Annotated in this window: 92 protein-coding genes and 1 pseudogene (2 of these 93 cut by a window edge); 42 read left to right on the forward strand and 51 right to left on the reverse strand. The window is 68.4% G+C overall.

What is annotated here, in order from left to right; genetic code table 11:
- The 6 genes from KY661_RS01130 to KY661_RS01155 form a co-directional block, all read left to right on the forward strand.
- A protein-coding gene (locus KY661_RS01130) for a TonB-dependent receptor plug domain-containing protein (protein WP_225408407.1) crosses the window boundary here: on the forward strand, nt 1-502 show its 3' end. 1,472 nt of this gene lie to the left of the window's left edge; the window shows 502 of its 1,974 coding nt (coding positions 1,473-1,974); its start codon lies beyond the left edge, outside the window; the stop codon is at nt 500-502.
- A complete protein-coding gene (locus tag KY661_RS01135; RefSeq protein WP_225408408.1) occupies nt 499-2,094 on the forward strand; it encodes an MXAN_6577-like cysteine-rich protein in 1,596 nt (531 codons plus the stop codon). The genes KY661_RS01130 and KY661_RS01135 overlap by 4 nt, the downstream gene beginning before the upstream one ends.
- Before the next feature lie 10 nt (nt 2,095-2,104).
- Nucleotides 2,105-2,968: an ABC transporter substrate-binding protein gene (locus tag KY661_RS01140; protein ID WP_225408409.1), complete on the forward strand. Its 864-nt coding sequence runs from the start codon at nt 2,105-2,107 to the stop codon at nt 2,966-2,968.
- Nucleotides 2,969-3,036: 68 nt separating this feature from the next.
- Nucleotides 3,037-3,294, forward strand: a complete 258-nt coding sequence (locus tag KY661_RS01145) for a hypothetical protein (protein ID WP_225408410.1) — start codon at nt 3,037-3,039, stop codon at nt 3,292-3,294.
- A 1-nt stretch (nt 3,295) separates the two neighbouring features.
- Nucleotides 3,296-4,354: a FecCD family ABC transporter permease gene (locus KY661_RS01150; protein WP_225408411.1), complete on the forward strand. Its 1,059-nt coding sequence runs from the start codon at nt 3,296-3,298 to the stop codon at nt 4,352-4,354.
- Nucleotides 4,355-4,421: 67 nt separating this feature from the next.
- Nucleotides 4,422-6,671, forward strand: a complete 2,250-nt coding sequence (locus KY661_RS01155; RefSeq protein ID WP_225408412.1) for a VIT and vWA domain-containing protein — start codon at nt 4,422-4,424, stop codon at nt 6,669-6,671.
- Between the two features lie 16 nt (nt 6,672-6,687).
- Here the strand turns inward: KY661_RS01155 and KY661_RS01160 are convergent, their stop codons facing one another.
- From KY661_RS01160 to KY661_RS01225, 14 genes are all read right to left on the reverse strand, one after another.
- Nucleotides 6,688-7,509 (reverse strand): thioesterase family protein, encoded by an 822-nt coding sequence (locus KY661_RS01160; protein WP_225408413.1) that lies wholly within the window; start codon nt 7,507-7,509, stop codon nt 6,688-6,690.
- Nucleotides 7,510-7,578: 69 nt separating this feature from the next.
- On the reverse strand, nt 7,579-8,484 hold the full coding sequence (locus KY661_RS01165) for an alpha/beta fold hydrolase (RefSeq protein ID WP_225408414.1): 906 nt from the start codon (nt 8,482-8,484) through the stop codon (nt 7,579-7,581).
- A 22-nt stretch (nt 8,485-8,506) separates the two neighbouring features.
- A complete protein-coding gene (locus KY661_RS01170) occupies nt 8,507-9,010 on the reverse strand; it encodes a PaaI family thioesterase (RefSeq protein WP_225408415.1) in 504 nt (167 codons plus the stop codon).
- Nucleotides 9,011-9,054: 44 nt separating this feature from the next.
- On the reverse strand, nt 9,055-10,782 hold the full coding sequence (locus KY661_RS01175; RefSeq protein WP_225408416.1) for a fatty acyl-AMP ligase: 1,728 nt from the start codon (nt 10,780-10,782) through the stop codon (nt 9,055-9,057).
- A complete protein-coding gene (locus KY661_RS01180) occupies nt 10,779-11,753 on the reverse strand; it encodes an amidohydrolase family protein (RefSeq protein ID WP_225408417.1) in 975 nt (324 codons plus the stop codon). Before KY661_RS01180 ends, KY661_RS01175 begins: the two co-directional genes overlap by 4 nt.
- 5 nt (nt 11,754-11,758) lie before the next feature.
- On the reverse strand, nt 11,759-12,718 hold the full coding sequence (locus KY661_RS01185) for an acyl-CoA desaturase (protein ID WP_225408418.1): 960 nt from the start codon (nt 12,716-12,718) through the stop codon (nt 11,759-11,761).
- A gap of 12 nt (nt 12,719-12,730) precedes the next feature.
- Nucleotides 12,731-13,615, reverse strand: a complete 885-nt coding sequence (locus tag KY661_RS01190) for a class I SAM-dependent methyltransferase (protein ID WP_225408419.1) — start codon at nt 13,613-13,615, stop codon at nt 12,731-12,733.
- Nucleotides 13,616-13,654: 39 nt separating this feature from the next.
- The gene (locus KY661_RS01195) at nt 13,655-13,924 is read right to left on the reverse strand and encodes an acyl carrier protein (protein ID WP_225408420.1); all 270 of its coding nucleotides are present in this window, start codon (nt 13,922-13,924) and stop codon (nt 13,655-13,657) included.
- Nucleotides 13,921-14,859, reverse strand: coding sequence for an acyl-CoA desaturase (locus tag KY661_RS01200; RefSeq protein ID WP_225408421.1), 939 nt, complete (start codon nt 14,857-14,859; stop codon nt 13,921-13,923). Before KY661_RS01200 ends, KY661_RS01195 begins: the two co-directional genes overlap by 4 nt.
- Before the next feature lie 385 nt (nt 14,860-15,244).
- A complete protein-coding gene (locus KY661_RS01205; RefSeq protein WP_225408422.1) occupies nt 15,245-16,519 on the reverse strand; it encodes a glycoside hydrolase family protein in 1,275 nt (424 codons plus the stop codon).
- Nucleotides 16,520-16,623: 104 nt separating this feature from the next.
- Nucleotides 16,624-17,940, reverse strand: a complete 1,317-nt coding sequence (locus tag KY661_RS01210) for an extracellular solute-binding protein (protein ID WP_225408423.1) — start codon at nt 17,938-17,940, stop codon at nt 16,624-16,626.
- Nucleotides 17,941-17,972: 32 nt separating this feature from the next.
- Complete coding sequence (locus KY661_RS01215) at nt 17,973-18,797, reverse strand: carbohydrate ABC transporter permease (RefSeq protein WP_225408424.1); 825 nt, start codon at nt 18,795-18,797, stop codon at nt 17,973-17,975.
- Nucleotides 18,798-18,801: 4 nt separating this feature from the next.
- Complete coding sequence (locus tag KY661_RS01220) at nt 18,802-19,713, reverse strand: carbohydrate ABC transporter permease (RefSeq protein WP_225408425.1); 912 nt, start codon at nt 19,711-19,713, stop codon at nt 18,802-18,804.
- A gap of 10 nt (nt 19,714-19,723) precedes the next feature.
- Nucleotides 19,724-20,821, reverse strand: a complete 1,098-nt coding sequence (locus KY661_RS01225; RefSeq protein WP_225408426.1) for an ABC transporter ATP-binding protein — start codon at nt 20,819-20,821, stop codon at nt 19,724-19,726.
- Between the two features lie 291 nt (nt 20,822-21,112).
- Between KY661_RS01225 and KY661_RS01230 the strand changes: the two genes are divergently transcribed.
- Both KY661_RS01230 and KY661_RS01235 read left to right on the forward strand, forming a co-directional pair.
- The gene (locus KY661_RS01230) at nt 21,113-21,538 is read left to right on the forward strand and encodes a YciI family protein (RefSeq protein WP_225408427.1); all 426 of its coding nucleotides are present in this window, start codon (nt 21,113-21,115) and stop codon (nt 21,536-21,538) included.
- A 57-nt stretch (nt 21,539-21,595) separates the two neighbouring features.
- A complete protein-coding gene (locus tag KY661_RS01235; protein ID WP_225408428.1) occupies nt 21,596-22,873 on the forward strand; it encodes an RNA polymerase sigma factor in 1,278 nt (425 codons plus the stop codon).
- Here the strand turns inward: KY661_RS01235 and KY661_RS01240 are convergent.
- Genes KY661_RS01240 through KY661_RS01250 form a run of 3 tightly spaced genes read right to left on the reverse strand, consistent with a single transcriptional unit; the run spans nt 22,870 to nt 26,274 of the window.
- Nucleotides 22,870-24,288: a Dyp-type peroxidase gene (locus KY661_RS01240; RefSeq protein WP_225408429.1), complete on the reverse strand. Its 1,419-nt coding sequence runs from the start codon at nt 24,286-24,288 to the stop codon at nt 22,870-22,872. The genes KY661_RS01235 and KY661_RS01240 overlap by 4 nt on opposite strands.
- Nucleotides 24,176-25,840 (reverse strand): hypothetical protein, encoded by a 1,665-nt coding sequence (locus KY661_RS01245; RefSeq protein ID WP_225408430.1) that lies wholly within the window; start codon nt 25,838-25,840, stop codon nt 24,176-24,178. Before KY661_RS01245 ends, KY661_RS01240 begins: the two co-directional genes overlap by 113 nt.
- A complete protein-coding gene (locus KY661_RS01250) occupies nt 25,822-26,274 on the reverse strand; it encodes a response regulator (protein WP_225408431.1) in 453 nt (150 codons plus the stop codon). Before KY661_RS01250 ends, KY661_RS01245 begins: the two co-directional genes overlap by 19 nt.
- 249 nt (nt 26,275-26,523) lie before the next feature.
- On the opposite strand from KY661_RS01250, the gene KY661_RS01255 reads away from it, so the two are divergent.
- Nucleotides 26,524-30,534 (forward strand): protein kinase domain-containing protein, encoded by a 4,011-nt coding sequence (locus KY661_RS01255; RefSeq protein WP_398577123.1) that lies wholly within the window; start codon nt 26,524-26,526, stop codon nt 30,532-30,534.
- A 70-nt stretch (nt 30,535-30,604) separates the two neighbouring features.
- Nucleotides 30,605-31,270 carry an RNA polymerase sigma factor gene (locus KY661_RS01260; protein ID WP_225408432.1) on the forward strand — a complete coding sequence of 222 codons (666 nt, stop codon included), beginning with the start codon at nt 30,605-30,607 and terminating at the stop codon, nt 31,268-31,270.
- 2 nt (nt 31,271-31,272) lie between these two features.
- On the opposite strand, the gene KY661_RS01265 is transcribed toward KY661_RS01260, so the two are convergent.
- A complete protein-coding gene (locus tag KY661_RS01265; RefSeq protein ID WP_225408433.1) occupies nt 31,273-32,373 on the reverse strand; it encodes a sterol desaturase family protein in 1,101 nt (366 codons plus the stop codon).
- Between the two features lie 68 nt (nt 32,374-32,441).
- Between KY661_RS01265 and KY661_RS01270 the strand changes: the two genes are divergently transcribed.
- A complete protein-coding gene (locus KY661_RS01270) occupies nt 32,442-33,950 on the forward strand; it encodes a pyridoxal-dependent decarboxylase (protein WP_225408434.1) in 1,509 nt (502 codons plus the stop codon).
- Nucleotides 33,951-33,953: 3 nt separating this feature from the next.
- On the opposite strand, the gene KY661_RS01275 is transcribed toward KY661_RS01270, so the two are convergent.
- The 4 genes from KY661_RS01275 to KY661_RS01290 form a co-directional block, all read right to left on the reverse strand.
- Complete coding sequence (locus KY661_RS01275; RefSeq protein ID WP_225408435.1) at nt 33,954-34,574, reverse strand: O-methyltransferase; 621 nt, start codon at nt 34,572-34,574, stop codon at nt 33,954-33,956.
- Nucleotides 34,567-35,406 carry a siderophore-interacting protein gene (locus KY661_RS01280; protein WP_225408436.1) on the reverse strand — a complete coding sequence of 280 codons (840 nt, stop codon included), beginning with the start codon at nt 35,404-35,406 and terminating at the stop codon, nt 34,567-34,569. The genes KY661_RS01275 and KY661_RS01280 overlap by 8 nt, the downstream gene beginning before the upstream one ends.
- Nucleotides 35,403-35,951 carry a PadR family transcriptional regulator gene (locus KY661_RS01285; RefSeq protein ID WP_225408437.1) on the reverse strand — a complete coding sequence of 183 codons (549 nt, stop codon included), beginning with the start codon at nt 35,949-35,951 and terminating at the stop codon, nt 35,403-35,405. The genes KY661_RS01280 and KY661_RS01285 overlap by 4 nt, the downstream gene beginning before the upstream one ends.
- 123 nt (nt 35,952-36,074) lie before the next feature.
- Nucleotides 36,075-36,767 (reverse strand): RibD family protein, encoded by a 693-nt coding sequence (locus KY661_RS01290; protein ID WP_225408438.1) that lies wholly within the window; start codon nt 36,765-36,767, stop codon nt 36,075-36,077.
- 24 nt (nt 36,768-36,791) lie between these two features.
- On the opposite strand from KY661_RS01290, the gene KY661_RS01295 reads away from it, so the two are divergent.
- Complete coding sequence (locus tag KY661_RS01295; RefSeq protein WP_225408439.1) at nt 36,792-37,373, forward strand: SAM-dependent methyltransferase; 582 nt, start codon at nt 36,792-36,794, stop codon at nt 37,371-37,373.
- Nucleotides 37,374-37,379: 6 nt separating this feature from the next.
- Here the strand turns inward: KY661_RS01295 and KY661_RS01300 are convergent, their stop codons facing one another.
- From KY661_RS01300 to KY661_RS01320, 5 genes are all read right to left on the reverse strand, one after another.
- The gene (locus KY661_RS01300; RefSeq protein ID WP_225408440.1) at nt 37,380-37,775 is read right to left on the reverse strand and encodes a hypothetical protein; all 396 of its coding nucleotides are present in this window, start codon (nt 37,773-37,775) and stop codon (nt 37,380-37,382) included.
- A 106-nt stretch (nt 37,776-37,881) separates the two neighbouring features.
- Nucleotides 37,882-39,843, reverse strand: coding sequence for a vWA domain-containing protein (locus KY661_RS01305; protein WP_225408441.1), 1,962 nt, complete (start codon nt 39,841-39,843; stop codon nt 37,882-37,884).
- A gap of 50 nt (nt 39,844-39,893) precedes the next feature.
- Nucleotides 39,894-40,685, reverse strand: a complete 792-nt coding sequence (locus KY661_RS01310; protein ID WP_225408442.1) for a nuclease A inhibitor family protein — start codon at nt 40,683-40,685, stop codon at nt 39,894-39,896.
- A gap of 297 nt (nt 40,686-40,982) precedes the next feature.
- Complete coding sequence (locus KY661_RS01315) at nt 40,983-41,720, reverse strand: endonuclease/exonuclease/phosphatase family protein (RefSeq protein WP_225408443.1); 738 nt, start codon at nt 41,718-41,720, stop codon at nt 40,983-40,985.
- A 60-nt stretch (nt 41,721-41,780) separates the two neighbouring features.
- Nucleotides 41,781-42,821, reverse strand: a complete 1,041-nt coding sequence (locus KY661_RS01320; RefSeq protein WP_225408444.1) for a glycoside hydrolase family 43 protein — start codon at nt 42,819-42,821, stop codon at nt 41,781-41,783.
- 522 nt (nt 42,822-43,343) lie between these two features.
- Between KY661_RS01320 and KY661_RS01325 the strand changes: the two genes are divergently transcribed.
- Nucleotides 43,344-44,828: a multicopper oxidase family protein gene (locus tag KY661_RS01325; protein WP_225408445.1), complete on the forward strand. Its 1,485-nt coding sequence runs from the start codon at nt 43,344-43,346 to the stop codon at nt 44,826-44,828.
- On the opposite strand, the gene KY661_RS01330 is transcribed toward KY661_RS01325, so the two are convergent.
- The 3 genes and pseudogenes from KY661_RS01330 to KY661_RS37875 form a co-directional block, all read right to left on the reverse strand.
- Nucleotides 44,825-45,616 carry a hypothetical protein gene (locus KY661_RS01330; RefSeq protein WP_225408446.1) on the reverse strand — a complete coding sequence of 264 codons (792 nt, stop codon included), beginning with the start codon at nt 45,614-45,616 and terminating at the stop codon, nt 44,825-44,827. The two genes, KY661_RS01325 and KY661_RS01330, sit on opposite strands and share 4 nt — an antisense overlap.
- 17 nt (nt 45,617-45,633) lie before the next feature.
- The gene (locus KY661_RS01335) at nt 45,634-47,463 is read right to left on the reverse strand and encodes a PAS domain-containing protein (protein WP_225408447.1); all 1,830 of its coding nucleotides are present in this window, start codon (nt 47,461-47,463) and stop codon (nt 45,634-45,636) included.
- Between the two features lie 259 nt (nt 47,464-47,722).
- Nucleotides 47,723-47,812, reverse strand: a pseudogene (locus KY661_RS37875) (GFA family protein); the annotation flags it as partial.
- 200 nt (nt 47,813-48,012) lie between these two features.
- Here KY661_RS37875 and KY661_RS01340 point away from each other — a divergent pair.
- Nucleotides 48,013-49,131, forward strand: coding sequence for a hypothetical protein (locus KY661_RS01340; protein WP_225408448.1), 1,119 nt, complete (start codon nt 48,013-48,015; stop codon nt 49,129-49,131).
- A 30-nt stretch (nt 49,132-49,161) separates the two neighbouring features.
- On the opposite strand, the gene KY661_RS01345 is transcribed toward KY661_RS01340, so the two are convergent.
- Nucleotides 49,162-49,656: a hypothetical protein gene (locus KY661_RS01345; protein WP_225408449.1), complete on the reverse strand. Its 495-nt coding sequence runs from the start codon at nt 49,654-49,656 to the stop codon at nt 49,162-49,164.
- Nucleotides 49,657-49,834: 178 nt separating this feature from the next.
- Between KY661_RS01345 and KY661_RS01350 the strand changes: the two genes are divergently transcribed.
- Nucleotides 49,835-51,340, forward strand: a complete 1,506-nt coding sequence (locus tag KY661_RS01350; RefSeq protein WP_225408450.1) for a hypothetical protein — start codon at nt 49,835-49,837, stop codon at nt 51,338-51,340.
- Here the strand turns inward: KY661_RS01350 and KY661_RS01355 are convergent.
- The 4 genes from KY661_RS01355 to KY661_RS01370 all read right to left on the reverse strand — a co-directional run bounded on the left by KY661_RS01355 (nt 51,319) and on the right by KY661_RS01370 (nt 60,966).
- Nucleotides 51,319-54,732: an nSTAND1 domain-containing NTPase gene (locus KY661_RS01355; RefSeq protein WP_225408451.1), complete on the reverse strand. Its 3,414-nt coding sequence runs from the start codon at nt 54,730-54,732 to the stop codon at nt 51,319-51,321. The two genes, KY661_RS01350 and KY661_RS01355, sit on opposite strands and share 22 nt — an antisense overlap.
- Nucleotides 54,729-56,723, reverse strand: coding sequence for a CHAT domain-containing protein (locus KY661_RS01360; RefSeq protein WP_225408452.1), 1,995 nt, complete (start codon nt 56,721-56,723; stop codon nt 54,729-54,731). The genes KY661_RS01355 and KY661_RS01360 overlap by 4 nt, the downstream gene beginning before the upstream one ends.
- 491 nt (nt 56,724-57,214) lie before the next feature.
- Nucleotides 57,215-60,193: a CBM35 domain-containing protein gene (locus KY661_RS01365; RefSeq protein WP_225408453.1), complete on the reverse strand. Its 2,979-nt coding sequence runs from the start codon at nt 60,191-60,193 to the stop codon at nt 57,215-57,217.
- Between the two features lie 149 nt (nt 60,194-60,342).
- Complete coding sequence (locus KY661_RS01370; RefSeq protein WP_225408454.1) at nt 60,343-60,966, reverse strand: hypothetical protein; 624 nt, start codon at nt 60,964-60,966, stop codon at nt 60,343-60,345.
- A gap of 145 nt (nt 60,967-61,111) precedes the next feature.
- Here KY661_RS01370 and KY661_RS01375 point away from each other — a divergent pair, with 145 nt between their 5' ends.
- From KY661_RS01375 to KY661_RS01395, 5 genes are all read left to right on the forward strand, one after another.
- A complete protein-coding gene (locus tag KY661_RS01375; protein ID WP_225408455.1) occupies nt 61,112-62,791 on the forward strand; it encodes an FHA domain-containing protein in 1,680 nt (559 codons plus the stop codon).
- A gap of 99 nt (nt 62,792-62,890) precedes the next feature.
- Complete coding sequence (locus KY661_RS01380; RefSeq protein WP_450097565.1) at nt 62,891-65,728, forward strand: serine/threonine-protein kinase; 2,838 nt, start codon at nt 62,891-62,893, stop codon at nt 65,726-65,728.
- A gap of 13 nt (nt 65,729-65,741) precedes the next feature.
- Nucleotides 65,742-66,518, forward strand: a complete 777-nt coding sequence (locus KY661_RS01385) for an ABC transporter ATP-binding protein (protein ID WP_225408457.1) — start codon at nt 65,742-65,744, stop codon at nt 66,516-66,518.
- A gap of 164 nt (nt 66,519-66,682) precedes the next feature.
- A complete protein-coding gene (locus KY661_RS01390; RefSeq protein WP_263436607.1) occupies nt 66,683-68,734 on the forward strand; it encodes a chloride channel protein in 2,052 nt (683 codons plus the stop codon).
- 241 nt (nt 68,735-68,975) lie between these two features.
- Nucleotides 68,976-69,836: a carboxypeptidase-like regulatory domain-containing protein gene (locus KY661_RS01395; RefSeq protein ID WP_225408459.1), complete on the forward strand. Its 861-nt coding sequence runs from the start codon at nt 68,976-68,978 to the stop codon at nt 69,834-69,836.
- 4 nt (nt 69,837-69,840) lie between these two features.
- Here KY661_RS01395 and KY661_RS01400 read toward each other — a convergent pair whose 3' ends face one another.
- Nucleotides 69,841-70,182 (reverse strand): histidine triad nucleotide-binding protein, encoded by a 342-nt coding sequence (locus tag KY661_RS01400; RefSeq protein WP_225408460.1) that lies wholly within the window; start codon nt 70,180-70,182, stop codon nt 69,841-69,843.
- A 114-nt stretch (nt 70,183-70,296) separates the two neighbouring features.
- On the opposite strand from KY661_RS01400, the gene hprK reads away from it, so the two are divergent.
- Nucleotides 70,297-71,271, forward strand: coding sequence for an HPr(Ser) kinase/phosphatase (gene hprK, locus KY661_RS01405; protein WP_075009903.1), 975 nt, complete (start codon nt 70,297-70,299; stop codon nt 71,269-71,271).
- A complete protein-coding gene (gene rapZ / locus KY661_RS01410; protein ID WP_075009904.1) occupies nt 71,268-72,131 on the forward strand; it encodes an RNase adapter RapZ in 864 nt (287 codons plus the stop codon). Before hprK ends, rapZ begins: the two co-directional genes overlap by 4 nt.
- Before the next feature lie 4 nt (nt 72,132-72,135).
- Here rapZ and KY661_RS01415 read toward each other — a convergent pair whose 3' ends face one another.
- Nucleotides 72,136-72,786 (reverse strand): class I SAM-dependent methyltransferase, encoded by a 651-nt coding sequence (locus tag KY661_RS01415; protein ID WP_225408461.1) that lies wholly within the window; start codon nt 72,784-72,786, stop codon nt 72,136-72,138.
- Nucleotides 72,787-73,027: 241 nt separating this feature from the next.
- On the opposite strand from KY661_RS01415, the gene KY661_RS01420 reads away from it, so the two are divergent.
- The 9 genes from KY661_RS01420 to KY661_RS01460 all read left to right on the forward strand — a co-directional run bounded on the left by KY661_RS01420 (nt 73,028) and on the right by KY661_RS01460 (nt 82,789).
- On the forward strand, nt 73,028-74,623 hold the full coding sequence (locus KY661_RS01420) for a methyl-accepting chemotaxis protein (RefSeq protein ID WP_225408462.1): 1,596 nt from the start codon (nt 73,028-73,030) through the stop codon (nt 74,621-74,623).
- A 321-nt stretch (nt 74,624-74,944) separates the two neighbouring features.
- Entirely contained in the window at nt 74,945-75,367 is a 423-nt protein-coding gene (locus tag KY661_RS01425) for a PTS sugar transporter subunit IIA (RefSeq protein ID WP_225408463.1), read from the forward strand.
- Nucleotides 75,368-75,400: 33 nt separating this feature from the next.
- A complete protein-coding gene (locus tag KY661_RS01430) occupies nt 75,401-75,886 on the forward strand; it encodes a PTS system mannose/fructose/N-acetylgalactosamine-transporter subunit IIB (protein WP_225408464.1) in 486 nt (161 codons plus the stop codon).
- A gap of 4 nt (nt 75,887-75,890) precedes the next feature.
- The gene (locus KY661_RS01435; protein ID WP_225408465.1) at nt 75,891-76,607 is read left to right on the forward strand and encodes a PTS sugar transporter subunit IIC; all 717 of its coding nucleotides are present in this window, start codon (nt 75,891-75,893) and stop codon (nt 76,605-76,607) included.
- Entirely contained in the window at nt 76,604-77,368 is a 765-nt protein-coding gene (locus tag KY661_RS01440) for a PTS system mannose/fructose/sorbose family transporter subunit IID (protein ID WP_225408466.1), read from the forward strand. Before KY661_RS01435 ends, KY661_RS01440 begins: the two co-directional genes overlap by 4 nt.
- 21 nt (nt 77,369-77,389) lie before the next feature.
- Nucleotides 77,390-77,668, forward strand: coding sequence for an HPr family phosphocarrier protein (locus KY661_RS01445; protein ID WP_075009929.1), 279 nt, complete (start codon nt 77,390-77,392; stop codon nt 77,666-77,668).
- A 24-nt stretch (nt 77,669-77,692) separates the two neighbouring features.
- Entirely contained in the window at nt 77,693-79,459 is a 1,767-nt protein-coding gene (gene ptsP / locus KY661_RS01450; RefSeq protein WP_225408467.1) for a phosphoenolpyruvate--protein phosphotransferase, read from the forward strand.
- Between the two features lie 112 nt (nt 79,460-79,571).
- Entirely contained in the window at nt 79,572-81,242 is a 1,671-nt protein-coding gene (locus KY661_RS01455; protein ID WP_225408468.1) for a DUF1800 domain-containing protein, read from the forward strand.
- 5 nt (nt 81,243-81,247) lie between these two features.
- On the forward strand, nt 81,248-82,789 hold the full coding sequence (locus KY661_RS01460; protein ID WP_225408469.1) for a DUF1501 domain-containing protein: 1,542 nt from the start codon (nt 81,248-81,250) through the stop codon (nt 82,787-82,789).
- Nucleotides 82,790-82,902: 113 nt separating this feature from the next.
- Here KY661_RS01460 and KY661_RS01465 read toward each other — a convergent pair whose 3' ends face one another.
- From KY661_RS01465 to KY661_RS01475, 3 genes are all read right to left on the reverse strand, one after another.
- Complete coding sequence (locus KY661_RS01465) at nt 82,903-83,058, reverse strand: hypothetical protein (RefSeq protein ID WP_225408470.1); 156 nt, start codon at nt 83,056-83,058, stop codon at nt 82,903-82,905.
- Between the two features lie 186 nt (nt 83,059-83,244).
- A complete protein-coding gene (locus tag KY661_RS01470) occupies nt 83,245-84,201 on the reverse strand; it encodes an ATP-grasp domain-containing protein (RefSeq protein ID WP_225408471.1) in 957 nt (318 codons plus the stop codon).
- Nucleotides 84,202-84,248: 47 nt separating this feature from the next.
- Nucleotides 84,249-84,788: a hypothetical protein gene (locus KY661_RS01475; protein WP_225408472.1), complete on the reverse strand. Its 540-nt coding sequence runs from the start codon at nt 84,786-84,788 to the stop codon at nt 84,249-84,251.
- Nucleotides 84,789-84,931: 143 nt separating this feature from the next.
- Between KY661_RS01475 and KY661_RS01480 the strand changes: the two genes are divergently transcribed.
- From KY661_RS01480 to KY661_RS01515, 8 genes are all read left to right on the forward strand, one after another.
- On the forward strand, nt 84,932-86,068 hold the full coding sequence (locus KY661_RS01480; protein ID WP_225408473.1) for a tetratricopeptide repeat protein: 1,137 nt from the start codon (nt 84,932-84,934) through the stop codon (nt 86,066-86,068).
- A gap of 98 nt (nt 86,069-86,166) precedes the next feature.
- Nucleotides 86,167-86,970, forward strand: a complete 804-nt coding sequence (locus KY661_RS01485; protein ID WP_225408474.1) for a hypothetical protein — start codon at nt 86,167-86,169, stop codon at nt 86,968-86,970.
- Nucleotides 86,971-87,277: 307 nt separating this feature from the next.
- Nucleotides 87,278-88,639 (forward strand): diaminopimelate decarboxylase family protein, encoded by a 1,362-nt coding sequence (locus KY661_RS01490; protein WP_225408475.1) that lies wholly within the window; start codon nt 87,278-87,280, stop codon nt 88,637-88,639.
- A 50-nt stretch (nt 88,640-88,689) separates the two neighbouring features.
- Nucleotides 88,690-90,603 (forward strand): hypothetical protein, encoded by a 1,914-nt coding sequence (locus KY661_RS01495; protein WP_225408476.1) that lies wholly within the window; start codon nt 88,690-88,692, stop codon nt 90,601-90,603.
- A 5-nt stretch (nt 90,604-90,608) separates the two neighbouring features.
- Complete coding sequence (locus tag KY661_RS01500) at nt 90,609-91,706, forward strand: thioesterase domain-containing protein (RefSeq protein ID WP_225408477.1); 1,098 nt, start codon at nt 90,609-90,611, stop codon at nt 91,704-91,706.
- An 18-nt stretch (nt 91,707-91,724) separates the two neighbouring features.
- On the forward strand, nt 91,725-93,071 hold the full coding sequence (locus KY661_RS01505) for a serine/threonine-protein kinase (RefSeq protein ID WP_398577124.1): 1,347 nt from the start codon (nt 91,725-91,727) through the stop codon (nt 93,069-93,071).
- 26 nt (nt 93,072-93,097) lie between these two features.
- The gene (locus tag KY661_RS01510; RefSeq protein ID WP_225408479.1) at nt 93,098-93,736 is read left to right on the forward strand and encodes a glutathione S-transferase family protein; all 639 of its coding nucleotides are present in this window, start codon (nt 93,098-93,100) and stop codon (nt 93,734-93,736) included.
- Between the two features lie 11 nt (nt 93,737-93,747).
- The gene (locus tag KY661_RS01515; RefSeq protein ID WP_225408480.1) at nt 93,748-94,176 is read left to right on the forward strand and encodes a GFA family protein; all 429 of its coding nucleotides are present in this window, start codon (nt 93,748-93,750) and stop codon (nt 94,174-94,176) included.
- Between the two features lie 87 nt (nt 94,177-94,263).
- Here the strand turns inward: KY661_RS01515 and KY661_RS01520 are convergent, their stop codons facing one another.
- The 3 genes from KY661_RS01520 to KY661_RS01530 all read right to left on the reverse strand — a co-directional run bounded on the left by KY661_RS01520 (nt 94,264) and on the right by KY661_RS01530 (nt 100,619).
- Nucleotides 94,264-97,782, reverse strand: coding sequence for a MopE-related protein (locus tag KY661_RS01520; protein WP_225408481.1), 3,519 nt, complete (start codon nt 97,780-97,782; stop codon nt 94,264-94,266).
- 217 nt (nt 97,783-97,999) lie between these two features.
- Nucleotides 98,000-99,025: an AbrB family transcriptional regulator gene (locus KY661_RS01525; RefSeq protein WP_225408482.1), complete on the reverse strand. Its 1,026-nt coding sequence runs from the start codon at nt 99,023-99,025 to the stop codon at nt 98,000-98,002.
- 76 nt (nt 99,026-99,101) lie between these two features.
- Nucleotides 99,102-100,619 carry a glycoside hydrolase family 6 protein gene (locus tag KY661_RS01530; protein ID WP_398577138.1) on the reverse strand — a complete coding sequence of 506 codons (1,518 nt, stop codon included), beginning with the start codon at nt 100,617-100,619 and terminating at the stop codon, nt 99,102-99,104.
- Between the two features lie 230 nt (nt 100,620-100,849).
- Here KY661_RS01530 and folD point away from each other — a divergent pair, with 230 nt between their 5' ends.
- On the forward strand, nt 100,850-101,722 hold the full coding sequence (gene folD / locus KY661_RS01535) for a bifunctional methylenetetrahydrofolate dehydrogenase/methenyltetrahydrofolate cyclohydrolase FolD (RefSeq protein ID WP_225408484.1): 873 nt from the start codon (nt 100,850-100,852) through the stop codon (nt 101,720-101,722).
- Here the strand turns inward: folD and KY661_RS01540 are convergent, their stop codons facing one another.
- Nucleotides 101,723-103,501, reverse strand: a complete 1,779-nt coding sequence (locus tag KY661_RS01540; RefSeq protein ID WP_225408485.1) for a CotH kinase family protein — start codon at nt 103,499-103,501, stop codon at nt 101,723-101,725.
- Between the two features lie 164 nt (nt 103,502-103,665).
- Between KY661_RS01540 and KY661_RS01545 the strand changes: the two genes are divergently transcribed.
- Nucleotides 103,666-104,679, forward strand: coding sequence for an alpha/beta hydrolase (locus tag KY661_RS01545; RefSeq protein WP_225408486.1), 1,014 nt, complete (start codon nt 103,666-103,668; stop codon nt 104,677-104,679).
- A gap of 76 nt (nt 104,680-104,755) precedes the next feature.
- Nucleotides 104,756-105,211, forward strand: coding sequence for a MarR family winged helix-turn-helix transcriptional regulator (locus KY661_RS01550; protein WP_225408487.1), 456 nt, complete (start codon nt 104,756-104,758; stop codon nt 105,209-105,211).
- Here KY661_RS01550 and KY661_RS01555 read toward each other — a convergent pair.
- The 7 genes from KY661_RS01555 to KY661_RS01585 form a co-directional block, all read right to left on the reverse strand.
- The gene (locus tag KY661_RS01555) at nt 105,153-105,956 is read right to left on the reverse strand and encodes an HmuY family protein (RefSeq protein WP_225408488.1); all 804 of its coding nucleotides are present in this window, start codon (nt 105,954-105,956) and stop codon (nt 105,153-105,155) included. The genes KY661_RS01550 and KY661_RS01555 overlap by 59 nt on opposite strands.
- A gap of 27 nt (nt 105,957-105,983) precedes the next feature.
- Nucleotides 105,984-107,945 (reverse strand): TonB-dependent receptor plug domain-containing protein, encoded by a 1,962-nt coding sequence (locus tag KY661_RS01560; protein ID WP_225408489.1) that lies wholly within the window; start codon nt 107,943-107,945, stop codon nt 105,984-105,986.
- Nucleotides 107,946-108,097: 152 nt separating this feature from the next.
- Nucleotides 108,098-108,988 (reverse strand): transporter, encoded by an 891-nt coding sequence (locus KY661_RS01565; RefSeq protein WP_225408490.1) that lies wholly within the window; start codon nt 108,986-108,988, stop codon nt 108,098-108,100.
- A gap of 97 nt (nt 108,989-109,085) precedes the next feature.
- Nucleotides 109,086-109,811 carry an ATP-binding cassette domain-containing protein gene (locus KY661_RS01570; RefSeq protein WP_225408491.1) on the reverse strand — a complete coding sequence of 242 codons (726 nt, stop codon included), beginning with the start codon at nt 109,809-109,811 and terminating at the stop codon, nt 109,086-109,088.
- 375 nt (nt 109,812-110,186) lie between these two features.
- Nucleotides 110,187-110,786 carry an MXAN_6521/LA_1396 family lipoprotein gene (locus KY661_RS01575; RefSeq protein WP_225408492.1) on the reverse strand — a complete coding sequence of 200 codons (600 nt, stop codon included), beginning with the start codon at nt 110,784-110,786 and terminating at the stop codon, nt 110,187-110,189.
- Between the two features lie 81 nt (nt 110,787-110,867).
- Complete coding sequence (locus KY661_RS01580) at nt 110,868-113,477, reverse strand: efflux RND transporter permease subunit (RefSeq protein ID WP_225408493.1); 2,610 nt, start codon at nt 113,475-113,477, stop codon at nt 110,868-110,870.
- Nucleotides 113,478-113,555: 78 nt separating this feature from the next.
- A protein-coding gene (locus tag KY661_RS01585) for a gliding motility protein (protein WP_317987200.1) crosses the window boundary here: on the reverse strand, nt 113,556-115,343 show its 3' portion. Its footprint extends 288 nt past the window's final position; only the last 1,788 of its 2,076 coding nucleotides appear in the window; its start codon lies beyond the right edge, outside the window; it ends in the stop codon at nt 113,556-113,558.

The raw sequence follows: 115,343 nt of genomic DNA on the forward strand, positions 1-115,343 counted from the left end.
CGCCTACGAGCTCTATCCCCCCTTCGCCGCCAAGCCGTACAATTTCGCCTCGGCGCGCGCGGTGGGCCTGGAGGCCGAGGGCGAGTGGCGCCCCTTCCCCTGGCTGGCCGGGGCGTTCAGCTACACCCTGCTCGTGTCGCGCAACCTCCGGGATGATCCGCGGTACTACCTTAAGGAACTGCCCTACCGGCCCCGCCACAAGCTGAGCGCCCGCGCCTCGGGAGGCCCCCGTTGGCTCACCGGCCGCGTGGAGGTGGCCACGCAGGCCGCGCAGTTCGTCAACCGCACGGAGGAAGCGGTGCTGCCCGGACGGACCTTCCTCCACGCGGGCCTCTCCAGCACCTTCGGCCGGACGCCCGAGCTGACCGTGTCGCTGGAACTCAAGAACCTCCTCGACGCCCAGGCCGAGGATCTCGACGGTTACCCCCTGCCCGGCAGGGCCGCCTACGTGACGGTGGCGGCCTCGTTCGGCGGCTCCTCGAAAAGGACCCAGACCCCATGAATGGCCACGAAGCGATGGAGCGGAGGCGGCCCCGGCGGTGGGCCCTGGTCGCGGTGCTGGCGGGGGTGCTGGCGGGCTGCCCGGACCAGGGGGCGGAGTGCGGCGAGGGCCTCTCGCTGTGCGGCTCGGAGTGCGTGGACCTCACCAGCGAGCCCAACCACTGCGGCGCCTGTGGCGTCACGTGTGGCCGGGCGGGCGTGTGCACGGCCTCGGCCTGCGAGTGCGGACCCGGGGCCACGCGGTGCGGCGGGCAGTGTGTCCTCACCGCTTCGGATGCGGCCCACTGCGGGGGCTGCGGGGTGGCCTGTGCGGCGGGCCAGGTCTGTGAAGCGGGCCAGTGCCAGGCGGCGTGTACCGGGGCCACCACCACGCGCTGCGGGGATGGGTGCGTGGACCTCCAGGCGGATCCTTATTACTGCGGCACCTGCGACACCTCCTGCGGGGGCGTGAAGAGCTGCCGCACGGGCGTGTGTACCTATGATGTCGTCGCCGCCTGCTTCAACACGGGGCAGGTGGTGGGCCTCCAGGCGGGCACGGACTTGAAGGGGCCCAACGTGGCGGTGGGGGAGCGGCCCCAGACCGTGACGCGGATGCAGGACGTGCTGCTGGTGCTCGACGCGGCGAAGCGGCTGCGCGAGGCCCGGCTGTCGGACTACGGCCCCCTGGCCGAGGCCCCCGAGACGGGCAACGCCCCCAACCAGGTGCTCGTGGACGAGCCCTTCGTCTACGTCATCAACTCCACGAGCAACACGCTGCTGGTGCTGCGGCGCCGGGCCGAGCCCCTGGCCCAGCCCCAGGGCGGAACGCGCTTCCCCAACGGCCTGGGGCTGACACCGGTGGCCAGCGTGGACTTCGGGGCCAACACGAATCCCTATGCAATGGCGAAGCTCGGCACGGACCTCTGGGTGACGCTGTACGGCAACCTGGGCGGGGATGTCTCGGCGGGAGGGCGGCTGGCGCGGGTGAACGTGGCGAATCCGCTGGCCCCCGTGTTGGACCCGAACCCCCTCGTGCTTCCCGCCGAAGCCTTCCCCGGCGGCTCCGCCGAGTCCACGCCCACGGGCATCGCCGTCCACCAGGGCAGCCTCTACATCGCCCTCAACAACCTGGATCCGGCGACGTACCGCCCCGGAGGGCCCGGCAGCCTGGCGAAGGTGAACCCCCGGACGCGCCAGGTATCCCCGGTGCCGCTGGGAGACGGGTGCCTGAACGCGGGATGGGTGGCCTCTCTGGGCGATCGGCTGCTGGTGAGCTGTGGAGGCCATGCCGTCTATGACAACGACTTCCACCTCACGGCGGTGGAGAAGACGGGGCTGGTGCTGCTCGATGCCCAGGACGCGGTGGTGTCAACGTACACGCTCGCGTGCCCGCCGGGCGCCACGGACTGCCCGCTGTCCTCCGCGGGGCGCTTCGCCGTGGTGGGCTCCCGCGCCTACGTGGGGGACAACAACGCGGGCCGCGTCTTCGTCATCGAGGCCGTGGGCCACCAGCTCATCGAGCGGCGGGGCCCCGGTCCCGGCGCCCAACCCCCCATTCTGGCCTGTCCGAGCAATGGCTTCTCCCTGGTTGGAGATGTCGTCGCCCTGCCGTAGGAGCTTCTCCATGAGGACACCCTTCATCTCGCTGTGGCTGCTCGCCGTGCTGAGCCTCTCCGGGCCCGTGGAGGCCGCCGCGCCGGCCCCGGCGCCCCGCTTCCTGGGCCCGAAGCGCGAGGGCAAGGCGCGGCGCGTGGTGACGCTCGCCCCCTCGCTGACGGAGATGGTGCTCGCCATGGGGGCGGGAAGCACGCTCGTGGGCGTCTCCCGCTTCGACGAGGACAAGGCCGTGGCGGCGCTGCCCCGCGTGGGGGGCTTCGTGGATCCGTCCGTGGAGGCCGTCGTGGCGCTCAAGCCGGACCTCATCCTGGTGCAGCCCGGGCCGGGCAACCAGCGGCCCGTGGAGCGCATGGCGGAGCTGGGCGTACCGGTGCTCCTCTTGCCCCTGCACTCCGTGGGGGACACGCTCGCCGCGTTGCGCGCGGTGGGCCAGGCGCTGGGCCAGACGAAGGAGGCCGAGGCGCTCATCTCCCGCTTCGAGGCCACGCAGGCCCGCATCCGCGAGGCGGCGAAGGCGTTGCCCCCGCGCCGGGTGCTGCTCGTCTATGGCTTCGAGCCGCTCGTCGTCGCGGGCCCCGGCTCCTTCGCGCACGAGCTGCTGGGGGATGTGGGGGCCGTCAACGTCGCGGCGGACGCGGGCTCCGCCTACCCCGTGTACTCCATGGAGCGCGTGGTGCGGGCCCGGCCCGAGGTGGTGGTGGACGCGGCCCACGTGGACGTGGGCAAGGACAAGCTCCAGGCGCTGCCGGGGCTGGCCTCGGCGCGCTGGGTGGAGATGCCTTCGTTGGCGCTCCTACAACCGGGGCCCTCGCTGGGCAAAGGGTTGGAGGAGCTGTTCGGTCTGGTGCATCCCGGGGCTGCCGCACGCTGAGCCGCTTCCGGCACGGAAAAACAGGGATTAGATGCTAGGCCGAGCGTTCTCCTCACCGGAGTGCATCCATGGACCGTCGTTCCGCATCGCTCCTTCTTCTGGCGGGTCTCGCCGCCGGTGCCCTGTCGGCCTTCCTGTTGCCCCAGGCCGCCCAGGCGCAGGCGCCGTTCCTCGATGCGGTGGAGTACGAGTCCCTCAAGCGCGAGGGACCCGAGGAGGATCTCGCCCAGCTGCGCAGGCTGGGGGCCGAGGGGTGGAAGGTGGCGGCCACCGTGGAGGTGGACGGCACCACCAAGCGCTACGTGCTGATGCGCACGCGGAGGTGAGGTGAGCGCCGGGGCCCCGAGGCTGCGGGCCTCCCGCGTGCTGGGGCTGTGCGCCGCGTTCCTGGGGCTGACGCTGGCCGCGTTCGCCCTGGCCGTGCGCTTTGGCGAGCAGCCCATCTCCCTGGCCGCGGCCCTCGGGGACGCGGATTCCTCGGACGCGGTCATCTTCTGGTCGCTGCGCCTGCCCCGGGCGCTGCTGGGCGTCATCGTGGGGGCAGGGCTCGCCGCATCCGGGGCCACGCTCCAGGGGCTGCTGCGCAACCCGCTCGCGGATCCGTTCGTGCTCGGCGTGTCGGGTGGGGCCGCCCTGGGGGCGACGCTGGCGCTCGCGCTGGGCCTGGCCACGGTGGGGCAAGTGGCGCCGGGCATGGCCGGAGGACTGGAGCGGCTCTCCGGGCCCGCGCTGCTCGCCTTCCTCGGGGCCGGGGGCTCGGTCCTCTTCGTGCTCGCCGCCAGCCGGGGCCACGCCGCGCGGGCGCCCTACGCGGCCCTGCTCACGGGGGTGGTCTTCAACGCGTTCGCCTCCGCCGCCATCACGCTCGTCAAGACGCTGTCGGCGCCGGACCGGCTGGGGGAAATCCTCTACTGGCTCGCCGGGGCGCTGGGCTACGAGCGGGGGGCCACGCTCGGGCTCGCCGCGCTGCTGCAAGGGGGCGCCCTCGCGGTGATGCTGGCGCTCTCGGGGCAGCTCAACCTGATGACGCTGGGCGACGAGGACGCCCAGACGCTCGGGGTGCCCGTGGTGCGCACGCGCCGGCTGCTCCTGCTGGCCACGAGCGCCAGCGTGGCGGGAGCGGTGGCCCTGACGGGGCTCATCGGCTTCGTGGGGCTCATCGTCCCGCACCTGCTGCGGCTGGCCTTCGGACCGGACCAGCGCCTGCTGATTCCCCTGTCGGCCCTGGGCGGGGCGGCGTTCCTGGTGCTGGCGGACCTGCTGGCGCGGCTCTCCTTCGCCCTCTTCGGGGCCGAGCCGCCCGTGGGCGTCATCACCGCGCTGCTCGGGGGCCCGCTCTTCATCGCCCTGCTGTCCCGGCGTGGGAGGGACGGTTCTCCCGTCTAAGGCGCTAAGGTGCGTAGACCGCGCCGGAATCTCGTGCGTTGAAGCAGTCCAGAGGAGACGAAACGCCGTGTACGCCACCCTCCGAATGCTGCTGCTGAGCACCCTGCTGATGCCGGTCCTGGCCTCGGCGCAGGGCATGTTGCTGCCCACCACGCCAAGTGCCCGGCCCCTGGCCATCAAGAGCCAGCGGGTGACGGTGGCCATCCAGGACGGCACGGCCGTCACCCGGGTGGAGCAGACGTTCCAGAACGATGGTCCCTCGCAGCTCGAGGCCCACTACATCTTCCCGCTGCCCCGGGGCGCCGCGCTCTCGGAGTTCTACCTGTGGGTCAACGGGAAGAAGACGAAGGGCGAGCTGCTCGAACGCGACAAGGCCACGAACATCTACGAGGGCATCGTCCGGCGCCTGGCGGACCCCGGGCTGCTGGAGTACGTGGACTCGGATGTGTTCCGGGTCCGGGTCTTCCCGGTCCCCGCGCGGGGCGAGCAGAAGGTGGAGCTGGCCTTCAGCCAGGTGCTGAACTTCTCCGCGGGCCTGTACCACTACCATTACCCGCTCGGGGCAACGGCCCAGCAGGGGCAGCCCGCGGACTGGCGGCAGGTGGGGGGCACCGCGAAGAACGACTTCACCTTCAGCGCGAAGGTGTCCTCGAAGGTGCCGCTCAAGAGCATCTACTCCCCCACGCACCCGATGGACGTGTCCCGCCGCGGCGAGACCGAAGCGGTGGTGGGGCTGGAGCAGGTGAACGGCGCGGACCTCTCCAAGGACGTGGACCTCTACTTCTCGGTCTCGGACAAGGCGGTGGGGCTGTCGCTGCTCACCTATAAGGAGGCGGCCGAGCCCGGCTACTTCGTCGCGCTCATCGCCCCGAAGACGGAGGTGAGCCCCAGCGAGGTAGCCGCCAAGCGCGTCACCTTCGTCATCGACACCTCGGGCTCGATGCAGGGCAGCCGGATGCAGATCGCCAAGGACGCCCTGAAGTACTGCGTCACCCGGCTCAACCCGAAGGACACCTTCAACGTGGTGCGGTTCTCCACGGACGTGGAGGCGCTCTTCCCCGCGCTGAAGGCCGCGAACTCCGAGAACGTCCAGAAGGCGGTCTCCTTCGTGGAGGGGCTGGAGGCCATCGGGGGCACGGCCATCGACGAGGCCCTGGTGCGCGGCCTCCAGGACAACGACGGCACATCTCCCTCGCCCCACCTGCTCCTGTTCATCACGGATGGCCAGCCCACCATCGGCGAGACGGACGAGGGCGCCATCGCCCAGCACGCCAAGGCAGGGCGCAAGGCGAAGACGCGCCTGTTCACCTTCGGCGTGGGGGAAGACCTCAACGCGCGCTTGCTGGACCGGCTCGCCGATGATGGCGCGGGGAGCTCGGACTTCGTCCGGGACGGCAAGGAGTTCGAGACGAAGATCTCCAGCTTCTACGACAAGGTGAGCCACCCGGTGCTGTCGGACCTGGCACTGGACCTGTCCTCCATCGACGCGTACGACCTCTACCCCCGCAAGCTGCCGGACCTCTTCAAGGGAACGCAGCTCGTGGTGATGGGCCGCTACCGCAAGTCCGGAGACGCGAAGGCGGTGCTCACGGGCTACGTGAACGGCGAGAAGCGGACCTTCGAGTACGGCACCACCGCGCCCAAGGAGGCCACGCGGGACGGCTTCATTCCCCGGCTGTGGGCCATCCGCAAGGTGGGCTTCCTGCTGGAAGAGATTCGCCTGCGCGGCGAGCGCCCCGAGCTGCGCGACGAGGTGATTGCGCTCGCCAAGAAGTTCGGAATCGTCACGCCCTACACCAGCTACCTGGTGGTGGAGGACACGCCGCTGGTGGCCACGCCGTCACCCGTCATGCGTCCCGAGCCCGTGAGCGAGGGATCCGCCTCCGGCGCTGACTTCGCGCCGCCGCCGCCCAGGGGAGGACGCGGAGCCCCGGCGCCCGCGCTCGCCGCGCCCGCCGAAGCGCTCGCGAGGGCGGACGGAAAGGGCAGTGTGGCCGTCTCCCGCGAGATGAAGAAGATGAAGGAGGAGGAGCGAGGCCCCTCGGCGAGCGAGCCGGTGCGGGTGGCTGCGGGCAAAACCTTCCTCTACCGGGACGGAGGCTGGATCGACTCCGAGGCCCTCGCCCATCCAGGCAAGCAGCTCCAGGTCAAATTCCTCTCGAAGGGCTACTTCGCGCTGCTCCAGGCCCGTCCTGACCTGAAGGCCGCGTTCGCTTTGGGAGACCGGGTGGTGGTCGTGGTGGCCCCCGGTAAGACCCTGCGCGTGGGACCGGAGGGAGAAGAAGACGAGGGCAAGGTCCGCGCCTTCCTCAAGTAGCGTCAGGTCAGGGCGGTCAGCGCGCCGGGTCTGTCAGCGCGCTTGTCCACTCGGGGGACCACCGGAAGGTCAGCTCCGCGGACGCGGGCCGGCGGCTGCCGGACACAGGCGCAATCTGGAAGCTCCAGCGGCTGATGCCTTCTCCAACCCCCAGGTGCTGGCCGGAGATGAGCACCTCTTGCCCCAGCGCGATGGGCGAGCCGAACTTCAGGTGAACGGACAGCAGGCGCGCCTCCTCCGCCTTGGCGCCCAGCGCGGGCTGCAGGAAGGAGGACAGGGCATCCGTCATCCAGCGCAGGTAGAAGCCATTGTTGACGTGCCGGGCCATGTCGATGTCATCCGGCTGCACGGGCCGCTTCACCTGAAAGGACATGGGCTCCGCGGCAGGGGTGACGGCCACGGGCTGGTAGTGCGTGTAGAAGGATTCCCCGTTGGGCTTGAACCGCTCGGCCAGCTCACCCCAGGGCGTGGGAGACCGGGTGCCCATGTCCACCAGGATGATGTCGGTGCGGCCCCGGAGCACCCCCTTGCCGTCCTTGGCCCTGCGCAGCTCGAATTCCCGGTGGGCCAGGGAGCCCTCCATCGACGAGAACCACGTGCGGGCAAGGATGCGATCCCCGTAGCGGATGGGGTGCTCTTTCTCGAAGCGCGAGACGCTGAAGACAGGCGCGACGTTGCGGGCCAGAAACCACTGGGGCGGTACGCCGCCGGCGGCGGCCGCTTCCCAGGCAATCTCCTGAAGCCAGTTCATGTACGTGAGAGGCTTCAGTTCCAGGGACGCATCCACCTCGTAGCTGCGGACGGTGAGCTCCAGCTCCGTGATCAAAGTCTCTGGCATAAGGCCTCAAGCTACCGCTGGGATCTGGCGGGTGCAACACGCGCTGCCGAGGGGAAGGCGGCTGGAACCTCAGGCTTCCTGGAGGAAGCCGCGGAGGAGCTCGCAGTACTCCTGGGGCGCCTCCAGCTCGGGAGAGTGCCCCGCGTGCTGAAACCGATGCCACTGGGCCCGGGAGAGCTGGCTGCCGATGGATTCCTTGTCGCTGCGCGCGTGCGTCCGGTCCGCCATGCCCCAGCTCACCAGGGCGGGCTGCTCCACCCGGACCGCTGGGGGCGTGTACCCATAAAACCATTGCTGCCACAGCGAGCCCAGACAGCAGAACGCCCCCTGCGTGAGCGCCTGACTCAGCGTGGGCATGAAGTCGGAATAGCGGTTCTTGGCCAGTGAGGCCCTGTACCAGCCGAGCCCGATCTGGTCGGGCTTGAAGGCCGTGGAGAGCTGGCCGAGCACGGGGCGCGACAGGACCTTCTTCTTGTCCACCTCCCGGGCCCACGTGACTTGCTGCTCCCAGGAAGGCGATTGCCAGAGCATCAGCCGGGTCACCAACTGTGGGTCCTTCGCCGCGATCTGGAGCGCGATATGGGCCCAGACACACGTGAAGGCCAGCACATAGGGCCCTTCGTCCAGCTGCCGCAGCAAGGCTTCGATACAGGCCCGGTACTCCTCGAAGGTGAAGCGGAAGGAGGCCCGGGGGCTCGAGAAGCCAAAGCCAGGCGGCTCGAAGAGAACCAGCCGGTGATGCGGCGAGAGCAGCTCGAACACCGCATCGAAGTGCTCGATGACGTTGGGCGGATCGCACACCATCACCACCGTGGGCTCGCCCGCCTTGCGTGTTCCGCCGGTCCTCACCCGCAGCGTGGCTTGCGGCAGCTCGTGAAAGGTGACCGCCGGACGCGTCCGCGCGGCCCAGCCTCCCTGGAGGCTGCTCGCGCGAGCCCGGAGCCGGAAGCTGTCGAGCCAGGTGACGTTGATCATGCTTTCTCCAGAGCCAGGCGGCTCAGCGGGCTGAGTCGAGCACCATGCAGGTGGCGCGGCCCGAGGCGACGGGCTCGCCATCCGGGGCCAGAATGGTGGCATCGGTGACGACGATCTTGCGCCCTTGATGGACGGCCACGCCCTCGCACCGCAGGAGCCCCGTGGCCTCCGTCACCATCTTCACGAAGGAGACGTTCAGGTTGACCGTGGTCCACCGCGTGCCATACGGCAGCAAGGACATACAGGCGATACCACAGGCGCTGTCGATGAGCGTGGACAGCATTCCGCCATGCACCGTGCCCATGGGGTTGTAGTGGTACTCGGCCGGGGTGCCCGTGAACACCGCGCGTCCCTTGCCCACCTCGATCAAGCGAATCCCCATGGAGTCGCAGATGGGAGGCGCCGGGTAGCGGCCCTCGGCCCAGCCTTGCAGGTAATCCTCCTTGGTGGCGTGCTTCCCAATCTCCCGGATGTCCGCCCAAGAGACCGTGCGGCTCTTGCTTCCAGGCTTCGTGTCCTCTGGCATGGTTCCTCGCGAAGGTGTGTGTCTGAAGTTGCGTGCGCCTGCTGTCAACCGCGTCGCCGCCATGCACCGAGCATGGGCAGCTCACCGCCAAGGTACAGGTCCTTGCAAACCACCCGGCGGACCTTGCCACTGGAGGTCTTCGGCACGGTTCCGGGCGGGACCAGCACGACCCCTGCCGCGGAGAGGCCATGCTTCGCCGTGATGGCGGCGCGCACGGTCTCGCAGAGCGCCGCGATGTGCGCCTCGGACAGGGCTTCCTCCCCGCCGTCTGGCTTTCGCACCTCGATGACCACGATGAGATCGGCGTCATCGTTCGTGACGAATGCCGCCGAGCAGCCCCGGCGGATCATCCGGGGCTCGCTGTCCTCGGCCGTCACCTCGATGTCGCGAGGGAAGTGGTTCTTGCCGCGGATCTTGAGGACTTCCTTGATGCGCCCGGTGATGAAGAGCTCTCCCTCCTGGATGAGCCCCAGATCGCCGGTCCGCAGGTAGCGCCGGGAGTCCTCTCCCGCGAGCTGGGCGCCAAAGCTCTCCTGGGTCTGCTCGGGATTCTCCCAGTAGCCTCGCGCGACGCTCGGCCCGCGTGCCCAGATCTCACCCACCTGGCCCTCTTCCAGGGGGGCGCGTGTCTGGGCATCCACGATGAGGATTTCGCTGTCCGCGCCTGCCCGGCCGCAGCCGACCAGGAGATGGGGCTCGCCGCCGCTGCTGGCGGGCGCGGGACGGACCACGGGGGCCGCGGCCTTGTCTCCTCCGGAGACGAACAGGGTGGACTCCGCCAGGCCGTAGCACGGATAGAAGGCCTCCATGCGGAAGCCGCAGCGGGCGAACTTCTTCGCGAAGGCGTTCAGCCCCTCCCAGCGGACCATGTCGGAGCCGACGAACGCGACGCTCCAGGAGGAGAGATCCAACGTGTCGAGCGCGCTGTCCGGCACGCTGCGGGTGCACAGGTCGAACGAGAACGCGGGCCCGCCGCTCGTGGTGGCCTGGAACCGGGTGATGGCCCGCAGCCAGTGGAGGGGCTTCTTCAGGAAATCGAAGGGCGACATGAGCACCACGGGAAAGCCCGCGTACAGCGGCTGCAGGATGCCGCCGATAAGGCCCATGTCGTGGTACGAGGGCAGCCAGATCACCCCCTGGCTCTGACGGGTGTGCTCGAACCGCTCCTGGATGACGGCCAGGTTGTGGAGCAGGTTTCCATGGCTCAACGCCACGCCCTTGGGCGCGCCCGTGGACCCCGAGGTGTACTGCAGGAAGGCGAGGGTCTCCTCCGTGGGAGGCCGGGGGCTCCGGGCCTCCGCCGCCCCGGCCACCGTGTCCGTCGCGAGCCAGACCTTCCCGTCCGCGCCCTCGATGTCGCCCGTCAGCATGCGCGCCAGCTCCAGCGTCATGGAGTCGCCGAGAATGGCGCGCGGGTTGGCGTTGCGGATGATCCCCATCAGCAGCGGCAGCGACTTCTCCAGCCGTCCGGGCTCTGGCGGATACACGGGCACCGCCACCACCCCCGCGTAGACGCACGCGGCGAACCCGACGAGGAACTCGAGCCCGGGCGGATAGAGCAGCAGCGCCCGCTCACCCACGAGCTGTGCCTCCACGAGCTGCTGGGCAATGCCCCGCACCCGGCTCAGCAACTGCCCGCTGGTGAGGCTGGCGACGACGCGGTCCCCATCCTCCACGAAGCGGTAGAGCTCCAGGTCTGGCTGCTCCCGGCCGCAATGCTCGATGACCTCGGCCAGGGACCTGAACCGCGGCAGGTGGCTGTCCGTCTTCATGTGGGGCGCTCCGTTTCAGCGGGTCCGAAGAGCTGGGTGGCGTTGTCCCAGAGCACCTTGCGCAGCACATCCTCCGGCAGGTAGCGCTCCAGCTCGCGCATCTCCAGGTCAGGGTCATACGGCAGGTTGGGGAAGTCGGTGCCGAACAGGAACCGGTCCGGCCGTTCGAGAATCTGCGGGACGAGCTGCTCGAGCGCGGGCTTCCAGGGTTCGGGCAGGCGAGGCTTCCGGCCCTTCTCGTAGCGCGTCATCGAGAGTGGCCGGACGTCCGGCAGCGCCTCTCCGCGCGCCACGCGGTACCCGCCAAACGCCATGGCGGTGTCCAGGTAGAGGTTCGGGAACTCGTCGAGCATGTCCAGGTAGAGCTGGACCTCGTCGTACCCGATGTGCGGCACGATGACCTTGAGGTGGGGCGTGCGCCGCATGGCGCGCAAGAAGCGGGGGACGGCGCACAGCTCGTCGATCTCGCTCTTGTGCGCTTTGCTCTGCGAGACAGGGCCGCAGTGGATCTGCAGGATCTTGCCCGTCTCCGCGAGGGTGTCGAACACCGGCAGCATGCGGTCGTCGTCCGGGGCGATCTTCTGCACGTGGCAGTGAATCTTGATGCCCGAGAGCTGGAGCTCCCCGAGCGCCCGGCGAAGCTCGTCCTCGAAGCCCTCTTCACCGGGGAGGACGGTGCCGAAGCCGACGAGCCGCCCGGGGTGGGCGGCCACCAGCTCCGCCATGAACTCGTTGAGCATGCCCGCCACGCCGGGCTGGTGCGTGTAGCAGAGCCCGACCATGCGCTCGATGCCGTAGCGCTCCAGCAGGCCGAACGTCTCCTCGGGCGAGGGTTTGTGCCGGATCGGCCAGGAGTTCTCCTCGAACCACTTCCAGATGAAGCGCGCCAGCATGCCGGGAAACAGGTGCACGTGCACATCGAAGGCGCGCAGGGGACGGGGAGCAGCGGCGGAGGGGTCTTGCGTGGCCATGAGGCTCAGGTCGTCGCCAGGGGTTTTTTCTTCTTGGCCTCCACGGAGGCCGTGTTGGGCAGGTGCACGTCGCGCGTGAGCCGGAAGAACGCCAGGGCCCGGATGAGCAGGCCCGTCAGGTCCACCTGCCACCAGCGAAGGGACGTGACGGCGTAGGAGGGGAAGGTGTGGTGGTTGTTGTGCCAGCCGGCGCCGAGCGTGACGATGGCCTGCCAGAACGAGTTGCGGCTGTGGTCCCGGGTCTCCAGCGGGCTGCGCCCCCCGAGCGCATGGCCCACGGAGTTGACGCTCCAGATGGCGTTGGTGGCCAGGAAGACGCGCACCGTGCCGCCCCAGAGGAAGCCCAGCAGCACGCCCTGGAGCGAGCCATGGAGGAGGCCGCCAATGGCCGCTGGAATCGCCAGGCCAAGCACCAGCCAGTAGTCGTACATCATGTGGAACTTGAAGAGCACCGGGTCCTTGTACAGGTCCATCGCGTACCGGCCCCACTGCTCCGGCCGCGCGCACCGGGCATCCAGGAGCCACCCCACGTGGGCGTGGTACAGCCGCCGGAGGCGGCCCGGGTGCTGCGGCCACCAGGGCGAGTGCGGATCGCCCTGCTGGTCCGTGTTCTTGTGGTGGATGCGGTGGATGGCCACCCACCAGATGATGGGGCCCACGTACGAGAGGGAGCCGAGCACCGCCAGGGCCAGCTCCACCGCCCGGGGCGCCCGGAAGGACCGGTGCGTGAAGTAGCGATGGTACGCCAGCTCCATCCCCAGGATGTTCAGGACGTAGAACACCCCGAGCAGGAGGAAGTCCACCGCCGTGGGCACCGCCAGCCCGCTCCACCACAGGCCGAGCGCCACCAGCGTTCCCACGACGGGGAAGAGGATGACGAGGCTGTGGCGCAGCAGGGACGACTTGGAAAGCCGCTCATGCCCCCCTGAGCCAGAAAGGGCCGCGGCCTGAAGATTCTCGCTCATGGGGCACGGGGGTCAGTCTTTGCCGAAGCGGTTGGGTTCGATGCGCCGGAAGGTGATGCGGTAGAGGTGGAAGGCGCCCAGGTCGAACGAGTAGCTCATCGTCCGGTACATCCGCTCGTAGCGCTCGACCACCTCAAGCGGCACCAGCTTCAGCGCCTTCTCGCGGTTGCTGCGCAGGTTCTCGAACCAGGCCCGCATCGTCTTGACGTAGTCGTGCCGGTCATTGCGCAGGAACTCGACCTCGAAGAGCATCTCGCTGGAGCGGACGATGTCGGCCAGGTACGGCAGGTCCGACTCGGGGAACACCTCGCGGGCGATGAACAGGTCCTTGTGCTTGCGGTCGCGGGGCACGTCGCCGTAGGCCATGGTCTGCAAGGACATGCGGCCGCCCGGCTTGAGCAGCTCGTAGCAGCGCTGGAAGTAGCGCCGGTACGCTTCGATCTTGTCCTCGTTGATCTTGGCGAAGTGCTCGAAGGCGCCCAGCGAGATGATGCCGTCGAACGGCTCGTCCGGCCGGTAGTCCTGCCAGTTCTCCAGCCGCACCTCGATCTGCGGCAGGTTGATGGCCTGGTGGATGTACCGCTTCTGCTCCTGGCTGAGCGTGAGGCCCACGACGTTCTGGACGCCGTGGTTCACCACCAGCCGCTTCACCAGCGAGCCCCAGCCGCAGCCGATGTCGAGCACGCGCTGGGCGCCCTTCGCGCGGATCTGCCCGATGTGGTAGTCCAGCTTGCGGATCTGGGCCTGCTCGTGGGTGTCGCCCTCCTCCCACATCGCGGACGAGTACGTGCGGGTCTCTTCCTGCGCGAGCGCCAAGAAGTCATTCCCGATGTCGTAGTGGTACTGGATGGATTCTTTCGAAGCGCCCACCTGCGCCTGTGCACCGCTGGTTGACATGGCTCGGTTCCTGTCCCGGTAAGCGAAAGGGAAATGCGCTCAGCTCTTGCCCGCATCCAGGTGCTGGGAGAGCGCCTCGATGGTGGGGTACTTGTAGGGGAGGCTGGGGGACAGCCGGCGGCCCACGAAGTCCTCCAGGTCGCCGACCATGCGCACGGCCTCCGCGGAATCGAGTCCGAAGCTGTCGAACGTCCTCTTCGTGTCCACCTCGCCGGGCGAGACGCCCAGCTTCTTGGACAGGTAGAGGCACATCCAGTCACGGCTGCTCGTGGACGGCTGCTGCTGCTGCGCGGTCGCGGGATTGCTCAAGGTGTTTCTCCCTGGGTGGTCGGTTGGGTGTAGAGCTCTTTGAGGGCAATCATCTCGGGGGTGGGTTTGCGCACGTCCCAGACCAGCCTGGCCGATTTCAGTCCCCAGACGACCCACCCCCCGAAGTCGATCTGCCACCACTTGAGCCCGGTGTACGCGGAGCTCGGAAAGGCATGGTGGTTGTTGTGCCAGCCCTGGCCAAAGGTGAACAGCGCCAGCGTGAAGCTGTTCTTGCTGAAGTCCCGGGTCCGGAAATAGGGCTTCCCAATCAAGTGGCACAGGGAGTTCAACGACCAAATGCACTGATTGACGAGGAAGATCCGGACCATTCCGCCCCAGAGGAAACCCATCAGGGCGCCGAACAGGCTGCCGTGCGCGATGCCACTCACCACGGTGGGAATGAGCAGGCCCAGGAACAGCCATACATAATATTGCAGGTGCATCCGAAGGATCAGGTCATCTTCATAGAGATCCCGGACGCGGTCGCGCCAGTTCTCGGGCCGGGTCGAGCCCGCTGTGAAGAGCCAGCCCATGTGGCTGTGGTAGAAGCCCTTCAGGGTGCCCCAGGCCCCGCCGCCCGACAGCCGGGGCGAGTGGGGATCTCCCTCCAGGTCGCTCAGCGTGTGGTGGCGGCGGTGGATGGCACACCACCAGATCGCCGGGCCATGAAAGGCCATGGAGCCCGCCGCGAGCAGGGCCGCGCGCAAGCCCTCACGCGCCTTGAAGGAGCGGTGGGCCAGATGCCGGTGAAATCCTACCTCCAGTCCAATGACTGTGATGATGTACAGGATTGCCGCCGTGACGAGCTCGGAGGCCGCCGGCGCATGGCCGGACCACCATAAAATTCCTGCCGCAAGAGTTCCCAGGGTTGGAACGACCGTTACAATGACAGCCAAAATCTGATCGAGTCGAGCGTGCTCGGGGAGGTTCGCCACGGCATTCCTCTTTCAATCGTCATATAGGCGACGGCTGATTTGGGCGTCAAGCAACGATTCTCAGATGAGCAGCGGTTGCCATTGATGAAATGTGTGGCGTGGCTGGAATCTGAGTGAGGGCACGGTCCACGCGGCGCACTTGCGGAAACCCTTGCTTCCTGCGCCTTGATTCCAACAGGAATGGGGTGGATTTTCCTGTGCGTGCATGCTGGGCAAGCGGGCTGCGCTCCAGGGAGGCCGCGCGCGCGGCCCACCGGGTCTGCCTGAGCTTGGTTACAATGTTTGTTTGATACACATTGCGCCGTTGATAATTCTTGTTCACGGCAGGGCTGATACGGGTGTCTTCACACCCGTGATGTCAGGATAACACCCTGAGCGTGTCTTCCTAGGCGCCGGTGAAGCGCTCTTCCACGACGAATGGCTCGCAAGGGCGGCCGTCGAGGTCACGGAAGGCGACATGGCGTTGGATCGCCTTGCGCTGATCGCCGTCCTTGCCGTAGTCGCTGCCGTTGCGCCACACGTGCAGGTACATCGCATAGAGGCCGTTGCCCTGGTTCACGAACGCAGGGTGGCCCGGGCCATTCCACTGCCCTCCGAGCGCCGGGCTCTGGCTGTCGATCAAGAGCCGCTCGTCCCCCACGCTTCCCGCGAGCAGGTCGAGCTTGGCGATGTACGTGCGGTACTCGGAGTTCCCGAAGAAGCCCGCGCTGTAGATGAGGTACGACTGGCCGTTCTCGGTCACCACGAACTGGCCTTCGATCAGGCCATCATGGTGCGGCCCATTGCTGAGCAGGACCTTCGGCGCGCCCAGAAGCTCGATGCGTCCGTCCGCGTCCTGCCTGAACTCGTGCGCGAGGATGGGCGTGGGCGCCTTGTGCGTCTGCTGGGTCACCGGGTCCTTCCACTGCAACCCGTTGCCATCCACCTTGGTGAGCAGGAACGTCCGCTCGCGGCCATCTGGGCCCAGGGCCGCGGCGACGTGGCCGTCGATCATGCCGACGAGAGGGTTCTCCCCCGCGGGGCCTCCGGGATAGCCGGGCGCCACGTCCTTCACCCGGACGTTGATGTCGAGGAAGCCATGGTCCTTCCACTCGCCATCGATGGCCGAGGCGGTGGCATAGGCGGAGCGCAGGATGCCGGCGCGATCCCGGGCGGTGTAGTGCAGCGTGAGCAACCCGTTGCGCTCGTCAATCTCAGGAGCCCACCGGGCCAGGACGAGATCCCTGGGAAGATCGGGCGCCAGCGGATCGAGCTCGCCCCCATTCCACCACGCGGGGAGCTTGCCCTCGGGGAAGATGGCGCGGTGCTGGCCGTCCACCGTGTGCGGCACCCAGGTGCCATTCACGAAGCGGTACAGCCGGAAGGCGAAGGGCTGATCGTTGGTGGTCGCAATCAGCCAGAGGCCCGCGGTGCGCGCGCCACCCGGGCTCTTCGCCGTCAGCCGCAGCACGAACGGATCGGGCATGGGCTCGTGCAGGAGCGGCTCGGGAACGCGCTGCAGGTTCGCGACGATGTCTTGGAGCGTGCGCGATTCCCCGGGCGGAACCTCAAAGAGGCTCGCCGGGTCCTGCACGGTGTTGCCACGGAGGCGGTTGGGCTCGAGCCGCTGGACACCCGGGGTGGCGGCAGGGGGGGACTGGGAGTCGGAGGGAGAACTCATTCGAGCGCGCAACGCTACAGGACGCTCGCTCCGGGGTTCCAGCCTGGAAACCAGGAGGCCCTGCCTCCTGGCTCCCAGGGCATCCGGGCAAGCCCGGGGCTGGGTTACTTACGGGCGCGGCGCAGGATTTGCGAGGCCCGGCGCTGAGCGTCGGACAGGGCTTGGTCCGGCTTCTTGTTGACCAGCCAGGTCGAGTTCAGCTCGTTCACCAGCAGGTCCTGGATGGCGCGCTGGTTCTCGATGGCCGGCACCGCCTTGGCGATGGTGGCGGTGCGGGTGTACTCCGACCGGTGCGGCAGTGCCTGCATCTCGGCGCTCTTGAGCACCGAGGTGCGCACCGGCAGGTGGCCGGTGCGGGCCCACTGGAAGTTGTTGTCATTCAGGAACTTGAGGAAGGCCAGGGCCGCCTTCTGCTTCGCCGGATCCGGCTTCGGCTGCTTCGGCAGGACCCACAGGTGGCTGTCGGACCAGACGGCTTCCTGGCCGTAAAGGGCCGGGATGTCGCGCACGGCGTACTTCTTGAGGGCGGTCTTCGGATCCTTGGACTGCGCCTCGTAGGTGTCCACGCCCCAGGTGCCGTTGATGAGCACCGCCGCCTCGCCGCCGATGAAGGCCTGCTGCGCGCCGGCATAGTCGTGCTTGCTGTTGGCATGGCCGGCCGCGTAGAGCGAGTGGAGCAGGCGCAAGGCCTCCTTGCTCTCCTTCGACTCCAGCTGGGCCTTCTTCTCGGCGTCGATGATGTTGCCGCCCTGCTGCCACACCCAGGTCAGGTACTGCCAGGACGGCATCGGGTCGGCCGAGGAGGGGATGGCGAAGTACATCTTGCCGGTCTTGGCCTTCATCGTCTGGGCGTGCTGCATCAGCTCGGCCGGGCTGGTGGGCATCTTCGGCTGGCCCTTGGCATCGACGAGCCCCGCCTTGGCGAACAGGTCCACGTTGACGTGCCACACGAGCGCGTGCAGGTCGAACGGCAAGGCCCACATCTCGCCCTTGGAGGTGACCGCGTCGCGCGCCACCGGCAGGAAGTCGGCGGCGTCGATGCCGGCCGTGGTGAAGCTCTTGCCGAGCGGCTGAACGAGCCCACGCGTCAGGTAGTTCGGTAGGACGCTGCGGTGCATGACGGCGATGTCGGGCGGGGTGCCGCCAGCGATGGTGGAGCTCAGCCGGTCGTAGTAGACGCCCCACTCGATCGACTGGGTCTTGACGGTGATGCCCTCCTTGTTCTCCGCGTTGAACTTGTTGGTCAACACCTGGATGATTCCGCACTCGCCGACTGCCTTCGACAGATCGGTGACGTTGCCGTACTCATCGCTGCAGCCGCCGAAGAAGCGGAACAGCGTGATCTCCGTGGCGGATGCCGGGGTGGAGCCCAGGGTCACGGCCAGCAGCATCGCGGCCGGGAGTAGTGCCTTCATCTTCATGGATCTTCCCTCCTCTTGCGGGTGGTACGAGGCTACTTGCCACCGGTCATGGCGATACCTTGCACGATGTACCGCTGGAACACGGCATAGATGATGAGCATCGGCGCACTGGCGAACACCGCCGAGGCCATCAGGAAGCCGAGCCCCTCCGACATGGCGAAGTTGCCCTGGAGCGAGCCGAGGCCGACGCTGAGCGTGTACATCTCCGGCTGGGCGGCCGTGACGACCGGCCAGAGAAAGTCGTTCCAGGCATACAGGAAGGTGAAGATGCCGAGCGTCGTCAGGGCCGGGCGGGACAGCGGCAGCATCACCGACCAGAAGACCTTCAGCCGGCCCGCGTTGTCGAGCTCTGCCGCCTCCTCCAGCTCGCGCGGCACCGCCTTGAAGAACTGGGTCATCAAGAACACGCCCATCGGCACGGCCAGGCGGGGGGCGATCAGGGAGAAGTAGGTGCTGTGCAGGTTCCAACCGGCGAACATGGCGTGCAGCGGCACCAGGACGGCCTGCTCCGGAATCATCAGCCCGGCCATCACCAGCAAGAAGACGGCGCGGCGGCCGGGAAAGGCGATCCGGGCGAAGGCGTAGCCCGCGAGCGACGACAGCACCAGCGTCAGGGCCGTCATGCCCACGGCGACGATCAGGCTGTTGAACAGCCAGCGCGGCGTCAGCGACACCCGCATCAGGGCCGCGAAGTGCTCGAAGGTATGGGGCCATGGCAGGACGCCGGAGGTGGACTGCACCAGCATGGCGTTGGGCTTGAGCGCCATGGCCAGCACCCACAGCATGGGCAGCATCCAGACGCACGCGGCGGCGATCAGCAGGGCGAGGATGAGGTGGTCACCGAAGGTCCGCTTCATGGCCTCAATTCTCCCGCCTGGACAGACGCAGCTGCAGCAGCGCCACGAAGAACATCAGGACGAACAGCACCAGTGACATGGAGGAGGCATAGCCCGAGCGCCAGTCGCGGAAGCCGGTCTCGTAGATGAGCTGCACCAACGGCCGGGTGGAGTTGGACGGGCCGCCGCGCGTCATCAGCAGGGGCTGGCCGAACACCTGGAGGTGCATGACGGTCTCCAGCACCAGCACGAGCAGGATCGTACGTTTCAGCGCGGGCAGGGTGATGCGCCACAGCACCGCCCAGCGCGAGGCATTGTCGAGCCTGGCCGCCTCGTAGACCTCGGGGGGAATCTGCTGCAGCCCGGCGAGAAACAGCGCCATCGGAAAGCCAGCGGTCCACCACAGGCTCGTCACCACCAGCGCGGGCATGGCCCACTCCTGGTGGGTCAGGAAGGCAATCGGCTCCAGCCCCACGGCACGCAGCCCGTTCGCCACCAGGCCCTGGTTGGGGTTGAGCACCATCGTCCACACCAGCGTGACGACCGTGACCGAGAAGATGCTGGAGGCGAAGAAGATCGCTCGCAGCGCGCCATGGATCCGCCCCGGCCGGTTGAGCGCCAGGGCCAGGACGAAGCCAAGCACCGTCGCCGCCGGGACCGTCATGGCGGCGAACTGCAGGGTGCGCTTCAGGGCCTCCCAGAAATAGGGATCATCCCAAAGCTCCTCGTAGTTCAGCCAGCCGATGTACTCCCGGTAGTCCCCGACGATCTCCCAATCGTGAAGGCTCATCCACAGGCCGAGGCCAAAGGGATAGAGCAGGAAGAGGGCGTAGACGGCGAGGAACGGGGCCAGGAAGGCATAGCCCGCGAAGGCGTCGCGATAGCGCGTCCGCCAGCGGCGCGGGAGGGCAGGAGCGGGATCACGGGTGCTGGCCATGGTGTCCCCCTCAGGCGGCGGTGGCTGCGGGTGGCGGCAAGGCCATTCCATCACCGCCGAACAGCCGGCCGCTGCCGGGCTCGATGGCCAAGGACACGGTGTCGCCAATGCGGACCGCACTGTCCCCGGTGTCCGTGGCGATGAGCGTGGGGCCCTCCGCGCCGGCGACGTGCAGCAGCGTCTCGCGGCCCAGCCGCTCGATGGCCCTGACCTGGCCGCGCAGGATGCCCTCGCCCGTGGCCAGCCGCAGGTGCTCGGGCCGGACGCCGAAGGTGACGGGGGCGCCGGGGGCCAGCCCGGTGCCATTCGCCGCGGCCTCGGCACGCCCGCCCGGCAGGGTGACCGCTACCTGACCAGGGCTGACGGACATCACCTGGGCTTCGATCAGGTTCATCTTCGGGGTGCCCATGAACCCGGCGACGAAGGTGTTGGCGGGGTGGCGGTAGATCTCCATCGGCGTGCCGACCTGCTCGATTCGTCCGTCGCGAAGAACGACGATGCGGTCGGCCATGGTCATCGCCTCCACTTGGTCGTGGGTGACGTAGATCGAGGTGGCCTCGAGCCGCTGGTGGAGCTGCACCAGCTCAACGCGCATCTGCACCCGCAGCGCGGCATCCAGATTGGACAGGGGCTCGTCGAACAGAAAAACGTCGGGCCTGCGGACGATGGCGCGGCCAATGGCGACGCGCTGGCGCTGGCCACCGGACATGTCTGCGGGGCGGCGATGGAGCAGGTGCTCGATCTGCAGCGTCTTGGCGGCCGTGGCCACGCGGGCGGCGATCTCGGCGCGGGGCGTGCCAATGTTGCGCAGGCCGAAGGCCATGTTCCCCGCGGCCGTCATGTGCGGGTAGAGGGCATAGTTCTGGAAGACCATGGCGACCCCTCGCTCGCCGGGCGGTGTTCCGTTGACCTGGCGTCCGCCGATGAAGAGCTCGCCGCCACTGATCTCCTCCAGCCCGGCAATCATGCGCAGGAGCGTGGACTTGCCGCACCCCGAGGGGCCGACGAAGACGATGAATTCCCGGTGCTTCAGCTCGAGCGAAACGCCATGGACGACCTCTGACGAGCCGTAGCGCTTGCGCAAATCCCGGAGCAACACATCGGCCATGGGTCACCCTCCAGCTCAGTCCGCGAAGGGCTGATAGACGCCAAGAGCGTGGAGCGCAAGGGGCTCGGGGAATTCGTGGCTTGTGGGCCGCCGCAGCGGCCCGGCGTTGCCGCAGTACGTCATCCACGCGGGATATCGCTTCCGCGGAGAGGCCCAAGTCCCCAGATTCAGGCAACTTGGGGGGAGCCGGTAAAAAGAAAATAGGGCATGTCGATCTCCCCCACCCTCGTTCGTCGCGCAAGTAAGAGGCGAGGACGAGACCTCTGCCCCTCACCTGAAGGAGACACAACGATGCGATTCATGATCCTGGTCAAGGCCGACAAGAACAGCGAGGCAGGCACCCTTCCGGACGAGAAGCTCATGACCGAGATGGGGAAGTACAACGAGGAGCTGATGAAGGCCGGCGTGCTGCTCGCGGGCGAGGGACTTCACCCGAGCGCCAAGGGCGCGCGCGTCAAGTTCTCGGGCACCCAGCGCACTGTGGTGGATGGGCCCTTCGCCGAGACGAAGGAGCTGATTGCCGGCTTCTGGATCTTCCAGGTGAAGTCGAAGGAGGAGGCGATCGAGTGGGTCAAGCGCTGCCCCAACCCCATGCCGGGAGAGAGCGAGATCGAGATCCGTCAGATCTTCGAGGCAGAGGACTTCGGTCCCGAGTTCACGCCCGAGCTGCGGGATGCGGAGGAGCGCCTGCGCGCGCAGCTGGAATCGAAGAAGTAGCCGCGACACGTCCCGGTCTTGCGCCGGAGGGGGGGAAGATGGTTTTTACCGTCCTCTGTGACGGCCCCCCCGGTACATCGAGCGATCCAGGCGGTCTGGAGAATCGAGTCGGCCCGGTTGATCGCCGGTCTCGCGCGGCTCGTGCGTGACGTCGGCCTCGCCGAGGAGCTCGCGCAGGACGCGCTCGTCGCCGCGCTGGAGCGATGGCCCGGGTCGGGCATCCCGGAAAACCCGGGGGCCTGGCTCATGGCCACCGCCAAGCGCCGGGCCATCGATGAGCTGCGCCGGAACCAGCGGCTCGTGCGCAAGCACGAGGAGCTGGGTCACCAACTGGAGGCCCTGGCCCCGGGCACGCCGGATCTCGACACCGCGCTCGACGATGAGGTCGGCGACGACCTGCTGCGCCTGATGCTCACGGCCTGTCATCCGGTCCTCTCGGCCGAGGCGCGTGTCGCGCTCACGCTCCGCCTGCTCGGGGGGTTGACCACCGAGGAGATCGCTCGCGCGTTCCTCGTCCCGGAGCCGACGGTCGCTCAGCGCATCGTCCGGGCCAAGCGGACCCTCGCCGAGGCGCACGTCCCCTTCGAGGTTCCCCGGGGAGCCGAGCTTGCCGAGCGGCTGTCGTCGGTGCTCCAGGTCATCTACCTCGTCTTCAACGAAGGCTACTCGGCGGCCTCGGGGGATGACTGGATGCGGCCCGAGCTGTGTGAGGACGCTCTGCGTCTGGGCCGAATCCTGGCGGGGCTCGTTCCACGGGAGCCCGAGGTCCATGGCCTCGTCGCGCTCATGGAGCTTCAGGCCTCCCGCTCGCGAGCGAGGCTCGGTCCGTCCGGGGAGCCCATCCTGCTGCTCGAGCAGAACCGCGCGCGCTGGGATCGCCTCCTCATCCACCGGGGGCTCCGGGCACTCGAGCAGGCCGAGACATTGGCTGGAGCGCGGGGGCCGTACACGTTGCAGGCCGCAATCGCCGCTTGTCACGCCCGGGCGGTCACAGCGGCGGAGACGGACTGGGTCCGCATCGCGGCGCTCTACGCGGCGCTCGCCCAGGTAACGCCCTCTCCCATCGTGGAGCTGAACCGGGCGGTCGCGCTCTCGATGGCCTTCGGCCCCGCGGCAGGTCTGGAACTGGCCGACACGCTTCTCTCGGAGCCATCCCTCAAGGGGTATCACCTCTTGCCGAGCGTGCGAGGCGATCTGCTCGCGAAGCTCGGCCGCTTCGATGAGGCCCGTGCGCAGTTCGAGCAGGCGGCGTCGCTCACGCGAAATACCCGTGAGCGCGCGCTGCTCCTTGAGCGCGCTGCGGCGTGCGCGCACGCATCGCCCTGGAATCGCTAGCTCTGTCGCGCCGCTGGCGGCGTCAGGTGCGCGAGGAACTCCAGGGCCTTGACCCCAGGCAGGAAGAAGTAGCCTCCGCCCTTCATGGTGACGAAGCTCTGGAGGTTCATCACGCACCGCCGCAAGGGCTTGGCCGGAAGGGTCATCATGCCACGGGCGTGCCCTGATGCGACCGGATCCCGCTCGTTGTAAAGCCTGCCGGCCTTCTCATGGTTCATCCAGCTCTGCTGGATGAATTCGAACTGCCGGCCGATGTTGGCGTTGAGCGCCATGAAGATCAGCCCCCTCCCGGCAGGAGGCGCTCCACCCTCCTTGGGGGAGGGCCCATAGGCGATGCCCCGGCGGAGGATCCGGTGCCGGCGGCTCATCTTCAGGGAGAGGTCTGGGTTGGGCGCCAGGGCGTCACGGGGATTGGTTCGCCGGACGTGGGACGTCACCGGACATCCCAGCCCCCCTCCATCTTCCTGGGCATAGCGGAACGCGTTCGAGGGCGGGTGCGCCCCCAAATCGGGGGCTTCGTGCTGACCCGGCTTCAAAGGGGCTCCGTTGGGCCAGCGCCCCAGAAGCTTGGCCTTCAGCCACTCCTTCTTTTTCTCATCGTCCCTGCAGCCGGTGGGGGCGAGCGCCTTGTTCTTCTCCAGGAAGGCCTGGAACCCTTCGACGTCCTGCTCGAGCTTGCGCAGCACGAGGTAGGTCCCGTTGAGCCCCAGATCCTTGCGGCCCGGGCTCTCCGCTGGCGTGAGCCGGGCCTGGGGATCCTGCGAGGCGGGGACGCTCGGGGAGAGGGGCTTCTCCTGGTATTCGTTCTCGTGGCCGAGGATGAACTCACCCTCGGCGATGGGGCTGTCATAGTCGTCCGCGTCCCGGGGGGGCTTCATGGCGCCTCGAATCACGGGCTGGGAGAGCGAGTCCCGGAAGCCGAAGTGCTCCCGGAAGAAGAGGTGTCCGTCCTTCTCTTCCCGGAGATGGGTGGCGTGCTGGCAGTAAAGCTCCCGGAATCCCTGGGCCGCCAGCCGTTGGCGCTGGCGTGACAGCACGGTCCGCAGGAGCTCCTCGCCGCGGGCATAGAGCAGCAGCAGCAGGTGGATGTCTTCCGGAGGCGGGCTGCCAGGCCGCTGGCCACCGAAGTCCCAGTGCTCCGGAGCGTTCGGTCCTGTATCCCCGAGCACGTGCGCACGCCCGGCCATGCCTTGGCGGAACTCGTAGGGGAAGGTCTGCAGGGATGGCTCGTCCAGGCCCAAGGCCTTCAGGCCATGCCAGGTGAAGGCGGTGTTCAGGCACGCGTGCCGCCGCTCACGCTGCTCACGAGGGATCTCCTCCGCGGTCGTGAGCTCCCCTTTCAGGATCTCTTGAAGCCATGCCCGGGCTGGGCCTGCTTGCTCGATTTTCAGCAGGAGAAAAGCGGCGGCCGTCATGTGCCGGTAGCCATGGACGAGAAGTCCCTGGACGTCGTCCAACCTCACTGGGGAGTGCGCTGGGGCGTGGGAGAGCCATCTTCCGGGGAATGACATGGGGGGTGCTCCTGGAGAGGGTGGGCTTGAAGCGGAGGGGCGACAGGGCCTGATTCAGGAGGAGAGAAGCGGCTTGCCTGGGGCTCAGGAACTTCTCCGGATACGGAAACCGGCCTTGCTCCAGGAACGTTTCCAGGGCCTGCCGCTCCGGGCCTGTCTCTGGAGACGCCAGGTTTTCCTGCGTGAGGGCCTGGCGCAGTGCGAGGAACTCGTGAAGATCCGTCAGCGCCAGCGGGGCCGGAGCCGCCTCTCCATGGAGGAAGGCGCTGTAGTGGGCCAGCGTGGGGCACTGCACGCTGCGGATCCACTCCTTGAAGGGTTCGACGAAAGGTAGGCCCGGGGGAAAGCCCGGCGAGCCGCCCCAGATGAGCTTCAGGAAGGTGCTCACATCCTCCTGATCGACGAATGAGTCGATGTACGCCTCCCAGCTCTCGTCATAGGTCACGACGAACAGCAGTTGCTGCTTCGTCCCGCGCCGGAAGTGAACCCACCGCGCGAAGTGAATGGCACGGATGTCGTTCAATCCCACCAGGTTGCGCTTCAGCCGCCAGTTGACGAGCCTCATGATGAACCGCTGCCGGAGCTTCCCCACGAGGTTGGGGGGAAGGTCCGTGACGAGGATCATCGAGTTCTGGATGGGCCCCTGCCGTGCCTCGCATGCCTCCCGGGAGGCATCCGGGGAGGTGACGGTGGCCACCGTCTGGAGGGGCTTCTGGAGCCAGTTCTTGAGCTGGATGAACAGGCGCAGGGGCGGGTCGATGAGAAGGAACGAGAGCGTCGCGAGGGCCGCCTCGAGGCGAGAGGACATCAGGCTCTGCTCCCACCGAGGGGTGCTGACCGCCCGAAGGCCTGGGCTGAGGTGCTCCTTCAGCGCGTCATGCACCGAAGCCGCACCCATCCGCTCCAGGAAGGGGGCCCGGTGCCGGTCATTCAGGTAACGATCGGTCCGTGTCCGCACGTCCGCGAGCGTCCGGATTCCGGGGACGGTGGCGGCGCGGTAGGCGAAGTCGACATGCCGCGTATTGCAGGCCACTGCATGGCGCTTCAAGTACGCCTGAACGGCTTCGGGTTCGTTCAGCCCACTTGCGGGATAACCCTCGCAATGCCCATAGAGGGCATCGAAGGTCTTGTCGCCCGTGCGCGCCGCATGGAGGCTGAGCCGGTCAACGAGCAGCGTGAGCGCGGCGCGCACCTGCTTCTGGCCGTGAAGGGTGTCTGACAGACGGAGGTCCGCGGCGAAGATCAGGTAACAGTCATCCGGAGGAGCGGGCTGCTGACCGTCCCAGGGCAAGCCCGCGCTGATGCCCCAGTGCGCGAAGTAGAGTTCCTCGATGGCCTGAAAGGGATGAGGCTCGCGTGCCTGGAAGGCGCGGTCGAGCCCGCTCAGGAAGGCCGTCAGGCTCCCGATGGCCTCGGGATGGATCTTCGTGATGACGGTCAGTGTGCCGTGGCGCATGCAGCTTCCCCCAGGCCGAAGAGCAATGTGGTGTGCGAGAGGCGCGAAGACGGGCGTGCCGCTTGCGGCGGCGCGGCCCGCTGCACGTGGGTGCTGGTGAGCACCCGGTTCACCAGGCTTCCGAACTCCTCCAGCGTGCAGCTCTTGGGGACGAACTGGATGCCCGGCTCATGCGGGTTGCCCGAAGAGCTGTGGAGGATGATGGGGATGTCATGCAGGCGCGCATCCGCGTGGAGCTGGTGACACAGCTCCAGCCCGTCCATGCGCGGCATCATCCAGTCGGTGACCACCAGGTCGGGCGCCTTCTGCCGGGCGATGGACAGGGCCTCTTGTCCATCGTGAGCGGTGAGGACACGGTGGTTCATCTGCTCCAGCACCTCCATGAAGAGGTCGAGCAGATCTTGTTCGTCGTCTACGAGGAGAATCGTGCTCATGGTGTCGCCCGCTTCCTTCTCAAGGTCTTTCCATACAGAAGGAGTGTGGTGTGCCCTGGTGTGATGTGTGCAGGGGCATGGGCCGGCGGGACGGCAAGCGCTTTCATCCGCCCGCCCAGGGCAAACCCATTCAGGGAGGGGTTGCTTGCCAGCTGTTGCGAGGGTGGACGGGCCTTAACCTTTCATCAGGCGCCACGCCGGATGGTCTGTCAGGACACGCCAGAGGGCGAAGTGATGCGTCAAGACCGCATGGAATCCGATGAAGCAGGGGAGCTCGACGACGCCTTTCTGAGGCAGGTTGCCCATGTCTCCGTTCCCTTGCGAATGCCGGTTCGTGGGGAGTTCCTGGGTGGGCAGGATGGACGCCGGTTCGAGATTTTCGAGCAGCTAGGCGGGGGCTCGATGGGCGTGGTTTTCCGTGCCCGGGACCACGAGCTTCAGCGCGTGGTGGCCCTCAAGTTCTTGCATCCCCGGGAAGGAGTTCCCGAGGCGCCGATGAGTGCCCTGCTCCGGCAAGAGGCGAAGGCCATCGCGCAGCTCGATCACGAGAACATCGTCCGCATCTTCGATGTGTCCGAATGGACGGGAGAGTCCTGGGAGTCCAAGGTTCCCTTCCTGATCATGGAGTGCTTGAGCGGCGAGCCTCTCTCCGCCCTTGTGTCGAGAGAGCCGCTCCCCTTGCGCCGCTGCATCGGCATCCTGCGGGAGGTGGCCGCGGGCCTGGCCCATGCGCATGCGCACCACATCGTTCACCGGGACCTCAAGCCGGGCAACGTCTTCATCACCCGGAACGGGCAGGTGAAACTGCTCGACTTTGGGCTGGCGTACCTGACGGCAGCCGTCTTCCCGTCTGCCCCTCACCTGCCCGCCGCGGGGACCCCCGCGTACATGGCTCCAGAGCAGTGGCGGGGGCAGGAGCAGGACGCACGGGCCGACATCTGGGCCGCGGGCATCATGCTGTTCGAGTTGCTCACGGGGGAGCTGCCGTGTCCGGAACAGAGCCTCGCGGGGCTGCGGGAGTGGGCCCTGTCCGAAGCGCCGGTGCCTTCGATTCGAGGGCGGCGTCCGGAACTCCCCGAGGAGATGGATCAACTCCTGGCCGCCATGCTGGCCAAGTCTCCCCAGCAACGGCTTGCCAGCGCGGCCAAGCTCGAGGAGCGCTTGCTTCACATCGAGGCGGGGATGACGCCTTGGAGCGTCGAGCTGGCGAGCCTGGGACCGCAGCGCCGTCAGGTCACGCTGGTGGCGTGCTGGCTGGCGGACCTCTCGGGCCTCGCGGAGCACCTGGACGCCGAGGACTTCAGCGAGCTGGAGGGGGCTTTTCACCAGGCCAGTTCAGAAGTGTTCCTGCAGCACGGCGGCTCCATCACCACGTGCGTAGGAGACGAGGTGCTGGCCTGCTTTGGATATCCCCAGGCCCGGGAAGATGACTCGGAGAAGGCCGCCCGCGCGGGCCTTCACCTGGCCATGCACCTGGGGACCGCCATCCAGCAGAAGCTGCCGTACTTGCCTCGCCGGAAGCTGACCGTGAAGGTGGGGCTTCACACGGACACCGTGGTGTTGGACAACCTTCCGCCGGGGCCTCAGGGCCGGGCCGCCGCGCTCCAGGGCGAGGCGCCGAAGGTGGCCTTCTGGCTGGCCCGGCAGGCCGCCCCCGACACCGTGTGTCTCAGCCACACCGCCTGGCTCCTCGTGAGGGCCGCGTTCCGGACGGACGCGATGGGCGTCCGCTCCTTCCAGGGACTGTCCGGAGAGGTGAAGGGCGAGCTCTACCGTCTGGCCGAGGAGAAGCGCACCACGAGCCGCTTCGAGCGGGCCCACGAAGCAGGAGGGCTCACGCCCCTGGTGGGCCGGGAGGAGGAGCTCCAGCGGCTGCTCGGGTATTGGGAGCGGGCCCGGGAGGGGGAGGGGGCTTTCGTTCTCGTGCAAGGGGAGGCGGGGATTGGCAAGTCGCGCCTCCTCCAGGAGCTGCGTGAGCGGATCCACCTGGAAGAGTGCAGCCATTTGCACGTGCAATGCTGGGCCCAGTTCAGCAACAGCGCCTTGCGTCCCATCATCGAGCTGCTGCAGACCATGCTGAAGCTTCAGCCCGAGGGCAATCCTCAGTCCAGCCTGCGCAAGCTGCGGGGGCGCATGGGCGCGGTGGGGCTCCCCGCCGAACATGTGCGGCTGTTGGCGGCCTTCCTCTCGCTGTCGGCCGACGAGCCGCCCCCCCACCTGCGCCTCACTCCCGAGCGGCAGAAGGAGAAGACCTTCGAGGCCTTGGTGACGTTGCTGTTGCGGATGGCCGAGGACCATCCCGTCGTCGCCGTCGTCGAGGACCTTCACTGGGCGGACCCTTCGACCCTGGAGCTGCTCGGGGCCTTGCTGGACCATGTTGGGACGGCGCGGCTCTGCGTCTTCTTGACCACGCGCCCGGACTTCAATCCCCGGTGGGCCACGAATTCCCGGGTCTATCCGGTGCTATTGGAGCGGCTGCCGCCCAAGCTGACCGCGGAGCTGATCCGTCACTCCACCAGCGGGAAGCTATTGCCAGAGGAGACGGTCGAGCAGCTCGTGGCGAAGACGGATGGGGTCCCCCTGTTCGCCGAGGAGATGACGCGCATGGTGGTGGAGCAGGTCCCTGCGGGAACCGCCCTCAGCCCTCCGTTCACCATTCCCGTGACCTTGAGCGGGTTGCTGCTGGCCCGCCTGGACCTGCTCCCCCGGCAGCAGAAGACGCTGGCCCAGCTCTGCGCCGTGGTGGGCCGTGGCTTCAGCCACGCGCTGCTGACCACGCTCTCCGGCCGGAGCCAGGACCACCTCCAACAGGATCTCACCGGCCTGCTCCAGGCGGGCCTGCTCCAGCAGGAGGAGGGAGCGAAAGAGCCCCGGTACCGCTTCCGCCATGCGCTCATCCATGATGCGGCCTACCAGTCCTTGCTGCGCCGCACGCGGCGGGAGTACCACCGGCGCATCGCGCAGACCCTGGCCCTGCAGGCGCCCGAGCTGGCCGAAACGCAGCCCGAGCTGCTCGCCCACCACTACACGGAGGCCGGGGCGAATGAGTCCGCCATCCAGCTCTGGGCGAAAGCGGGAGAGCAGGCCAGCTTGCGCTCGGCCAATGTGGAGGCCATCCGCCACCTGCGCCAGGCGCTCGAACTGCTGGGGACGCTGCCGGATACCCCCGCGCGCTCCGAGCAGGAATTGCAGCTGCGGGTGGCACTGGGCATGCCGTTGATGCAGATGAACAGCCTCCGGTCCCGTGAGGTGGAGAAGACCTATTCCCGGGTGATGGAGTTGCTTCCCCTCGTGGAGGACTCCCTCTCCAGACTGCACGTCTCCACCTGGGGGGCTTACGCCTATACCTTCGCGCGGGCGAAGTTCGAGGCGGCCCAGGAACTGGCGGAGTTGACCGTGAGGCAGGGAGAGCGTCAGCACAGCCGCGAGCTGCTCGCCTTGGGGCACCGGATGATCGCCACCAACCACTTTACCTGGGGCCACATGTCCACGGCCTTGGAGCACGTCGAGCACGCGCTGGAATCCTCGAACTTCGATCTCTCGCAGCACCGGGCGCTCGCCGTGAAGGAGTGGGTCAACCCGCGCGTGGCCGCGCTGGCCTATGGCTCCGTGGTCCTGTCTGTTGTCGGGCGGGATGCCCTGGCCCGCCGGTATGGCGAAGAGGCGGTGGTGTTGGCCGGGAAGATCGGCCACCCCCACACCCTGGCATTCGGGCTGACCTACGTGGCGCTGGGCTGTCAGCTCCGCAGGGAACCCGAGTGTGCCCGGCAGTGGGTGGAGCAGTGCATCGCGGTCTCGTCGGAACACCACTTCCGGCTGTGGCTGAGCTGGTCCGTGTTCATCAAGAGCTGGTTGCTGTCCGAGCAAGGCCGGGTCCAGGAGGGGCTCGCGCTCCTGCAGACCAACCTCGCTCAGTGGCGCCAGGCGGGCCTCCGGGCGGGCATGCCGTTGTTCCTGGGCATGTTGGCGGACCTCCACCTGAAGCGAGGCCAGTTTCAGGAAGGCTTGACCGTGGTGGCCCACGCCCTGGGTTGGGCCGAGACGCTCGGGGAGCGCTCGTATGAGGTGGAGCTGTACCGCCTCGAAGGCGAGCTGCACCGGGCACTGGGTCACGAATCGCTGGCCACGGAATCCTTCTTGAAGGCCAGGAAGGTCGCCCAACGCCAAGGCTCCGCGGGCTTTGGCAGACGGGTGGAGGAGAGCTTGGATCGCCAGCGCCAGGAGCAGGGGGGAGATCGGAGCAGCGCCAACCCGCGATGAATCCTGCGTCACAAAAGCGGGCAGGACACTCCATGAAGAAGGACAGGCCTGTGGACGGGTGGGAGCAACAATGGCGATCGATCGCGAAAAGCTGGAGCGGGAGATTCGAGTGCTGTGCGAGCGCAAGGACACGGGCAGGGCCGTGGAGCGGGCGCTGCAGGGCTATGGAATGGAGATCATGCGGTTGATGGCCTCCTTGCTGCGCAACCCGGAGCAGGCCAAGGATGCGTTCAGCCTCTTCTGCGAGATGCTCCTCAAGGGCCTGCCGGGATTCCGGTGGGAGAGTTCCTTCCGGACGTGGGCCTACCGCCTGGCACGCAATTCCTGCTACCAGCTCACCCACACCTCCTCCGAGCGCGAGACGCCTGTCACGTCCTCCGCGTTCCCGGATCAGGCGCAGGGGCACCGCTCCGACACGCTCCCCTGGCAGAGGACTTCGGTGAAGGAGCGCTTCCGGGCCCTGCGCGACAGCCTGGAGCCCGACGAGCGGATGCTGCTGATGCTCCGGGTCGACCAGCGGCTGCCGTGGACCGAGGTGGCTCACGTCATGTGGGAGCTGGATGCGCCTCCCACGGATGCGGACTTGGCGCGCAAGGCCACGGCCTTGCGGCAGCACTTCCAGCGCGTCAAGACCCACTTGCGCACCCTGGCCATCGAGCAGGGTCTCATCGAGCAGGACGAGGCCCCCCACGCGAAGATGCCCTCGCAGGAGCCGGGGGCGGAGCGCGAGCCCTAGGCCTACCCGGCCAGCAGTGCCAGGGGAAGCACCGTGATCCGCGAGGCCTCCACCCACGGGGCCCATCGGCGGCCCTCCAGCACACCCCCGAGGCCTCCCAGCGAGGCGAGGAACCAGGCCGCGAACGCGAGCTTGACCGGCCAGGCCAGCGAGGCCCCTCGGAAGAGGAAGAGGACGGTCACCAGCAGCGTCAACACGCCCACCCCCGACAGGTAGAGCACCCTCCGGTGCGAGGGCCGCACCTCGAAGCGGGGACGGCGGGACACCTCGTCCATGTGCGGGGCTTCCACGCCGGGCGGATGCCACCCCGGGGGCATGAACCAGAAGCGCAGCTTGTCCCGGAGCCGTGGCGTCTGGCGCACGAGGCTCAAGGCGGCCTGGAAGGGCATCCAGGCGGCCCACAGCGGGTTGAAGGTGTTCACCGGTTTGACGGTGCCGTAGACGACGGGCTCGCGCTCGGACTCGAAGGTGCCGAACAGCCGGTCCCAGACAATCAGCATGGCGCCGTGGTTCTTGTCCAGGTAACGGCCATTGCAGGCATGGTGCACGCGGTGGTGGGAGGGCGTGACGAACACCCATTCGAGCGGCCCGAGCCGGTCAATCAGCTCGGTATGCACCCAGAACTGATAGAGCGTGTTGAGTGCCACGGCCGTGGCGAACATGGCGGGGGGAAAGCCCAGCAACGCCAGGGGCAGGTAGAAGGCCCGCGAGAAGAAGGGCTGGACGGGGCCCTGCCGCAGGGCCACGGACAGGTTGAAGTCCTCGCTCTGGTGGTGGGGGGCGTGCGCGGCCCAGCCCAGGTGCGTGCGGTGCGAGACGCGGTGGAACCAGTAGTAACAGAAGTCCGTACCGAGCAGCAGCAGGGCCCACGCCCAGGCCGAGGAAGTGGGGATGTCGAAGAGGCGGACCGAGTAGAGCAGCACATAGGCCCCCGCCAGCAGCCCCCCGGCCACGGTGGTGAACACCGTCTGGGCCGCGCCCAGGGAGAGGTTCGCGAAGACGTCCGTCCCCCGAAAGACACGGCGGCCCCTCAGACGCCCCGCCAGCCATTCGAGGCCCATCAGGACGAAGAACAGGGGAATGGAGAGGACGATGAGGCTCATGGGTGAACTTTCGTTTCTGGAAGCCTCCCGCACTCTAATCTTCCCCAGGTTCTCGAAGGAGTCATGGCATGAGCGGGAAGCGGGAAGGGGCGGTGCCCCACATGAGCGCGGAGGAGTTCCGGCGGCTGGGGCACCGGGTGGTGGACTGGGTGGCGGATTACTGGGCCCGCCTGGAGTCCTTCCCGGTGCGCGCGGCGGTGGCCCCGGGGGCGGTGCTGTCGAAGTTGCCTGCTCACCCTCCTGAGGAGGGGCTGGATGGGGAAGCGGGCTGGGAGGCCGTCTTCCGCGACCTGGAAGACGTGGTGCTGCCGGGCATCACCCACTGGCAGTCGCCCTCCTTCTTCGCCTACTTCCCCTCCAATGCCTCGGGGCCCTCGGTGCTCGGCGAGCTGCTGTCGGCGGGCCTGGGCGTCCAGGGCATGCTCTGGTCCACGAGCCCCGCCGCCACCGAGATGGAATCGCGCGTGCTCGACTGGCTGGCCGAGCTGATGGGGTTGCCGGCCTCCTTCCGGATGGCGTCGGACACGGGCGGTGGCGTCATCCAGGGCACCGCCAGCGAGGCCGCGCTGGTGGCCATGGTGGCCGCGCGCAACCGGGTCCGGCGGACGCTCGGCCGGGAGGCGGAGTGGGTGGCCTATACCTCCACCCAGACGCACTCCTCGGTGCTCAAGGCGGCCCTCATCTGTGGTGTGGCGCGGGAGGTGGCCGACAGCGTGCACCTGCGGCAGATCGACACCGACGCGGGCTATGCGCTGCGTCCGGACGCGCTGGAGCGCGCCGTGCGCGAGGATCTGGCCGCGGGCCGCCAGCCCTTCTTCGTGTGCGCCTCGCTGGGCACCACCTCCTCGGGGGCCATGGATCCGGTGCCCGCGGTGGTGGAGGCGCTCGGCCGCACGGGCTTCACCGCCGCCGGCGGGTGGGTTCATGTGGACGCGGCCTGGGCGGGCTCCGCGCTCGTGTGCCCCGAGTTCCGCGCCCTGGGCGCGGGGCTGGAGGGGGTGGACTCCTTCGCCTTCAACCCGCACAAGTGGCTGCTCACCAACTTCGACTGCAACGCCTTCTACACGCGCGACCGCCGGGCGCTGCTCGATGCGCTGAGCGTGATGCCCGAGTACCTGCGCAACGCCGCGAGCGCGAGCGGCCAGGTGGTGGACTACCGCGACTGGCAGGTGCCGCTGGGCCGCCGCTTCCGGGCGCTGAAGCTGTGGCTCGTGCTGCGCCACTACGGCGCCCAGGGCCTGCGCGCCTACCTGCGCGAGCACGTGCGGCAGGCGGAGCTGTTCGCAGGCTGGGTGGAGGCCGACGCGCGCTTCGAGCTGGCCGTACCGCGCTCGCTGGCCCTGGTGTGCTTCCGGCTCAAGCCCCTGCCCGGCGAGGCACCCGAGGCCACGGATGCGCGCAACCGCGGCTTGCTGGACCGGCTCAACGCGAGCGGGAAGGCCTTCCTCACCCACACGGTGCTGCCCGGGGTGGACGGCGCGCCCGCACGTTTCGTGCTGCGGTTGGCCATCGGTTCCGTCCGCACCGAGGAGCGGCACGTGCGCGCCGTCTGGGAGCAGCTGGGTGCCCTCGCCTGAAGGTCAGGCCGGCTCGAACCGGCTGATCTCCAGGCCACTCCCCACGGGGAGCAGGACGCTGGTCATTCCGGGCTTCGCACGCACGGCCCGGCCATAGCGCTTCACCCCTTCTCCGCCGGGATAGATCATGTTGTCGGCGACGATGATCGCGCCCGGATTGAGCTTGGGATAGAAAGCGTCCAGACACGGCTCGTAGAGGTCTTTCCAGAGATCGACGAGGACGAAGTCGAGTCCGGACGGCAGGGCTGCGATCAGCTGAAGCGCATCGCCCACCTGGAAGTCGATGCTGCCGGCCAGCCCTGCCTTTGCCGCCATGTCGCGCGCGTAGGCCGCTTTGTAATCCTGCAGCTCCAGGGTAGTCACCCGGCCACCGGTCGCCTGTGCGGCTTCCGCCAGCCAGATCCCGGAGTAGCCGTAGGAAGTGCCAATCTCCAGGATGTTGGGCGCTTTCAAGCTGCGCACGAGGATGTTGAGCAGCTTGCCCGTGTCCGGTCCCACGGAGAGCAGAACCTGATCAATCCAATTCTCGTGGCTTCCCGTGGGCGGCGCTTCCCGCCAGCGCCGGTCCTCTTCGCGCATGCGCTCGTGATAGGCGTCGAGCACCGCCATGACCTTCTCATCCATGGGTGGATCCTGGGTTGGAGGGGGAAACATCGCTGTCATTCTCGCCACGGTGCCAGTAGGCCGCTGCCTTGAGCCAGGCGCTCGGGTGGCGGCGCTCCTCGACGAAGTGAGTCCGCAGCTCGCGGACGGCCGAAGCCTCACCGGCGATCCAGACGAAGCCGTCTCCGGCGGGAGGCGAGAACGCGTCGAGCGCACGGCGCAGCCATGCGCCATCATGCACACTTGGCTCTCCGCGCACGGCCCATGACGGCCGCCAGGAGGCCCGAGTGACCCACGTCTGCTGTTCGTCCTCGTGTGCCACGGCCACCACGGTCGTCACGGGCACGCCGGGGCGTAGCATCTCGACCCAGCGGCCGATCGCGGGCAGCGCGCTCTCGTCGCCGACCAGCAGGTACCAGTCGAAATCGTCGGGGACAACGTTCGAGCCTCGCGGTCCGCCAATGTCGAGCGTCTGACCGGCCTGCGCCCGCGCTGCCCATTCCGTCGCGGGCCCGGAGCCATGCAGGGCGAAGTCGATGGTCAGAGTCTTCGCGGCGTTATCGAAGGCGCGTGGCGTGAAGTCGCGCATCGCGGGCTCTCCCGCCTGGCCGTCAGGCTGCGGGAAGAACAGCTTGATGTGGTCGTCGGGCGAGGGGCTGTGGAAATCCCCGAGCTCGGGAGAGGTGAAACGAATCCGCCGCATGAGGGGCGTCAGGGACTCCACGCTGCTGACGGTGAGCTTGCGCCGCCGGAGTTCGTGGCGCACGCGAACGATCTGGTGAAGCGTGCCCGGGACACCGGCGTTGGCCTCAGAGGACGGCTCCGCGCCAGCAGGTTGCGATGGAGGATTCATGCGCGGAGCCTCTCGATCTTCTGGGCGGCCTCGTCGATCAGGGCCGCCACCTCAAGGACAGTTTTCTCGCCGGCGCCGGCCGACAACTTGTCGAACAGCACGCTCTTCAGGTTGTGCATGGCGCGCCGGACCGGGGCCGCATCGGTCCGCTCGCGCGCTTGCCCGGCGTCCCCGAGCCGCTGGAGCAAGGCTTCCACGGCCTTCGCATTCCCGGCGAGCAGCTCCCGGCCCTGCGGGGTGATGGAGAAGAGCTTGCGCTGGTTGTCGGTATCCGGCTCGCCGACCAGGCTCATGTCCCGGAGCAGGGTGAGCGTCGGGTAGATCACCCCGGGACTGGGCACATACACGCCGCCGCTGAGCCCTTCGATCGCGCGGATCAGGTCATACCCGTGGCGGGGCTCCTGCGCGATGAGATGGAGCAGGACGAGGCGCAGCTCGCCGCCCTCGAACATGCGGTGACGCCCGCCGCCATGCCCCCTGTGGCCCTCCCGCTCGCTGTGCCAGTGCTCTGATTCGTCCCGTCCTCTGCCGTGCTTGCCTCGCATGGATGCATCCTCCAAGATGTTTCTTAGATATATCTCAGATGCATCTGCGTCAAGGCAACCTCGGGAGGTCGGTGGGGTGGGAGGAGGGCGTGAGTCCAGCGCCTAGGACGGCCGCCTGCTGCCTCAGCGCTTCAGCTTGTAGCGCAGCCAGAGCAGGTCGCCCTTGCGCTTCTCGAAGGAGACCAGCTTCAGGTGGCGAGCGGGCCCTTTTCCCTCTTTCGCGTCGAAGAGCGACGGGGTGCCGATGGCACCGTCCGCAATGGGGGCCACCAGCACGCTCAACTCGTCAATGAGGTCCGCAGCCAGGAAGGAGCCGTTGATCTTCCCTCCGCCCTCCAGGAGCAGCTTCCGGATGCCGAACTCCTTCCTGAGCTTCTCGAGCACCCTCTTCAGGTTCAATTCCGTTCTGCCGCCAAACACGTAGGAGACGCCCTTGGATTGAAGGAAGGCCAGGTAGTCGTCCGGGACTTGCTCGGTGAGGACCGTAATCACGTGCTCCTCATCGATGGCGCCCGACTTCCAGGTGAGCTTGCCGGAGGGGTCCAGGGCGATGGCGTAGGACTCCGCATCGCGCCTGGCGATGAAATCCGTCCTCGGAACCGGGTGCGGCACCTTGCGTGAGGGAACCCGTGCCTTGCCAGCATAGGGCTCCATCGAGATCCGGCCGATCATCCACGCATCGGCGTTGAAGGTCTGGGCCGTCCGCTCGTACTCGCCCAGAACGCTGGGTGGGAGCTTCCAGCCCGTGGTGACGATTCTCCCATCGAGGGAGGGAACCATGTGGCACACCACGTACGGCCGCTTCGCTTCATTCATCTGCCAGCTCCTCATGAGTGTGGATTGACCGGGAGTATCGTCCTCGATCTCGGCTCGGGGATGCCAACCCAGGGCCACTTCCATTCGGTCATGCCCAATGCGCGGATCCTCTACAGCGACAATGATCCGGTCACGGTCGAGTATGCCCGGACCCTCATCGGGGACAATCCGGCCGTCGCCTATCTCGAGGCGGATGTGCGCCAGCCCGAAGCGCTCCTTCGCGCCGCCGAGCAGCATTTCCACGGAGCACGCAAAGTGGCCATTGGCTTCATCGGAGTGGCCTATTTCGTCGATGACGCAAGCCTGACGCGCGTGATGCGGACCCTCCATGACTGGGCCGCGCCCGGCAGCGTCATGGCGCTCTCTCAGACCGTCAGCGGTGAGATGACGGAGACGGGCCGCCAGCAAATGGAGTCCTTCAAGCGCGGTGGCGTCGAAATCCTGCCACGCAGCGAGGCCGCGCTCCGCTGCCTCGTCGAGCCTTGGGAGATCCGCGAGCTCGCCCCACTGGAGCGCTGGCCCGGTATCGAGACCCAGGTCCAGGCGTCTGACCGCGGGGATGCCAAGGCGGGGATGCTCGGAGTCCGCCTCGTGCGTCCGGGCTGACGCGGGTCAAGGCCGTGAGGGCCAGGGTTCCTCCGCCACCTTCGGGCGCCGCTCCGGGGTGGGGGCGCATCCGCCCAGCCACTCCCAGGCCGCTCCCTTCCAGAGCTGCTCGCGCCAGTTCAGGCGTGCCGCGGCTTCACGCGCCTTGGCTTCGTGAGCGAGCAGCGCCCAGCCCACCCGGGACTGCTTGCTGTCCCCGCTCTTGAACTTCAGCAGCCGTCGCTGGCCGCGGGCCTCCTCGAGGTCCGCGGCCCAGAGGGCCTGATGCCGGGTTCCTTCTCCCTGGCAGTCCACCTGATGCCGGTCACACCAGGCGAAGAGGTCTCTCGCCCGGACCAGCTTGGTGCCCTTGGACAGCTCCGTGACCGCGGCCACGAGGAGGTCGGCGGTGATGACACGCATGGGAAGACCACCGGATGAAGTGATGGTGGTCAACCTAATGCGTGTCACCAGGCGAAGGGTCATGAGCCCTTCATGGCTCTGTCATGGTTTCGTCATGGCCGCCGGCCTAGGCCTTCTCTGCGTACTCCTGGCAGCAGCAGAACTCGGTCGTGGTGGTCGTGCTCGACTTGCTGCCGCAGATCACCTTCTCCAGGAGCTCCTGGAAGCCGTTCAGCGCGTCCTTGGAGGTGAACGCCTTGCCGCCGGTCTCGGACGCGGCGCGCGCGAACTCATTCTCCAGCACCTTTCGCTGCTTCTCCTTCGCGCCGCTCGTGCCGAGGTACGTGTGGATCCGGACATCGCTCTTCTTGGCGGCGTCGATGGCGCGGTTGGCGGCGTCGATATCCTCTTGATTCACGTCGCTGCCGCCGCCCTCGAACGCCTCGTCGCCGAGGAAGAAGACCGCGCGCTTGGCGGAGGGCCGCCAGTCATAGTGCGCGATGACGTCCTCGATGGCGCGCGCCCCGTCCTCCTGCGCGCCGCCGCCCGCCACCGTGCCCTTCTTGCGCCCCCGGAGCGTGGACTCGTCCGCCTTGGCGGTGCCGGTCAGGTAGTTCTTGACCGTGGTGTCGAAGCGCGTGTTCTTGAACGTTCCTTCGATGCCCAGGTACGTGACGCGCAGGTCCGAGGGGCACTTGGTCTTGGCCGTCTCGATGGCCGCGCCGACCGCCTTGTTCAGCGCGTCGGCCTCGTCCTTCATCGAGACGCTGGAGTCGATGACCACGACGAGATCGACCGCGGGAGTGGAGGTGCTCTCTTCGGTGACCGTGGTCCCCGTGGCCAGCTTGGGGAAGTCCAGCGTCTTGCCGAGATAGCTCTGCGGGCCTTCGCCGCCGATTCCGGTGAGCTGCGCCGGCAGGGTGGTGTCCGCGGTCAGGCTGCAGATTCCCTTCGCCGGGGTGCCGGTCACGAACGTGAAGCGCGGCTCATCACCGTCCTGCTTGAAGTAGAACGTCTGGACGTTGGCTTGGTTGAGCGTGCCGACGGTCTTGTCGTGGTAGTAGAACGCGGTCAGCTTGGGCTCCCCGCCACCGGCCGGGGTCTCATAGGTGAAGCAGCCCTTGCCCGCGATCGAGCCGTCCGGGTTCTTCACGGCGAAGGTATAGCTGGTGGTGCTCCCAGACTGCTTGCCAGGGGTGTCCTTGATGACAATGGTGGGCTTGCTTGGCGTCGCGGGCTTGGAAGGCTGATCGGCCTTGGGTGGCTTGGAAGGCTGATCGGCCTTGCGAAGGAAGGCGGTGGCGACGTACAGCCCCGAATTGTCGATGCGCGGCGCCCGGTTGTTGCCCACGGGGAAGATGTCGTAACGCAAGTGCAGCGTCTTGCAGCCAGCCGCGTCGAGCCGCACCAGGCCCATCACCGTATCGATCGAGTTGGCCATGCCGCCGGGAGCCGGCTTCGAGGTGCCTTGCAGCACGCCGTTCGTGAGGCTCAACTGCGCGCTGGGCTGATTTCCCCCGGCGGTGGCAGGTGCCGCGCCGCCGTTGAGCAGCTTCCAGCCCGCGGGGCTGGCGGCGCTGCCGTCGGCGAGCGTGCCGGTGATGGTGACCGTCGTCCTGGCGTAGGTCAGGCCGGCGTAGATGTCGCTCAAGCCGATGAGCGTATGGGCTCCCGCGACGCCGTCCTTGCCCCCGGCCTTCGAGCCCTTGTACCGGGAGAAGTCGAACTCGACGGTGAAGTTGTTCTGGGCGCTGGTGAACTGCCTGTTGGCCTGCATGCGGATCGCGTTGACGCTGGTGGCCGTCAGGCCCGCCTGCTCATTCTTCCCGAACGAGCTGGCGCCGGTGCCGTCATTGATCGAGCCGTACGGGGCCACGCCCCCGTTGTTCCAGTCAAAGGTGCCGAAGCCAGAGCTGACGCCGAACCGGATGCCGATCTCCCCGCCCAACCCGTCGGGGATGTAGCGCCACTGGTTCCAGTCGCCGGGACCATTCCACTTGTACCCAGAGGGGTCCCAGAACACCAGGTCGAACGTTTCGGTGGAGGGGGGGGGGAGATTGGGCGTTTGTGAAACGTTGGGTTGTAACATGAGTCAGATTCCTTTCACGAAAGCAGGATGCACAGCGGCCAGGGAAAGCTTCAGGTCCAGATGACGCCGGTCTTCAGCCCCACGAGATTGCCGGCGGAGTCGGTCCCCACGATGTAGAGCGGGTGCTCCGCGCCCAGTTCCGGATTGTCGCGGCCGAGGAGCGCCGCATGGATCCCGCGCAGGTGGGCCTTCATGAACCGGACGAGCTCCTCGGCTTGCTCCTGCTCGGGCATGTCGTAATGCGCATTGATGAGCGCCTGGAGGCACGAATCCGCGGACTCGAACCTCGCGACCTCGTGCTCCGGCCGGTTCGTGAGCTTGAGCGTGGAGCGGAGGACGTCCGGGGTGAGTTGGGAGAGCTTTGCCGCGGCGTGGAAGGGCTGGATGGGCACCCCGCCCTCCGTGCCGTAGTAGCCGTCGAAGAAGAGTCCTTTCGAGAGCTCGCCGATCTTCTTCGCGAGCGCTTCGCCCGTGGGCGCGGTCGCCGCTTTGAGCGATCGCGCGAGGGTGACGGCGAGCTTGCCCAGCTCGGACATGCGCGCGATCTCGTCCTCGGAGAGGCCGTTGTTGTCGAGATCGAAGCGATCGACGAGGTCGGTCTGGATGAACTTGAGCGCGGCGCCGATATCGGCCTTGGTCACCCGGGCCGAGCGAGCGCTGTCGCGGCGGTCGATGAATCGATAGAGCGTGTCGACGAGCGCCCGCTCCGTGCCCTCCAGCGAGAGGAGCCTGGCGCGGATGTCTTTCCGGCTGACGATGCCATCGGGACCCGCGGCGCCGAGGAGCTGCTCCGCCGCGCGATTGAGCGCAGCGTGGACATCCGACGTGGCAATGGTAGGCATGGGTTCATCTCTCCTTGCGAAGATGCCCCGGGAATGGGGGGCTTTCTCCGGTGCGCCAGGGCATGGGTGGGCTGCGACGTTTTGTGTCGCCTCAGATAAACCCAGCGGGCAGCGTGAGATATGGACCCAGAGGCTTGGCCAATGAGCGTTGGCTGACGTTCTACAGCCGCCCTGCTCCGGCCACGGCGGCATCCGCTGGGACGCTCTGCCAGGCACGGGCGGGCGCGCCGGGCAATGCCCGGGCGCGGGCTCCCGCGGGACGGCCGGAGGGACCGGCGCATCCCGCGAGAACCGGGGTTAGAACTGGACGGTCGCGGTGTAGGCGAAGTGGTCGGAGCCGTACTTCTCCAGGCGTTCGGCGGGACCGGTGCCGATGCCACGGGTGACGTAGATCTGGTCGATGGGCACGCCGGCGACACCCGCCGTGTTCAGGTGGTTCATCCCCGGGATGTCCTGCGCGAGCGGACGGTTGAAGTCGCCGACCAGGACGACGGGCAGTCCCCGCGAGAGCAGCTCCGCGACGACCTCTCGCACCACGGCGTTGTGCGTCCGCCAGCGCTCCTGGCGCTCGGGGTGCTCACCGTTCCAGGCGCCGGAGATGTAATGGGTGTTGATGAACGCCAGCTTCGCGCCGGTGTCCTTGTTCTTCAGCACCACCCAGTTCACGAAGCGCGAGGGCGTTACCCCGGCCTCACCACCGTGCGTGAGCCGGGAGCCGTCTCCCGTCTTCTCGTACTTGTTCTTGCGCCACGAGATGGCGATGGAGTTGCGGGCGTCCAGCCTGCCTTCGCCAGGACGGAAGTGGTCGTAGTACTCGAGCGCGCCGAGCTTGGAGTGGCCCTCGTCGGTGTCCACCTCCTGCCAGCCGATGACGTCCGCGAGCGGCTTGAGGGTCGCGCTCCCGTGAAGGGTGTTGTGGGTCGCGACGGTGGCCGTCGTGACCGCGAGTGCCTCCATTTCCTCTGGATGGGTGGAGGGCATGAGCCCCAGGGAGATGAGCAGGCTGAGGACGGCCGAGGACAAGAGTTTGAGCATGGTGTCTCAGGGGCAGGCGCCGGGGTGTATCCCTGGCGCGTTGGGGAAAGGGGGAACGGGTCACTCCGGGCTGAGGAACTTGTTGACGACCGGGTTGTCATTGGAGTCCCAGCCCAGCACGCCCAGGTACAGGCCCCGGTGGCCCCGGTCGTCGGTCTGAGCGTCGAAGTTGATCGGGCAGGGGCTGCCACCGCACAGCCAGCCGTGGAAGAAGATCCGCTGCCCCTCGTCAATCGCCGCGGCGATGTCCGCGCCGCCGGGGCCGCACACGCCGCCGGTGTTTCCATCCGTGAGCAGGGTGTGCTGCGTGACGCTGTTGAAGGCGTTGGCGCCCACGCCGTTGGCCCGCATCCAGATGGTCTCGTAGGTGCACTTGTTGTACGGGCCGCGCGAGGCGAACAGGATGTAGTCCCCGGCGCGCTTCACGAGGACCGGGTTCTCCACGATGCGGTCCGAGCGCAGCAGCTGACGGCTGGTGGCGCCGCCGGCCACGTGGGTGCCGGCGGCGTTGAGCCGGACGATGCGCAGCGACGAGGGCAGCTGCTGCGTCTTGTAGAGCAGGAAGCGCGCCCCGTCGCTGTCCTTGAATCCGGACGGGTCGATGACGCCGGCGTTCGCGAGGGGGCGGCCCGGGACGGGGTCATCCGGGGTGGGGACGTTCGCTGCCCCCGGGCAGACGAGCGGCCCGCCCGCGACCGGGGTGAACGGCCCGAGGGGCGAGCTGGCGGTGGCCGCCCCGATGCAGCGCTGGTTGGCGTCCAGCCCGTTCACAGGGGCGGCGAAGTAGAGCACCCACTCGTTCGCGCTGATCCGCTCCAGGTCCGGGGCCCACATGCCGCCGCCCGTGGCCCACGAGGGCTTCGCGGTGAGGGCAGGCCCCTCGGCCCCCCAGGGACCGGAGGCGATGTTCCCCTGGGCCGAGGGAACAAGGCTTCCGGTCGCCATGCCGTAGAACTGGTCGTTGTGGTTGACCACGGACGGATCGGCGAACCCACCGCTCGGCGCATACACGGGCCGGGGAGCGGCGCCTGCGCTGAAGGAGACGCTGAGGCAGGCGGCGAACGCGGCGGATGCGCCAAGGGCGCGACGGCGGGGTGGCATCAAGGGGGAATCCTCCTGGATGCTCTATACATGTATTTACGGTTAAAATGAATAGGTGCGTATTCCTGCTTTGAGCGCACGGGACGTCAAAGAACCGGCGGAAGCAAAACCCTCAGCCCCACTGGAGGGCGTCCTGGGGGCACATGCGGCCCGACAGGTGCTCTCACACCGGATGGGACTGTACGCGCATGACGCGGTTGCAGCGGCTGGCCCTCCCCTGCGGCCAGCCAGTCACGGCGCAAGGCCCACCGCGGCATGAATCCAGCACCAGAGGCGGGCACCGCGTGGCCATCCAGGACGGGCGGCTCTGAGAAAGAGTGGAGAGCAGACATGAGCGGCAACGAGCATGACATGCAGCATTCGGCGTCGGGCGGGCAAGGGGAGACCGGGGGGCACTCTTCGGGTCTCCGGGATGACAGACATTGGCACGGCCCTGGGCATGAGCATGGGCCTGGGCATGAGCATGGGCCTGACCATGGAGGCCCCTGGGGGAGGCCGCTCGCGCGCGAGGTGTACCATGAGGTGGTGGTCAAATACGCCACCCACAAGATCCGCCGGGTGCTCGCTGATGGCAGTGAGCAGTTCGATCTGGTGAACCTCCGGTCCTACAATGGGAAATTGGTGGGACAGACCATGGAAGTTCGTCCAGGAGATACGCTGAAGGTTCTTCTGAAGAATCAGCTTCCCTTCAAGGAAGACTTGGTAGGCGACCATCCGCACGACGGCCCGCATGGTTTCAATGTCACCAACCTCCATTTCCACGGGATGCATGTTTCACCCGCCGGAAATTCGGACAACGTCTTGGTTGCGATTGGCCCCAATCAGGAGTTCGAGTACGAGGTCAAGATTCCGAGTGACCACCCGGCTGGCACCCATTGGTACCATGCCCACAAGCACGGGGCTGTGGGCATTCAACTGGGCAGCGGCATGGCGGGGCCGTTGATCGTCCGCGGCGGCATCGACGAGGTCGAAGGGATCCGCGGAGCCCGGGAGCGCATCATCGTCCTGCAGCAGATTCCCTACAAGATGGTCACGGACCCCTACGCACAACCTCCCAAGCAGGCGAACATGGTGGAGGAGTTCGGTCAGCTCTTCGAATTCACCTGGCTGAGCGAGCTCGTGCCCCAGGGACGGCGCGTCACCCTCAATGGAGAGACGCTGCCGTCCTTCCAGATGAAGCCGGGAGAAGTGGAGCGCTGGCGGTTCATCCACGCGGGCATCCACTTCCCCTTGCGGCTCCGGCTGGTCCGCGAGGGCGGCAACCCCGCCACCGAGAGCATTCCCTACTACTTGATTGCCATGGACGGCATCACGACGGGGCGCCTCGACAAGGTGGAGGTGACCGAGATGCATCCTGGATACCGGGAGGATGTGCTGATCCAGGCGGTGGGCCGGGATGGGAAGCCCTTGGCGAAGGGGACCTACCTGCTCATCGACGAGGTGGAGCAAAACCCCACTGCCAGGGTCTTGGCACGCATCATCGTGGACGGGCCGGTGAAGATGATGAAGCTGCCCAAGCCGCAGGCGCTGGCACCGTTCGCGCCGTTCAAGCCCATCACGGACGACGAGCTCACCAGCGACATGCCGCAGCCAGCACATTTCGAAGTCCAGATGGTGGAGCCGCTGCCCAATCCGGTCTTCAAATTCCTGCTCAACGGCGTCGAGTTCGATCCCCATGCGCCCCCTCGCAAGCTGACCCTGGGCGCGGTGGAGGAGTGGCACGTCACCAGTACGGGCGTCCCGGAGTTCTTCCCGGGCCATCCTTTCCATATCCACACCAATCCCTTCCAGTTCACGGATGAGCAGGGAAGGATCGTCTGGAAGGACACGCTCTTCGTGCCCGTTGGAAAGGAATTCCGGCTGCGCACCCGGTACAAGCGCTACATCGGCCAGTTCATGCTGCACTGCCACATCGTGTCCCACGAGGATGAGGGCATGATGGAGCTACTGGAAGTGGTTCCGCCGGACCAGGATGCCGGTGGCGGTCACGGCCCGCACCACCATTAATTCACTCTCCAGTTGCTCAGAAAGCGCAGGATTCTGATCCACCCTGTCTGCGTCTTTGGCAGGCGGGGTGCCGCTTGTGAGAGGGGGGCGGTGTCGTCGGCCGGAGCCTTGGCCAGGTGGCCTGTCTCGTTCCACCCCAGGTAGCCCGCGATGGTCTCCCGGCCCCCAATGGGCACCATCAAGCCGTAGAGAAGGAGGGACCCCAGAAGCAAGATGGAGATGAGGTACACGTCCCAGGCCCAGAGCTTGCCCTGGAAGTGGACGTAGATGCACGAGGTGAAGATGAGGAGTGCGATGAGCAGGCCCACGATCCACTGGGCCAGGGATGCCTTGAGCTGACGCCAGAATGTCCAAGGCCGGAGTTGCTCGAAATTGCGCGGCATGACCTTGGAGTGCTCGGAGACCTTCAGCGTCAGGCCCACCACGGGGCTCTCCGTCGTGGCCTTGACCACCACGACGCCTTCTGCGGGAAACGCCGAGAGCGTGAAGTAGGCGGTCTTCCCCTGGATGCGGGGGGGCTCCTTGACCCAAGGACCCGCGAACACTTCCACCTCCTGGATACGGCCGTAGGCGTGCAACTCGAGCACCAAGGGGCCAGGGACGGGGGTGGACTCGAAGTTGCGGATGACGAAGCGCTGGTGACGGGAGTCTCCGCCGAGCTGATGACGCTGGAACATGATGTTGGGCTTGGCGTAGTGCTGGATGACGTAGGGCACCAGGGAGCCGACCGCCGCGCAGAGGACGAGGATGAAGTGCAGCGAGACTTCATTGAGGACGTTCGAGAGCATGATGGCCCGTTTTCTCGTCAGGGGTGTTCTGCTGCTTTTCGAGCGTTCTCTGCCCTACGGGCTTTCTCCAGCAGGATGCGCGTCTGCTCATCTGCCCGCTCGAACATGCAGAAGACGTGACCCTTGCCTCGGGGGCGCAAGATGGGCGAGCCGATGATGCGGAACCAGGAAACCTTCGCGGCGCCATCCGTCACGTCGAGCCGCGCCCAGTACTCCCCCGTGGTGCCTTCCCGGCGTTGAGTCCGGAGTTTTTCGAGGGGGCCCGACACGAAGGTGGACCCGCGCCGGAAATAGACCTTGCCGTCGCAGACCAGGTCCGCGAGCTGAAGGTTCTCGGAAGGCGGGGTGGGGAGCCAAGACGACGTATCGTGTACCCCGAACTTGGGAATCGGCCTGCGCAGGAGCTCCTCGGCCCGGTCATTGGCGGCGATGATGCGCCCGTCCTCGGTGAAGCGCACCACGCCCACGGGCAGCCCTCGGATGAGGGCGGAGTCCCTCCGTTGGTCCTTGAGGAAGAAGCAGCGGAAGGTGAGCGCTGTGATGCCAAGCAGGCAGGCGACGACGGCGACGAAGCTGACCCAATCCTTGATGCCGCGCGGGGCCGGTTTGAAAAATGCGATCTCATAACGGTCGGCATTTCCCAGCCCGCTGTGGTGGATGGCCGCGGCGAAGTGGCCTCCGGAGGTGACGGTCAAGTCCGAAGCGCCCGAATAGGAGGGGTGCCCGGAGAATTCCCGCCACCATTGCAGGGCTGCGGCTCTGGCTTCGCGGCGCTCGGGATCACTGGAAACTTCGAAGGCGCGGCCTGGGCAGGGAAAGCCTGGCTGCCCACAGACGGTTAATTCGGGAAGGTCCTCCTTCGTGGAGGGCTCCTTCACCCGGACCAGCGTCGTCTTGAAGAGGCGCTGCTCCCGGAGCGACTGCTGGATGAGCCGAGGCGGGAGGCTGATGTCGGTGCAAAAGGCGCCCAGGCGGCCATGGCGATCCGAGACGCGGTAGCAGAGGGTGGTGACGATGCCATTGCCGTTCAGGTCGATGTGAGGGCGGGAGTGGTACCGCTCCTTCGGATAGTCGCGGCTCACACACGGCTGCTCTGTGGTCGGTAGCAGGGTTTGCTGGAACGCGTTGCTTTCCGTGAAGGCATGATGGGCGACGAGCGGTGTCCTCAGCGGGACGAGGGAGCGCAGGGCGCCGTCCATCGAGATGAAATAGAAATTCTTGAAAACGGGAACGTCCAAGGAGAGGTCCACGTGAGAGGGACGGTCCGAGGGCAGCTCAATTGCGGGCTTGTTGAGCATCGGGCGCAGGGCTTCGATGCTCAGGGAGCGCCAGAGACTGGCGTGAAAGGAGGGCTGCTGGCCGGATGAATCGGAGAAGGACACGAGCGGACTGGGAATCCGCAGGGTCGAGCTCTCGCGGCCCTTGTCCTCGAACGCTCTGGGGAAGGGTTCGACGGGGCGCGACCAGCGGCGCTGTTCTTCTGGGGTCGTGAGTGCCTGGAGGGTGCTGAACCGTTCATCCCCGGGCTTGATGTTCGCCTCTTCATGGAGGTGAGCCATGAACAAGGAGTAGGTCTGGTCGGGAACCGTCCCGCCCTCTTGGATCCTTGATTTCTCGGGCGAGGAGTCGGGGCCTTCTTTCAGAGCCTTCGCCTCTTCCCAGGATTCTGCCTGGCACACCGTCCAGGTGAGGTGCTTGCCAATGATGGCGGCCGGCATGGCGGGACGCTGGGCCGAGGAAGAGGGTTCCTGCTCCACCTTGAAGATCCGCTTCAGCTGCGTCATTCCCTGTTCCACTGGGAAAAGCATCTGCCGGGCGAAGAAGCAGGCCACCGCCAGCAAGGCCATGGAGGTGGTGTAGCTCCCGAATCCATTCCGCAGCGCCGCGCGAATTTTGGCCAGAAACCTGGGGCCTAAGCTCCAGCGAGCGCTGGATGGGGCCTCGCTGTGCTCCGACATGCCCTTCCTCCCAGGCCTGGGTCATCCCCAGGGTCATCTGAGTCTGAAGGCGAGAGGTTCCTTTGTGACGGAGGTGAGAAGACGGGAGGCCTCCTCGCATGAGGCAGGGATGGCCAGGCACGGGTGTGCTTGGCCGAGAGGCGCCGTGCATGGCTTGGCAGTCATCGCAATGACAGGACAATTGCACCAAGGGCTTGCTGGTGAGTTCCAGCTGGAGCGCTCCACAGTCAATGGACACATGTGCCGCGCTCCTGGGTGTCTGGTCCTTTCCCGTTGCCGGGGAAAGCTTCCGGGAGGGGGTCCTTCATGATTGTCGCTGTCCTGGCACTCGTCGTGGCGCAGGCTCCAGAGCCCTGTTTGGAGCGTTACCAATCCCTGCACCCCAGTTGCCCTGGACTTGAGAACTGCCCCTCAAGTGAACAGGAAGCATGTTCGCTCTTGGCCAGTCCCTTCCTGGTGGATGAATCACGTCTTGGGCAACTCCTTCGGGAGGACGAGGCCGTCGAGGTCATACATCGCGAGGCAGTCCCGCAGGCCCTCGGTGCTGGAATCGCCGGAACGCCCGGCCAGATCGATGCCACGGCCCAGGTCCAGACGGTAGGGCTCACGGGGGCCTCGCTGGGCATCGTGGCCAGCCGTAATGGCCGCTTCAGTCTCTTTTCCTTCTCCGCCAACCCGCTCGCCCTTTCCAGCGAGGATCTGAGTTCTTTCGTGCATCTCTCGCGTCTCTTCGATGTCAGCGTGGTACTCCCCGCGCCCATCGAGACGCCCCCGCCAGGATTCTTTGGGCTGAGGGCCAACCTTGACTTCATCGGCGCTGCAGTGGCCCGCAGCGAGTTCGAGACCCTGTCGGCCACGGTGCTCCATGCTCAACGTGAGGAGTTGAAGCGCGCGCTCGATGGGCTTACTCCCGAGCAGCGGACCCAGTGTCTCGAGCTCCTCCTCCGTCCTGGCACCACGCTCGATGGGCTTGCCGCCTGCTCCCCGGAACTTCCTGCCCGCTTCCGGGCCGCAGTGTCCGCGTCTCCCCTGCTCCGCAAAGCCCTCAACGGCTTCCAGGACGCGGCCGACGCGTCCCATGGGGGGCTCAATGTTCAGATGGACATTCCAACGACCCGGTCCAGCGCCGTGCCCTTTCGCGCAGCGCTCCTGGGCTCCGGGACGTACGGCCTCGTCAGGGACATGAGTTCCCCATGGCGGCTCGATGCCATGGCCTCGCTGGGGCCGGACTACTTGCTCCAATCCGGGAATGGCGCCCTGGGGGTTACCCTGGCGGCTGCCCTGGCCGTGAGGGTCCGGCTCCTCCGGGGCATGCCAAGACTGCATTCGAGCCTTGGGTTGAGAGGCCATATTGGCCAGGACTCGCAGGTGCGTGTTCTCAGCCTTGCGAGCCGGCCCGGGAACTACCTGCAGGCTCAATGGGGTGCCAGCCTTCCGATCGGGCGGAGCGGCGTGGCCGTGTCCGGTGGCATGAACTGGGCCCTCACGGGCGAGGAGACCGGCCAGGTGGGGGTCTCCATGAACCTCCTCTATTCGCTGCCGGGTCAGGGACGATGACCGCGGAGATCTCTCGCCCGGAGGGTGGCATTACCCTGCCGGAGCAAGGAACAGGTTGCCCACCACCGCGTCCGCCAACAAGGCCGCCTGGCCTTGCGGCAGGTTGAGCCTGGAGGCACTTTGAAGGGCCGTCTCGCGTATGCGGGTGAGCAACTCGGGAGTCAGCGAGATTCCCTTGGACTGAGGCTTGTCCATGGGCTCCCTGAACTTCTTGAACATTCTCTTCACGAGTTCTCCCACGAAACCCGTGCTCTCCGTCCTGATCTGTTTCTTGATCTCCACCCCAAGGAACGTGACGACCTGGGTGGCGACCGTCAGAATGACGGGGGTCATCTGGGTCAATAGCTCTCCCATGCCGAAGCCGAGGATCTCATCCTGGGGCGAGCTCCCTCGCAGCACCTTGTCCGGATCCTCGAAGTAAGCAGTGCGAGCCGCCTCGAACCGTGGCAACTCCGCGGGAGCTATCTGGCGGACCAGATCCCGTGAAAGCTCCGAAATAATTTGCACCTGGTCTTGGTCAATCACGGTGTGAACCTCCCGTCTCTCAGGCATAGACAGCGCTCTGCCTTACGTTGAAGAGGCGAGCTTCAAATGGGAAGGGGCGCACCAAGAGCGCTGTCAATCGCTCAGCCCTCCAGCCCCTTCCATCGTGCCATCCCCAGCCAGGCCTCCCGATATCTGAGAGAAGTGGAACGTCATGGGCATGCGACAACCCCTCTCCCCGCTGGAACCCCTCGAACTCCTGCTCGCCAGGGCCGATGACCATCAACCGGTTCTACCCTCCGGTCTTGAGCCAGAGTCCGTCCAGGGTGCCCCTCGGCCCGAGCGGTTGCCGCGCCGGGCGGAAGTGCCCCTGCTTGAGAGGCTTGATGCGGACCCGAACGCCCTTCCCGAGCAGCGCTGGGGAGTGCTTGCGCCCGAGGGCCACGAAGGCAGCCTGCTGCTGCGAGCCATCGCGCCGTTGGTGGAGCACCGGGCACGGCAGCAGGACGCGGAGGTGATGGTCTACCGGGTGCCCCCGGACATGGACGCAGCCCAGGCGGTCACCTGGAGGGAGCGGGTATACCGGGATGAGCGCCTCCCCCAGGAAGAGCGGCCCAGGTACCTGCTGATGCTGGGGGGGCCGGAGCAGCTCTCCCTCGAGCTCCAGCACGTGCTGGCGCAGGGGGCCTTCGTGGGCCGGTTGCACTTCGCAACGCGGGAAGGGACACCGGACCTCGCCAGCCATACCGCCTATGTGGAGAAGGTGCTGGCCCATGAGCATTCTGCTGAAGAGGCCGAAGCTCCCGACGTCTTGCTCTACACAGCCGCTGATGGCTCGCGGGCCACCGTCCAGGGCCACCATCTCCTGATGGAGCCCTGCCGGAAGGTGGTGGAGGCGCGATGGCTCCCCAGGCATCTGGCGAGGCAGCTCCAAGTCCTCTCTGGAGAGGAGCCAGAGGGGTTACCCCGTGTGGCCGGCGCGGCGCGCACGGGGATGTTGCTCTCGGTGTCGCATGGGCTGGGAGCACCGAGGGGGGGATGGGCCTCCGCCGAGCAGCAGCGGGCAAAGCAGGGAGCCCTTTGTCTGACGCCCGGGTTGGAGTTCACCGCAGACGAGGTCCGGCAGCTCCCGTTCCTTCCGGGAGGCCTCTGGTTTTGCGTGGCGTGCTTCGGGGCGGCCACTCCAGGCAAGAGCGCCTTCCATGCCTGGCTGTCCATGCTAGCGCGGCAACAGCTCTTCCCTGGCCGCCCAGAGGCTGTACTCGACAGCCTGCCCCGGCCTGGAGAGTCCCCCTTCCTCGCCGCGCTCCCCCAGGCGTTGCTGGCCAATCCGCTCGGTCCCCTGGCGTTCCTGGGACACAGTGATTTGGCCTGGAACTTCGGATTCGCCAGCCCGGACAACCTCACCGAGAGCCGCGCTTCTCGCATCCTCTCGGCACTCGAGGCCCTGGCGAAGGGCAGCCGTGTGGGGGTTGCGCTCGATGCACTGATGCGCTCCTTCCGGGACGTGAATGATGGGCTGATGTCCGCCTACCAGGATCGGCAGGAGGCGCTGGAGGAGGGACGGCCAGATCCCACGGATCCCAAACGGCTGGGATACCTCTGGATGCTCCGCAATGACTTGAGAGGCTATCTCCTGCTGGGAGATCCGGCGGTCCGGCTTCAGCTCCGGCGAACCACGGGAAAAGAGAACCCTCCGCACGTTCAGGAGGGCGTCCGGTCATAAGCGCGCTCACAGCGGGTATACCGCCTGCGGGCCTGCGCCTCGTGCTCACGCAGATAGGTCTTGCGCAGGTCCGGCGTCAGGCAGTCCTTGTTGTCATGACGCAGATGTTGCTGGAACTCGGGAATCGAAAGGAGGGTCCAACTCTTCGCTGTTCCGTCGTTGCCGGCGGTAACGAGGTGCTGGCCATCCGGACTGAAGGCAATGGATTGGACCGGTCCGGTGTGTCCTTGCAGGAGGAAAGGTTCATCTGCGCCATTGGCTGGCCACACCCGGGCCGTCCCATCGTCTCCCGAGGTGGCGATGCGCTGGCCCTCCGGGCTGAAGACGGCGGACCGGACCGGCCCTTCGTGCCCCCGCAGCACGAGAGGATCGCCCCTCCCATCCGCCCCCCATACGCGTGCTGTTCCATCATCTCCCGAGGTAACGATGCGTTGGCCGTCCGGGCTGAACGCGGCGGACGTCACGACGCCCGCATGCCCTCGCAGCACGAAGGGTTTGCCGGTCCCATCGACTCGCCAGACGCGCGCCGTCCCGTCCCACGAGGCGGTGACGATGCGCTGGCCGTCCGGGCTGAACGCCGCAGTTTGTACCTGCGCCGTGTGTCCCTTGAGCATAACGGGGGGGCCCGTTCCATCCGCCTGCCACACGCGTGCCGTCCCATCGGTGCTCGCGGTGACGATGCGCTGGCCATCTGGGCTGAAGGCGGCGGAAACGGCCTGGCCCGCATGTCCCTTGAGCACCACGGGCTCGCCGGTCCCATCGGCCCGCCAGATGCGCGCCGTCCCGTCCCACGAGGCGGTGACGACGGACTGGCCATCCGGGCTGAAGGCGGCGGTTTGCACCTGCGCCGTGTGTCCCCGCAGGACCACGGGCTCGCCCATTGCATCGGCTCGCCAGACGCGCGCCGTCCCGTCCCACGAGGCGGTGACGACATGCTGCCCGTCTGGACTGAAGGCGGCGGAGGTGACTGGCCCCGCATGCCGCCGGAGTACCCTGGGCTCCGCTGGGCCTGCGGCTCGCCAGACGCGCGCCGTCCCGTCCCACGAGGCGGTGACGACATGCTGCCCGTCTGGACTGAAGACGGCGGACATGAGCAGCCCCTTGTGCCCCTCCAACTCCACGGGTTGGCCGGGTCCATGGGCCCACCACACGCGCGCCGTCCCATCCCAGGAAGCGGTGGCGATGGACCGTCCATCCGGGCTGAAGACGGCGGACTGAACCTGCGCCGTGTGCCCCTTCATCACCCAGGGCGTTCCCGTTCCATCGGCCCGCCAGACGCGCGCCGTCCCGTCCCACGAGGCGGTGACGACGGACTGGCCATCCGGGCTGAAGGCGGCGGACACGACTGCTCCCTCGTGCCCCGTCAGCACGACGGACTCTCCCGTTCCATCGGCCCGCCAGACGCGCGCCGTCCCGTCCGGGCTGGCGGTGACGATGCGCTGTCCGTCCGGGCTGAAGGCGGCGGATTGCACCTGCCCCCCATGTCCCTTGAGCACCACGGGCTCGCCGGTCCCATCGGCCCGCCAGACGCGAGCCGTTCCATCCCCCGAGGCGGTGACAACGGACTGGCCATCCGGGCTGAAGGCGGCGGATTGCACCTGCCCCCCATGTCCCTTGAGCACCACGGGCTCGCCGGTCCCATCAGCTCGCCACACGCACGCAGTCCCGTCCCACGAGGCGGTGACAGCGAACTGTCCATCCGGGCTGAAAGCGGCGGACACAACCGGCCCCGTGTGCCCTGTCAATTCCACGGGATTGCCCGTTCCGTCCGCCCGCCAAACACGCGCTGTCCCATTCCATGAGGCGGTGACGACAAACTGGCCCTCCGGGCTGAAGGCCGCTGCGGTGAGAAGCCCCTCTTGTCCCTTCAACGCCACGGGCGGGCCCGTCCCATCTGTTCGCCACACCTGTGCCGTGCCGTCCGCGCTGGCGGTAACGACATGCTGGCCATCTGGGCTGAAACGGGCCGCGTAGATCGCTCCTGGGGCACGAAATGTCACCTCTGGAGAACCCCGCGCGAGGGTGCCGTGAGCGAGCGTCTCCCACCCGCGAATTCGCGCTGGCCGATGGATTTCGAGCAGCAGCTTCATCGCCATCGCGGATTGGCCACGCTCGAGCAGTTCCCGCGCCCCCGACATCAAGGACTGGTTGCGGGCCTGCTCTGCCTGCAACAACGCCCACAAGAACAGCCCTCCCATCGCCACGGCCACCGCCAGCGCCATCCCGGAGACGAGCCGCAACCTGCGCCAGCGGACACGCTCCCGCTGTGACGCCTCTTGCCGCAACCGCTCCTGCTTGAGTTCGAAGACCTTCTTCGCCAGCCAGTCGTGGCCGAGTTCGAAGTAACGGCTGCCGTGGTGCTCTCCGGCGAGCAGCACCGAGCTTCCCTCCAAGGTGGCCAACACCCGCTCCGCTTGCCCTGGCGGGAGCGCGGCACGTGCCTGCTGCTCGGTCAGCAACGCCCGGCTCCCATCGCTGGCCACCAGGTGGTCCTCCAGCAACCGCCGGGCATCTGCCGCCAGGGGCTCCAGTCCTTCCAACGTTGCATCCAGGTAGCGGTGCAGGATGGGCTCGGCCGCGACCGGCCCTTCCTCCGTCTTCCCGGCGGCGCGCTCCTCCCAAAGCGCGCGGCAGACAATCTGTGCGAAGGCCGTCTGTACCTCCGCCACGTCCGTGGCGTCCTGTCCCGGTGCCCGTACCTGGAGCATCAGCTCAAGCACCTCTGGCGGGGGCCAATGCTGCGCGGGGATACCGGAGGCCGCCAGCTTACGCGCCACGTCCACCATCTCCCTCACCGTCAGCGGGCCGAGGCGGAGGCCTTGCTCCAGCAACTCCGTCGAGCCGCGCAACCGCTCCCGGAATCGTCCCAGATAGTCCTCGCGCAACAGCAGCACGAGCTGCAATCCCCGAAAGGGGTTGCGTACCAACCGCACCAGTCCTTTGAGCAGTGCGTCCGTTTGTTCCGGATCGCGTCCGGGAAAGAGGAGCTGCTCGAGTTGGTCCAGGTAGAGCAACACCGGCCGGCCCGAGCGCCGCTCCGTCAGCCGTACCGCTTCATCGAGCGCCGCATCCGGGCTCAGCCCCGCGGGCACCGCGCCAAGCCGCAGGTCCGTGAACATCGCATGGACAAGCCATTCCAGGGGCACGTGGCTGGCCAGCCACGTGTCGACGCGGACCACGCGGAACTCATGCTTCTCCTCCAGCAGGGGAATCACTCCGGCCTGCATGAGCGAGGATTTGCCTGCTCCCGAGGGCCCGAAGAGAAGGAAACAGGGCCAGGCGAGGATGCTTTGCACCAGCTTGCGCGTGGACTCTTCCCGGCCGAAGAAGCGTTCCCGGTCGCTCGTGCGGTAGGGCAGGGGACCCAGAAAGGGATTGGCGAAGCCGCTCATCCTTTCCCTCCAGCGGTCAGCGCTTCGAGCCATGCCTTCAGTTCCTCATCCGTCGATTCGAGCGCCCTTACCCCCATCTTCCCAGGCAGCCCCCTGCCTTCCTCCCACAGCGCCCGCTCGTGCCTCCCGGGAGCAGCGATGGCCAAGCTGCCGCGCATCAACGTGCGTCCGCCAAAGAGCTGGTAGAGCAGCACCCGGTGGCACCAGTCCAGAATGGACAGTCCAATGAGAAGGAGCGGACGCAGGCTCAGGGCGCTCTGGATGGACTCGACCATCTCGAAGGGCAGCAGGCTCGACATGCCTCGGCTGCCCATCAGGTAATCATCCTCGGTGAGCAGGGGTTTGCTGAAGAGGTGGGCTGGCAGATAGCCGGAGCAGAGCCGGAGCACCACCCCCTCCCGCTCCGTGTCCAGCGACGTTGGGAGCTTGCGCAGCCGTTCCCAGCGGCTACTGCCCGCCTCGCGCCGCATCATTACGGCGCGTCCGTCAGCGCTTGATGAAGGCTGGATGGCATGGATCGTGAGTTCCGGATGCTGCTCGGAGAGCGCCTGCTCCAGCACGGGCAATCGCAGGAGTGTGATGTGGACGCCGGTCCCGAGCCGCTTTGCCAATAGCTCGAGCAGGGGCGGCATGAAATCCGTCTGGCCGAATACCTCCTGGAACTCGTAGTTCAGCTCCTCCTGACCAATGCGCAGCGCGAAGTGCTGCGCCAGGGTGCTCAGTGGCATCTCGTGTGGCACGGAGCCTGTCTTCTGCGCGAGTTCGCCCTGCAGCCGCTCGCGCAAGCTCCGGAAGGTGGGCGCCTCCACCTCCCAGCGATCTCCCAGCATCAGCGTGAAGGGCTGCTCCAGGAGCCGCACCAGGGCCTGAGGCGGAGGGGCCGTCTCCAGCCGCGTGGCCGTGGGCAGTGGGGGCGAGACCTTGCGTGCCTTGAAATCGAACAGCACAGGGTCGCAGCCGCGCAGGAACAACACGGGAGAGAAGGCCTCGGCACTGCCCTCCAGCTCCACCAGCACGCTGCGCCGGGCCTCGTTGAGGCTGAGCGCCACATCTCCCTCCTGCTGGGCCGCACGGGTGAGCGCCCGGTAGAAAGCACGCGAGCAGCGAAGGGCCATGTCCATCCGTACCGGCCAAAGGTAGGCGACGACGGCATCCGCCGCGGTGCGCGCCAGCAGCTCCGCCGCGCTCGCCAAGGTGCCGGGGTTCGCTCCCTCACAGGATTCCAGGACGATGAGCCGGAGGGGGCCCTTGCCCCAGGCATGGTGGAGCTGCTGCGCCAGCAACTCCACGGGAACCCAGCTCTCTTCCTCCCCCTCCTCGTCCGCCAGCCGGAGCACAGGCTTTCCCTCGTGCAAGCCTCCATGTCCGACGAAGTGGATGATGTGCGGCTCAGGCTGGCGCCTCAGGCGTTCGAAGAAGGCGGCTTTCCGGGCCCGTGGGCCTGTGAGGGGCTCAAGCCACTCGATTTCGCCCGAAGCGAGGCTTTCGTGGAGTGCTCCCTGCAGCCTGGGAAACACGTGTGGGTGCAGCGGCGCGATGGCAAGGAGCCTCACCGCGCTTCGCACCTCGCGCGGCTGCCAGGGCTCGGGCGAGCGCACGCCGCGCACCGGCAGGAGGCTTGCCGAGTTCCCCAGGAACTCGAAGTCCCTGCCGGGCTCACAGAGGGCCTCCCAGGGGAAGCCTTGAAGGTCCGCCCCATGGAGCATGAAACGAAGCAGAACGGGCCTTCCACCCGAGGCCTCGCGCAGCCGCGCGAGCACCTGCTGAAGGTCCCCCTGAAAGAGGGCGCGATGGAGTGTCTGGACCTGCCGTGCGAGTTCGGGCTCGAGGGGCCTGCCTCTCTCGGCCCCCGCCTTCAGGCGCTTGGCGAGCGCCTGCAAGGTTTCCTCGGTGATATCAGGCCCTAGCAGGTGCAGACCAGGTTGCTCGTGGCGGCAGCCGAGCCCCCGCGCCCGCAGCCCAGCACCACTCCACTCGACATCGATTTCCAACCAATTCCTGTCAGAAATGGCCCTCTCCCGCGTGGCTCTCTCCGGAACAACACACGGACTGTTCGTGGAGATGGATCAAGCCTTCGGAAGGCTGAACAGGCTCGGGGACTGCGGAGGAGTTCGGGGCCGCTGAGCATCCAGGTGTAGACGTCGTGACCCGCTGATCCGCAATGGCCCTCTCCCGCGTGGCTCTCTCCGGAACAACACACGGACTGTTCGTGGAGATGGATCAAGCCTTCGGAAGGCGAGCGAACCGTGGCGTTGCAGGCCTGTGGGGTGAACAGGCTCGGGGACTGCGGAGGAGTTCGGGGCCGCTGAGCATCCAGGTGTAGACGTCGTGACCCGCTGATCCGCTGCAGGTGCGCGACCAGGAGTCATGCCCCACGCCCGGATAGAGGGTGAGCAAGGCGGCGAGGTTCGCCACGGGGGAGCAGGTAAAGAAAAACCCAGCAACCCTTTCAGGTTGCTGGGCTTCCCGTGACGGAGGGGCCTTACCAGCCGCTGTTGCCGGACACCTTGTTGAAGGTGAACCGGTTGCTGGGGTTCAGCAGGCCCCCCGAGGCCGCGCCGGTCACGGTCACGTTGGTGCAGGTGGCCGTCCCGGGCACGTTCTGGGTCTCCAGCCCATAGGTCCCCGCGCCCTTGATGGTGACGTTGGTCAGGGTCACGTTGGAGATGGGCTCGTTGTTCACGGGCGGCTGGGTGGGCGGCGGGGTCTGGCCGAAGCTGAGCTTGACGCCCGAGAAGGTGCTGTCGTTGAGCTCCACGCCCTCGACCAGGATGTGGCCCGTGATGGCCCTGCGCGCCGCGTGGATCCACACCGCCCCGGCGGTCATGGCGAAGTTCACCTTCTGCTCGCCGCCGGTCCGGTTCAGCGTCACCCGCTTGATTTCGGTGGTGCCCAGGAAGGGCAGGTCCGCGAACCAGTCGGTGAGCAGCACGCCCGACGAGGCGTAGTGCGTGTCCGAGCCCACGCTGTCCAGGAGCTTGTTGTCCCGGCCGTTGTAGATGGCGAAGGTGTTGGCGAGGTTGGGAATCTGCGCGGTGTCGTAACGGAACGTGCAGTTCTCGTTGATGTTGCCGTCGGACCACATGGCGAAGGCGTCATCGCCCGTGTTGCGCGCGTGCACGTGGCTGACCGTCGAGTTCTTGATGCCCGCATGGAGGTTGATGCCGTCCGCGTAGACGTTGCGCACGCGGCCGTTGACGATGAACAGGCCGTCGGTTCCTGGTTTGATCCAGTAGCCGACCTTCGCGTGCTCGATCCAGACGTTCTGGATGTGTGAGCCCGTGCCGAAGTTCCCCTCGAACGCCGCGCGATCCGGGCCATCCTGGCGCTCGACGATGTCACCGAAGTACGCCAGATCGAACACCTGGACGTTGTTGCCCGTGCCGGTGAAGTGGTCTCCGTAGTGGGTGGCCTGGATGCGCGTGTACCAGGGGCCCGCGCCGCGCAGGTGGATGGTCTCCAGGTCCACCCGGCTGTTGAGGTGGAATACGCCCGGGGGAATCCAGACCCCCACCTTGCCGGTGGACTTCGCGCTGCTGATGGCACTGCGCAGGGCCTGCGAGTCATCCACGTTGTCGTCCGCCCGGGCCCCGAAGTCCGTGATGCTCACGAAGTTCATGGGCATGGTCAGCGCCGGGTCCACCTGCTCGAGATCGATCAGGTCGACCGTGTAGTAGGCCGCCGTATCCCCGCTGTCCTTCTGCAGCTTGACGGTGGCCCCCGCAGGAATGGCGGGCAGCAGGAACCGGCTCTCGTCATAGAAGCGGTGCGGACCCGGATCCCACTCGCCCGGCTTGGAGGGCGTGCCCGGGCTGTTGCCGTAGGGGTAGCCGCCGTAGACCCAGGCGTGCTTGGAGCTGAGCGGCAGCGCCTGGACCTTGCTGCCGTTGACGTAGAGGCTCAGCGTTGCGTTGGTGCCGGTGCCCGTTGCCGTGTCCGGCATGCTGTAGCGCACGACGAGCGAGTTGGCCGCCTGGGGCGCCGTCCACTGCACGTAGTGGCCCGTCTGGGTGAGCTTGACGGCCCGGCGCCCCGAGGACTCGGCCTCCACCGTGCCCGGCGTCCGGTTGGGGCTGAGCACCGTGGCGTTGGTCGAGCCCGCTTCGGCCTCCAGCTCCTGGTAGGGCAGGGTGGCGCCCCGGGCCGCGAGGGCCTTGCCATCGACGATGGCCACGGCGTTGATGTTCACCCCGCCGGTGGTGCCGGGATCATACTGATAGGTGATGGTGTTGAGCCCCCGGCGCAGGGTCAGGCTCTCCGTCTTCAGCGCCCAGCCCGAGGTGCTGGTGCTGGCCAGGTTCGTCGTCGCGAAATACAGGCCGTTGACGTAGACGTTCAGGGTCTTGGCGGTGCCCGAGGGGTTCGCGTAGTGCAGCCCCACGGTGTGGTTCTTCGCGGTGTCCGCGTTGACCGTGAAGATGGCGCGCGCGCCCACGGCGGCGAAGTTCCGCAGGTGGGTGGACTCGCGGATGACGCCGCCGGAGAAGAACTGCTCCTCTGCTTCATACACGAAGCCTGAGCCCGCGGGCGGAGCGGGGGGCGGAGGCGGCGGCGGGGCCACCGCGCTGACGTTGATGCTGTCCAGGTTGACGTTGCCCGAGTCGGAGGTGTCGAACTTGTAGCTCAGCGTCTGGGCGCCCGCGCTCAGCGCGAGGGTCTCGGTCTGCGTGCCCCACGTGTCCCAGTTGGCCGTGGCCTCGAGTGAGACTTGCTTCAGCTTCGTGGTGCCCCGGTAGAGGCTCAGGGTCTTCACGCTGCCGGTGCCGTTGGCGTAGCGCAGCGCCACCTCGTAGTTGCCCGCGGAGGCTGCGGTGACGGTGAAGCGGACGGCGGCATTGCCCTTGTTGCTGTCGGTGAAGCCGCCCACGAAGGCGCTACCGGAGGCGCCGGTGTGGTCGGTGGCCCGCACCGCGCCGCCCAGCAGTTCCGCGTTCTCCGCCTCGTAGAGGGGGCCCGAGCCCTGGGGCGGCGGCGTCACCACCGCGTTCACGCTGAGGCTGTCCAGGTTGACGTTGCCCGAGTCGGAGGTGTCGAACTTGTAGCTCAGCGTCTGGGCGCCCGCGCTCAGGGCGAGGGTCTCGGTTTGCGTGCCCCAGGTGTCCCAGTTGGCCGTCGCGGCCAGGGTGATCTGCTTGAGCTTCGTGGTGCCCCGGTAGAGGCTCAGGGTCATTGGGCTGCCGGTGCCGTTGGCATAGCGCAGCGCCACGTCGTGGTTGCCCGCGGCGGCGGCGGTGACGGTGAAGCGGACGGTGGCATTGCCCTTGTTGCCGTCGGTGAAGCCGCCCACGAAGGCATTGCCGGAGGCGCCGGTATGGTCGGTAGCCCGCACCGTGCCGCCCAGCAGCTCCGCGTTCTCCGCTTCGTAGACCGTGGCGGCCGACTGCTGTTCCGACGCCCCGCTGTCTTCGGGGGACAGCGCCTCAGGGGACAGGCATCCCGCGCCAGCGCTCAAGCTGGTCATCAGGAGCATCCGCGAGCCCCACGTTCTCCATAAGCTCTTCATCCGGGTCCTCTCGTTTTCCCGGACGCAGGTGGCGCCCGGAATCGGGAGGATGGCCCAGAATTACCTGGATTTAACGAAAAATGAGGATTGTTGCTTTTGATTGAAAATCAACGGAACTCCGCGCTGAACACCGCTTGCAGCAGGTCCATCAGCCCCGGCCAGGCTTCGGCCGACAGCCAGAGCCCCTCGCCATCGTGCTCGGCGGAGAGCACCAGCGAGGAGGTATCGAAGAGCCGCGCGGGCACCACGCCGTGGGTGGGGAGCTTGCCCTCCACTTCCAGCATCTGGCCGTTCCAGCGCAGGCCGGGCGGCAGCAGCTTGTCGGCCAGCACCCGCGCCGCCGCCTTCCCAGCCCCCGCGCGCAGCACCCCCATCAGCGCGGAGGCCGTCAGGGATTCCTCCAGCTCGACCTTGCCCGGCGTGCGCAGCCACAGCTTGTAGCGGCCGGAGGACAGCTCCACCTGTTCCAGCGTGGCCTCCACGCGGAGCCGCCAGCCGCTCACCGCCAGGCGCACGTCGTACACCTCGGGCCGGGACTCCCACGCGCGCAGTTCCAGCGCCTTCACGTGGCGCAGCGCCTGGCGCGTGAGTGTCTCCACGCGCGCGTGCGACAGCCGCATCCGCTTCTGCCCCACGTCGACCGTCACGTCCTTCGCCAGGGCCGAGGGCAGCCGTTTCACCCAATCGAGCGCACCCTCCAGCACCTTCGTTGTCCGCGATTGCCCGGCCATGGCGTGTCCTCCCCAGCGGGACTTTGCCTGGATTCCCGCCGCGCGGCGATCCCCCGCGGGCATTCGAGGGCCCGTCGAAATCGTCACCGGGGGCCGGGCCGGGCGTTCGTGGATGCCTCGCCGGTCGTGTAGGCTTGGGGGAACGATGTGGCAGATCATCATCAACGGCCCGGGTTATTTCGATACCCCCTATGACTTGCCGGAGGGCATCACCTGCCTTGGCCGCGCGGATGAGAATGACATCGTGCTGGGCGGAGACCTCGTCTCACGCCGGCATGCGCGCCTGCATGTGGAAGGTGACACGCTGCGCATCGAGGACATGGGCAGCCGCAATGGCAGCCGCGTCAATGGCACCCCGTTGCAGGGCAGCAAGCCGCTGAGCCCTGGTGACACCGTCACCCTGGGCGAGAACACCCTGACCATCCGCCAGCCCCACACGGTGGAGAGCGCCGCCACGGAGATGGTCGACCTGGGGGCCGGTGGGGTCCGCCGCTTCGGCCACGGGGAGGATGTGGCCCCCGCCGTCATCCTCACCAAGAACATGAAGGACCTCGACGTGCTGCGCGCGCTCGACAACTTCACGCCCTTTCCCTTCGAGGAGAACCTTCAGGCCAGCCCCATTGGCACCGCCGCCCCGCGCGTCTCCTACGAGACGCTCGTGCTGATGCTCCGCGCCGCCGAGGCGCTGGCCTCCTCCGAGACGCTCGCCTCCTTTCTCGACAACGTCATGGACCGGGTGCTCGAGCGCACCGAGGCCACCACCGCCGTGGTGTTGCTGCGCCACCCCACCGGCGCGCTCGTGCCCGCCGCGGTGCGCCACCGGGGCAAGCTGACCGCCGGCGAGGTGCCCGTCTCGGATGCCATCGTCGAGGAGGCGCTGCGTCAGGGCCGCGCCCTGGCCGTGGGGGATGTGCGCGATGACCGGCGCTTCGCCAGCCGCGAGAGCGTCATCCTCTATGGGGTGGACCGGGTGCTCTGCATCCCCATTGGCCGGGAGGCGCCCTTCGCGGGCGTCCTCTACGTCAACACGCCCGCGAGCGGCGAGACCACGCTGGAGGTCATGCTCGATGCGTGCTCTGCCGTGGCCCACCTGGTGGCCAGTGGCGTGCAGCGCTTTCACCCGAAGGAGGGGGGGGGCACCTCCGCGCTGCGCCGCACCCTGGATCGCTTCCACGCGCCCGAGGTGGCCGAGCGCCGCGCCACGGAGGCCCTGCGCAGCGGGGGCCGTCTGCCCGGACTGGAAGAGCGCACGCTCACGGTTCTTTACGTGGAGATGGTGGGCTTCGCCGCCCTCTCCACCAAGCTGGGGGCCCTGCGCGCGGGCGCCGTGCTCTCCGAGTTCCATGCCAAGATGAGTGGGCTCATCTTCAGCTTCGAGGGCTCGGTCGAGGCCTTCCTGGGCGAGTCCGTGCGGGCCCTGTTCGGGACGCCCTACAGCCAGCCGGACGATGCGGTCCGGGCCGTGCGGGCCAGCCTGGCGCTGCGCATGGACTGGGAGCGCGCCATGTCCCGCCGTCCCGCCGAGGAGCGGTGTGGGCTGCGCATTGGCTTGCATACCACCAAGGCGCTGGTGGGCATGGTGGGGGAGCAGAGCCGCCTGGACTTCTCCGCCGTGGGGGAGGGGATGCCGGTGGCCCGGTGGCTGGCGGCCACCGCCACGCCCGGGCAGGTGCTCATCACCGGCAAGACGCTGGCCTCCATCGGGGCCCGGTTCGACGTCGTCCCCCTGGGAGAGCGCGTCATTCGCCCACCGAGGGACCGGACGGCCGCTTTCGAGGTGCTGGAGGAGGACCTCGCCCAAATCACCCGGCCGGGGGTCAAGTAAACAGACCCGGGAGGCCCTCCTGGGGGCTCCGGCCGGTTGACGGGTTGAGAGCAGGCGCCGAACCGGCTTGAATGCGGTCCCCGTGGGTTTCCACACCGCATGAACTCATCCTTGCCCTCAGCCCGGCTGCGTCCTTTCCGTCCGCAACCGTTCGGCCGCTACACCCTGCTGTCGCAACTGGCGACGGGCGGGATGGGAGAAATCTACCTGGCGCGGCTGGAGGGGGCGCAGGGCTTCGAGAAGCTCTGTGTCATCAAGCGCATCCTCCCGCAGCTGGCCGCGGACTCGGAGTTCGTCGAGCGCTTCGTGGGCGAGGCGCGGGTCCTGGTGAAGCTCAGCCACGGCTCCATCGCCCAGGTGCTGGACATGGGGCTGCACGAGGGCGATGCGTACATGGCCCTCGAGTACGTGGACGGCAAGGACCTGCGCAAGGTGGCCGGGCGGGTCAGAGACCGGCAGGCCCCCCTGCCGCTCACCTTCGTGCTGTACGTCATGACGCGGGTGCTGGATGCGCTGGCGTACGCGCACCGCAAGCGGGATGACGACGAGAAGGAGATCCACCTGGTCCACCGGGACATCTCCCCGCAGAACATCCTCATCTCCTATGAAGGGGAGGTGAAGGTGATCGACTTCGGCCTGGCCAAGAGCCGGCTGTCGGCGGCGAAGACGAACCCGAGCATCATCCTGGGCAAGTTCCTCTACATGTCGCCCGAGCAGGCGCGGCACCAGCAGGTGGACCGCCGGAGCGACCTGTACGCGGTGGGGCTGTGCCTCTACGAGCTGCTGTCCGGCAAGAACCCCTTCGACAGCGTCCCCCCGGGCGAGCTGATGACCGCCGTGGCCCAGCCCCGCGTCGCGTCGCTGAGCGAGGTGGAGCCGATGACGCCACCCCAGGTGGCGCAGGTGGTGATGAAGGCGCTGGCGGTGGACCCGGCCCAGCGCTTCCAGTCGGCCGAGGAGTTCCGCGGCAAGCTGACGAGCTGCTTGCAGGAGATTGATCCGCAGGCGGGCCCGGAGAGCGTCAGCCGCTTCATGCGCGAGCTGTTCGCCGTCGAGTACCAGGGCGAGCGCAAGCTGCTCGCGCAGCTCAAGGAGGTGCCCCGGATGGCCGAGCCCTCGGCGCGCCCCGCCATTCCCTCGGACCCAGCCCTGGCGCGCGTGCCCAATCCCGCGCTGCCTCCCCGGACGATCCGCCTGGATGGGCCCGTCGAGCCCCTGTCCTTCCAGCCCACGCCCCGCAGCCGGGATGGGGCGCCCGTGGACGAAGGGGAGACCCGGCCCGGCGTGGTGCTGGATGAGTCCACCCGGCCCGGCGTCTACCTCGAAGAGATCGACGAGGCGGCCGCCGAGCGGTCCCCGCCTCCGGTGGAGCTGCGCAACGGGCCCCCGCCGCCTCCGCCTCCGGACATCGAGGCGGTGATGCCCGGGAGTGGGCCGGTTCCCCCGCCCCCCGTGTTCTCAACGCCTCCGCCGGTGGCCCGGGCCCCCGAGCCGCCCCGCGCTGTCGCCGCCCCGGCCGCGAGCAGCCCCCCGCTCCGGCCCGCGGAGCCTGTCCGGGCCTCCCCGCCGTCCTCCGCCGCGTCCCGGCCTGCGGGGGCGGCCTCGGCCACGCCCGCCTATGTCTCCCTGGCCATGGAGGTGAGCCGCTCGATGATGGCGCAGGCGCCTGCCCGGCCCTTGGCTCCGCCCCCCGAGGAGGCTCCCACCGTGCCCGAGGCCGCGCCGGCGGCGCCCTCCTATTCGGAGTTCGAAGCTCCGCTGACGCCTCCGCCGTTGGTTCCGCCCTCGCGCCCGCCGGTGGCCGCCTCCCCGTCCGAGCAGAGCCGGCGCGGCCTGGACGACACCCACCCGAGCTACCAGATGCTCACCCCGGCCCAGCACGAGGACACCCATCCGCGGGTCGTGCTGGATGAGGCCGCACTCCAGGAGGACGTCCGTCCGGAGGAAGAGGCCTCCGTCCGGGTGTCCGCCAGCAGCCTGGAGGAGGAGCCTCCCACCACGCCCGTCCGCCCGAGGACGGCGACGTCTCAGCGCACGCGTGTGTCCACCACGGGGATGCCCTCGGTTGCCCGGAACGGCAGTCCGCGCAGCGGCCCGGTTCGCACCGTCTCCGTCGAGTTCCCCATGGTGGAAGAGGGGCAGGGCCGCGACCCCCGCGAGGAGACCCGCCGGACGGCCGCGCCGCCGCCAGGGGACGCGCCCCGCCGCATCCACCGGGAGGACACCCGGCGCACGGCCATGCCGCCCCGCCCGCGCAAGTCCTCGTGGGTCCGGCTCGCCCTGGGATTGGGGCTGCCGCTGCTGCTGGTGGGCGCGGTGCTGGTGGCCCTGCCCCGGCTGAAGCCGCTGCTCCAGGAGACCTTGAAGGAGCCCGTGCGGCCGGTGCCCGCGCCGGTGCCCTTGAGCCCCGCGCGCTCCGCGTCCGCGCCGAAGCCGGCCTCTCCTCCCTCCGAGGCGGCTGCGCTCCCGGAGGCGGAGGGGCGCAAGGAGGCGGTGGCTCCCGCGGCGCCCTCGGAGATGCCGGTGGCCTCGGACAAGGGCCCGGAGGCGGCTCCTGCCCCGCCGCCCGTTGCCAACCCGGGCCTCACCGCGGTGGAGGTGGCGGAGAGCGAAATGTTCGTCCCCCTGACGCCCCCGCCCTCCGAGCCCCCGGCGCCCGCGGCGCCCCCGGCCAAGAAGCCCGCGAAGAACGCCGCGCCCGCGAAGAAGGGGACGCGCAAGGAGCTCTCGGAGCTCCAGCGGGATTGGAATGCGACGCGCAACGCCTTCTCCCGGCTCACCCACGAGCAGTCGTGTGACAGCCCCCGGATCGGCATCCTCTGCAACCGCTTCGAGAACCTGCAGGGCGATGTGTTGGAGCTCGGGGATGGGTACGACAAGCGGACGCATGACCGGGTGAAGGACCTGCGCCGGGCCCTTCAGCAGGCGGCGGACTAGGCACCGCCGGTCTGTGGAACCCCTCCTCGCCACCCAGGGACTCATGGCCGGGTACGGGCCTTCGCCCGTGCTCCGGGGCGTGGACTTCACGGTCCACGCGGGCGAGCTGTGGGCGGTGCTCGGGCCCAATGGCACGGGGAAGAGCACCCTGCTGCGCGGGGTGTTGGGCGTGGTGCCGTGGACGCGGGGTGGGGTGCGGCTGCTGGGGCGCGAGCGCCCGGCGTGGGAGCCGCGCGCCCTGGCCCGGCAGGTGGCGTGGGTACCGCAGACCTTCGAGCCCGCGGAGGGCTTCCGGGGGCTGGAGCTGGTGCTGATGGGGCGCAGCCCGCACCTGGGCCTGTGGGGGCTCACCTCCGAGCGGGACGTGGCGCTGGCCACCGCCGTGCTGGAGGAACTGGGCGTGGGGCACCTGGCGGACCGGCCGGGCGAGGCGCTGTCCGGGGGCGAGCGCCGGATGTTGCTGCTGGCCCGGGGGCTGGTGCAGCAGCCCGCGCTGTTGCTGCTGGACGAGCCCACCGCCTTTCTCGATGTGGCCCACCAGGTGAGCGCGCTCGCGCGGGTGCGCGCCCGGGTGGAGGCGGGGCTGGGCGCGGTGGCGGTGCTGCACGATGTGAACCTCGCCGCCGCGTTCTCCACCCACGCGCTGCTGCTGCGCGATGGCCTCGTGCTGGCGCAGGGCCCGGTGGAGACGGTGCTGGAGCGCGAGCGGCTCGAGACGCTCTACGGCCTGCCCCTGGAGACCGCCCTCGCGCCCTCGGGCGTCCGCCTCTTCGCGCCCCGGGCCCGGTGAGATGTGGGGACATGGTCCCCATCCTGCGCTTCACCCTGGGCCTCAACAGCCCTTGGGCGCGCCTCACGCCCTGTGAAGCCCAGAGGTCGTCCGCTGGACGCTCCGGCTCGGCCGGACGTGGATGGTGCATGCCATCCGCCCGAGGGTGTGCGAGGGTGTCAGGGATGGCGGCTTCCGTGAAGCTCCTCGTCCTGATTCGGGACCTCGTCCAGCGATTGCTGCAAGCGGCCCAGCGGCTCCGGCTGCCAGGCCCCTCGGTGTTGCCCGTGGCCGGCGCGGTGGTGGGCGTGTACAGCGGCCTGGCCGCGGGGCTCTTCGCCAACCTCATCGCGCTCGTCAGCGGGGTGAGCTTCGGCCTGCGCACGCTGGTGGAAGCGTTCCGGCCCGATTCGGCCGTGCGCCATCGGCTGGGAGAGGCCTTCGCCGAGGCGCACTGGCACTTCGAGTTCATCATCGTCATCATCCCGCTGGGGCTGGCGGCGCTGGGGTTGACCCGCCTCATCGCCCCCGGTGGGCCCCGGGACGTGGTGAAGCGCCGCCTGGAGGTGCTGTCGCTGCTCATCCTGGGCGCCCTGTCGCTCTACTACCCGCTCGTGGCGCTGGCGGCGGTGAACTCGGGGCTTGGCCACGGCCACGACGCGGGGCGCGACCTGCACCACATCTCTCCCTTCTTCGTGGTGCTGGCGCCCATGCTGGGCGGCGCGGTGGTGGGGCGGATGCTGCGCAACAAGCCGGAGACGCACGGCCACGGCGTGCCGGAGGTGGTCGCCGCCGTGGAGAAGGAGGGTCGGCTGCCGGCGCGCAACGGCCTGCTCAAGCTGGTGGCTTCGGCCGTCACCATTGGCACCGGTGGCTCCGCGGGGCGCGAGGGGCCCATGGTGTACGGCGGCGCGGCGCTGGGCTCGGAGGTGGGGCGCACCCTGGGCTTCACCCAGCGGGAGCTGTCCATCCTGATGGCCAGCGGCGCCGGCGCGGGCATCGCCGCCTCCTTCAATGCCCCGGTGGCCGGTGCCATCTTCGCGATGGAGATCCTCCTGCGCGAGTTCCAGCTCCGCGTCTTCTCGCCCATCATCCTCGCCAGCGTCACCGCCACCATGGTGGGGCGCGGCGTCATGGGCAACGCCGCCATGCTGGAGCGCGTGGCGTACACGATGCGCAGCGGCTGGGAGGTGGTCTTCTACGCGCTGCTTGGCCTGCTGTGCGGGGCCCTGGCGTACGCCTTCATCCAGGCGCTGCACGGCGTGGAGGAGTTCTTCCAGGGCCACCGCCCCGGCAAGGTGTCGGCCTTCCTCGGCAAGAAGCCGCTGGCGGTGCGGGCGGGCCTGGGCGGGGCGCTGGTGGGCCTGCTGGCCCTGGCGCACCCGGTGGTGTGGGGCACGGGGCACGAGTATGCCAACGGGGCCCTGGTGCGGGAGCTGTCGATCGCGCTGCTCGCCTCGGGGTGCATCCTCAAGCTGGCGGCGACGGCGTTGACGCTGGGCTCGGGCGGCTCGGGCGGCACGTTCTTCCCCGCCACCGTCATCGGCGCGATGGGCGGGGGCGCGTTCGGCGAGCTGCTGCACGTGCTGCTGCCTGGCGTCTCCGCCTCCAGCGGTGCCTACGCCATGGTGGGCATGGGCGGCGCGGTGGCGGCCATGACGCGCGGGCCGCTGACGGGGATGATGATGATGTACGAGCTGAGTGGGAACTACGCCATCATCCTGCCGCTCATGGTGACGTGCACCCTGTCCTCCGCGCTCTGCCACGCGCTGGTGGAGCGCCGCGCGGCGCGGCTGCGGCTCGAAGGACAGATGTTGCGGCGCACGCCCATCCGGCACCTGGTGCTCTGGGAGGAGCCGGTGCTTCCGGAGACCGGGGTGGAGGCGCTGAGCGAGCGCCTGCGTGCTTCCGGGGCGGCGGCCTTGCCGGTGCGGGACGCGGACGGAAAGCTCCGGGGCGTGGTGGAGGCCGGGGCGCTCGGCGAGCGCTGGCGCCAGGCGGGGGTGGACGCCCCCGTGGCGGCGCTCCTGGACGAGGCGCCCGCGCTGTCCGCGGAGGCGCCGGTGGGCGAGGCCCTCGCGGCGATGGAGGCCCGCTCCTTGGCGGTGCTGGCGGTGGAGGACGGCACGCGCGTGGGGCTGGTGACGCGGGCCGGGCTGGAGCGCTTTCTCCGGATGGGATTGCACGCGGCCCTGGTGCCGCCGCCTCCCTTCACCGTCACCGAGATGCAGCGCTGAGCCGACCCTCGCCCCGGAGTAGACCCCAGCGGGGCTCAGCGGCGGGGAAAAGCAGAGTGAGTACGGCCGCTTAGCCTCTCTCCCCGTCCTGGGGCCCTCGCGTCACGGTGGGCCGCCCGGTGGACAGGGCAGGGGCCCCCTCTGTGGCTTTTTGAAGGGACGTCTTCGGCGCAGCTCTCGGTTGCTGGTCAAAACAAACGCTTTCGTCTCTGATGGAGGGGGCGAGCGTTGGAGAAGGGGCATGCGAAGCCGTCTGCAGGGTGGGCTGGTGATGGGCGTGATGGCGGCCGCCGTTGGCTTGGCGCTCTATGGCCAGGCCGAGGAGCGCAAGGCGTTGCGCGAGGACTCTGCCTCTTCCTCCGAGGCGGCGAAGGCCGCGGGCGTGGCGTGGGAGGCGGCCTCCTGGGATGAGCTGCCCGTGACCGTGCCGAGAACCTTGCCCATGGCCGAGAGCGCCAGCGAGGCGGACGGCCTGCTGGACCTGCGGGTGACGGAAGCTGGCCGCCCCGTCTCCCGGGCCCAGGTCCGGCTCTACCAGCGCGGGGGGCGGTTGCCCGAGACGGGCCAGGTGGACTGGCGGCTCGCGGGCGCCGGGGCCACCGGGGACGATGGGCGGCTCCTGATGCCCGCGCGGGCCGGGGCCTACCTGGTGGCGGCCCATGCGCTGGGCGCGGCGCCGGCGTGGCGGGAGCTGATCCACCCGCTGAGCGGTAACCGGACGCCGGTCCACCTCAGCCTGGTCACCGGGGGAAGCCTGGCCGGGCGCACCATCGAGCAGGGCTCGGGGCAGCCCCTGGGGGGCGCGGAGCTCGTGCTCACCCCCCATGTGAGCGTGTGGGAGCCGGACGCGCGCGCGGACGTGCCCCCCGAGGAGCGGGTGATGGGCCAGAGCGATGCGTCCGGCCGCTTCTTCTTCGATGGGCTGGCGCCGGGCGTCTACACCGTGGCGGCCCGGGCGCCAGGCACCTCCCGGGTGACGGAGTGGAGCGTCCGGATTCCCACGGATGAGGCCCGGCTGCTGGCCCTGCCGGACCCGGACGACCGGGTGGGGCGGCGCAGGCCGCGCAAGGCCCCCTCCCAGGAGCTGCGCTGCGGCATCTGAGCGCCTAGCCTGGAGGCCAGTGCAGCGGGCGTCCGGCCAGCAGGTGCAGGTGGATGTGGAACACCGTCTGCCCCGCGTCACGGTTGCAGTTCATCACCAGGCGGTAGCCCTGCTCGGAGTGGCCGCGCTCCCGGGCCAGCTGGGCCGCCGCCGTATAAAGGTGGCCCACCGTCTGCCGGTCCGCGGGGGTGATGTCGTTCACCGTGGCGATGTGCTGCAGTGGAATGAAGAGCACGTGCGTGGGCGCTTGAGGGTTGATGTCCTCGAAGCCCAGACACACCTCGTCCCGGTAAATGACCTTGGCGGGAATCTGACCATCGCGAATCTTGCAAAAGAGACAGTCCATGGGGGCGGCTTAGCAATGCCACCCGTTCCTGGAAATGGTCTCGTGCGTTTGAGTGCCAAGGACCACACAGGGGCATTTCAAACGGGCCGCCGGGTGATATCCACACCTTCGCCGATGAGCTCTCCCCGCACCATCCGCATCTCCGCGCTCCTCGAGGATCGCGACTTCGACTTACAGCTCACCCTCGTCGCGGGGGACAAGGGGCTGGGCCGGACCCTGACCTCCCCGCGCATCCAGAAGCCCGGCCTGGCGCTCACCGGGTTCACCGAGCACCTGCACCCACACCGCGTCCAAGTCTTTGGAAACACGGAGATTTCCTACCTGCGCACCCTGACGGAGGAGGTGCAGCGGGAGGTGCTGACGCGGCTGTTCATCCAGGACCTGGCGTGCGTGGTGGTGACCAAGGACCTGGAGCCCCCGCGGGTGCTGGTGGAGTCCTGCGAGCGCTCCAAGCTGGCGCTGATGCGCACCCCGCTGCTCTCCAGCACCTTCATCCAGCAGGTGCAGGCGTTCCTGGAGCAGGCGCTCACCGAGCGCAGCAGCCTGCACGGGGTGCTGATGGACGTGTTCGGCGTGGGCATCCTGCTCCTGGGCAAGAGCGGCATCGGCAAGAGCGAGATCGCCCTGGATCTGGTGATGCGGGGCCACCGGCTGGTGGCCGACGACATCGTGGACGTGGCGCGCCGCAAGGCGGGGGCCGTCTACGGGGCGGGCAACCCCGTCATCCAGCACCACATGGAGATCCGCGGGCTGGGCATCATCAACATCAAGGATTTGTTCGGCGTGTCGGCGGTGCGCGAGCAGAAGAAGATCGAACTCGTCATCGAGCTGCACGAGTGGGACCCCGAACAGGAGTATGACCGGCTGGGCGTGGAGGACCGGTTCCTGGACATTGTGGGGGTGAATGTGCCCCTGTCCGTGGTGCCGGTGCGTCCGGGCCGGAACATGGCCACCATCATCGAGGTGGCCGCGCGCAACCAGTTGCTCAAGCACCAAGGCCATCACTCGGCGCGCGAGTTCGCCGAGCGGCTCAACCGGTCCATCGCCGAGGGAGCGATGCGCCGCACGCTGGGAGAAGAAGTCGAGTGAGTGCGCCTGCCAAGCAGATCATCATCATCACGGGCATGTCCGGCTCGGGGAAGTCCACGGCCATCCGGGCGCTGGAGGACTCGGGGTTCTTCTGCATCGACAACCTGCCGGTGCTCCTGCTGCCGAAGCTGACGGAGCTGGCGGGCAGCGGGCAGATCGAACGCATGGCGCTGGTGGTGGACGTGCGCGAGGGCGTCTTCCTCAAGGAGGCGCCGCGCGTGCTGGACGAGGTGCGCCGGGCGGGCCACCAGGTGGAGGTGCTCTTCCTGGATGCCAGCGACGACAGCCTCATCCGCCGCTTCAGCGAGACGCGGCGCCGCCACCCCCTGGCGCCCACCGGCTCGGTGGCCGAGGGCATCGCCGCCGAGCGCGAGAAGCTGCACGACTTGCGCGAGCTGGCCGACCAGGTCATCGACTCGTCGGTGCTCAACGTCCACGACTTGAAGCGCATGGTGCAGGCGCGCTTCAGCCCGGAGCCCGCCGCGGGGCCCTCGCTGTCGGTGATGTCCTTCGGCTACCGGCACGGGGTGCCGCCGCAGGCGGACCTCGTGCTCGACGTGCGCTTCCTGCCCAACCCCTACTTCGTGCCGGAACTGAAGGGGCTCACCGGGAAGAACCCGAAGGTGGCCGCCTACGTGCTGGACCGCGAGGAGACGCAGCAGTTCCTCGAGAAAGTGGTCGACCTGTGCCGCTTCCTCTTCCCGCGCTACCAGAAGGAGGGCAAGGCGTACCTGACGGTGGCGCTGGGGTGCACGGGCGGCAAGCACCGTTCGGTGGCCATCGCGGCGGAGCTCACCAAGCGCCTCCAGGCGGACATCCCACGCATCCAGCTGTGGGACCGGGACGTCGAGAAGGAGTAGCGCGTCAGGGCCGCGTCACGTCCCACCAGCCGAAGTACATGGTCCGCTGCTCCGTGAGGTGCACCCACCCCGGGGCATGGGCATAGCGGTGGGGCAGCAGGCCGTTGTCCGCGAGCGCCCGGGCCGTCTCCTCGAACGAGGGGAAGGACAGGGACACCGAGGGGCCCGCAGTGCGCACCTGCCGCTGGGGGACTTCGTGCCCGTCGAGCCCGTGCCGGCGCTCGAGCACCGTGAAGAGCATCCGCCCGCCGGGCTTCAGCGCGGCGGCGAAGTGGCCCAGCACCTCGTGCAGGTTGGCGCAGAAGTCCAGGCAGCCAATGGCCAGCACCACGTCGAAGTGCCCCAGCGCCGGGGGGACGGGCTGGTGGTAGCTGTGCACGTGCCACTGGCCGGACGGGCGGCCCCGGCGCGCCAGCTCCAGCATCTCTGGGGAGAGATCCAACCCCACCACCTCCACGGCGGGCTCCAGGAAGCGCGTGAGCAGGCCCGGGCCACACCCCACGTCGAGCACCCGGCAGGGCGGCAGCGCCACCTCGGCGAGGAAGCCCTCGACCCGGTCCCCGTACCGGTGAAGCGCCGGAAAGAGGGCCTCGTAGGAGGGGGCAATCTCCTCGTAGACCTGCCGGACGTGCTGCTCGTTCGGGTTGGACCCCATATGGGCGCGGCAGCCTAGCCAGAGAAGCGCACGCGAGTCATCCGCGTGTACCCCGGAATCACCGCCAATCCTTGCATGGCCGGGCCGGGCCTCTGGACGAACCGGCGGGCGGGCGCTCTCTTGCCCTGTGAATCCGTCCCGCACCTCGAAGACAATGGCGGGGCGGGTGTTTCACCCGGTCCTTTGTTGCAGCGGCCTCCTGTTCGATGGACGCTCTGGGCACCTGGAGGAAAGAGGAACGATGAGGGCCAGCATCGGCCGGCGGCTGTACGTGTCTTTTGGCTTGCTCGTGGTGGCCTTCGCCATTCTCGGTGGTGAACACGTGGTCTCCTCCAACCGGATGGCCTCGGAGGTGGAGTCCTCCATGGAGAGCACCTTCTCCACCGTCTCGGCGCTGCTGCAGCTGCGCTCCCTGCAGCAGCAGGTGGTGGCCCTGGTCTACTCGGTGGAGGAGGGCCGGGGCCCCGGAACGCTGGAGCAGCTGGCCACGCTGGAGGAGCGCGTCTCCGCCCAGCTCTCGGTGCTCCAGTCCCAGGGGTACGCCGAGGACAAGTTCCACGAGGTGAGCCTGCGCTTCCAGGGGATGCTGCGCGAGGCGCGGCGGCTCCTGGAGGCGGAGGCGAGTCCCCGGCAGGCCCCCGGGGCGGCCGCGGTCCGGCGGTTCCACGAGCACACGGGCCGGCTGGTGCCGCTGCTGGAGCGCTCGGTGGTGCAGGAGGGGCAGACGGCGCGCGATGCGCTGCACAGCCTGCGCTCGGACTTCCTGTACAGCGCGAGCCTCTTCGGGGGAAAGATTCTGGGCTGCATCGCCCTGGCGCTGATGCTGGCCTTCTGGGTGCGCCACTCCCTGGTCCACCCGCTGCGCGAGCTGACGCGCGTGGCCCAGGACATCAGCGTCAACGGGGACCTGTCGCTGCCGGTGCCGGTGCGCTCCACCGACGAGGTGGGGCAGCTCGCCGGGGCGTTCCGGGACATGGTGGAGCGGCTGCGCACCATTCACAGCGAGCTGCGCTCCTCGGGCGACAAGCTCGCCGAGTCCGTGGCGTACATGCGCAACTCCTCCGAGCAGCAGCAGGAGACGGTGAGCAGCCAGGCCGCCGCGCTGTTCCAGACGCGCACCACCGCCGAGGAGCTGCGGCGCACCTCGGCCCTGGCCGCGCAGAAGGCCGCCACCGTGCTGGAGGTCGCCGAGCGCGCCGACACCCTGGGCCGCCAGGGCGAGGCCTCGCTGGCGCTCACCATCGAGGGGCTGGCCACGTTGGGCGAGCAGGTGCAGGAGATTGCCCAGCGCATCCGCAAGCTGGGCGAGAGCACCCAGCAAATTGGCGCCATCACCCAGACGGTGAAGAACCTGGCGGACCAGTCGAACATGCTGGCGCTCAACGCCGCCATCGAGGCGGTGCGCAGCGGCGAGCACGGCAAGGGCTTCGGCGTGGTGGCCCGCGAAATCCGCTCCCTGGCGGACCAGTCCATCGAGGCCACCGTGCGCGTGCGCGAAATCCTCGAGGCGGTGGGCCACGCGGTGACGGAGACGGTGAACATCACCCAGAAGGGCGCCGAGCGGATGCAGAACGGGCTGGCCCAGGTGAGCGCCACCGGCGAGAGCCTGAGCGAGCTGTCGGCCATCATGCGCGACAACGCCAACGCCGTCCGGGAGATCGCCGGCGCGGTGAGCCAGCAGGACGAGGGCATCGCCCAGATTTTCGGCGCCGTGAGCGAGCTGTCGCGCATGATGGACGACACCGAGCAGCAGCTGGGCGCCACGCGCAACGCGGCGATGACGCTCGATGACGTCTCCCGCCGCCTGACCGAGGTGGTGACCCGCTACCGCACCTGACGTGTGGGACTTATGCCTGCACGCCTGCTGGGCGGGCGGCGGACACCCACAAGTTTTCGAGGCGGGAGCAGGCCGCATCGTCCCCGGTTCATGCACATCTCAAGAGCAGAAGGCGCATGGGGGCGTCTTCCCGTCCGGTATGCAACGGCGCCCTGCCGCCCGGAGCGAAGGAATAGTGGGCGTTCGTTCCGAATCGATCTTACCTTTGGAGACAACAGGGTAGATTGGAGTAGGTCGCAGGCGCGGAACCTTTCAACAAGGTTGCACGTCGCATCATTCAGGCGTAGGACGCAGAAGCCTGGAGGGTGGTCAGGAGTGAACATGGTCGGCCTCGTCATCGCAGCTCACGGGCGTCTGGCGGAAGAACTGGTCTCCACCGCGGAGCAGATCGTGGGCAAATTGTCCGCGGTCGCCACCTGCAGCATCGAGCCGGGCACGTCCGTCGAGGACCTGCGCGCGAAGATGAAGCAGGCGGTCGCCCGGGTGGACGACGGAGAGGGCGTCATTGTCATGGCGGATCTCTTCGGAGGTACCCCCTGCAAGGAGTCGCTGATGATGTGTCAGCGGGGGAACCTGGAGGTTCTCGCGGGCGTCAATCTTCCCATGTTGCTCAAGGCCAACTCGCTCCGGGGCGAGCACCTGCCCCTTCCGGAGCTGGCGAACCTGCTGGCGTCGTACGGCCAGCGCAACATCACCTGTGCCTCGGCCCTGCTGCGCGAGGCCCAACAGCCGTCACGAACTTGACGGCGTGGCCCGGCTCGGCCATTCGAGGCGGTTGTGATTTCCCTGGTCCGCGTCGACAACCGTCTCATCCACGGGCAAGTGGTCGAGGCCTGGTTGCCGCACCTCAAGGTCTCGCGTCTGATCGTCGCGGATGACGAGGCGGCTTCCAGCCCGCTCATCCGTGCCGCCATGGCCCTGGCGGTGCAGAGCGCCATCGAGGTGCAGATTCTCCCCCTGGCCGAGGTGGACTTCGCGGCCCTGTCCAAGGACGGGGTACGCACCCTGGTGCTCCTGAGGGATGTGGCCTCGGTGCCCTTCGCCCACGCGCACGGGCTGGCGCTGGAGCAGCTGAACCTGGGCAACGTGCACTTCGGCGCCGGGCGGCGGCAGGTGTCCCCCTCGGTGTTCCTGGCGGAGGCGGAGCTCCAGGCGCTGCAGGGGCTGCAGGCCCAGGGCGTCCGGGTGGAGGCCCGGGCGGTGCCCTCGGAGAAGCCCATCGACCTGGGAGAGCTGGCCGAGCGCTGGACCAAGGCCGGGTGAGGCGGTGAGCGTGGCCTGGACGCAGGTGGCGCTCGCGGGGCTCTGGGGCGGCATGGTCGCCGTGGAGCGCAAGGCGTTCCTCCAGGCCATGCTCTCGCGCCCGCTGGTGTCCGCCACGGTGATGGGGCTGCTGCTGGACGATATGTCCGCCGGCCTCTACATCGGCATGCTGCTGGAGCTGTTCTACCTGGGCACGGCCAACCTGGGCGCCTCGCTGCCCGAGAACGACACGCTGTCGGCCACCGGCACCGCGGCGGCGGCGGCGGGCATGGCGGCGGCCACCGGCGCGGACTCCACCCAGGCCATCTGGTCCGTGGCCGTGCTGCTCTTCATCCCGCTGGGGCGCATGGGCCGCTATGCGGACCGGCTGCTGGAGGGCTACATGGCGCGGCTCGCCCGGGTGGCGCTCGCCTCGGCGGAGGCCGGCAACCTGTCGCGCGCGGTGCGCCAGAACCTCTGGGGCATGTGGCCGCACTTCGCCATCTATGGCCTGGTGTGCTCGGCGTGCGTGGTGCTGGGCGGCGCGCTCGGGCCGCTGGTGGGGCTCCTGCCGCTGTCGCTGCTGCGGGGGCTGGCGTGGGCGTTTCCCGCCATGGCCTCGGTGGCGGCGGTGCTGGCCGCGCAGGGCAGCCACGCCCGGCGGGCCCCCCTCTTCGCGGCCCTGGGCGCCGCCGGGGTGTGCCTGGCCCTCCTCCTGGCGCTCTCGCGGGAGGCCGCATGAGCGCCCCGGCCGACCTCTCCCGGGGCGTGCTGCTGCGCGTCTTCCTGCGCTCGCTGCTCCTGCAGGCCTCGTGGAACCCCAAGGGCATGCAGAACCTGGGGCTCGCCTACACCGTCTTCCCGGCGCTGAAGTCGCTCTACCCGGAGAAGGAAGCCCAGGAGGCCGCGGTGCGCCGGCACCTGGCCTTCTTCAACACCCACCCCTACGTGGCCGCCGCCATCGTGGGCGGGGTGCTCTACCACGAGCAGCGCATCGCCCGGGGCGAGGAGCCCCCGGACAAGGTCATGGCCTTCAAGGCCGCGCTCATGGGGCCCCTGGCGGCGCTGGGGGATGGGTTCTTCTGGCTGTCGCTCAAGCCGGCCGTGGGCGCCATCTGCGCCGGGCTCGTTCCCCTGCTGCATGCGTGGGCGGCCGTGCTCTTCCTCGTGCTCTACAACCTCGTGCACATCACCCTGCGCGCGCGCCTCTACTGGATGGGGCTGTCGCTGGGGGACCGGCTGGTGGAGGCGGTGGCCCGGGACAAGCTGCCGGCGCGCGGGGCCCGGCTGCGCTCGGTGGCCGCGGCGTGCTCCGGCGGGGTGGCGGCCTGGCTGGCGGTGGACCTGGGGCGCACGGCGGGCGGGGCGCCCGCGCCCTGGCTGGTGGCCGGGTGCCTGGTGCTGGGCGTGGTGTCCTATGTGCTCGTGCAGCAGCGGGTCCCCAACTATGTGGTGCTCTACCTCGCGGCGGCGCTCGCCTGCGTGGCCGGAGCGTTCCTTTAAGCGGTGGGAGTCGAGGAGTTCATGGCAAACGTGGCCGAAGGAACATTCGAAATCGTCAACGCGCTGGGGCTGCACGCCCGCGCGGCCGCCCAGCTGGTCAAGGTGGCCAACCGCTTCAAGAGCGACACCACCATTGAACATCAGGGCCAACGTGCCAACGCCAAGTCCATCATGGGTGTGCTGATGTTGGCCGCAGGGCTGGGCTCCCAGGTGAAGCTCACCTGCAAGGGCGAGGACGCGGCGGCGTGCCTGGAGGAGCTCCGGCGCCTCATCGCGGACCGGTTTGGGGAGGCGCAGTAACACAACCCGCTGAACGGAGGACCCGTGAGCACGCAGGCCACACCCACCTTGAGTCTGAAGGGCATCGGCGCGTCCCCGGGCGTCACGGTGGGCAACGCCTTCATCCTGGACCGCAAGCGGGTGCGCACCCCCAAGCTGCGGCTGGCCGAGGCGGAGGTGGAGCCCGAGCGGCTGCGGATGAAGACGGCGCTGGAGCTGTCGGATGGCCAGCTCGCCGAGCTCAAGGAACAGATTTCCCGCGCGGAGGGGCATGACCACGCCCTCATCCTCGAAGCGCACCGGATGATGCTCCAAGACCCGATGCTCGTGGACGAGGTGGACCGGCTCATCGTCGAGGACCGCATCAACGCCGAGTGGGCGGTGCGCCGCGTGGCGCGCAAGCTCAAGCACCTGTTCGACAACATCCCGGACGAGTACTTCCGCGAGCGGCGCTCGGACGTGGACTACGTGGCGGACCGCGTGGTGCGCAACCTCATGGGCCAGGAGGTGGACGAGGAGGTGGCGCTGCCCGAGGGCGCCATCGTCGTGGCGCATGACTTGTCCCCCGCGGACGCGGCGATGATGGCCCGCTCGGGCCGGGTGGGCGGCTTCATCACCGACCTGGGCGGCCAGACGAGCCACACCGCCATCGTGGCCCGGGCGCGCGAGACGCCCGCCGTGGTGGGCGCAGGGCGGGCCAGCGAGCAAATCTCCCCCGGGGACCTGGTGGCGCTGGATGGGGAGACGGGCGTCATCCTGGTGAACCCCACCCCGGAGCAGATCGCCCTGTTCCAGGAGGCGCGGCGGGCGCGGCAGGAGAGCGAGCAGCTCGCGCTGAGGACCAAGGACTTGCCCGCGGTGAGCACGGACGAGTACCGCATCCGGCTCAACGGCAACATGGAGTTCCCGGAGGAAATCCCGTCGCTCCTGGCGCACGGGGCGGAGGGCATCGGCCTGTACCGCACCGAGTTCATGTTCCTGGAGCGCAAGACGGTGCCCACCGAGGAGGAGCACTACCGGGCCTACAAGCAGGTGCTGGAGTCCATGGGCGGCCGTCCCGTCACCATCCGCACGCTGGACCTGGGCGGCGACAAGGTGCCGGGCAAGACGAAGCACGAGAAGGAGCCCAACCCGGCCATGGGCCTGAGGGCCATCCGCTACTGCCTGGCCCACCGGGAGCTGTTCCGCGCGCAGCTCCGGGCGCTCCTGCGCGCCAGCGCGCACGGGAATCTGCGGATCATGGTGCCGCTCATCAGCGGGGTGAGCGAGCTGCGCGAGGCCCGGAGCGAGCTGGAGGCGTGCCGCACGGCGCTCAGCCGCGCCGGGGTGCGCATCGGCAACCGGATTCAGGTGGGCATCATGGTGGAGACGCCCAGCGCGGCGCTCATCGCGGACCGGCTGGCGCAGGAGGCGGACTTCTTCTCCGTCGGCACGAACGATCTCATCCAGTACACCATGGCCATCGACCGGCAGAACCGGGACGTGGCCTACCTGTACAAGCCGCTGCACCTGGCGGTGCTGCGCTCCCTGCAGAACATCGTCGGGGCGGCGAAGGCGGCGGGCATCCCCGTGTCCATGTGCGGCGAGATGGCGGGCGACCCCATCTACGCCCTGGTGCTGCTGGCGCTGGGCTTCGACGAGCTGTCCATGACGGCCGGCCAGGTGCCCATGGTGAAGAACATCCTGCGGCGCTCCAGCCGCGCCGAGGCCGTGGAGCTGCTCAACGCCGCCATGGAGCTGACCACGGCGGAGGAAATCGAACGCCACATCCGCACCGAGATGGAGCGGCGCTTCCTCGCCGCCGAGCCGTGAGCCGCTCCGGGGGTTGACGCGCAAGCGCTGAATCCCTGATTTGAAGAGTGTTGAGTTTAAGCGGGAAATTCTGCATTCTGTGTCCTCCGTGCGACACCCCGGAGGACACCGGATGATCCGACGTACCGCCCTTGCCCTCGCCTTGTGCGCGACGGCCTGCGCCCCCGAGGAGTTCCCGGCCGATGAGCACGCGGCCGAGGCGCTCCGCCAGGTAGAACAGGCCGCCGAGCCGCTCGACACCCCCACGGAGCGCAACGCCATAAGGTTCCTGGAGCAGGCCACCTTTGGCCCGCGCCTGGCCCGGGGGGCGAGCCCCCGGCCCATCGACGCGGTGGAGCAGGTGGTGGCCGTGGGCATCACCAAGTCCATCACCGCGCAAGTCAGTGCCCCGCGCTCCCTGTTCGATGGCACCAACGACAGCAAGGACCTGGGCTCCCAGTTCTTCGTCAACGCCGTCACGGGACAGGACCAGCTCCGGCAGCGCGTGGCGTTCGCGCTGAGCCAGATCTTCGTCGTCTCGCCCAGCGGCATCGCCAACAACTCCGCCACGCCCGAGTCGGAGCCCAAGGTGGCGATGGCGGGCTTCCTCAACATGCTGTCGGCGAACGCGTTCGGGAACTTCCGCACGCTGCTGGAAGCGGTCACCAAGGACCCCGCCATGGGGAACTACCTGGACCTGGTGAACAACCGCGCGTTCGACACGGCCGGCAAGGCCAAGGAGCCGAACGAGAACTACGCGCGCGAGATGCTCCAGCTCTTCACGCTGGGCCTGCACAAGCTGAACGAGAACGGCACCGTGCAGCTCAACGCCGAGGGGCTGCCCACGCCCGCGTACACCGAGGCGCACGTTCAGGCGTTCTCGCGCGCCCTGTCCGGATGGACCTTCGCCGCGGCGGCCGGGTGCCCCACCATCGGCCGCACCAACCCGGCCAACTACACGCAGCCCATGATCGGCTGTGACGCGAACCACCTGTCCACGTCCCAGACGCTCCTCCGGGGCGCGGTGACGACGGCGGGCGGGGGCGCCGCGGCGCACCTCAAGCAGGCGCTGGACAACGTCTTCGCCGACCCGAACCTGCCGCCGTTCATCTGCAAGCAGCTCATCCAGCACCTCGTCACCAGCAACCCGAGCCCCGACTACGTCAGCCGGGTGGTGGCGGTCTTCAAGAACAACGGCAACAACGTGCGCGGCGACCTGGGCGCGGTGGTGCGCAAGATTCTGGAGGACGACGAGGCGCGCGGCCCCCAGCCGCCGGTGCCGCTCTACACCACCTACGGCCACCTGCGGCCGCCCGCGCTGTTCATCACCTCGGTGGTCCGCTGGCTGGGCGGCACGCTCGACACCTCCGCGGGGCTGGATCCGGGGGCGAAGCTCAACGGGTGGAGCCGGGCGATGGGCCAGGACGTGCCCCGCCCGCCGTCCGTCTTCAGCTACTACCCGCCGAACGCGGCCGCGCCCGGGGGCATGGGGCTGCTCGGCCCGGAGTTCGCCATCCTGGACACCGCGACGGCCACCGCCCGCGCCAACGTCATGTACGACATGCTCTTCGCGAGCTCGACGGCCAGCGCGGGCGTCCTCCTCGACGTGAGCACGCTGCCCACAGAACCCAGCGACCTCGTGTACACGCTGGGCCGCTACTGGATCCACGACGCGATGTCCTGGAGCCTCCAGGTCGCCGTCTACAACGCCATCACCGACACCCGCGCCGGCAACACGCTGCGCAAGCAGCGGCTGGCCGTGTACCTCACGTCCCTCTCCCCCGAGTACCAGATCCAGAGGTGAGCCCCATGAAGCTTTCCCGACGCCACTTCCTTCGCGACGTCTCCCGGGGCCTGGGCTGCCTGGCCGCCGCCTCCGCGCTTCCACGCTGGCTGGGAGAGGCGGAAGCCGCCTCGATCAGCGGATACGCGGGCTACCGCGCCGCGGTGTGTGTCTTCCTCCTGGGAGGCAATGACTCCAACAACCTGCTCATCCCCAAGCTGAGCACGCCGTACGCGCAGTACAAGGCGGCGCGGCCCAACATCGGCATCGCCAATGCCGACCTGCTGACGCTCAACCCCATCGGTCAGCCGGCCGCCTCGTACGGGCTGCACCCCTCGCTCGTGAAGCTCCAGGCGCTCTTCGAGCAGGAGAAGGCCGCCATCGTGTGCAACGTGGGGCCGCTCGTGCTGCCCATGCGGAAGACCGACTACGTCAACGGGACCGTGGTGCGGCCGGACAACCTGTTCTCCCATGCGGACCAGCAGGACGCATGGGCGAGCTCCATCGCCAACCCGTCCTCCATCTCGCTGCCGGTGGAGCTCATCGGCAAGGTGACGGGTTGGGCGGGCCGGACCGCAGACAAGCTCTTCGCACTGAAGGACACAGACTATCCCAGGGTGACGTCCTTCGGGGGCAAGGCGATCTTCTCCGCGGGCGGTTCCAAGCAGCCGATGATCGTGTCGTCGAACGGCACGCTGGGCTTCCGGACGTCGAGCGATGCGGGCTTCAACGCCCTGTACCAGGAGTCGCTCTCCGAGGTGCTCAAGATCCACAATGACGTCACGCTGCAGGCCTCTTACGGCGGCACGTTCACCACGGCGCAGAGCTTCGCCTCGGCGAGAACCACCGCGCGCGAGGCGGCATGGGGGCTGCTGCCCCAGGCGACGCGCGAGGCCATCGACGCCCTGTTCGTGCTGCCCGAGGGCGGCTCGGGCTGGGGGTTGCCGGGCCAGCTCTACCAGGTCGTCCGGGATCTCGTGGCGGGCGCGACGCCCGCGGCCAGCGGTGGCCTGGGCCTCAAGCGCCAGGTGTTCTCCGTGGGGTTGGGCGGCTTCGACACCCACACGGGGCAGGACGCGGCCCAGAGCTCGTTGTTCAAGCAGCTCGACTTCGCCCTTGATGCCTTCCACCAGGCGCTCACGATTCTGCGGGCCACCACGAACTTCGGCGCCACGCCTCCGCAGACCACGCTCTTCACGATCAGCGACTTTGGCCGCACCTTCGTGGAGAACTCGGACAAGGGGACGGACCACGGCTGGGGCAGCCACATGATCGTCCTGGGGGACCGCGTCGCGGGCAAGCGGCTCTACGGCGCCTTCCCGAGCCTGGACCTGACGAACGGCGGGGCGAACAACCCGGACACCACCGACTCGCGGGGCCGCTGGATTCCCTCGCTGACGGTGGACCAGTACGCCTACTCCGTCGCCGCGTGGCTGGGCCTGTCGACCACCACTGAGCGGGACTACGTGTTCCCGAACCTCACGGCCTATGTCACCGCCGCGGCAGCCAACAAGTTCCCCGCGGATGCACAGAAGACCAAGATCGGCTTCCTGCTCGCGGACGCCTGACCTTCCATGGGTTCAACCGGGTCTGGGTGAGCAACGAGAAAGGCAGACCGGTGGGGATTGCCCCCACCGTGTCTGTCCCATGCTCAAACGGCGAGCGTGGCTCTCTGTCCTTGCTACGCGCCCGACTCTTCAGCCAGAGCGTACGTGGTGAACGGCCCCGAAGCACTCACCTTGCTCGCGGCACTCTTTTTGCCCTCGGTGCGGGCAAGATCCTGAATGAACAGCTGCTGGGTCCGCTGGGCCTTCTGCTCCTGATTCTCGCGCTTCATGACAACCTCCTGAAGGCAGAAATGCCGTGGGCCTATCCCACGGGGATAAGGGACAGCACTCTTTTCCGCCGTGCGCCCTTGAACAGAAGCTGGGTCCTCTCCGGCCCTCGGCCAAGGGAAAACCGGATATTTTTGGAAAGCGTTCGAAGGGCCTACGGGGAGGCCTGCGCTTGAGTGTCTGCCTACTCAGGGGCGCGGAGCGCGGGCGGCCTGGACGAGGCCCCGGGCGAGGTGTCCTAGGATGTCCGTGCCCGCCCGCGCATCGAAGCCCAGGAACATGGGCGACTCATTGAGCTCGAGGATGCGCAGGGTGCCTTCGGCGTCGCGCTTGAGGTCCATCCCCGTCCAGCGCAGCCGCAGCACCTGCGTGGCGCGGAGACACTGCGCTGCCACCTCAGGCGGCAGCGCGAAGGACTCGACGCGCTCCTCGTTCTGCCGGAAGTCGATGGCCTGGGAGAGGATGCGGATGCTGGCGATGACTTCCCCATCGAGCACGTAGACGCGCACGTCCTCGCCGGGCAGGAGGGCCTGGAAGGTCACGGGCGCGGCCCCCAGCGCGGCGAGCCGGTCCTCGGACAGGTCCTCGGGGCCCAGCGCCCGCGTGGCCGCGCCGCCGCCCACGGGCTTGTAGGCCACGCGCCGGCCGGCGGCGAAGCGGCGCACCGCCTCGGCGTCATTCGTCCAGAGCGTCTCCGGCACGGGCAACCCCGCCTGGGCGAGCAGCGCGAGCTGAAGGGGTTTCTGGATGCGCCAGCTCGTGGACTCGGGGTTGTAGAACGGCACGCCCAGCGCTTCCCAGCGGCCCAGCAGGCCCCGCAGCAGCGTGGCCTTCTCGCGGAAGGCCACCAGCGTGGTGCGCCAGTCCGCGTCCATGTCCTCGTCCGCGTCCACGCCAAAGGCGAGCGGGTGGGTGTAGACGCTGCGCAGGTAGACGGCCCCGGGAACTCCGAGCCGCTGCCCATTCACGGTGATGCCGTCGAGGCCCTCCGTGAGCGCCAGGCGCGTCTGCCCGGGGAAGGCGAGGGTGTCCACCACGAGGGTTTCCACCCCCAGCGCCTCGATCCGGCGGGCCAGGTGCGAGATGTGCTCGTCGTCGCGGGATCCGACGAGGAACACGGGGCGGGCGGTGGCGGGGGGCGTCATGGAGCGATGCTCCTTGATTCCCGCTGTCCGCGCCATCGTGCCGCGGACTACCAGCCGCCTCCACCGCCTTGAGTCGGGGGGCTTCTCGGCGCGAACGCACCCTGAATGCCCTCGACGGCGGACATTCCAACGCCGCCAATGAGGTTGATCGTCGCTCCGAAGAGCTCCATGTCCGCCTGGAGGGGCCTGCCATTGATCAGGCTCTGGAAGGCGTCCCGGGCGAAGGTTCTCGCCTCCCGGAAGTGGGCCTCGGACTGGGGCATGGTGCCCTGGCTGACTCCCCGCAGGTTCTCCATGACGCTCCGCTGGGAAGCAGGGGAGATGCCGTACCCTCCCGCCTGCAGCATGCCGTTCACCGTGCCCACGAGACTGCCGTAGAGGCTGGGGTTGTTCTGCGCCTGAACCCCAATCTCCGTGCGCAGCCGGTCTGTCTGGGTGAAGTCGGACAGGTGGGGGTTGGCCGGCTCGGTGGTGACGGCGGCGGGGACGGCGTTCGGCGCGGGGGCGGCAGGGGCTCCTGGCTGCACGCCGGCGCTGGGGGGAGGACTGATGGGACGGCTTCCGGAGGCTCCGACCGGTGACGTCATGGTTCTTCTCCTGGCGAAAAACAGCTAAGACGCGGATTTTAGCGCATCCGGAAAAACCGTCCATCCCGGGAAGTTTTCCCAAGGAATGAGAGGGATTTCCTCGCTGGGTGCTTGAGCCCCGGCCGCGTGAGCGAGGGAGCGGCATGACACACGCCTTGAGGCAATTGCTGGAAGAGGGCCGCATTCGCGAGGCGAGGGAGGCCGCCACGCATCAGCTCTCTCAGGATCCGGAGGACGAGGAGGCCCTGCTGGCGCTGGCCAAGGTGGCCCTGGTGGACGCCCGGCCGGAGCAGGCCGAGCAGCTGCTGTCGCGGGTGAAGTCCGAAGGCGCGCAGCGGGAAGTCACCCTGTTGCGCGGCGCCGTGGCGATCCAGCACCAGGACTTCGTCCGGGCGCGGGAGCATTACGAGGTGCTCCTCCGCCAGCCCACGCCTCCGGCCGAAGCCTGGCACGGCTTGGGCGTCGCTCAGCTGGCCCTGGGAGCGGTGGCCGAGGCCCGCGAGGCGCATGAGCAGGCCGTGGCGCTCAGACCCCAGCAGTCTGGCTTTCGCTTCGAGCTGGGCATGGCGCTGGTCATGGAAGAGCGGCCCCGGGCCGCGGCGCGGGAGTTCGTCCGGAGCTTGCGGCTGGATGCCCGGGACGCTCGTGGCTACTGGGCCTTGGCCCAACTGCTCGGGCAGCGGGGCAAGGTGCGGTCGGCCCGGCGCATTCTGGAAGCAGGGCTGACGCAGGCGCCTCAGTCCCAACTGTTGCGCGAGACGCTGGCGGCGAACCAGGAGCCCTCCGAGGACCGCGAAGAAGCACCGGACGTGGCGCTGTTCCATGAGGCCTCGAGGCTCGTGGATCGCAAGCGCGGCCGGGAGGCCCTGACGCTCCTGCGGGAGGGCTGGGAGCAGGGGACGCGCTCCCTGCCGCTCAAGCTCTTGGAGGCCGAGGCGTGCAAGGTGCTCCAGCCTCCGGACATGCCCGGCGTCATCCACGCTTACGAGGAGGCGATTGCCTTCGCGCCGGAGCACTGGGAGCCCTACACGCGCCTGGGGGTGTGCCTGTTGAAGGAAGGGCATCGGCACGAGCCCCGCGCCATCGAACTGCTGGAGACAGCGCGGCGGCTCGAACCTGGAATGCCCGAGACCTCGCTCAACCTGGTCCTGGCCTACGTCAAGGCCCAGCGCATCGCCGAGGCACGCGCCCTGGCGCAGCAGGTAGTGGAGGGCCTGACGCCTGGGCATTCCCTTTACGAAAAGGCCACGCGGCTTCTGGAAGTCTTGCGCAAGGTGTGAGGGGCGCCCCAGCGTGGCACCGCTGACCCCGGGAGCCGTCTGGTAAGGTGGTGGCCCCGGGAGCTGCTGGCGTGCGAGGGCTCCTCTGGAGATTGCCCATGCCCTTCGTTCCCGCCGACCTCAATGCCGCTGCGTACTGGGCGGGTAACTTCGTGGGAGGCGCTGTCCCTCCGGCCCTCGCCGATGCGGCGGGCAACGCCTGGGTGCCCGGAACGGTGAACCCTCCGGATCACCACTTCATCCTGCCTGCGGGGGTGGGCTCGCACTTCTCGCACCATGTCGGGGCCCTTCAGGCGGACCACCACCGCGTCGTGAATTTTGGCGCGCTGGGCGCGGCGAACCAGTCGGTGTTCCTCGAGTTCTACCCCAACCAGATCACCTCGTGCCGGCTCCCGGCGGGGGGGCTCGTGAGCTACTTCTTCACGGCCCAGCTCTCGGGCTGTGCCATCTTCGTGGATCAGCTGCCCGCTGGAGATGTGATCGTCTATCACGCGAACGCGATGCGGTTCTCGTTGCCCCAGGCGCAGGCCCAAGCGCAGCCCCTGGACTACGAGACGCCCAACGCGGTGAACTACCTGAACGCCCTTCATGCCCATGCACGAGCCCATTATCCGGGCGCGGTGAACCTGGGCAGCACGTTCAAGTCGGCCTACAACGCCGCGGTTGCCACGGAGGCGCAGCGCAAGCGCAACCAGCTCCGCTCGAACGTGGACTTCGTGGGCGGGACGAGCGTCTTTGGCTTCAAGGTCGCGGGCGTCTGGGAGTTCTATTACCAGACGTGGGGCTACGTGACGTACAGGCGCCCCTTCTGGAAGGGGCTGGGCGACGTGGCCGCCGGGACGAACAAGCAGAACGCCGTGGGTGGCCCCATGCGCATCTTCGACGTCACCCAGTTCGTCTGAGACCAATCCTCGGATCAGGAACCCGTTGATCTGACGCACTGGAACAGTTCCCTCGTCCTGGGGGGAAGCTGATCAGGCGTGGCCGGGAGCCCTGACACGTCGGTGCCACGTCAATGGCACGCCGGCAGAGCGCGCTGGCAGGAACTCCCGAGGTGTTTCCTTCGATCCCGAAGCTGGCACGCGCCGTGCTGTCTGGCGGTGTGCCTCGGCCATCGTGCTGGCCCGGAATTCGACAGAAGGATCCTTCGTGTCCATGCCTCTCTCCTCCCACCCGACAAACACACTCACCCGCAGTGAGGGTTTAAATGTGTCCACACACTCCGTTGTTGCTCCCGAACGGCGCATGGAGCAGGCGCAGTCCCTGCACCCAGAGACCTGGGGCCTGACGCGAGCTGAAGAAGGGTTGTGCCTGGAGGGCAAGGCGCTGGCGGGCCTGGCGGATCGCTGGGGCAGCCCTCTCTTCGTCGTCCACGCCGGCCGGCTCGCCGAGAACGTCCGGCGCTTCCAGCAGGTGCCGCAGGGCCGGACGCAGGGGGCCGAGATCTTCTATTCCTACAAGACCAATCCGATTCCGGCCGTGCTCCAGAAGCTGTCGGAGCTCGGCGCCGGAGCCGAGGTGGTCTCTCCGTACGAGCTGTGGCTCGCCCTGCGGCTCGGGGTTGCGCCCGGAAGGATCATCTACAATGGCCCGGGGAAGACGCCGGGCATCGCGCGCACCATCGTCCAGAGCGAGCTCCTGCTCACCCACCTGAACCATCGCGAGGAGATCGCGCTCGTCGCTCAGGCCGCGGAGGAGCTCGGCAAGAAGCCCAACGTGGGCCTGCGCGTGGCCACCTCCGATAGCTGGTCGGGCAAGTTCGGCGTCCCGATCGCCGGAGGGCAAGCGCTGGCGGCCTACGAGGAGGCGCTGGCACACCCTTCGCTGCGGGTCGTCGGGTTGCACGCGCACCGCGGCGTGGCCATCGAGGATGCCGGGACGCTGGAGCGCTTCGTTCGAGAGGTGCTGGAGTTCTGCGACACGCTCCACGCCCGGCTCGGCCTTGCCGTGGAGATGCTCGACCTTGGCGGGAGCCTGGCGGTCCCCACGGTGCTGCCGCTCGACGCCTCACCGCTTCCGCTCGCCGAGCGGGTCCGCCGCAGGCTCTCGATCGAAGGCTACCTCGCGCTGCTCTTCGAGCGGGTTGAGGACCACTTCCGCCGCGCCGGCCGTCCCACCCCGCGCATCTTGTTGGAGCCCGGACGGGCCATGACCGGGAACACCCAGATGCTGCTGTGCCGGGTCAGCAGCCTCAACGAGGCCGGAGCGGGGCCCTCGCACGCGATCCTGGATGCGGGCGAGAACATCGCCCACATCCTGCACCGCGAGTATCACGAGATCTTCCACGCCGAGCGGTGGGGCGAATCTCCGGGGGGGATGTACACCCTCGACGGACCCACCTGCAGCCCGATGGACTCCCTGCGCACCACGATCGAGCTTCCCAGGCTCCGTCCCGGAGACACGCTCGCGATCATGGACGCAGGGGCCTATCTGGTCTCCTTCTCGAACTCCTTCTGCTTTCCCCAGCCGGGCATCGTGATCCTGGACCAGGGCCGCGAGACGCTCGTCCGCCGCGCGGAGACCTACGAAGACATGATCGCCAGGGACCTCCACGCGGGCGGGGCCTCCTGATGCGGTCCTCTTCGATGGCCGCATGCCCGCCGCAGGATGCGCCGTCCTGCGTGCTGCGTGGCGATGCCACCGGGCTCTCGCTTGGACGCATCGAGGTGATGTACCCGGTGCCCGGTGAGCCGCCTCGGATCTCTGTCGCTGGGCAGCCGCTGTCGATCGAGGATGCGCTGCCAGCCCAGGGGACGGCGGCGTTCGCCCTGGCCGCCGGTCCGGACAGCATCCTGGTCTCGGATCGCGATGCGAGGCTGGCGATGCTCGTCCCGCGCGATGGCTTGCCGCTGCGGGAGTCGCAGGCCCCGCTCTATGTCACGGGGCCGGATCCCAGGCGCGAGGGCCAGTTTCGCGTGACGGTCCACCGCACTTCGGCTCACACGGGCGTGCTGTACGTGGCGCAAGCCTTCGGGCACACGACGGGCTGGGTGCCGGCCGTGCACGGCGCCCTTTCCAGGCTCCCGGACCCGATGCCGTTCACTGCGGCGATCCGGCGGCAGGAAGACGCGGCGTATGCGCGCCGGAAGGCAGGGGGCTCGGTGGGGCTCCACGTGGTGCCGCTCTATTACAGCGACTCGGAGTCGGCGACGATCACACCCGCCGATACCGCCAACCTTTCGCGTCCGGCGCTCCTGAACCGCGAGGCGGCCCTCTTGTGGATCGCGGACAACCGCGAGCTTGCCCGGGCAAGCGCGGGCACGGCCGCCATCGTGAACGATTGCCGACCGGAGACCTGGATCCTGCACCAGCTCGCCGAGCATGCGCAGCAGAAGGAAGTGCCCCTGCATGCCGTGCGCTATGCGTTTGAGGAGTTCGCGTGGCTCAGGTGGCTGACACGCCAGGTCCCGCCGGTGAAGGAGGCCATGGGGGTGGCCGGGCTTCTGGCGGCGTCCGCGCAGGCCATCCACACGCAGGACGCACTCAGGGACGCGCTGCGCGCGTCGAGGATCGATCCGGAGCGCAATCCCTCGGTGGACTTCGAGGCCGCGAGCCGGGAGATCATGGACGCCGTGCCGGAGAGCGGCACGATCTGGTATCAGGCCGTCAACTGGCGTGACTGGCTGTCGCTGGAATCGGGCAAGCGGCCCTACGTGGTCATTCCGCCGCTCGGCCAGGCCAGCGTGCTCTCCCCGGAGCAGGCCGCGGTGCAGGCCGGAGCCCACCTGGCCCAGCGCGCGCCGGCGCTCCAGCACCTCTTCACCCCGGAGGATCCGCGTGGCGTCGTGCTCGTGTCTCAGGGCAACGGCTTCTCCGCCTCCAGCCGGCGGCACTGGCGCGCCATGCTGGCGCTGGCGGCGCGGATGGAGGAGACGCAGTTCCTGTTCGCGGGCGGGAGTGTGCAGGAGCGCGCGTGGCTGTCGCTCGAGCTGGAGCACTCGCGGCTGCCGAACGTGACGCTGCTCGGATGGATCGACGAGCACTGGAGTACGTTCCTCCGGGCGCTCCGCGCCAAGCCGCAAGCGGCCTTCGTCTGCCGCCCGGGCTTGAGCAGCATCGGGGCCGCGCTCGTGAACGGCATCCCTCCGCTCCTCATGCCGCCGGATCCCCTGGAGGGACCGGACGGAACCGTGGATGCGATCACCGCCGAGGTGGCCATGGAGCGTGCGCTCTATGCGTTCCAGCTCGATCGGCTGTATGCCACCCAGTGCGCCACGCACCGCGAGTCGCCGCTGCCGATCCTGGTCGACACACTGGGCGGCAATCCCGAAAAGGCGCTGGCCACGCTGCGCCGTGCGGTGGATCCCACCGTTCAGCTGCGCCAGCGGGCGGCGATCGACGGGTACTGCCATTGGCCGCGCGTCGCGCATCTGATCGCGAGCGTGCTGGCCCGCGAGGCAGGCTCCGGCGCGCTGCCCATCCAGCTCAAGCGGCTGTTGCGCGACCAGGAACTTTCGGTTCACCGGCCCCTGGGCGCGAGCGCCCTGGAGCGTGACCGCGGCAGCACAGGTGTGAGCCCCAACCCAAGCCTATGAGGACGATGATGACCGAGCGGTTTATCCCCCCCCGAGACGTCTACGAGCTGCAAGTATCGCGAATCTGGGCGGACACCCTGCGCAGAGACGCCATCGGGATCGGCATGAAGGATGACTTCTTCGGCCTCGGTGGCAACCGTGCCAGCGCGGAGGCGGCCCTCGCCGCGACGGTGGCGCGGTTCGATGCCCCGCTCGCGCTGGAAACATTCCTCCAGGAGCCAACCATCGAGCGCATCGGCTGCCAACTGCGTGCTCACTCGGGGAAGCTCAACGCGGAGCCCATCGTCCCGCTTCAGCCGCGCGGCTCGAAGCGCCCCTTCTTCTTCCTGCCGGGAGGTGAGGGGACCACGGTCACCTCCTATTCGATGGTGCGTTGGATGGGGCCGGATCAACCTGTCTACGGACTCCAGAGCCGGGGACTCTTTGGCGATCACCCCCCGTTCGAGCGCGTCGAGGACATGGCGGCTGACCACATCAAGACCATGCGTTCCGTGCAGCCGCACGGCCCCTACCTCCTGGGGGGCCACTGCACGGGCGGCATGGTTGCCCTGGAGATGGCCCTGCAACTGCAGCGCATTGGGGAACGGGTGGCCGTGCTCGCCGTGGGCGATGCCTGGTCGCCCGCCATCTTCCGCCTCCGCATGCAGTCCGAGACCTTCCTGGAGGATCTCGTCGAGTTCTATTCCATCATCGGGGCCGGCTACCGGTACTGGTTCGATGTGGACATGGGGCTGAACAGTGACGACATGCGCGCCCTCGAGCCGAGGCAGCGGATCGCACACTTCATGAACCTCGCCAGGAAGCACGGAGCTTATCCGCCGGACGAGCCCGACGAGCGCATCGAGCGTATCCTGGCGCTCTTTCGCTCCGTCAGCTACGCCGGCTACGAGCCCTCCGAACGCTTCCAGGGGCCGGTCACCTTTCTGCGCGCGAGCGACAGCAAGTTCTGCGAGACGCTCACCGAAGGCTGGGAGGACGTCTCGGTGCAGCCACTGCGCTTCCGCATGGTTCCCGGGAACCATGTCTCGCTGTTCACCGAGCCGAACGTGAAAGCGGTGGCGAACGAAATTCTCGCCGCCATCGCGGAAGCGCAGGTGTCATAGCGGGTAAGCTCTCGCGGCGTGAGTCCGGTCTTGGCTGTTCCTGGAACCGAGGTGGGCACCTGGCGCGTGCTGGAGCAGCGCGGGCAGGGCTCTTATGGCACCGTTTACCGGGCTGAGAAGGTGGGGCAGCCCGAGGCGGGGTCTTTCGCGTTGAAGCTGGCGCTTCACTTGAACGATCCCCGGTTCGAACGCGAGGCGGAGCTGCTCTCCCGGCTCCAACACCCGCATGTGCCCAGGTTGCTGGAGCAGGGCACCTGGGAGGTGCCGGAGGGCGGAGGCTTTCCCTTCCTCGTCATGGAGTGGGTGGAGGGCGTGCCCTTGTACCAGTGGGCAGCTCAGCAGTCCTTCACCTCGCGTCAGGCTTCGAGGCTCCTGGCGCAGGTGGCCTCGGCCCTGGCTGCGACGCACGAGGCCGAAGGGGTCCACCGCGACGTGCGGGGAGACAATGTCCTCGTGCGGACGGGGACGCCCCAGGCCGTGCTGCTGGACTTCGGCTCGGCGTATTACCGGCGGGCCCGGGTACTCACGCACCAGTTTCCGCCTCCCGGAACTCCCGAGTACCAGAGCCCCGAGTCCCAGCGCTTCCAGTGGGAGTACCGGCACCAGCCGGGCGCCCGGTATGAGGCGCAGCCCTCGGATGACCTCTATGCCCTGGGTGTGATGGCCTACCGGCTCGTCACCGGCGGGTATCCGCCAGCGGCCTTGGAGCTGAAGGTGACCGGAGAGGGATTCGAGTTCTTTTCGCCTCCTTGGGTCCCTCCCGAGAGCCGGGTGTCCGTATCGCCAGCGCTGGCAGGGCTCATCCGGCAGTTGCTTCACGAGGAGCCTGCCGCGCGAGGAACCCCCGGCGAGGTGGCCGAGGCGCTGGACCGTCTGGCGAGAGCGGCCGGGCCTCTGGAGGATCGCCTCATCCGCCCGGTGGCGGCGCCCGAGGAGCTCTCCCAGGTTCACCCGTCCGAGTCAGGGAGGGTGGAGGCACCCTGGCTGGCCATGGTGGCGCTGGTGTACCTGGTGATAGGGGCTTGGTGGGTGCAGCACAGGACCGTACTTCCCGCTGGGGGCCTTCAAGCGGAGCCGCCCAGCGCAGGGACAGCCGGGCTTGGGCAAGAGGTGCTCGCCAGCCCCGCCCTGATGGGGCCTCAGGAGGCCGGCATCAAAGGACTGGGGCTCGACATGCCCAAGAAACCCTTCCCGGGCCAGCAGCGCCCGCCCTGTGAAAAGCCCTTGGTGGAAATCAATGCGGGGTGCTGGGGCCGCCTGGGCGATGCCCTTCCTCCCTGTGGCGCTACCTCCTATGAGTGGAAGAAAGGATGTTACTGGCCCCATATTGATCCCCGGCGGCCTTCGACTTCGAATCCGCCGTAGGTCGGCCCTGCCTCAGGAGAAGCCCCGTGCTCAAACTGCACCACCTCGTGAACTCCCGCTCGCAGCGCATCCTCTGGCTCCTGGAGGAGTTGGGGCTCGACTACGAGCTGGTCGTCTACCCGCGTGACCCGAAGACGAACTTCGCGCCTCCCGAGCTCAAGGCCATCCATCCGCTGGGCAAGTCCCCGGTGCTGGAGGACGGAGGACGGTTGCTCGCCGAGTCGGGGGCCATCATCGACTCCGTGGTGCGCCGGCACGGCCAGGGCCGGCTGGCGCCCGCTCCGGATTCAGCCGATTACGACACCTATGTGCATTGGCTGCACTACGCCGAGGGTTCGGCCATGCTGCCCCTCATTCTCAGCGTGTACATGGGACGTCTGGGCGAGGCCGGCGCGCCCCTCCAGCCCCGCATCTCCGGTGAGGTGAAGAACCACCTGGGCTACATCGCAGGAGCGCTGGAGGGACGGGACTACCTGGTGGGCAACACCTTCAGTGCCGCAGACATCCAGGTGAGCTTCGTGCTGGAAACCGCGAAACACCTGGGGGCGCTGGCGCCGTTTCCCAACATCGGTGTCTATCTGGAGCGGCTGCACGCCCGTCCCGCCTACCAGCGGGCCATTCAGAGGAGCAGTTCGGCGGACCTCGGCGGTCCGGGAAAGCGCTAAAGGAGCAGGGCATGTTCGACATCCAAGGCCGATGCCATTGCGGGAACATTCGCGTTGCGATTCGCCTCACGCGCGCACCCGGGTCCTACTCACCCCGTGCTTGCGACTGTGGCTTTTGCCTCAAGCACGCAGCCGCGTATGTCTCGGATCCACAGGGGGCTGTCGCGTTCGACGTTCGCGACTCGCTGCAAGTCGGAAGGTACAAGCAGGGGAGCCAAACGGCGGAGTTTCTCTTCTGCAAGGGCTGCGGCGTTCTGGTGGGGGTTGTCTATCCCTCGCGCGATGGGACCTTCGCCGCCATCAACAGCCGGATCGTTGAAGACGCTCAATTCGGCCCCGAAACGGCGGTGTCTCCCCAGAAGCTGTCCGCCGGTGAAAAAGTCAAACGGTGGGAGGAGGTTTGGTTTTCGAACGTGGTGATGCCTGTGCTGCGCGATTGACGGTGCTTGAAAAGAAGCTCCTGCCGGAGGGGTGTTTCCGGCAGGAGCTTCTTCGCGCCCGGGAGGGCGCCTATCTCCGGTGGGTTGTCAGATGCAGTTCGCGCCCGAGGTGCGGACGTAACGGACGTTGCAGCCCGGTTGACCGCAGGACTGAATGGACCGGTTCGGGTTGCCGCAGCCATTGTTGTCGGCGTCCTCGTACCAGGTCTCCGTTACGAAGGCGTTGCTGTTGGAGTCGTTGCAGTCATCCGGCGGCCCAGCGAGGTAGGCACCCTGGACGATGACATTGTTGTTGGCATCCTTGAAGTCGGTAGGGTTGGTGCACCAGCGGAGCTTGAAGGTGGTGCCCGCGTGACCGTCCCGGTCGCCGTCGCCGTACCAGAGCGGCGCCCCACCCTGGGACACGTCAGTGCTCGGGTCTACGTCGTTGGCATCGCCGTCACAGTCGTTGTCCACCTGGCTGGTGCTCGGCTCGCACCGCTCGGTCTGGCCGGGATTGACGTTCGCCGCGGAGTCGTTGCAGTCGCGGCCAGTGGCTACGTAGCCCGAGGGCTGGGCGCAGCGCACGAGGCTGACACTCTCGTTGCCGTAGCCGTCTGCGTCGGCGTCACGGTACCACGAGGATGCGTTGATGGCGTCATCCACGCCCCCCGCGCAATTGTTGTCCACCTGGGGCTGGCCTGAGGCCTCGCAGATCTCCACCTGCACCGGGCTGATCCGGTTGGAGGTGTCGTTGCAGTCCGTATTGTTGCTCACATGGTTCCCGCTGGGGGCACGGCAGGCCACCACGGCGGTGCTGCCCTGCGCGCCGAAGCCGTCCCGGTCGTTGTCCGGGTACCAGCTGGAGGTGGCGACGCCCTCATCGATGCTGCTGTCGCAGTCGTTATCGAGGCCGTCGCAGACCTCGGGAGCACCGGGGCGGATGCCGCTGGCGCCGTCGTTGCAGTCCAAGCCGGTCGTCACGTAGCCCGTGGGCGCCGTGCAGGCGCTGATCCGGTAGTTGGGGTTGGTGGTACCCGCCCCATCGCCGTCCACGTCGGCGTAGAAGGTCACCTTCACGCCCTCGTCCACTTGGAAGTCGCAGTCGTTGTCCAAGTTGTCGCACACCTCCGTGGCGCCTGCCTTCACGGCGGGGCTCGAGTCATTGCAATCCGTGTTGTTGGTCACGTACCCGGTGGGCGCCACGCAGGCCAGGACGGAGGTATACGGACTGCCCTGCGTGTCCCTGTCCGCGTCGAGGTAGTACGCCGTCTTCACGCCTTCATCGGTGTCGAAGTCGCAGTCGTTGTCCAGGCCGTCGCATACCTCGGCGTTGCCTGGGTACATTCGCGAGCCATTGCTGGCGGCGTCGTTGCAGTCCGTGCTGACGGTGGAGTAGCCGGTGGGCTTGGTGCAGGCCTGCGCCGTGGAGCCGGGCACACCGAAGCCGTCACCGTCGGCATCCAGGAAGTAGGTGGTCTTCACCCCCTCGTCCACGGTGCCGTTGCAGTTGTTGTCCTTGTTGTCGCACGTCTCGGTGGCCCCCGGGTAGCTGCGCAGGTCGGCATCGTCGCAGTCCGTGTTGGTGCTCACGTGGCCGGTGGGCGCGGTGCAGGCCTTCTGGGGCGAGGCGTTACGGCCAAAGCCATCGCCGTCACCGTCCGGGTACCAGTTGGGCCACTGGGACTGGTCTTCATCCACGGTGCCGTCGCAGTTGTTGTCCTTGCCGTCGCACACCTCGGCCGCGTTTTCGTGGATGGAGGCGTCGTTGTCGGACGGGAAGCTGGGCGCGGTTTCGCACTCGTAGCCGAGGAGCATCGGCTCCTCGATGTAGTCACTGTCCGGGGCGACACAGCTCTGGTGGTAGGTGGAGAGGTACACGAAGCGGTCGCCGTCCGTGTCCTGGTACCACGTCTTCGGATCCTGGACGTCGGAGTTGGGCTCGTCGTCCATCAGCCCGTCGCAGTTGTTATCCTTGCCGTCGCAGATCTCGGAGGCGCCGGGATAGACGGCCGGGTCGCTGTTATCGCAGTCCCCCTCCAAGGCGGACCAGCCACTGGTGGGCTCTCCACAGCGCCGCTCGGCGCCCGTGCTCACGCCAACGCGGTCATTGTCCCCGTTCGGGTACCACCAGCGCGGGCCATGGCCAAGGACCAGGTGGACGGCGCTCGCGTTGGAGCCGGTGCCCGGAGCGCCAACAGCGAAGTCCGCGGACCCGTCATTGTCGATGTCCCCCAGCCCCACCAGCGCGCTGCCTGTCTGGCTGCCCGCGGCGCCCACGTAGCGAGGACCGGCGCTCAGCGCCGTGGAGCCCGTGAAGCGCGTGGCACCGCCGTACACCACGTACACCGCCCCGGCGCCCGAGGTGTGGCCCGGCGCGCCGATGAGCAGGTCACGCCTGCCGTCGCCGTTGATATCGCCCGGGCCCGCCACCGCCGTGCCCGCCTGATCCCCGGCGATACCGGTAAAGACCGGCTGCGAGCTCAGTGCCACCGTCCCGGTGAGCCCGCCGTAGACGAGGTACGTGCGTCCCGGGGAGGCGCCGGGCGCGCCGATGAGCAGGTCTGCCTTCCCGTCTCCATCCAGATCGCCTGCGTCCGCCACGGAGGAGCCCGCGAGCTCATTGACGGACGCACCGGTCAGGATGAGGTCCGCGCTCGTGAGGTTGAGCGAGCCCGTCAGCGTGGCGCCTCCAAAGAAGACATAGACCGCGCCAGAATCAGTGCCGGGCGAGCCATCGAAGCGTGGCACGCCCACGGCCAAATCCCCTCGGCCGTCGCCGTTGACATCCGCCACGGCGAGCACCGTGCCCGCCCGGATGCTGGCCTGGCCATTGCCGAAGATCTTCACGGGCGCCGTACTGAGCGAAGGGGCCGTTCCTGTCGTCACCGGCCCCGGAAAGATGTAGATAGCGCCCGCGTCGGTCAGGCTCGCGGGGTCATTGTAGGGCGCGCTGACGATGAGGTCCGCGCCCGAGCTGCCCGTGACGTCCGCCACGGCCACGGCCGACCCGGCCTGATCGTTCCCTGCGGCGCCGCGGAAGCGATGGTGGGTGCTGGTCAGGGTCTTGACTCCTGCGATTTGCGAGGAGTCCAGGGTGTAAGCCGCACCCGCCCCAGGAGAGGGAGAGCCAACGGCTGGAGCGCCCAGGACCAGCTCCGCGCCCACCGCGTTGGTGTAGTCGCCAACCGCGACCGCCGCTCCCAACCGGCTGCCGGCCGCTTCCCCATCGAAGCGGCTCGTCTCCGAGGTGATGTTGGGTGTGCCGTTCGCCATGACCGGCACGATGTGAACGCTTCCCCTGACGGTGCTTCCGCTGACCGGGCCTGGCGCGCCAATGATGAGTTCTGGCTGGCCGTCACCGTTCATGTCTCCGGCTGCGAGCGCGGAGCCCGCACGTGTGCCCGCCGCGCCGGTGAATTGCCTGTCGGAACGTGTGGAAAGTGGGGTGGCCGTGCCCGTGGGCAGCTTGCAAATGGGGTCTCCGGGAAGCTCATCGGTCCGCTCCGCCAACGTGCCGTCAGGAGCGGAAACCAGCGGGTCTGTTTTGGGAGGAGGTCCCTCGCATGCGGCAAGCGATAGAACCGAGACAACGGCTGCCAATCTGAAATTCAAGAAATACTCCACTAAAGAGAGGGAAGGCTGGCCCGGAGAGGGCTTGCGCCTACTTCCACATTTCCCAAGCCTTATCGTCAATGGAATGCTAGATCTCTTGCTTTATTTGATTTCAAATAATTGTGAGGCTTAATCTTTATCTTGTGACGAGAAGGTGAACCCAGAAGAGCCACGGATGAAACGGTTACTGGTGTCGATGTTAGCGATTCACGCGTAGGCTTGGGGCCGCTCACCGGCGTCTGGCCATGCGCCGCAGGTAGAGCGGGGCCACGAGGAAGATGAAGAGCACCCGCCCGACCTGCACGGCGAGCACCAGCGTGAGGCTGGCGGGGGTGCCCAGGGCGATGGCGAGCACCGAGTCCGCCCCTCCGGGAGACGTGGCGAAGTAAGCGGTGAGCACGTCCACGTTTCCCAGGGCCGACCAGCCCCAGGCCAGCAGGGCACACCCGGCCACGAGGGCCATGGCGGCCACCAGCGCGGCCAGGGCCACGCGCTTCAGCTCGCGCACCGCCCCCTCGTCGAAGTGGCTGCCCACGCGCGTCCCAATGGCCCAGAGCGACAGGGGCAACAGCCCCAGGGGCCACACCCCCACGGTGACGCCCAGGGCCGTGAGCGGGATGCCCACCAGGAGCGGGCCCAGGAAGGCCCCCGCGGGCAGCTTCAGCCACGTGCCCACCGCCGCGCCCCCGGCGGCGACGAGCGCGGACACGCCCCAGGCCATCCACGGCAGGGCGGGCGGGGGGAGCCCCTCCACCGGGGCGGGGGCCGTGGCGGGGGTTGTCCCGGCCCAGCGGCTCACCCCCACCGCCACGAGGATGACGACCCCCAGGCGCAGGTACTGGAAGAACGTCACCAGCCGCTCATCGGCGCCCACCTCGCCACTCAGGGCCGTCATGGCGGAGGCGCCGCCGGGCAGCAGGCCAAGGGTGGCGGTGAGGGAATCCACGCCCGTCCACCGGCTGAAGAGGAGTGCCACGGCCTGGGAGACCCCCACCACGCCCACCACGTTGAGGAGCGCGATGGGCCAGTTCTCCGCGAGCGTGGCCCAGGCCTCGGGCGTGAGCGAGGCGCAGATGGCGGTCCCCAGCACCGCCTGCGCGCCCAGCAGCAACCCCCGTGGGACGGGCACGTGGACCGACAGCGTGAGGGCCGCCGTCAGGGACACCGCCATCCCGCCGAGCAGGGCGCCCGCGGGAATGTGGGCTGCATGGGCCAGGGCCGCGCCCAGCAGCGTGGCCCCGGTCAGGGCCCTCACACGGAAGCGAGCGCGGTCTTCGGTCCCGGAGGGCGGCGTCATCAGGAAGGGGCCACGGTAGCGCAGCCCCCGGGGCTCAGGTGCCGTCGATCAGCCGGATGGCCAGGTCCGGGCTGAACTGCCCGGCGGCGGCGCCCGGGGCGATGCCGCAATAGCCGTCGGATTCACCGACGGACTTCACCCACAGCAGCAACTCGGCGCCCGTGCCGGTGTTCACCTGGGACGTGGCGCCCAGCTTGCGCCCGCCGGGATTACACCACTCACCGCTGGAGCCGTTGCCGTTGCGGCTGGTGTCCACGACGAACGTCTTCGTGTAGCCGTAGCGGCTGGACAGCGCGTTGCTGACCGACGTGCCGTACGTGTTCGACTGAGCCGTGGTGTAGAAGTTCGACACGTTGAGCGCGAAGCCCCGGATGTTCTTCACCCCGGCGGAGTCGAGCCGCTGCGCCATCGTGTCCGCGGCGATCCACTGGGCGTTCCCGCCGTCGAGATACGTCCACGTGTTCACCGCCTTGTCGCGCAGTTGCTCGGTGGCATGGCGCAGCAGCCCCAGGCGCACCTGTCGCTCGGAGTCATTCGACAGGCAGTCGAGCTGGGCCACCGCGTCCGGCTCGATGATGACGATGGCGGGCCGGTTGCCGATCGCCGTGGCGAACGCGGAGATCCACGCCCGGTAGGCCTCGGGGCTGCCCGCGCCGCCCCCCGAGTGGCTGCCGCAATCCCGGCCGGGGATGTTGTAGGCCACCAGCACCGGCAGCTTGTCGGCGGCATCGGCCGCCGAGACGTAGCTGGACACTGCCGCGCCGATGTCCCCGCTCCAGTTGCCGAACCAACGCGCACCCGGCTTGCTCGCGATGGACGCCTGGATGCGCGAGGCCCGCGAGTCCCCGCCGTTGGCGCGCACCCAGCCCGCGGCCCCCGTGTTGGGATCCACGTAGAAGCCGCTCGTCATGGCGATGGGGCCCGAGCCGCCGGGCGGGGGCTGGGTGGTGCCGTCCGTGGTGAGGGAGATGTCATCCAGGAAGAAGGTGGCCGCCGCGGAGCGCCCCCCGAGCTGGAAGGTGACCTGGCCCTGGCTTGTGCTCAGCGACGAGGTGAAGGGGAACGAGAACTGCTGCGGGGTGGTGGTGACCGAGAACTGCTGGGTGAGCACCGAGGTGTAGGGGGCGCTCTCCTGCTGCACCGTCGTGCGCACGGTGAAGTTGGACGAGGCCGAGGCCTTGAAGGACAGCGTGTACGCCTTGCCGCTCACCAGCGGAATGCCGCTCTGGCCGATGATGGCGTCCCACAGGTTGGCGGTGCCGGCGACATCGACCCGCAGCCGGCCGTTCTCGACGCGGACCTGGGTGCTGGCGTTGTTCCACCAGGGGGCCACCGCGCCGCTGCCGAAGGTGCCGTTGGTGACGAGCTCGGTGGTGGCGGTGGGCTGAGGCGCGTCCGACAGGGCCGCAGCCGACTGCGCCGTCAGGGGGGCTCCCTCCTCGGGCGCCGGGCCGCAGGCCAGCGCCAGCCCCGAGGCGAGCGTCAGTGAGAGGGAACAGCGGTGCCAGGTGGAACGGGGCCGAGGGGAGCCACGAGCTTGCACGGGATTGATCCTTTCACGTGAACGCAATGTTTCATGCGTGCCGCACCGAGGGACGGGCGGCCTCCTATCGACCCCCCAACACGGCAGCGTCAGTCTGCATTCTCGCCAGGAGTTCCGGCAATCGGGTTTTCACTGCTTTGGCGGGCTGTGCAGGACCCGGATTGTGTTGACTTCACCCTTCACGGAAGGGGCCACGCTGGAGTCCCCTGGGGAGCGGTGCCAGAGTGCGCGCCCTTCTCATGACTGCACAACTGCTCGACGGCAAGGCGATCGCCACCCAGATCCGCCAGCACATTGCCCAACGCGTCAGCGAGCGGCGGCAACAGGGGCTCCGCGTCCCGGGGCTCGCCGTCATCCTGGTGGGGACGGATCCGGCCTCACAGGTCTACGTCTCCCACAAGCGCAAGGACTGCGAGGAGGTCGGCATCCTGTCGGTGGCGCATGACTTGCCCGCGGAGACGCCGCAGGCCGAGCTGCTGTCGCTCATCGACCGCCTCAACGCGGATCCGGCCATCGATGGCATCCTCGTGCAGCTGCCGCTGCCCGCCCACCTGGACGCCTCGCAGCTCCTGGAGCGCATCCGGCCGGACAAGGACGTGGACGGGTTCCATCCCTACAACGTCGGGCGCCTGGCCCAGCGCATCCCCCTGCTGCGCCCCTGCACCCCCAAGGGCATCATGACCCTGCTGGCCAGCACCGGGGTGGACACGTACGGCCTGAACGCGGTGGTGGTGAGCGCGTCCAACATCGTGGGCCGGCCGATGGCGCTGGAGCTGCTCCTGGCCGGGTGCACCGTGACCGTCACCCACCGCTTCACGCGGGAGCTCGCCCGCCACGTGGGCCAGGCGGACCTGCTGGTGGTGGCCGCGGGCAAGCCCGGCCTCGTGAAGGGCGAGTGGATCAAGGAGGGCGCCATCGTCATCGACGTCGGCATCAACCGTCAGGCGGATGGCAAGCTGGTGGGGGACGTGGAGTTCGCCCCGGCGCTGGCGCGCGCCGGGTGGATCACCCCGGTGCCAGGCGGCGTGGGCCCGATGACCCGCGCCAGCCTGCTGGAGAACACCCTGTACGCGGCGGAGACGCTGCACCGCCCGCCCGGCACCCCGGGTTGATCAGGGGGCCGGGGGCGGGGGCAGGGCGCACACGTAGCTGGCCATGCCCGAGCACGTCACGTCGTTCCAGGTGCCGGCCGCCCCGTAGAGCTGCGCGCAGTCCTCGGCGTTGTCCTGGTTGTTGGGCTCGCTGGGGGCCCACAGGGTGAAGTTGACGGGCGTCTTGTCGCTCCACTCGAAGGTGCCCTCCTCGGCCAAGTCGTTCAGGCCAAACCACCAAGGGCCAATCGACAGCGCCCGGGCCCCCGCGCGCACGGCGTCCTGGGTCGCCCGGTCGTGGATGGAGGCGAGGTGCCCGCCCTGGGCCACGCAGTCCGACTCGGCCGCCGCCCAGCTCACCGTCTCCGTGCAGAACGCGAGCTGGCCGCCCGTGGGCGCCGGCGTCATGACGCACCGCTCGCAGTTCGCCGGATCAATGCACCCGAGCCGCAAGCGGACGTCGGTGGGCCGGTTCTTCAGGAAGTCGATGGCCTCGGTCATCTTGTTGAACACCGTTCCCACATCCACTTCCTTGCGCGAGTCCTCGTGCACGTCCGCCCAGAGGAAGGTGGCCAGCGCCACGGCCTGGTCCACCATCGCCAGGTCCGAGACCCGCTGGAGCACCTGCTCGTAGGCCTGGGCCAGCCGCTGCCGGCAGGGGAGCGACTCGACACACATCCGCTGCAAGCGCCCGTGCGCCGCCCACGTGTCGGTGTACTGGCCGAAGGTCTGGTCGATGCCCCAGGGGATGAAGACCCACCGCGAGTCCGAGGGGCGGCGGTAGATCATGAAGTTGTTCCGGTAGGAGACGTAGCCGTCCCAGTGGCCGATGAAGAGCTCCGTGGCTGCGAAGCGCAGGTAGCTGTCGATGTCGATGACCTGGGCCACGTCCTCCAGGAACGTGGCCGGGTTGGTCATCTGGTCGAGCGCCTGCGCGAGCGCGGCGATATCGGCGAAGTTCACGTCCTCGCCCTTGTCCAGCTCGAAGGTGGCCTCCATGCCCGGGTAGAAATCGCTGCCGTACTGGCCCTCGTACAGGTTGCCCTTGTGGCTGCCGAACCAGCGCTTGAGGAAGACGGAGTTGTCGGTGGATTCGATGACGGCGTAGACGCCATACAGCGCGCCGTTGATGCGGACCGTGGCGTGCGCGGCCCGGGGGGCGGGCACCTCCATGGCCCGGAAGAGCGCATAGCCGAGCCGCTCGTGAATCATGCTCGGGTCCTGCACCATGTTGTTGAGGGTCAGCTTCTTCAGGCCGAGCAGGGCCTGGTCATCGTCAAACTTGTCGAACTTGAGCACGAAGGCGGCCTTCTGGCTGAGCGGGCGGAAGGAGCCGAGCTGGCCCTTCAGGCGGAAGCCAATCTCCGGCAGGTCCAGGGTCTGCGGTCCAATCTGCATGCGGAGGGCCCCCTTCACATACGTGTCGGGGTCTGCCTGAAGGGCCGCGAGGGCCTCCTGCGAGGCGGTGATCTCGATGCGGGAGATGTGAGCCCCCGAGAACAGCGGCTCGGCGGGATCCGCCGAGGGCGGCCCTCCATCCGTTCCGCCGCCATCGCCCGCGTCGCCCGGCTCGCCTGCGTCGGCCGGCCCGCCCGCATCGCCTGGCTCACCCGCGTCGCCCAGGTCTCCCGCGTCGCCCGGGCCGCTGGGGTCTCCCGCGTCGCCCGGGCCGCCTGCATCCGGGAGGTCCCCCGCGTCGCCTGGGTCACCTCCTGCATCGGCGGGAGGGTTTCCTCCGGTTTTGTCCTCCCCGCAGGCAGCGGGAAGGAGGGCCAGGGACAGCACAAGCGAGAGCAGCAAGAGAGGGCGGAAGGCAGTCATCACGGCGCGGAGTGTACGGATTCGAACGCATCGGTCGACCTCAAAAACACAGCATTTGAAATTGACGGCAATTGAATTGCGCGCAATTAAGTTAAGTGTTCTTACCAACCTGCGCCCTGAGCGCAATCACAGGAGCCCATCTCATGAAGTTGTCTTCCCTGGCGGCCGCCGGTCTTCTGGCGGTGTCCGCCCCCCATGCCGTTGCCGCGCCGCTCGAGCCCTCCACGCAGGCATTCGTGGACAGCCTGGCCAAGGCGGGAGGTCCTCCCATCTACACGCTGCCGCCGAAGGACGCCCGCGAGGTGCTGCGTGGAGCCCAGGCTGGGGAGGTGAAGAAGCCGGACGCGGCCATCGAGGACCGGACCATTCCGGGCGGGGGCGAGCTGGGCAAGGTCTCCATTCGCATTGTCCGTCCGAAGGGTGTCTCCGGGGTCCTTCCCGCGGTCATCTACATTCACGGCGGTGGCTGGGTACTGGGGGACAAGGACACCCATGACCGGCTCGTGCGCGAGCTGGCCGTGGGCACGCAGGCGGCCATCGTGTTCGTCAACTACAGCCCTTCTCCCGAGGCCCGCTTCCCCGTCGCCATCGAGCAGTCCTATGCGGTGGCCAAGTGGGTGGCCGAGCATGGCAAGGAAGCGAAGCTCGACGGCTCGCGCCTGGCCATCGCCGGCGACAGCGTGGGCGGTGACATGACGGCCGCGGTGACGCTCATGGCGAAGCAGCGGGGCACGCCGAAGTTCCGGTACCAGGTGCTCTTCTATCCGGTGACCGATGCGGCCTTCACCACGGACTCCTACCGCGAGTTCCAGAATGGCCCCTGGCTCACGAAGCCGGCGATGGAGTGGTTCTGGGCGCAGTACGTCCGCGATGACGCGGACCGGGCGAACATCCTGGCTTCCCCGCTGCGTGCCTCCCTCGACGAGCTGCGCGGCCTGCCCCCCGCCCTGGTCATCACCGATGAGAACGACGTGCTGCGCGACGAGGGCGAGGCGTATGCCCGGAAGCTCTCGCAGTCGGGCGTCCGCGTCACCGCCACCCGGTACCTGGGCACGATTCACGACTTCGTGATGCTCAATGCCGTCGCGGACACCCCGGCGGCCCGGGCTGCCATTCAGCAGGCCAGCCAGGCGCTGAAGGAAGCCCTGAAGAAGTAGCCAATCATATTGCGCGCAATGAATCCCGGGACCATCGTTGTCTCCAGGGGCTTCCAGCCCCGGGAGGCCGAGTCCCATGCCCAAGAAGCGTTCAGATCCCCTGCACCTGAGCGAGCAGCTCTGCTTCTCGCTCTACTCGGCGGTCCATGCCCTGCAGCGCACCTACCGCTCCCTGCTGGAAGACCTGGGCCTCACCTACCCGCAGTATCTGGTGATGCTCGTGTTGTGGGAGGAGGAGGGCCTGACGGTGAAGGCGCTGGGCGACCGGCTGCACCTGGACTCCGGGACGCTCACGCCGCTGCTGAAGCGGCTCGAGGCGGCGGGCCTCGTGGTGAGAGCCCGGGATCCCCAGGACGAGCGGCAGGTGCGCATTGGGCTGACGGCCCCGGGCCGGGCGCTCCGCACCCGGGCCGAGTGCATCCCACGCGCGCTGCTGGAGGCCTCGGGCCGCACCCCGGGGGAGATTCAGGCCCTCAAGGGCGAGATTCTCCGCTTCCGGGATGCGCTCCATGCGCGCCTGGAGTCCGAGTGACGGAACGGTCCCCGCCGCCTGTCTGAACCTGCACCACGCCCTTGCCCGCCTGGAGGTAGACCCACTCGCCGGAGCTCTCGGCGTTCATCTGCAGCTCCGAGGCCCCCGGGGCCAGCACCGGGCCCCAGCGGAGCTGGAGCATGCCGGGCGTCCCGGCCGTGTCGTAGTAGCTGGTGAACTGGAGCTTGAAGAAGGCGCCCGCGTCCGAGCGGACGACGTAGACCTGCGTGCGGGGCGTGAGCTTGTGCGTCCCCAGGTCATAGCTGTACCAGCCCTCGCCCACCTCAAAGGGAGTGTCCGGGTGGGTGTCGGCATCCTCGCCGTCCACCGCGTCGACGGCGTAGCCGGCCTGGGGCGCCTGGAGCACCTGCGTGAGGTCCGCGCCGGCCAGCATCGCCACCTCTACCCCGCCTGTGCCGCTCGAGCCCCCGCGCGAGCGGACATGGAAGCGCTGGAAGGCCACGTCCCACTTGGCGTCCTCGTTCGCGTTCTCCTGGCGGCGCGTGTCCAGGTCCAGGCCGATCCACTCCGTCTGGTTCGTGGCATCCACCGTGGTGGTGAAGGTGCCATCCCCGTTGTCCACGTGGCGCAGGTGCGTGTCCTGGGGGTTCTCCGGCGGGTCCTCGGGAGGAGGCTCGCCCGGCTCGGGCTGGAGGTCGGGGCCGCACGCCACGACCCAGCCCGTGAGGAGCAGGGCGGAGGCCGCGCGGCGGAGGAGGGGGAAACGGGAGGCGAAGACGGTCATGCGGAGAGAACCTCGGGGGAAAGCGCGTCAGAGCTGGGCCGAGAGGCCGGCTTGGAGGACGCGGGGGGGAATGGGCAGGTCCGTGGGGTTGCCTGCATCCAGCAGGTTGGAGCCCGCGATGAAGACGCGCAGGCCCGCGGGCAGTTGCCGGGAGATGCGGGCATCCAGCGTGACGTAGGACTTGGAGCGGTAGGGGTCGGCCACGCCGTCGCCATCGGTGTCCGGGTAGAAGGGACGCGAGCCCACGAGCGCGCCGCGTACCCACGTCTCCAGTCCCCAGGGCCGGAAGCGCCACGTCACCTGGCCCGTGAGCCGGTGGCGCGCCTGGCCCTCCAGCGGCTCATCCGTCTCGCGGTTGCGCCCGTCGGTGAGCGTGTAGCCCAGCTCCAGCTGCACGCTGCCGGGCAGCTTCTGGCGCACGCCCACCTCGCCCCCGCGCACGCTGGCCCGGTCCAGGTTGGCGTAGACGAAGCGCATGCCTTCCGGGTCCTGCTGGAGGCTGTAGGAGATCATGTCCCGCAGCGAGTGCTGGAAGAGGTTCAGCCACAGCAGCGAGGCGCTGGCGGGCCGGACCTCCGCGGACACGGTCACGCTGCGCGAGCGCTCCGGCTTCAGGTCCGGGTTGCCGCGCACGGTGTAGCCCACGGCCGGGTTCTCGAAGTCGAGCAGCAGCTCCTGAAAGCTGGGCGCGCGCAGCCCCCAGCCGTAGCTGGCCCGGAGCGTGAGCTTGGACAGCGGATCCACCCGGAGCGCCAGCCGTGGCGTCACGGCCGTGCCGAACTGGGAGTCGGCATCCAGGCGCACGCCGGGCACGAGCGCCAGGTTCGGCTGGGCCACCACCGTCCAGGTGTCCTGGGCATAGAAGGAGAGGCGGCCCCGCTCGCCGCTGGCGTCCTCCAGCCGGTCCGAGGTGAGGTGCTCGCCGAGCAGCTCCACCCCGGCCACGAGGGCGTGCCGCTCCCCCAGGCGCGCGTCGAGCTGGCCGCCGAGCCGGGCGAGCTGGTCGCGCGTGTCCTCCACCGTGTCGAGCGCGGAGGCCTGGCGCTGGTCGTTCACGTAGCGCCGCTTGAAGCCCGTGTAGTGCCCATCCGTGCGCAGCGTCACCGCGTCGCCCAGGCGCCACGCGGGCGACAGCCGCACGGTCAGCTCGTCGTCCCGGCTGGCGCGGTCGAAGATGGCCCCGGTGGCCCCCAGGTCCACGCCCCGCTGGACGCGCCGCTCGTAGGACACCGTGCTCGACAGCTCCAGCGGGCCCTCGCGCTTCAGGTCCCCGCGCGCGGACACGTTGAAGCCCGACAGGCTGCTGCCCGTGGTGCTGAGGTCCAGGGGCTCCAAGTCATACGCATCCCGGCGCTGGAGGCCTCCGCTCACCCGCAGGCCCCAGTCCTCGCGCCGGGCCTCGGCCGTGGCGTCCAAGTCAATCCACTGGAGACTTCCATAGGAGAGGCGCAGGTCCGCCCCGAGCGGCTTCCGGGCCTTCCGGGTGATGAAGTTCACCACGCCGGCCACCGCGTCGCTGCCATAGAGCACCGAGGAGGGGCCCTTGACGATCTCCACCTGCTCGATGTCCTCCATGGACAGCCGCGACAGATCGATGGCCCCGTTCACCCGGCCGGTGACGCGCTCCCCGTCCACGAGCACCAGGGCGTACTCGGAGCCGAGCCCCTGGACGCGCAGGTTCGCGCCCGCGAACGTGGAGGCCACCTCCAGGCCCGGGTGGGCCGCCAGCAGCTCCGCGGCATCCCGTGCCCCGCTGGCGACGATCTCCGCCCGGGTAATCACCTCGGTGGCCACGGGGGTGTTCTCCAGCCGCTCCGGGCTGCGGGCGGCCGTCACCACCGTCTGGGCCACGGGGGTTTCCTCGGGGGCTGCTGTGGCCTCCGCGGGGGGCACGGGCTCCACGGATGCGGGCGCCTCAGGAGGGTCCTGGCTCCAGGCCACCCCCGGCAGGGCGCACAGCGCGATGAGGAAGCTCCACCACCCGGACATGCCCCGTCCTCCGCCCTTGGGCCGGTGGGCCCTCCGGAGGGGGAAGGACGCGCTACTCCCGGCTGCGAATGGCGCGGACGGTATTGATATTCATTATCAAAGTCAAACCTTCGGTGCCGCGCTGCGGCGAGGCGCCTTCGGGAGGGGCGGGGCTAGAGATCGTAAACGAGCGCGGCCTGGAGAATGGGCGTCTGCCGGACGTAGCCGTTCAGGCGGTTGAGCACGGGCACGCGCACCCCGGCCTGGAGCACCATGTCCGTGGTGGGGCTGAAGAGGACATCGGGCGAGAGGAAGCCGATGAAGCCGCTGCCCTCGGTCTCGGCCACGCCGAGGGTGTCGCTGTTGCCCTCCAGGCGCGTGTCCGCCGCCAGGCGCAGGGCCCACCGGGCCTTGGGCTGGTACTGGACGGCCAGCGTACCGCGCAGCGAGGAGCCGCCCCGGAAGTCTTCCCGGCCCCGGGTGGGCAGGTAGCCGGTGGCGCTCACGAGGAAGGACCACTCATCCTGGAAGCCGGTGTAGGCCACCCCGGCGAAGGGGTCCACGGAGCCGCTGCCGAGCTGGGCGTCCAAGGACAGCGGGCGGCCCTGCGTATCCTTTAATGTGCGGGCCGTGGGCAGCTCCGCGCCGGCAATGAGGCTGAAGAGGTGGTTGGGGGCGAAGTTCCGGTCCCGGAAGAAGGTGGCCCGGGCGCTGACCTCCACATCGCCGATTCCCCAGCCCCGCTCCCGCGCCAGGCTGACCTCGCGCACCGTGCGCGTCTGCAGCGGCACCGTCACCGCCAGGGTCAGCCACGGCAGGGGCACATAGGCCGCGGACACGTCCATGCGCAGCTCCCGCAGGGAGATGGCGCTGTCCTGGCTGGCCCCGGAGGTAATCCCCCAGGCGCGCATGGTGCTGGCCAGCCGCAGGCGCCCGGCGAAGGGCTGCTCGGTGCCCATGGAGGTGAGGGTGGGGTCCCCACAGGCGCAGGTGGCGCATGCGGACGCCTTCACCGGCGTCAGGAGGAGCAGGGCTGCGGCAAGGGCGAGACAGGGCTTCCACATGGCGGGAGGCACTGTAACGGGCTGCCTTCCGCCGCCCCTGCGGTGTGTTGTCGCGGTGTCCTCTTCCGGGCAGCCCTCCGGGGCGGGACAGGTGACGTCAGGCGGACAGTTGGGGCAGGTGCCAGAGGAAGGCGTCCGACAGCGAGCGCACCCCGACGTGGCCGCACACCTCGGGAATGGTCCCCTGGTCCAGCACCCGGCCGCGGTGCAGCAGCACCACCCGGTCACACAGGGACTCGGCATCCCCCAGCGCGCTCGAGGACAGCAGCACGGACAGGCCCGCCTCCCGCGCCGCGCGGATGGTGATGTGCAGGAAGCGCGAGCTGAGCATGTCCAGCGAGTGCGTGGGCTCGTCCAGGATGAGCACCGCCGGGTCCTTCATGAAGGCGCAGGCCAAGTTGGTGCGCTGCCGCTGCTCGGCCGTCAGCGTGGCGCACGGCAGCGCCGCGAAGCGCTCCATCTCGAAGGTGTTGATGAGGTCTTCCAGGCGCCGCTCCATCACGTCCTTGCTCAGGCCCTGCAGCTGGCCCTGCTGGATGAGCAGCTCACGCGGCGTGGGGTGGGGCGGCAGGGGCTGGTCCCCGGACACGAAGCCCACCCGGCTCTTGATGCGGAAGGGCTGCGCCGCGGTGCTCACGCCTGCCACGATGGCCTCTCCCGACGAGGGCGCCAGCAGTCCCGCCAGCATGCGCAGGAGCGTGGTCTTCCCGGCCCCATGGGGGCCCACCACACCCACCACCTCGCCCGGGCCGACGTGGATGCTCACGCCCTGCACCGCGGTGGTCGTCGGATAGCTCTTGGACAGATCCTTGGCCTCGATCATGACGCATGACCCCCTGCAACGGTGAACACACCACGGGACACAGTCCCGCGCTGGCCCTCGCACCGCGCGGGGCCAGAAGAACGGTTGGGAGCGCCGGTCCATGGGACCGGCAAGGCGCGGGGAAGGGCGGCTCACCTGCTGCCAACGCCCTGTCCGCGAATGGCCGAGAAGTTGCTGATCTCGAGACGCCCGAGCGATCCTGCTCTCGTCCCAAGTGAGATCCGCTTGTGAGACCCATGAACAGGGTAATGCCATCTTTTTTTTGCGTCAACGACCGGCTGGCGCGGATCCAACCTTCCTACTAGGGAGGAATTGTCGAGGCTGACGAAACAGCGTGAGCTGTTTCACTCCGGCGCTCCCGTTCAGAGGGGAACCCTACTCGCCCAATTCGATCTTCTCGTCGATGTCCTGCTCGGTGAGCTTCGGGTTGGGCAGCGTGGAGAGCGTGGCCATGAGCAGCTTGTAGGAGGGCACGACGTAGGGCTCCACGGTGGGGCCCAGCTGCGAGACGTACTGGTCGGTGCGCTCGCGGAACTTGTCGTCGCGGGAGCTCCAGCTGCCGCCGGCCTCGGCGCTCCAGACGTCCTCTCCGTCCCCGCAGCGCACGAGCCGCGCGTGGACCGCGGCCTCCGCCCCGTCCTTCGTGCGCTTCACCTGCGGGTGCAGCCAGAGCACGCCCTCGATGCCCTCGACGCACAGGGCCTGCACGCCAGCGTCGTCCAGCGGGTCCGGCGTGGCGACGTTCTCCTTCACCAGGAAGTCGCGGTTCTGGTTGACGTACTGGCGGGCGATGAGGCTCCACAGCTCGCCCACCGCCTGCTGGCCATCCGGCAGCGGCTGCGTCACCACCACCAGCCGCTTCACGCGTTGCTGGTCCACCTGCGCGTAGTCGGGGCGGATGGTGCTCTTCTTCACCGCGGAGCAGCCCGTGAGCAGGGCCAGGCCCAGCGTGAGCGCGATTCGCTTCGTCGTCATGTTCTCCCTCTCCCGGCCCCACCGCGCACGGTGGGGCCTCCATTCACAACTCAACCGTGTCCCGCGAGGGGCCGCCCGGGCTCAGGCCGCCCGGGTCTCGCCCTTGGAGGCGCCCGGCGGCAGGGAGTCCCCGGGGGACTGGCCGCCGCCCTTGCGCACGCGCCGGTCGTGCAGGAGCTGCATCACCGCGGCGAGCACCGTGAAGGACACCACCAGCGTGGTGATGAGGCCGATGCACGCCACCAGGCCCATGGAGCGCAGGCCGTTGTGGCTCGCCGCCAGGAGGGCGCCGAAGCCCGCCACCGCCGTCAGCGTGGAGGAGGCCACCGCGGCCCCCACGCTGCGCAGCGCCACCACCGGGGAGGTGCCTTCCAAGAAGCGGTGCAGCAGGTACAGGCCGTGGCTCACCCCGAAGCCCAGGAGGATGGGCAGGATGATGACGTTCATGAAGTTCAGCCGCAGGTCGAACAGCGACATGAACCCCAACATCATCGCCAGGCCCACCGTGAGCGGGATGACCGAGGCGAGCGCCAGCGGCACGCTGCGGAAGTCGGCGAAGTGCATGACGAGGATCCACAGCGTGGCCAGGAGCACCGTGAGCCGGCCATCCGCCAGCACGATGCGCGCCAGGCGCGAGTAGAGCTGCGCGGAGCCCGAGGCGCGGAACGTCTTGCCCGAGGCGGTGTGGATGACGCTCGTCTCGTCGGCGAACTGGAGCATGAGCTTGCCGTCCCACAGGTCCACGCCCGGGTAGATGAACGTCAGGTAGCCGTGGTTCTCCGGCTTCGTGCTGGGCAGGTGGCGGAACTGCTTGGCGTAGAGGTCCGGCACGCCGTTCACGTCGAAGGGCCGCGCCGACAGCATCTTCATGAAGATGCCGGCCTTCTCCTGCATCTCCGGCGGCAGGGACTCCACGTCGATCTCCTTCAGCTCCTCCTGCCACTCCTCGAGAATCTTCGCGTTGGCCTGGGCGATGTCCGGCGGCGGGACGAAGGTGTAGACGCTCACCACCTGGTCGATCGTCGGGTACTTCTGGCGGTTCTGCGTCAGCTCGTCGTAGACCTCCTTCGCCTCCTCGCGCGTCTTCGTGTAGACGGCGATGGGATCGCTGGAGATCTGGAACCGCTCGTTGATCTCATCCTGGAGGCGCACGGAGGGCTGCCCCGCGGGCATCAGCGCGCGCGTGTTGTAGTTGAAGCGCACGCCGTACTGCAGGCGCTCGAAGAAGCCCATCTCCTTGCCCTGGGGTGGCTCCGCCGGGTTCCAGGGCACGGCGGCGGCGCACACCAGCGCGACGATGACGGTGCTGATGCCCAGCATCAGCCCGGGGCGCGGCAGGCGGATCTCCTTGCCCGTGGCGCTGCTGGTGGCCGGGGGCTTCATGGTGCCGATGAGCTTCTCGGGAAGGGCGGGGTTGAGCCGGCCCGCGAGCGACAGCAGCGCCGGGCTCCACGCGAACAGGGTGAAGCCCAGGATGAGCGTGCCGCAGCCGGCCAGGAAGCCGAACTGGCTGAAGCCCCGGAACTCGCTCACCATCAGCACGAAGAAGGAGCCGGAGGTCACCACCGCGGAGACCAGCGCGGGCCGGCCCGCGTTGATGATGGCATCCCGGATGGCCACGTCGTACGGCTTGCCCGCGCCCAGCTCCAGCCGCGTGCGGAACACGAAGTGGATGCCGTAGTCGATGCCGAACCCCATCAGGATGCCACCCAGGATGCTGGTGATCATGTTGAGCTCGCCCACCGTCGCGTAGGTGAAGCCCAGGGTGATGAGGGTGCCAATCACCATGCCGCTCACCACGATGAGCGTGGGCGCCCACTTGCGGAAGAACACGATGGTGATGAGCAGGATGGAGACGAAGGCGATGAACGCCACGGGCGTCAGCGACTCGTCGATGGCGTACGAGTCATCCAGCGACGTCTTGTAGGAGCCCGTGTAGCCGTAGGCGACCGTCTTCGCGTCGCCCATCAAGTCGTAGTCCTCCACCAGCTTCACGCCCGCGGCGTTGGAGGCCGAGTACTGCGCCAGGTCCCGGTTCAGCTTGTCGACGTAGTCCTTCGTCCGGCCGATCTCGTTGGTGTCCCACATCGGCTTGATGAGCATCATGATCATCTTGCGATCGGGCGAGATGTTGTAGTCGTCGCGGATGCTGCGCTTGCCGACGCTGGAGTACTTGTCGACCAGGTCCTGCAGGTCCAGCTTCACCGGCTCGGTCTTCTTCAGCTCGATGAAGAACGGGTTGTTGCGGCGCAGCTGGTCCTTCAGGTAGGTCATGATGCGCTTCTTGCCCTCGGCCAGGTCCTCCGTCTTCACGAAGAGGACCATGTTCTGCTGGGCGAACTCGACGGGCAGCTTGTGGCTGACGGAGCGGACGTGCTCCTTGTCCGCGAGAATCATCGCCGCCAGGTCATCCGAGACGCGCTTGAGGGTGGCCTCGTCCGAGGAGCGCAGCGCGAGCATGAAGTGGCCGCTGCCGCCCACCATGTCGATGATGCGCTTGACGTCCTTCACCTCGTCCAGCTCTTGGGAGATGAGATCGAGCTGGTTGGAGTTGATGGTCAGCTTCAGCGTGCCCCACACGGAGGCCGCGAGCAGCGCGAGGATGACGAGCAGCACCGTGCCGGGGCGGCGGACCATCAGTCCCGCGTAGGCAAGGGCGAAGCGGTTGGGAGGGTGGGGCGAGGCACTCATGTGCGCGCGACCCTACCGGCAAACCGTGCGGCCCGGAAGCGTTGCCAGAGTGCCCGCCCGCTGGGGCAGCCAACATCCTCAGCCCTCGGGCTGGGCAGGCGCGGCCACGGGCTCCGGGGGGGCCACGGGAGCGGGCGTGCTGGCGGGGGGCAGGAGGAACGAGCGGGGCTCCTTCAGCAGGCGCAGCCCCACCCACCGCATCAGCCGCCAGCTCTCCTGGGAGGAGATGTCCCTCGCCCGCAGGGCCACCGTCAGGGCCAGGGCGAAGGAGACGCCGATGTTGAGCACGGCGATGCCCAGCGTCCCCAGCAGGGCGGCGAGAAAGCCCCAGGTGAGCACGGACTGGGCGCCCAGCGCGCCTCCGGCCAGCGCCAGGGAGCCCAGGGAGAGGGTGGCGTGGCGGACTTCCAAGGGCAGGCCGAAGAACGAGCCCACCTCGGGCACCAGGGCCAGCAGCAGCCCCAGCGTCACCCCGCCGCCCAGGCCGGCCACGTGGCGCAGCATGAAGCCCGCGAAGTCATGGGCCCCGGTGTCCCCCAACAACTTCTGGAGGCCCCGGTGGTGGGCCAGGGCTTCCGGCAGGCGGCGGTAGACGAAGAAGTTCTCCAGCCAGCCCGAGGCCAGGCTGGAGGCCCACAGCAGCACCCCGGTCAGGGCCGCCCAGGCCAGGGTGGCGCTGCGCCACGGGTGGAGGGAGTCCATCACCGCCTGGGCCTGCCCGGGCTCCAGGAGCGGGCGGCCCGTGAACTGGTGGAAGACCAGGGTCAGCCCCACCGAGGCGAGCAGGACGCAGCTCAGGTTGCCCAGGAGCGCCGCGAGCTGGGAGCGGGTGAGGCAGGGGATGAGCTCCTCCAGCCGCTCCATGCGCCCCGGCCGGGGCCCCTTTCCGCCGATGGCCCCCGCGAGCATGGCGGCCGTCATCGACGGTTGCCGGGCAGCCAGCGTGAAGCCCAGGAACTGCATCGCCACGAAGCTGCTCGCGTAGTTGAGCGTGGCGAGCAGGCCCTCGAAGAAGGGGGCCAGCGACAGCTTGCTGATGAAGAGGGACAGGGCGGCGGTGACGGCGGCGAGCAGGCCTCCTCCGGAGGCCGAGTGCACCATGCCGTGGAACTCGGTCCGCGTGGAGATGAGGGGGTGTTCGCCCGAGTGGCCGACGCGCTCGATGGTGGTGCGCGCCATGAGCCGCAGGCGCGTCTTCGCCAGCTCGCGCAAGGAGCGCTCCTCGTGGGCCTGCCGCAGCAGGTGGAGGATCAACGTCAGCCCCTCGCGGCAGCGGTCCTCCCCGGGGGCGGCGCCCAGCACCCGCGCGATGGCCTCCATGCGGTCCAGCCCGCCCTGGATGGAGTCCAGCCGGTACACCAGCTTCACGCTCAGCCCGGAGGCCTCCAGGTGCTGCGTCACCGTGTCCGTCACGCTCCGGCAACCGGCCACGGCGGTTTCCAGCTCCTGGAGCGTGTCCGGCGCCGCGTTCCGGGCGAGCACGCTGTCGCAGGCGCGGCGCAGGCGCAGGAAGGGCGAGGCGCGGAAGGCCATGCCCGGGCTGCGGTCGCGCACCTCCTCGGTCAGGCCCTGGGCGGCGATGCGCGCGCCCAGCAGCGTGAGCGCATCCACCAGGTAGGACCGGAACACCATGCCCGGGTCGGGCAGCGGGGGCGGCGGCTCGCCCACCATGGCCAGCAGCCGGGCCAGGGGCCCCGCGGGCAGGGACTCCAGCCAGGTGACGTCCCCGGGCTTGGGAAACAGGTGCAGCAGGTCCGAGAAGCGCTCGGGGTCGGGCGGCGTGGGCAGCAGCCGGTGCAGCACGCGGTCCGCCAGCTCGGAGAAGAAGCCCGGGTGGTCCCCCAGCCCCACCTGGGCGAAGAGCTT

Origin of the sequence: Allostigmatella hybrida (assembly GCF_020103775.1) — a bacterium.
Classification (GTDB): domain Bacteria; phylum Myxococcota; class Myxococcia; order Myxococcales; family Myxococcaceae; genus Hyalangium; species Hyalangium aurantiaca.

What these genes read in the sequence shown, in the direction of transcription:
- KY661_RS01365 (WP_225408453.1), bottom strand. Translation starts at nt 60,193, where the DNA reads ATGACCAGCTTGAGCGCTGGCGCGGGATGCCTGTCCCCTGAGGCGCTG.
- KY661_RS01355 (WP_225408451.1), bottom strand. Translation starts at nt 54,732, where the DNA reads ATGAGCGGCTTCGCCAATCCCTTTCTGGGTCCCCTGCCCTACCGCACG.
- KY661_RS01245 (WP_225408430.1), bottom strand. Translation starts at nt 25,840, where the DNA reads ATGCGCCACGGCACACTGACCGTCATCACGAAGATCCATCCCGAGGCC.
- KY661_RS01400 (WP_225408460.1), bottom strand. Translation starts at nt 70,182, where the DNA reads ATGGACTGTCTCTTTTGCAAGATTCGCGATGGTCAGATTCCCGCCAAG.
- KY661_RS01305 (WP_225408441.1), bottom strand. Translation starts at nt 39,843, where the DNA reads ATGTTACAACCCAACGTTTCACAAACGCCCAATCTCCCCCCCCCCTCC.
- KY661_RS01335 (WP_225408447.1), bottom strand. Translation starts at nt 47,463, where the DNA reads ATGGCCTTGCTGGCGGTGGCCTGCTTCTTCGCCCGGCAGATGCTTTTC.
- KY661_RS01395 (WP_225408459.1), top strand. Translation starts at nt 68,976, where the DNA reads ATGCGAAGCCGTCTGCAGGGTGGGCTGGTGATGGGCGTGATGGCGGCC.
- KY661_RS01575 (WP_225408492.1), bottom strand. Translation starts at nt 110,786, where the DNA reads ATGACGACGAAGCGAATCGCGCTCACGCTGGGCCTGGCCCTGCTCACG.
- KY661_RS01460 (WP_225408469.1), top strand. Translation starts at nt 81,248, where the DNA reads ATGAAGCTTTCCCGACGCCACTTCCTTCGCGACGTCTCCCGGGGCCTG.
- folD (WP_225408484.1), top strand. Translation starts at nt 100,850, where the DNA reads ATGACTGCACAACTGCTCGACGGCAAGGCGATCGCCACCCAGATCCGC.
- KY661_RS01350 (WP_225408450.1), top strand. Translation starts at nt 49,835, where the DNA reads ATGCGACAACCCCTCTCCCCGCTGGAACCCCTCGAACTCCTGCTCGCC.
- KY661_RS01555 (WP_225408488.1), bottom strand. Translation starts at nt 105,956, where the DNA reads ATGACCGTCTTCGCCTCCCGTTTCCCCCTCCTCCGCCGCGCGGCCTCC.
- KY661_RS01285 (WP_225408437.1), bottom strand. Translation starts at nt 35,951, where the DNA reads ATGCGAGGCAAGCACGGCAGAGGACGGGACGAATCAGAGCACTGGCAC.
- KY661_RS01190 (WP_225408419.1), bottom strand. Translation starts at nt 13,615, where the DNA reads ATGTCAACCAGCGGTGCACAGGCGCAGGTGGGCGCTTCGAAAGAATCC.
- KY661_RS01375 (WP_225408455.1), top strand. Translation starts at nt 61,112, where the DNA reads ATGTGGCAGATCATCATCAACGGCCCGGGTTATTTCGATACCCCCTAT.
- KY661_RS01415 (WP_225408461.1), bottom strand. Translation starts at nt 72,786, where the DNA reads ATGGGGTCCAACCCGAACGAGCAGCACGTCCGGCAGGTCTACGAGGAG.
- KY661_RS01485 (WP_225408474.1), top strand. Translation starts at nt 86,167, where the DNA reads ATGCCCTTCGTTCCCGCCGACCTCAATGCCGCTGCGTACTGGGCGGGT.
- KY661_RS01160 (WP_225408413.1), bottom strand. Translation starts at nt 7,509, where the DNA reads ATGCCAGAGACTTTGATCACGGAGCTGGAGCTCACCGTCCGCAGCTAC.
- KY661_RS01300 (WP_225408440.1), bottom strand. Translation starts at nt 37,775, where the DNA reads ATGCGTGTCATCACCGCCGACCTCCTCGTGGCCGCGGTCACGGAGCTG.
- KY661_RS01550 (WP_225408487.1), top strand. Translation starts at nt 104,756, where the DNA reads ATGCCCAAGAAGCGTTCAGATCCCCTGCACCTGAGCGAGCAGCTCTGC.
- KY661_RS01320 (WP_225408444.1), bottom strand. Translation starts at nt 42,821, where the DNA reads ATGCCACCCCGCCGTCGCGCCCTTGGCGCATCCGCCGCGTTCGCCGCC.
- KY661_RS01135 (WP_225408408.1), top strand. Translation starts at nt 499, where the DNA reads ATGAATGGCCACGAAGCGATGGAGCGGAGGCGGCCCCGGCGGTGGGCC.
- KY661_RS01265 (WP_225408433.1), bottom strand. Translation starts at nt 32,373, where the DNA reads ATGAGCCTCATCGTCCTCTCCATTCCCCTGTTCTTCGTCCTGATGGGC.
- KY661_RS01140 (WP_225408409.1), top strand. Translation starts at nt 2,105, where the DNA reads ATGAGGACACCCTTCATCTCGCTGTGGCTGCTCGCCGTGCTGAGCCTC.
- KY661_RS01270 (WP_225408434.1), top strand. Translation starts at nt 32,442, where the DNA reads ATGAGCGGGAAGCGGGAAGGGGCGGTGCCCCACATGAGCGCGGAGGAG.
- KY661_RS01220 (WP_225408425.1), bottom strand. Translation starts at nt 19,713, where the DNA reads ATGGCCAGCACCCGTGATCCCGCTCCTGCCCTCCCGCGCCGCTGGCGG.
- KY661_RS01560 (WP_225408489.1), bottom strand. Translation starts at nt 107,945, where the DNA reads ATGTCCGGGTGGTGGAGCTTCCTCATCGCGCTGTGCGCCCTGCCGGGG.
- KY661_RS01215 (WP_225408424.1), bottom strand. Translation starts at nt 18,797, where the DNA reads ATGAAGCGGACCTTCGGTGACCACCTCATCCTCGCCCTGCTGATCGCC.
- KY661_RS01250 (WP_225408431.1), bottom strand. Translation starts at nt 26,274, where the DNA reads ATGAGCACGATTCTCCTCGTAGACGACGAACAAGATCTGCTCGACCTC.
- KY661_RS01275 (WP_225408435.1), bottom strand. Translation starts at nt 34,574, where the DNA reads ATGGATGAGAAGGTCATGGCGGTGCTCGACGCCTATCACGAGCGCATG.
- KY661_RS01570 (WP_225408491.1), bottom strand. Translation starts at nt 109,811, where the DNA reads ATGATCGAGGCCAAGGATCTGTCCAAGAGCTATCCGACGACCACCGCG.
- KY661_RS01565 (WP_225408490.1), bottom strand. Translation starts at nt 108,988, where the DNA reads ATGTGGAAGCCCTGTCTCGCCCTTGCCGCAGCCCTGCTCCTCCTGACG.
- KY661_RS01260 (WP_225408432.1), top strand. Translation starts at nt 30,605, where the DNA reads ATGGCGATCGATCGCGAAAAGCTGGAGCGGGAGATTCGAGTGCTGTGC.
- KY661_RS01480 (WP_225408473.1), top strand. Translation starts at nt 84,932, where the DNA reads ATGACACACGCCTTGAGGCAATTGCTGGAAGAGGGCCGCATTCGCGAG.
- KY661_RS01240 (WP_225408429.1), bottom strand. Translation starts at nt 24,288, where the DNA reads ATGACGGCCGCCGCTTTTCTCCTGCTGAAAATCGAGCAAGCAGGCCCA.
- KY661_RS01170 (WP_225408415.1), bottom strand. Translation starts at nt 9,010, where the DNA reads ATGCCAGAGGACACGAAGCCTGGAAGCAAGAGCCGCACGGTCTCTTGG.
- KY661_RS01280 (WP_225408436.1), bottom strand. Translation starts at nt 35,406, where the DNA reads ATGAATCCTCCATCGCAACCTGCTGGCGCGGAGCCGTCCTCTGAGGCC.
- KY661_RS01145 (WP_225408410.1), top strand. Translation starts at nt 3,037, where the DNA reads ATGGACCGTCGTTCCGCATCGCTCCTTCTTCTGGCGGGTCTCGCCGCC.
- KY661_RS01230 (WP_225408427.1), top strand. Translation starts at nt 21,113, where the DNA reads ATGCGATTCATGATCCTGGTCAAGGCCGACAAGAACAGCGAGGCAGGC.
- KY661_RS01185 (WP_225408418.1), bottom strand. Translation starts at nt 12,718, where the DNA reads ATGAGCGAGAATCTTCAGGCCGCGGCCCTTTCTGGCTCAGGGGGGCAT.
- KY661_RS01420 (WP_225408462.1), top strand. Translation starts at nt 73,028, where the DNA reads ATGAGGGCCAGCATCGGCCGGCGGCTGTACGTGTCTTTTGGCTTGCTC.
- hprK (WP_075009903.1), top strand. Translation starts at nt 70,297, where the DNA reads ATGAGCTCTCCCCGCACCATCCGCATCTCCGCGCTCCTCGAGGATCGC.
- KY661_RS01380 (WP_450097565.1), top strand. Translation starts at nt 62,891, where the DNA reads ATGAACTCATCCTTGCCCTCAGCCCGGCTGCGTCCTTTCCGTCCGCAA.
- KY661_RS01475 (WP_225408472.1), bottom strand. Translation starts at nt 84,788, where the DNA reads ATGACGTCACCGGTCGGAGCCTCCGGAAGCCGTCCCATCAGTCCTCCC.
- KY661_RS01225 (WP_225408426.1), bottom strand. Translation starts at nt 20,821, where the DNA reads ATGGCCGATGTGTTGCTCCGGGATTTGCGCAAGCGCTACGGCTCGTCA.
- KY661_RS01330 (WP_225408446.1), bottom strand. Translation starts at nt 45,616, where the DNA reads ATGCTCTCGAACGTCCTCAATGAAGTCTCGCTGCACTTCATCCTCGTC.
- KY661_RS01445 (WP_075009929.1), top strand. Translation starts at nt 77,390, where the DNA reads ATGGCAAACGTGGCCGAAGGAACATTCGAAATCGTCAACGCGCTGGGG.
- KY661_RS01175 (WP_225408416.1), bottom strand. Translation starts at nt 10,782, where the DNA reads ATGAAGACGGACAGCCACCTGCCGCGGTTCAGGTCCCTGGCCGAGGTC.
- KY661_RS01470 (WP_225408471.1), bottom strand. Translation starts at nt 84,201, where the DNA reads ATGACGCCCCCCGCCACCGCCCGCCCCGTGTTCCTCGTCGGATCCCGC.
- KY661_RS01515 (WP_225408480.1), top strand. Translation starts at nt 93,748, where the DNA reads ATGTTCGACATCCAAGGCCGATGCCATTGCGGGAACATTCGCGTTGCG.
- KY661_RS01165 (WP_225408414.1), bottom strand. Translation starts at nt 8,484, where the DNA reads ATGATCAACGTCACCTGGCTCGACAGCTTCCGGCTCCGGGCTCGCGCG.
- KY661_RS01390 (WP_263436607.1), top strand. Translation starts at nt 66,683, where the DNA reads ATGGCGGCTTCCGTGAAGCTCCTCGTCCTGATTCGGGACCTCGTCCAG.
- KY661_RS01455 (WP_225408468.1), top strand. Translation starts at nt 79,572, where the DNA reads ATGATCCGACGTACCGCCCTTGCCCTCGCCTTGTGCGCGACGGCCTGC.
- KY661_RS01205 (WP_225408422.1), bottom strand. Translation starts at nt 16,519, where the DNA reads ATGAGTTCTCCCTCCGACTCCCAGTCCCCCCCTGCCGCCACCCCGGGT.
- KY661_RS01310 (WP_225408442.1), bottom strand. Translation starts at nt 40,685, where the DNA reads ATGCCTACCATTGCCACGTCGGATGTCCACGCTGCGCTCAATCGCGCG.
- KY661_RS01370 (WP_225408454.1), bottom strand. Translation starts at nt 60,966, where the DNA reads ATGGCCGGGCAATCGCGGACAACGAAGGTGCTGGAGGGTGCGCTCGAT.
- KY661_RS01315 (WP_225408443.1), bottom strand. Translation starts at nt 41,720, where the DNA reads ATGCTCAAACTCTTGTCCTCGGCCGTCCTCAGCCTGCTCATCTCCCTG.
- KY661_RS01545 (WP_225408486.1), top strand. Translation starts at nt 103,666, where the DNA reads ATGAAGTTGTCTTCCCTGGCGGCCGCCGGTCTTCTGGCGGTGTCCGCC.
- KY661_RS01465 (WP_225408470.1), bottom strand. Translation starts at nt 83,058, where the DNA reads ATGAAGCGCGAGAATCAGGAGCAGAAGGCCCAGCGGACCCAGCAGCTG.
- KY661_RS01440 (WP_225408466.1), top strand. Translation starts at nt 76,604, where the DNA reads ATGAGCGCCCCGGCCGACCTCTCCCGGGGCGTGCTGCTGCGCGTCTTC.
- KY661_RS01290 (WP_225408438.1), bottom strand. Translation starts at nt 36,767, where the DNA reads ATGAATGAAGCGAAGCGGCCGTACGTGGTGTGCCACATGGTTCCCTCC.
- KY661_RS01500 (WP_225408477.1), top strand. Translation starts at nt 90,609, where the DNA reads ATGATGACCGAGCGGTTTATCCCCCCCCGAGACGTCTACGAGCTGCAA.
- KY661_RS01255 (WP_398577123.1), top strand. Translation starts at nt 26,524, where the DNA reads ATGGAATCCGATGAAGCAGGGGAGCTCGACGACGCCTTTCTGAGGCAG.
- KY661_RS01210 (WP_225408423.1), bottom strand. Translation starts at nt 17,940, where the DNA reads ATGAAGATGAAGGCACTACTCCCGGCCGCGATGCTGCTGGCCGTGACC.
- KY661_RS01580 (WP_225408493.1), bottom strand. Translation starts at nt 113,477, where the DNA reads ATGAGTGCCTCGCCCCACCCTCCCAACCGCTTCGCCCTTGCCTACGCG.
- KY661_RS01425 (WP_225408463.1), top strand. Translation starts at nt 74,945, where the DNA reads ATGGTCGGCCTCGTCATCGCAGCTCACGGGCGTCTGGCGGAAGAACTG.
- KY661_RS01180 (WP_225408417.1), bottom strand. Translation starts at nt 11,753, where the DNA reads ATGGCCACGCAAGACCCCTCCGCCGCTGCTCCCCGTCCCCTGCGCGCC.